General features: G+C 73.0%; 98 protein-coding genes and 2 pseudogenes (1 of these 100 running past the window's edge). 48 read left to right on the top strand and 52 right to left on the bottom strand.

Annotated elements, in window-relative coordinates; genetic code table 11:
- Both ABT122_RS06235 and ABT122_RS06230 read right to left on the bottom strand, forming a co-directional pair.
- Positions 1-846 carry the 5' portion of a hypothetical protein gene (locus ABT122_RS06235; protein ID WP_351546146.1) on the bottom strand. The gene continues 351 nt to the left of window position 1, outside the view, so 846 of the gene's 1,197 nt are visible here — the first part of the coding sequence; it begins with the start codon at positions 844-846; its stop codon lies off the left edge, out of view.
- A 121-nt stretch (positions 847-967) separates the two neighbouring features.
- Complete coding sequence (locus ABT122_RS06230; RefSeq protein WP_351546144.1) at positions 968-1,606, bottom strand: TetR/AcrR family transcriptional regulator; 639 nt, start codon at positions 1,604-1,606, stop codon at positions 968-970.
- 311 nt (positions 1,607-1,917) lie between these two features.
- Between ABT122_RS06230 and ABT122_RS06225 the strand changes: the two genes are divergently transcribed.
- The 6 genes from ABT122_RS06225 to ABT122_RS06200 all read left to right on the top strand — a co-directional run bounded on the left by ABT122_RS06225 (position 1,918) and on the right by ABT122_RS06200 (position 9,151).
- Complete coding sequence (locus tag ABT122_RS06225; protein WP_351546141.1) at positions 1,918-3,321, top strand: MFS transporter; 1,404 nt, start codon at positions 1,918-1,920, stop codon at positions 3,319-3,321.
- Positions 3,318-4,538 carry an FAD-dependent monooxygenase gene (locus ABT122_RS06220; protein WP_351546138.1) on the top strand — a complete coding sequence of 407 codons (1,221 nt, stop codon included), beginning with the start codon at positions 3,318-3,320 and terminating at the stop codon, positions 4,536-4,538. Before ABT122_RS06225 ends, ABT122_RS06220 begins: the two co-directional genes overlap by 4 nt.
- Before the next feature lie 533 nt (positions 4,539-5,071).
- The gene (locus ABT122_RS06215; protein WP_351546135.1) at positions 5,072-5,566 is read left to right on the top strand and encodes a stress protein; all 495 of its coding nucleotides are present in this window, start codon (positions 5,072-5,074) and stop codon (positions 5,564-5,566) included.
- A gap of 94 nt (positions 5,567-5,660) precedes the next feature.
- Entirely contained in the window at positions 5,661-6,191 is a 531-nt protein-coding gene (locus ABT122_RS06210) for a hypothetical protein (protein ID WP_351546132.1), read from the top strand.
- A 166-nt stretch (positions 6,192-6,357) separates the two neighbouring features.
- A complete protein-coding gene (locus ABT122_RS06205) occupies positions 6,358-7,614 on the top strand; it encodes a hypothetical protein (protein WP_351546130.1) in 1,257 nt (418 codons plus the stop codon).
- A gap of 1,036 nt (positions 7,615-8,650) precedes the next feature.
- Positions 8,651-9,151: an FBP domain-containing protein gene (locus ABT122_RS06200; RefSeq protein WP_351546127.1), complete on the top strand. Its 501-nt coding sequence runs from the start codon at positions 8,651-8,653 to the stop codon at positions 9,149-9,151.
- 199 nt (positions 9,152-9,350) lie between these two features.
- On the opposite strand, the gene ABT122_RS06195 is transcribed toward ABT122_RS06200, so the two are convergent.
- Positions 9,351-10,061: a TetR/AcrR family transcriptional regulator gene (locus ABT122_RS06195; protein WP_351546124.1), complete on the bottom strand. Its 711-nt coding sequence runs from the start codon at positions 10,059-10,061 to the stop codon at positions 9,351-9,353.
- On the opposite strand from ABT122_RS06195, the gene ABT122_RS06190 reads away from it, so the two are divergent.
- On the top strand, positions 10,060-11,004 hold the full coding sequence (locus ABT122_RS06190; RefSeq protein ID WP_351546121.1) for an oxidoreductase: 945 nt from the start codon (positions 10,060-10,062) through the stop codon (positions 11,002-11,004). The genes ABT122_RS06195 and ABT122_RS06190 overlap by 2 nt on opposite strands.
- 86 nt (positions 11,005-11,090) lie before the next feature.
- Here the strand turns inward: ABT122_RS06190 and ABT122_RS06185 are convergent, their stop codons facing one another.
- Positions 11,091-11,717: an isochorismatase family protein gene (locus tag ABT122_RS06185; protein WP_351546118.1), complete on the bottom strand. Its 627-nt coding sequence runs from the start codon at positions 11,715-11,717 to the stop codon at positions 11,091-11,093.
- A gap of 197 nt (positions 11,718-11,914) precedes the next feature.
- Between ABT122_RS06185 and ABT122_RS06180 the strand changes: the two genes are divergently transcribed.
- Complete coding sequence (locus tag ABT122_RS06180) at positions 11,915-12,379, top strand: MarR family winged helix-turn-helix transcriptional regulator (protein ID WP_351546115.1); 465 nt, start codon at positions 11,915-11,917, stop codon at positions 12,377-12,379.
- Here the strand turns inward: ABT122_RS06180 and ABT122_RS06175 are convergent.
- The gene (locus ABT122_RS06175) at positions 12,307-13,140 is read right to left on the bottom strand and encodes an Atu4866 domain-containing protein (protein ID WP_351546113.1); all 834 of its coding nucleotides are present in this window, start codon (positions 13,138-13,140) and stop codon (positions 12,307-12,309) included. The genes ABT122_RS06180 and ABT122_RS06175 overlap by 73 nt on opposite strands.
- 680 nt (positions 13,141-13,820) lie before the next feature.
- Here ABT122_RS06175 and ABT122_RS06170 point away from each other — a divergent pair.
- The 4 genes from ABT122_RS06170 to ABT122_RS06155 all read left to right on the top strand — a co-directional run bounded on the left by ABT122_RS06170 (position 13,821) and on the right by ABT122_RS06155 (position 17,547).
- The gene (locus ABT122_RS06170) at positions 13,821-14,870 is read left to right on the top strand and encodes an AraC-like ligand-binding domain-containing protein (RefSeq protein WP_351546111.1); all 1,050 of its coding nucleotides are present in this window, start codon (positions 13,821-13,823) and stop codon (positions 14,868-14,870) included.
- Between the two features lie 122 nt (positions 14,871-14,992).
- Positions 14,993-15,127, top strand: a complete 135-nt coding sequence (locus ABT122_RS06165) for a hypothetical protein (RefSeq protein ID WP_351546108.1) — start codon at positions 14,993-14,995, stop codon at positions 15,125-15,127.
- A gap of 88 nt (positions 15,128-15,215) precedes the next feature.
- A complete protein-coding gene (locus ABT122_RS06160; RefSeq protein ID WP_351546105.1) occupies positions 15,216-15,920 on the top strand; it encodes a class I SAM-dependent methyltransferase in 705 nt (234 codons plus the stop codon).
- Positions 15,921-16,221: 301 nt separating this feature from the next.
- Entirely contained in the window at positions 16,222-17,547 is a 1,326-nt protein-coding gene (locus ABT122_RS06155; protein ID WP_351546102.1) for a glutaminase, read from the top strand.
- A gap of 270 nt (positions 17,548-17,817) precedes the next feature.
- On the opposite strand, the gene ABT122_RS06150 is transcribed toward ABT122_RS06155, so the two are convergent.
- The 5 genes and pseudogenes from ABT122_RS06150 to ABT122_RS06130 all read right to left on the bottom strand — a co-directional run bounded on the left by ABT122_RS06150 (position 17,818) and on the right by ABT122_RS06130 (position 23,608).
- Positions 17,818-18,363: a ferredoxin family protein gene (locus ABT122_RS06150; RefSeq protein ID WP_351546099.1), complete on the bottom strand. Its 546-nt coding sequence runs from the start codon at positions 18,361-18,363 to the stop codon at positions 17,818-17,820.
- Between the two features lie 387 nt (positions 18,364-18,750).
- Positions 18,751-18,852 (bottom strand): annotated as a pseudogene (locus ABT122_RS06145) (NADP oxidoreductase); the annotation flags it as partial.
- 54 nt (positions 18,853-18,906) lie between these two features.
- On the bottom strand, positions 18,907-20,382 hold the full coding sequence (locus tag ABT122_RS06140; protein ID WP_351546096.1) for an alpha/beta hydrolase: 1,476 nt from the start codon (positions 20,380-20,382) through the stop codon (positions 18,907-18,909).
- Between the two features lie 564 nt (positions 20,383-20,946).
- Positions 20,947-22,107 (bottom strand): oxygenase MpaB family protein, encoded by a 1,161-nt coding sequence (locus tag ABT122_RS06135; protein ID WP_351546093.1) that lies wholly within the window; start codon positions 22,105-22,107, stop codon positions 20,947-20,949.
- A 526-nt stretch (positions 22,108-22,633) separates the two neighbouring features.
- The gene (locus ABT122_RS06130; protein WP_351546090.1) at positions 22,634-23,608 is read right to left on the bottom strand and encodes a helix-turn-helix transcriptional regulator; all 975 of its coding nucleotides are present in this window, start codon (positions 23,606-23,608) and stop codon (positions 22,634-22,636) included.
- A gap of 136 nt (positions 23,609-23,744) precedes the next feature.
- Here ABT122_RS06130 and ABT122_RS06125 point away from each other — a divergent pair, with 136 nt between their 5' ends.
- Both ABT122_RS06125 and ABT122_RS06120 read left to right on the top strand, forming a co-directional pair.
- The gene (locus ABT122_RS06125; RefSeq protein WP_351546087.1) at positions 23,745-24,140 is read left to right on the top strand and encodes a RidA family protein; all 396 of its coding nucleotides are present in this window, start codon (positions 23,745-23,747) and stop codon (positions 24,138-24,140) included.
- Between the two features lie 865 nt (positions 24,141-25,005).
- Positions 25,006-25,629 (top strand): peptidase inhibitor family I36 protein, encoded by a 624-nt coding sequence (locus ABT122_RS06120; protein ID WP_351546084.1) that lies wholly within the window; start codon positions 25,006-25,008, stop codon positions 25,627-25,629.
- Between the two features lie 994 nt (positions 25,630-26,623).
- Here the strand turns inward: ABT122_RS06120 and ABT122_RS06110 are convergent.
- On the bottom strand, positions 26,624-27,118 hold the full coding sequence (locus ABT122_RS06110) for a hypothetical protein (protein ID WP_351546081.1): 495 nt from the start codon (positions 27,116-27,118) through the stop codon (positions 26,624-26,626).
- Positions 27,119-27,569: 451 nt separating this feature from the next.
- Between ABT122_RS06110 and ABT122_RS06105 the strand changes: the two genes are divergently transcribed.
- The 3 genes from ABT122_RS06105 (at position 27,570) to ABT122_RS06095 (ending at position 29,981) form a co-directional block, all read left to right on the top strand.
- Positions 27,570-27,740 carry a hypothetical protein gene (locus tag ABT122_RS06105; RefSeq protein ID WP_351546078.1) on the top strand — a complete coding sequence of 57 codons (171 nt, stop codon included), beginning with the start codon at positions 27,570-27,572 and terminating at the stop codon, positions 27,738-27,740.
- On the top strand, positions 27,737-28,558 hold the full coding sequence (locus ABT122_RS06100; protein ID WP_351546075.1) for an SAM-dependent methyltransferase: 822 nt from the start codon (positions 27,737-27,739) through the stop codon (positions 28,556-28,558). Before ABT122_RS06105 ends, ABT122_RS06100 begins: the two co-directional genes overlap by 4 nt.
- Positions 28,559-28,628: 70 nt before the next feature.
- A complete protein-coding gene (locus tag ABT122_RS06095) occupies positions 28,629-29,981 on the top strand; it encodes a cytochrome P450 (RefSeq protein WP_351546072.1) in 1,353 nt (450 codons plus the stop codon).
- Positions 29,982-30,415: 434 nt separating this feature from the next.
- On the opposite strand, the gene ABT122_RS06090 is transcribed toward ABT122_RS06095, so the two are convergent.
- The 9 genes and pseudogenes from ABT122_RS06090 to ABT122_RS06050 form a co-directional block, all read right to left on the bottom strand.
- Complete coding sequence (locus tag ABT122_RS06090) at positions 30,416-31,387, bottom strand: terpene synthase family protein (RefSeq protein WP_351546069.1); 972 nt, start codon at positions 31,385-31,387, stop codon at positions 30,416-30,418.
- 427 nt (positions 31,388-31,814) lie between these two features.
- A complete protein-coding gene (locus ABT122_RS06085) occupies positions 31,815-32,555 on the bottom strand; it encodes a squalene/phytoene synthase family protein (protein ID WP_351546066.1) in 741 nt (246 codons plus the stop codon).
- 78 nt (positions 32,556-32,633) lie between these two features.
- A complete protein-coding gene (locus ABT122_RS06080; RefSeq protein WP_351546063.1) occupies positions 32,634-33,611 on the bottom strand; it encodes a 4-hydroxy-3-methylbut-2-enyl diphosphate reductase in 978 nt (325 codons plus the stop codon).
- Positions 33,608-33,892 (bottom strand): hypothetical protein, encoded by a 285-nt coding sequence (locus ABT122_RS06075; protein WP_351546060.1) that lies wholly within the window; start codon positions 33,890-33,892, stop codon positions 33,608-33,610. The genes ABT122_RS06080 and ABT122_RS06075 overlap by 4 nt, the downstream gene beginning before the upstream one ends.
- A gap of 881 nt (positions 33,893-34,773) precedes the next feature.
- Positions 34,774-35,865, bottom strand: a complete 1,092-nt coding sequence (locus ABT122_RS06070) for a polyprenyl synthetase family protein (RefSeq protein WP_351546057.1) — start codon at positions 35,863-35,865, stop codon at positions 34,774-34,776.
- A complete protein-coding gene (gene ispG / locus ABT122_RS06065) occupies positions 35,862-37,025 on the bottom strand; it encodes a flavodoxin-dependent (E)-4-hydroxy-3-methylbut-2-enyl-diphosphate synthase (RefSeq protein ID WP_351546054.1) in 1,164 nt (387 codons plus the stop codon). The genes ABT122_RS06070 and ispG overlap by 4 nt, the downstream gene beginning before the upstream one ends.
- Positions 37,012-38,883, bottom strand: coding sequence for a 1-deoxy-D-xylulose-5-phosphate synthase (locus ABT122_RS06060; protein ID WP_351546051.1), 1,872 nt, complete (start codon positions 38,881-38,883; stop codon positions 37,012-37,014). The genes ispG and ABT122_RS06060 overlap by 14 nt, the downstream gene beginning before the upstream one ends.
- 46 nt (positions 38,884-38,929) lie before the next feature.
- Positions 38,930-39,247: a hypothetical protein gene (locus tag ABT122_RS06055; RefSeq protein ID WP_351546246.1), complete on the bottom strand. Its 318-nt coding sequence runs from the start codon at positions 39,245-39,247 to the stop codon at positions 38,930-38,932.
- A gap of 157 nt (positions 39,248-39,404) precedes the next feature.
- Positions 39,405-39,806: pseudogene (locus ABT122_RS06050) on the bottom strand (4-hydroxy-3-methylbut-2-enyl diphosphate reductase); the annotation flags it as partial.
- 624 nt (positions 39,807-40,430) lie between these two features.
- On the opposite strand from ABT122_RS06050, the gene ABT122_RS06045 reads away from it, so the two are divergent.
- Positions 40,431-41,774 carry an NsdA family TPR-like regulatory protein gene (locus ABT122_RS06045; protein ID WP_351546048.1) on the top strand — a complete coding sequence of 448 codons (1,344 nt, stop codon included), beginning with the start codon at positions 40,431-40,433 and terminating at the stop codon, positions 41,772-41,774.
- Between the two features lie 553 nt (positions 41,775-42,327).
- On the opposite strand, the gene ABT122_RS06040 is transcribed toward ABT122_RS06045, so the two are convergent.
- The 7 genes from ABT122_RS06040 to ABT122_RS06010 all read right to left on the bottom strand — a co-directional run bounded on the left by ABT122_RS06040 (position 42,328) and on the right by ABT122_RS06010 (position 46,921).
- A complete protein-coding gene (locus ABT122_RS06040) occupies positions 42,328-42,450 on the bottom strand; it encodes a hypothetical protein (RefSeq protein WP_351546045.1) in 123 nt (40 codons plus the stop codon).
- 463 nt (positions 42,451-42,913) lie between these two features.
- Positions 42,914-43,270, bottom strand: coding sequence for a hypothetical protein (locus tag ABT122_RS06035; RefSeq protein WP_351546042.1), 357 nt, complete (start codon positions 43,268-43,270; stop codon positions 42,914-42,916).
- A 147-nt stretch (positions 43,271-43,417) separates the two neighbouring features.
- Positions 43,418-44,563 carry a methyltransferase domain-containing protein gene (locus tag ABT122_RS06030; protein WP_351546039.1) on the bottom strand — a complete coding sequence of 382 codons (1,146 nt, stop codon included), beginning with the start codon at positions 44,561-44,563 and terminating at the stop codon, positions 43,418-43,420.
- Positions 44,560-45,525, bottom strand: coding sequence for an ATP-grasp ribosomal peptide maturase (gene tgmB, locus ABT122_RS06025; RefSeq protein ID WP_351546036.1), 966 nt, complete (start codon positions 45,523-45,525; stop codon positions 44,560-44,562). The genes ABT122_RS06030 and tgmB overlap by 4 nt, the downstream gene beginning before the upstream one ends.
- A gap of 34 nt (positions 45,526-45,559) precedes the next feature.
- Entirely contained in the window at positions 45,560-45,850 is a 291-nt protein-coding gene (tgmA, locus tag ABT122_RS06020; RefSeq protein ID WP_351546033.1) for a putative ATP-grasp-modified RiPP, read from the bottom strand.
- A gap of 158 nt (positions 45,851-46,008) precedes the next feature.
- Positions 46,009-46,335, bottom strand: a complete 327-nt coding sequence (locus tag ABT122_RS06015) for a hypothetical protein (protein ID WP_351546030.1) — start codon at positions 46,333-46,335, stop codon at positions 46,009-46,011.
- Between the two features lie 184 nt (positions 46,336-46,519).
- Entirely contained in the window at positions 46,520-46,921 is a 402-nt protein-coding gene (locus ABT122_RS06010; RefSeq protein ID WP_351546028.1) for an ATP-binding protein, read from the bottom strand.
- Between the two features lie 322 nt (positions 46,922-47,243).
- Here ABT122_RS06010 and ABT122_RS06005 point away from each other — a divergent pair, with 322 nt between their 5' ends.
- Entirely contained in the window at positions 47,244-48,557 is a 1,314-nt protein-coding gene (locus tag ABT122_RS06005) for an NsdA family TPR-like regulatory protein (RefSeq protein WP_351546025.1), read from the top strand.
- Complete coding sequence (locus ABT122_RS06000) at positions 48,554-49,114, top strand: GNAT family N-acetyltransferase (protein ID WP_351546022.1); 561 nt, start codon at positions 48,554-48,556, stop codon at positions 49,112-49,114. The genes ABT122_RS06005 and ABT122_RS06000 overlap by 4 nt, the downstream gene beginning before the upstream one ends.
- Before the next feature lie 117 nt (positions 49,115-49,231).
- On the opposite strand, the gene ABT122_RS05995 is transcribed toward ABT122_RS06000, so the two are convergent.
- Both ABT122_RS05995 and ABT122_RS05990 read right to left on the bottom strand, forming a co-directional pair.
- Complete coding sequence (locus tag ABT122_RS05995) at positions 49,232-49,477, bottom strand: hypothetical protein (protein WP_351546019.1); 246 nt, start codon at positions 49,475-49,477, stop codon at positions 49,232-49,234.
- On the bottom strand, positions 49,474-49,716 hold the full coding sequence (locus ABT122_RS05990) for a hypothetical protein (RefSeq protein ID WP_351546016.1): 243 nt from the start codon (positions 49,714-49,716) through the stop codon (positions 49,474-49,476). The genes ABT122_RS05995 and ABT122_RS05990 overlap by 4 nt, the downstream gene beginning before the upstream one ends.
- 1,153 nt (positions 49,717-50,869) lie before the next feature.
- Between ABT122_RS05990 and dhaK the strand changes: the two genes are divergently transcribed.
- From dhaK to ABT122_RS05950, 8 genes are all read left to right on the top strand, one after another.
- The gene (dhaK, locus tag ABT122_RS05985) at positions 50,870-51,862 is read left to right on the top strand and encodes a dihydroxyacetone kinase subunit DhaK (RefSeq protein ID WP_351546013.1); all 993 of its coding nucleotides are present in this window, start codon (positions 50,870-50,872) and stop codon (positions 51,860-51,862) included.
- 34 nt (positions 51,863-51,896) lie between these two features.
- Positions 51,897-52,511, top strand: coding sequence for a dihydroxyacetone kinase subunit DhaL (gene dhaL / locus ABT122_RS05980; protein WP_351546010.1), 615 nt, complete (start codon positions 51,897-51,899; stop codon positions 52,509-52,511).
- Entirely contained in the window at positions 52,508-52,954 is a 447-nt protein-coding gene (locus ABT122_RS05975) for a PTS-dependent dihydroxyacetone kinase phosphotransferase subunit DhaM (RefSeq protein ID WP_351546007.1), read from the top strand. The genes dhaL and ABT122_RS05975 overlap by 4 nt, the downstream gene beginning before the upstream one ends.
- Before the next feature lie 127 nt (positions 52,955-53,081).
- Entirely contained in the window at positions 53,082-53,849 is a 768-nt protein-coding gene (locus ABT122_RS05970; protein ID WP_351546004.1) for a hypothetical protein, read from the top strand.
- Between the two features lie 82 nt (positions 53,850-53,931).
- A complete protein-coding gene (locus ABT122_RS05965; RefSeq protein WP_502976107.1) occupies positions 53,932-54,537 on the top strand; it encodes a class F sortase in 606 nt (201 codons plus the stop codon).
- A gap of 538 nt (positions 54,538-55,075) precedes the next feature.
- Complete coding sequence (locus ABT122_RS05960; RefSeq protein ID WP_351545999.1) at positions 55,076-55,291, top strand: hypothetical protein; 216 nt, start codon at positions 55,076-55,078, stop codon at positions 55,289-55,291.
- Positions 55,292-55,399: 108 nt separating this feature from the next.
- Complete coding sequence (locus ABT122_RS05955) at positions 55,400-56,182, top strand: glucosamine-6-phosphate deaminase (protein ID WP_351545997.1); 783 nt, start codon at positions 55,400-55,402, stop codon at positions 56,180-56,182.
- A gap of 176 nt (positions 56,183-56,358) precedes the next feature.
- Positions 56,359-57,633, top strand: coding sequence for a globin domain-containing protein (locus ABT122_RS05950; RefSeq protein WP_351545995.1), 1,275 nt, complete (start codon positions 56,359-56,361; stop codon positions 57,631-57,633).
- A gap of 27 nt (positions 57,634-57,660) precedes the next feature.
- On the opposite strand, the gene ABT122_RS05945 is transcribed toward ABT122_RS05950, so the two are convergent.
- The 6 genes from ABT122_RS05945 to ABT122_RS05920 form a co-directional block, all read right to left on the bottom strand.
- Entirely contained in the window at positions 57,661-59,058 is a 1,398-nt protein-coding gene (locus tag ABT122_RS05945; RefSeq protein WP_351545992.1) for an NADP-dependent succinic semialdehyde dehydrogenase, read from the bottom strand.
- A gap of 197 nt (positions 59,059-59,255) precedes the next feature.
- Positions 59,256-59,642, bottom strand: coding sequence for a hypothetical protein (locus ABT122_RS05940; RefSeq protein ID WP_351545990.1), 387 nt, complete (start codon positions 59,640-59,642; stop codon positions 59,256-59,258).
- Positions 59,643-59,796: 154 nt separating this feature from the next.
- Complete coding sequence (locus tag ABT122_RS05935; protein ID WP_351545988.1) at positions 59,797-60,036, bottom strand: hypothetical protein; 240 nt, start codon at positions 60,034-60,036, stop codon at positions 59,797-59,799.
- A 150-nt stretch (positions 60,037-60,186) separates the two neighbouring features.
- Positions 60,187-60,441 (bottom strand): WhiB family transcriptional regulator, encoded by a 255-nt coding sequence (locus tag ABT122_RS05930; protein WP_351546243.1) that lies wholly within the window; start codon positions 60,439-60,441, stop codon positions 60,187-60,189.
- Positions 60,442-61,112: 671 nt separating this feature from the next.
- On the bottom strand, positions 61,113-61,751 hold the full coding sequence (locus tag ABT122_RS05925) for a DUF6629 family protein (protein ID WP_351545985.1): 639 nt from the start codon (positions 61,749-61,751) through the stop codon (positions 61,113-61,115).
- A 54-nt stretch (positions 61,752-61,805) separates the two neighbouring features.
- Complete coding sequence (locus ABT122_RS05920; protein WP_351545982.1) at positions 61,806-62,600, bottom strand: carbon-nitrogen hydrolase family protein; 795 nt, start codon at positions 62,598-62,600, stop codon at positions 61,806-61,808.
- A gap of 492 nt (positions 62,601-63,092) precedes the next feature.
- Here ABT122_RS05920 and ABT122_RS05915 point away from each other — a divergent pair, with 492 nt between their 5' ends.
- From ABT122_RS05915 to meaB, 3 genes are read left to right on the top strand one after another with little or no spacing between them, the layout of a single operon-like run.
- Positions 63,093-64,985 carry a methylmalonyl-CoA mutase family protein gene (locus ABT122_RS05915; protein WP_351545979.1) on the top strand — a complete coding sequence of 631 codons (1,893 nt, stop codon included), beginning with the start codon at positions 63,093-63,095 and terminating at the stop codon, positions 64,983-64,985.
- Positions 64,985-67,186 (top strand): methylmalonyl-CoA mutase, encoded by a 2,202-nt coding sequence (gene scpA / locus ABT122_RS05910; protein WP_351545977.1) that lies wholly within the window; start codon positions 64,985-64,987, stop codon positions 67,184-67,186. The genes ABT122_RS05915 and scpA overlap by 1 nt, the downstream gene beginning before the upstream one ends.
- The gene (gene meaB, locus ABT122_RS05905) at positions 67,183-68,214 is read left to right on the top strand and encodes a methylmalonyl Co-A mutase-associated GTPase MeaB (RefSeq protein WP_351545974.1); all 1,032 of its coding nucleotides are present in this window, start codon (positions 67,183-67,185) and stop codon (positions 68,212-68,214) included. Before scpA ends, meaB begins: the two co-directional genes overlap by 4 nt.
- Before the next feature lie 24 nt (positions 68,215-68,238).
- On the opposite strand, the gene ABT122_RS05900 is transcribed toward meaB, so the two are convergent.
- Entirely contained in the window at positions 68,239-68,406 is a 168-nt protein-coding gene (locus ABT122_RS05900; RefSeq protein WP_351545971.1) for a hypothetical protein, read from the bottom strand.
- 366 nt (positions 68,407-68,772) lie between these two features.
- Between ABT122_RS05900 and ABT122_RS05895 the strand changes: the two genes are divergently transcribed.
- From ABT122_RS05895 to ABT122_RS05875, 5 genes are all read left to right on the top strand, one after another.
- The gene (locus tag ABT122_RS05895) at positions 68,773-70,116 is read left to right on the top strand and encodes a 6-phospho-beta-glucosidase (protein ID WP_351545968.1); all 1,344 of its coding nucleotides are present in this window, start codon (positions 68,773-68,775) and stop codon (positions 70,114-70,116) included.
- Positions 70,117-70,234: 118 nt separating this feature from the next.
- Entirely contained in the window at positions 70,235-73,321 is a 3,087-nt protein-coding gene (locus ABT122_RS05890) for an alpha-mannosidase (protein WP_351545965.1), read from the top strand.
- Positions 73,322-73,387: 66 nt separating this feature from the next.
- Positions 73,388-75,814, top strand: coding sequence for an FHA domain-containing protein (locus tag ABT122_RS05885; protein WP_351545962.1), 2,427 nt, complete (start codon positions 73,388-73,390; stop codon positions 75,812-75,814).
- A gap of 12 nt (positions 75,815-75,826) precedes the next feature.
- The gene (locus ABT122_RS05880) at positions 75,827-76,639 is read left to right on the top strand and encodes an SH3 domain-containing protein (RefSeq protein WP_351545959.1); all 813 of its coding nucleotides are present in this window, start codon (positions 75,827-75,829) and stop codon (positions 76,637-76,639) included.
- Complete coding sequence (locus ABT122_RS05875; protein WP_351545956.1) at positions 76,639-77,655, top strand: serine/threonine-protein kinase; 1,017 nt, start codon at positions 76,639-76,641, stop codon at positions 77,653-77,655. Before ABT122_RS05880 ends, ABT122_RS05875 begins: the two co-directional genes overlap by 1 nt.
- On the opposite strand, the gene ABT122_RS05870 is transcribed toward ABT122_RS05875, so the two are convergent.
- A complete protein-coding gene (locus ABT122_RS05870; RefSeq protein ID WP_351545953.1) occupies positions 77,652-78,995 on the bottom strand; it encodes a streptophobe family protein in 1,344 nt (447 codons plus the stop codon). The genes ABT122_RS05875 and ABT122_RS05870 overlap by 4 nt on opposite strands.
- A gap of 168 nt (positions 78,996-79,163) precedes the next feature.
- On the opposite strand from ABT122_RS05870, the gene ABT122_RS05865 reads away from it, so the two are divergent.
- Positions 79,164-80,498 carry a DUF6777 domain-containing protein gene (locus tag ABT122_RS05865; RefSeq protein WP_351545951.1) on the top strand — a complete coding sequence of 445 codons (1,335 nt, stop codon included), beginning with the start codon at positions 79,164-79,166 and terminating at the stop codon, positions 80,496-80,498.
- Positions 80,499-80,510: 12 nt separating this feature from the next.
- Here the strand turns inward: ABT122_RS05865 and ABT122_RS05860 are convergent, their stop codons facing one another.
- From ABT122_RS05860 to ABT122_RS05850, 3 genes are all read right to left on the bottom strand, one after another.
- Positions 80,511-81,380 carry a GNAT family N-acetyltransferase gene (locus ABT122_RS05860; protein ID WP_351545949.1) on the bottom strand — a complete coding sequence of 290 codons (870 nt, stop codon included), beginning with the start codon at positions 81,378-81,380 and terminating at the stop codon, positions 80,511-80,513.
- Between the two features lie 72 nt (positions 81,381-81,452).
- Positions 81,453-82,907, bottom strand: coding sequence for an amino acid permease (locus ABT122_RS05855; protein WP_351545946.1), 1,455 nt, complete (start codon positions 82,905-82,907; stop codon positions 81,453-81,455).
- Positions 82,908-83,042: 135 nt separating this feature from the next.
- A complete protein-coding gene (locus ABT122_RS05850) occupies positions 83,043-83,999 on the bottom strand; it encodes a hypothetical protein (protein WP_351545943.1) in 957 nt (318 codons plus the stop codon).
- 375 nt (positions 84,000-84,374) lie between these two features.
- Here ABT122_RS05850 and ABT122_RS05845 point away from each other — a divergent pair, with 375 nt between their 5' ends.
- Positions 84,375-84,812: a DUF6299 family protein gene (locus tag ABT122_RS05845; RefSeq protein ID WP_351545940.1), complete on the top strand. Its 438-nt coding sequence runs from the start codon at positions 84,375-84,377 to the stop codon at positions 84,810-84,812.
- A gap of 30 nt (positions 84,813-84,842) precedes the next feature.
- Here ABT122_RS05845 and ABT122_RS05840 read toward each other — a convergent pair whose 3' ends face one another.
- Together ABT122_RS05840 and ABT122_RS05835 are read right to left on the bottom strand one after the other, a co-directional pair.
- Complete coding sequence (locus tag ABT122_RS05840) at positions 84,843-87,470, bottom strand: SpoIIE family protein phosphatase (protein ID WP_351545937.1); 2,628 nt, start codon at positions 87,468-87,470, stop codon at positions 84,843-84,845.
- A 71-nt stretch (positions 87,471-87,541) separates the two neighbouring features.
- On the bottom strand, positions 87,542-88,009 hold the full coding sequence (locus ABT122_RS05835; RefSeq protein WP_351545934.1) for a nuclear transport factor 2 family protein: 468 nt from the start codon (positions 88,007-88,009) through the stop codon (positions 87,542-87,544).
- Positions 88,010-88,247: 238 nt separating this feature from the next.
- On the opposite strand from ABT122_RS05835, the gene ABT122_RS05830 reads away from it, so the two are divergent.
- Complete coding sequence (locus ABT122_RS05830) at positions 88,248-89,171, top strand: MurR/RpiR family transcriptional regulator (protein WP_351545931.1); 924 nt, start codon at positions 88,248-88,250, stop codon at positions 89,169-89,171.
- 464 nt (positions 89,172-89,635) lie between these two features.
- On the opposite strand, the gene ABT122_RS05825 is transcribed toward ABT122_RS05830, so the two are convergent.
- The 4 genes from ABT122_RS05825 to ABT122_RS05810 form a co-directional block, all read right to left on the bottom strand.
- On the bottom strand, positions 89,636-90,394 hold the full coding sequence (locus ABT122_RS05825; protein ID WP_351545928.1) for a Clp protease N-terminal domain-containing protein: 759 nt from the start codon (positions 90,392-90,394) through the stop codon (positions 89,636-89,638).
- A gap of 716 nt (positions 90,395-91,110) precedes the next feature.
- On the bottom strand, positions 91,111-91,872 hold the full coding sequence (locus ABT122_RS05820; RefSeq protein WP_351545926.1) for a hypothetical protein: 762 nt from the start codon (positions 91,870-91,872) through the stop codon (positions 91,111-91,113).
- Positions 91,869-93,764: an alpha-amylase family glycosyl hydrolase gene (locus ABT122_RS05815; RefSeq protein ID WP_351545923.1), complete on the bottom strand. Its 1,896-nt coding sequence runs from the start codon at positions 93,762-93,764 to the stop codon at positions 91,869-91,871. The genes ABT122_RS05820 and ABT122_RS05815 overlap by 4 nt, the downstream gene beginning before the upstream one ends.
- 208 nt (positions 93,765-93,972) lie before the next feature.
- Positions 93,973-95,262 carry an ABC transporter substrate-binding protein gene (locus tag ABT122_RS05810; protein ID WP_351545920.1) on the bottom strand — a complete coding sequence of 430 codons (1,290 nt, stop codon included), beginning with the start codon at positions 95,260-95,262 and terminating at the stop codon, positions 93,973-93,975.
- Between the two features lie 196 nt (positions 95,263-95,458).
- Here ABT122_RS05810 and ABT122_RS05805 point away from each other — a divergent pair, with 196 nt between their 5' ends.
- The 3 genes from ABT122_RS05805 to ABT122_RS05795 are packed head-to-tail and all read left to right on the top strand — an operon-like array spanning position 95,459 to position 99,023.
- Positions 95,459-95,977, top strand: a complete 519-nt coding sequence (locus ABT122_RS05805) for a PadR family transcriptional regulator (protein ID WP_351545917.1) — start codon at positions 95,459-95,461, stop codon at positions 95,975-95,977.
- Complete coding sequence (locus ABT122_RS05800) at positions 95,974-96,732, top strand: ABC transporter ATP-binding protein (RefSeq protein WP_351545914.1); 759 nt, start codon at positions 95,974-95,976, stop codon at positions 96,730-96,732. Before ABT122_RS05805 ends, ABT122_RS05800 begins: the two co-directional genes overlap by 4 nt.
- A 2-nt stretch (positions 96,733-96,734) precedes the next feature.
- On the top strand, positions 96,735-99,023 hold the full coding sequence (locus tag ABT122_RS05795; protein WP_351545911.1) for an ABC transporter permease: 2,289 nt from the start codon (positions 96,735-96,737) through the stop codon (positions 99,021-99,023).
- Between the two features lie 126 nt (positions 99,024-99,149).
- On the opposite strand, the gene ABT122_RS05790 is transcribed toward ABT122_RS05795, so the two are convergent.
- From ABT122_RS05790 to ABT122_RS05775, 4 genes are all read right to left on the bottom strand, one after another.
- Positions 99,150-99,641, bottom strand: coding sequence for an NUDIX hydrolase (locus ABT122_RS05790; protein ID WP_351545908.1), 492 nt, complete (start codon positions 99,639-99,641; stop codon positions 99,150-99,152).
- 87 nt (positions 99,642-99,728) lie between these two features.
- Positions 99,729-101,345, bottom strand: coding sequence for an apolipoprotein N-acyltransferase (gene lnt, locus ABT122_RS05785; protein ID WP_351545905.1), 1,617 nt, complete (start codon positions 101,343-101,345; stop codon positions 99,729-99,731).
- 495 nt (positions 101,346-101,840) lie between these two features.
- Positions 101,841-102,404: a hypothetical protein gene (locus ABT122_RS05780; protein WP_351545902.1), complete on the bottom strand. Its 564-nt coding sequence runs from the start codon at positions 102,402-102,404 to the stop codon at positions 101,841-101,843.
- 92 nt (positions 102,405-102,496) lie between these two features.
- A complete protein-coding gene (locus ABT122_RS05775; RefSeq protein WP_351545899.1) occupies positions 102,497-103,330 on the bottom strand; it encodes a glutamate racemase in 834 nt (277 codons plus the stop codon).
- Between ABT122_RS05775 and ABT122_RS05770 the strand changes: the two genes are divergently transcribed.
- A complete protein-coding gene (locus ABT122_RS05770) occupies positions 103,329-104,516 on the top strand; it encodes a glycosyltransferase (protein ID WP_351545896.1) in 1,188 nt (395 codons plus the stop codon). The two genes, ABT122_RS05775 and ABT122_RS05770, sit on opposite strands and share 2 nt — an antisense overlap.
- 37 nt (positions 104,517-104,553) lie before the next feature.
- On the opposite strand, the gene ABT122_RS05765 is transcribed toward ABT122_RS05770, so the two are convergent.
- Positions 104,554-105,822 (bottom strand): TerD family protein, encoded by a 1,269-nt coding sequence (locus ABT122_RS05765; RefSeq protein ID WP_351545893.1) that lies wholly within the window; start codon positions 105,820-105,822, stop codon positions 104,554-104,556.
- 252 nt (positions 105,823-106,074) lie between these two features.
- Here ABT122_RS05765 and ABT122_RS05760 point away from each other — a divergent pair, with 252 nt between their 5' ends.
- The 3 genes from ABT122_RS05760 to ABT122_RS05750 all read left to right on the top strand — a co-directional run bounded on the left by ABT122_RS05760 (position 106,075) and on the right by ABT122_RS05750 (position 110,037).
- Entirely contained in the window at positions 106,075-106,533 is a 459-nt protein-coding gene (locus ABT122_RS05760; protein WP_351545890.1) for a DUF6643 family protein, read from the top strand.
- Positions 106,534-106,774: 241 nt separating this feature from the next.
- Complete coding sequence (locus tag ABT122_RS05755; RefSeq protein ID WP_351545887.1) at positions 106,775-107,383, top strand: Rv1733c family protein; 609 nt, start codon at positions 106,775-106,777, stop codon at positions 107,381-107,383.
- A gap of 224 nt (positions 107,384-107,607) precedes the next feature.
- Positions 107,608-110,037, top strand: coding sequence for a right-handed parallel beta-helix repeat-containing protein (locus tag ABT122_RS05750; RefSeq protein ID WP_351545884.1), 2,430 nt, complete (start codon positions 107,608-107,610; stop codon positions 110,035-110,037).
- Here the strand turns inward: ABT122_RS05750 and ABT122_RS05745 are convergent.
- Positions 110,007-112,562 (bottom strand): hypothetical protein, encoded by a 2,556-nt coding sequence (locus ABT122_RS05745; protein WP_351545881.1) that lies wholly within the window; start codon positions 112,560-112,562, stop codon positions 110,007-110,009. The genes ABT122_RS05750 and ABT122_RS05745 overlap by 31 nt on opposite strands.
- A 213-nt stretch (positions 112,563-112,775) precedes the next feature.
- Between ABT122_RS05745 and ABT122_RS05740 the strand changes: the two genes are divergently transcribed.
- The gene (locus tag ABT122_RS05740; RefSeq protein WP_351545878.1) at positions 112,776-113,624 is read left to right on the top strand and encodes a DeoR/GlpR family DNA-binding transcription regulator; all 849 of its coding nucleotides are present in this window, start codon (positions 112,776-112,778) and stop codon (positions 113,622-113,624) included.
- Complete coding sequence (locus ABT122_RS05735) at positions 113,621-114,097, top strand: SRPBCC family protein (RefSeq protein WP_351545875.1); 477 nt, start codon at positions 113,621-113,623, stop codon at positions 114,095-114,097. Before ABT122_RS05740 ends, ABT122_RS05735 begins: the two co-directional genes overlap by 4 nt.
- Positions 114,098-114,194 lie beyond the last annotated feature (97 nt).

Below are 114,194 nucleotides of genomic sequence, written 5' to 3'. Positions count from 1 at the left end.
CAGCGGCAGCAGGGCGGTGGCCGGTTCGGAGCCGTCCCCCACGGTGTAGGTGCGGAGCGCGTCGGACGAGCGCGGCGGCTTGAAGACCACGGTGACCCGGACCGGGCGCTCGGTGCGGAAGAGGAGCACGGCGGGCTCGCCGACGACCGGGAGGACGACGCCGGGCGTTCCCGCGCGGCCCCGGCCGCCGCTGGTCTCGCGGCCGTGCGGCCGGTCCTCCCGGTCCGGTGCCACCGGCCCGGGCCGCCCGCTGCCGGACATCCGCAGGCGCGGACGCCGGCGCACGGCGTCCCACGGCGACGCCGGTACGGCTCCCCGCTCGCGCGTCCCCGGCGCGGCGGGCGGCGGGGTCGGCGGTGCGCCCATCGGGGCCAGGCCGTCCGCCAGCCGTGCGGCGTCGGCGGCGCAGACGGCTGTGGGCCGGGCGGCCCCGCCCTCCGGCGTCCAGAGCACCCGGGTCGTGGAGACGCCGTGCCGGGGGTCGAAGAAGCAGAGCGGCAGCCGCTCGGGGGGTTCCCGTCCGGCGAGGCGCGCGTCGAGGCAGGCGAGCGCGTGCCGCCCGGTGTCCAGGGCGCGCAGCGCGCCGAGTACGGCGTCCCGGCCGTGCTCGCCGGCCCCGGCGAACTCCCGCTTGGCCTCGTCGTACGCGTCGAGCGCCCGCCGCAGGTCGTCCCGCATCCCGTCCGTGGCGCCGGGCTGCCCCGGCGCGAACGTGTGCTCGTCCAGCTCGATCCCGAACGCCGTGATCGCGGCTTCGGTCCCGGCGTGCTCCGCGCGCCCGGGACTCCCGGAGCGCGTGATCCGTTCCCGTCGCCCGAAGAGCCGGCCGACTGTCCCCTCCCACATGGGTCCATCCTGCACCACGACCCTCCGCCGCGCCCCGCTCCACCCCGGCGGGACGGCCCGGACAGACCGTCAGCCGGCGCTCCGGCTGCCCCTCTTCCGTACCGTCCCGGGGCTGTGGGCCTCAGCCCCGTCCGGGCCGGTGTGCCCGGAGGAAGGTCCGCACCCCCGCCACGACCAGGGGCCGTACGCGGGTGTCCGCCGCGGCGTTCGCGGAGCCGAGCCGGTTGAGCGCGACGCCGAAGGTCAGCGCGATGAACTGGTCGGCCGCGAGCCGGGGATCGGGGATGTCGAGCAGCCCGGCCGCCGCGAAGGCGGCGAACCGCTCGGCGAGCGCCTCGTCGGGGGTGTCGGCCATGGAGTTGTAGCCCCGGTGGGGCAGATGGCCGGATTCCGCCCGGACCAGCCGTTGCAGCGCCGCGTACTCCGCCGAGCCGAGCATGTCGGTCGCGATCCGCATCGAGAACGCGACGAGGGCGTCTTCGAGGCCGGCGTCCTCGACGGGGTCGGCGAGGGTGTCGTCGAGAGTGCGCCGGATCGTGGTGATCAGTGACTGGCCGGCCGCGTCGACGACCGCCTTCAGCAGGGTCTGCTTGTCGCCGAAGTAGTCGTACACCGTCCGCTTGGACACCTCCGCCCGGGCGGCGACCGCGTCGACGCTGGAGCGGTCGAAGCCGTCGGAGAGGAACAGTTCCCGGGCCGCCGCGAGGATGGCGGCCCGCTTCGGCGTGGACCCCTCGCGCAGTGTCTTCGTGGTCGGCATGGGTTCATCCTAACCGAATTACACTGCACGGTGTAGTGTAGTTCCGGTGGATGCGCACCCCATGGCTCCGCCCGCTCCACCGGGCGGAGCTGTGCGCGCCACCCCGGTCACGGCTGACCGGGTCCGCCCCGCCGGGCGGCCCGCGGCCGTGCCCGCCGAGGACCACGCACAGCCGTACGCACACCCGCACCGCGCGCTCCACACAGACCCGTACACCGCACCGCGTCCATCGCACCGCGTGCACCGCGCGGACCGCGCGGCACGGCCACCGCGCCGGCGCCGGGCGCGCGATGCCGACGGAAAGGACGTCCATGACCACCACCGCCCTCCCACCCCCACCGGTCCACATCGGCAGGCCGGCCGTCCGGGCCCTCGGCCTGCTGGCGGTCGCCACCGGCGCCCTGGAATCGGTGGTGACGCCGACGCTCCCGCTGCTCCAGCGCGAGCTGGACATGAGCCCCGCCGAAGGGGCGTTACTCAGCATCACGCTCCTCGTCACCGGCGCGCTCGTCACCCCGGTCGCGGGCAGGTTCGGCGACCGCTACGGCGGGAAACGGGTACTGATCCGGCTGATGGCGGTGGTCTGCGCCGGCGGTCTGGTGTCCTCGCTCGCGCCGAACCTGCCGGTGCTGCTGCTCGGCCAGGTCCTCCAGGGGGCGATGGTGGGCGCGCTCCCCCTGTCGTTCATCCTGGTGCGCCGGCACCTCCCCGCGCGCGAGGCGAAGGTGGCCATCGGGGTGGTCAGCGGGCTGTTCGTCGGGGGCGCGATGGCGGGAACACTGTCGGCCGGGCCGGTGGCGGAGGAGCTGTCCCGGCACTGGATGTTCGCGCTGCCGACGATCGCGGTCGCCGGGGGCACCCTGCTGGTGAACAGGCTGATGCCACGGGACCCGCAGGACCGGCCGGACGATACGGGGTTCGACTGGCCCGGCCTGGTCCTGCTGAGCGGGACCCTGGTCACGCTGATGCTCGGACTCGCGCTGGCGGCCGGCATCGTCGCCCGGCCCCTGGTGCTCGGCGCCTTCCTGGTGGTTCTGGCCGCCTTCGCGACCGGATGGGTGGCCGTCGAGCGCCGCGCCGCCTCACCGATGGTGGATCTGCGGCTGCTGGCGCGGCCGGCGGTGTGGAGGTCGTGCCTGCTGACGTTCGTGCTGTGCGCCGGCACCGGGGTGGCCGTCCATCTCGTCCCGCAGCTCCTCGCGGTGTCCGGGGACGGGTACGGATTCGGGGCGGACGCCACCCGGATCGGCCTCGTCCTGCTGCCCGGCGCCGTGGCCGCTTCGCTCGCCGGGCCACTGAGCGGGATCGGGGCGCGGCGCCTCGGCTCGCGCGCCGTGGTGACCGCCGGGATCGTCGTCATGGTCACCGCGCTGACCGGTCTGGCGGCCGTGCACAGCGAACTCTGGCACCTCGCCGTCGGCAAGGCGCTGATCTCGCTGGCCAACGGCCTGTGCGTGACGGCGATGGTGGCCGGGACCGCCCTGTCCGTGGACCGGGGCGACACCGGCATCGCCACCAGTCTGGTACTGGTGACGCGTGTGGTGGGTTACGCCGTGGGGGTGCAGCTCAGCGGCGCGATCCTCACCGCCGGGACCCCTCCCGGGTCGGAGGTGCCGGCCGAATCGGCCTTCACCGCCGGCCTCGTCACCGCCGCCGTCGTCACGGCGCTCTCCCTTCCGGTCGCCCGTGCCATGAGCCGAGGAGTCAGGGAATGAACCGCACCGATCCGCCGGGGAACCGCCGCACCGCGCCGGGGCGCGAGGTCCTGATCTCCGGGGCGGGTATCGCGGGGCCCGCCCTCGCGTTCTGGCTGAACCGCCGCGGCTTCGCGGTCACGGTGGTCGAGAAGGCGGGCGCGCCGCGCCACGGCGGCTACCCCGTCGATGTGCGCGGCACCGCGCTGGAGGTCGTCCGGAGGATGGGCATCCTGCCGCGGCTGCGGGACGCGCACATCGACCTGCGCCGGATGACCTTCCTGGACCGGGACGGCGGCGAGGTGGCCTCGGTCGATCCGCACGCCCTCACCGGCGGTGTCGCGGGACACGACCTGGAGGTGCGGCGCGGGGATCTGACCGCAGCGCTCCACGCGGCGGTCCGCGACGATGTGGAGTTCCTGTTCGACGACTCCCTCGAAACCGTCGAGCACTCCGGCGACGGGGTCGATGTCACCTTCCGAGGGGGCGGTACGCGTACCTTCGGAATGGTGGTCGGCGCGGACGGAGCGCACTCGCGCACCCGCGCGTCCGTCTTCGGCCCGAAGGAGCGGTTCCACCGGTATCTCGGCTACCGCTTCGCCGGATTCACCCTCCCCAACACCTTCGGGCTCTCCCACGAGACGCTGATGTGGAACACCCCGGGCAGGGCGGCGGCGCTCTACGCCGTGGGGGGCGGCGACCCGGTGCACGCCCTCCTGGTCTTCGCCCACCCGGAGCCGCCGTCCGAGGCGCTCCGGAGCACGGCGGCCCAGCGGGAGCTGGTCGCCGGCGTCTTCGCCGGCGCGGGGTGGGAGGTCCCGGGGATGCTCGCCGCCCTGCGGGAGGCGGATGACCTGTTCTTCGACGGGGTCACCCAGATCCGTATGCCCCGCTGGTCCAGCGGCAGGGTCGCGCTGGTGGGCGACGCGGCGTACGCGCCCTCGTTCCTCACCGGCCAGGGCTCCAGCCTCGCGCTCGTCGGCGCGTACATGCTCGCCGCCTCCCTGGCCGGCCGGAACCACGACGCGGGCTTCGCCGCCTACGAGCGCGAGACCCGTGCGTTCGTGACCGCCCATCAGGACCGCGTGGGCGTGGGCGACTCCGTGCTCTTCCCGGCCACCGCCCGGGCTCTGGAGCGGCGCGACGACCTGCTGCGCCGTCTCTCCGCCGGGCCCTCCGCGCAGGAGCGGCCGGTCCATCCGTCCCTCACCCTGCCCGCACACGTCCCCCCGGGATGAGCAGGGCGCCCGCGAGCGGCGGCGTGCGCGCGTGGGCAGGGGCCGGGACCACCGCCCGATTGGCCTGATTCCACCGTTTGTCATCGCTTCGGCGGGCAACAGGCAGGGCCAGTCGGTACCCCGTCCGGCGGAGCGACGGCCCGCCGGACGGGGTCACAGCGCGGCAGCCGGCGCCACAGCGCCACGGCCGGGGTCGCAGCGCGGCAGCCGGGGAACGGGCGCCCGCCGCGATATCCCCGGAGCGCGTCGAAAGGACCGCAATCCATACGGGGCCGCATTTCCCGGCGGGCGACACCGGCGATTCGCTCCCGGCGCGATCGGAGAAATCCAGGGGCCCGCATCAGTGCGCGTGATGGGTGCCATCAGCACGATCTATTGGCCTCGTCGCCGGTGGACGGGAAAACTTATGGCCAGCCGCTGAGAGAACGGGCGGACGGGGGCTCGGCGTTGACGCCGCACCAGGCCGGCTCACGAGCCCCGGCATCACGAAAGGGAGAAATGCCATGGCCATCAACCGCAAGCGCATCGCTCTGATGATCGCCAGTTCGGTCACCGCGGCGGGCGTCCTGCTGCCCGCCACCGCCTCCTACGCCGCCACGGCGCCCGCTCCGCAGCCCAAGCCGGTCGCGGCCCAGAAAGTGACGCCGGGCGAGGTGGGCGTGCGTGCCCCGCAGGTCGAGGTCATCAAGTCGATCGTCGACTCCACCGCGAAGATCATTACCATCGTCCGCAATGCCATCGAGAAGAACCAGAACCGTCCGGGATATGTGAAGTCCCTGATGGAGGGCCTCTTCTACGAGAACGGCCAGCACTACAACGTCATGGTCATCAACAACTCCAATGGATTCAGCTTTAATCTGCACGGTCTGGTCTATGACGCCAGGGTCAGCGGAATTCACGGCACCTACCGGGTGTTCGTCTTCGAATCCGGTGAATTCACGAACCACGGCGACGGCGGCTGGATCAACTGGGGCTTCCGTGGCTGGTTCACGCAGAACGGCAACCATGTGAACTTCCGCCGTCCCTGATGACCCCCGGTCCCGCGCACACCGATCCCCGGCGAACGCACATCCCTCACCCTCCGGCCCCGGCCCGGGCCCCGGCAGAACAGGAATCTCCCTCATGCGCCGCGATACCGCCCTCGCCTCGACCTTCCTGGCCGTCCTCGCGCTGACGGGGGCCGCCGCGCTCCCGGCGCAGGCGGCGGAGCGTCCCGCCGCCCCGGCCACGGCCACGACCGCACTCACCCCCTCAGCGACCACGGCGGCCCAGCCCCCCTCCACCCGGGCCGTGGCCGTGACGGTCTCCGTCTCCATGGACCATCTGGGCCGGGGCCAGGCGATCGCCGACGCCCTGCGCAACATCCAGACCAACAACCGCCAGACCTTCGTGCAGGAGGCGGTCAGCAAGGCGTTCCACAACGCCGGTGGCCGGCACAACGTCGTGCTGCACAACCTGAGCCAGAACTACACCGACCGCTTCCAGGGCACCGCCGTCTACGCCAATGTGCGCTGGGGCCATGTCTACTTCGGACTGTGGATCTTCGAGTCCGGGGAGTTCACGAACCACGGTGACGCGGGCTGGATCAACTGGGGCTTCCACGGCTGGTTCGAGCGCAATGGCAACCACCTGAGGTTCCACCGCTCCTGGTAGTGGCCCCGGGGGGACCCGGTCCCCGGCGGGCCTCCGCCGCCACCGGAACGCGGCTCCCCGTCAGCCCGACCGGCTCCCCGCCGGGGCGGGGAGCCGGACCGCTGGGCGCCGGGCGGGACCCGGCTACTCTCGACGCCGACAGTCCACTTCGGGAGCGGGCGGGGCGATGGACCACGAGATTCAGCTGATCAGTGACGGTGATGGCCTGGCGGTCATCGGGAGTGCGGCGGATGTCGACCGCTTCCTCGTCTCGGAGGGGCTGCCGTCGAAGGACCTCGGACCGCGGCGGTTCACGTCCGCCGTCGGTGCGGGGGCGGCCATCGCGGAGGCGGGTTCGGAGATGGCCGCCGAATCCGCCCGGTGGGTGAAGCTGACTCCGGATTCGGCCCGGCTCGTCAAGAAGTACGGGCTGCGGGAGAGTGCCGGGACGGGGCTCGGCACGGGGGTGGTGAAGGGGCCCAAGGGCCAGGTCAGGGGATTCGTCGAGTTCGTGAGGGGGAGCCGCGCGCTTCCGGCCGATCCGGCGATGCTCGCCGGCGCCGCGAGGATCATGGCGCAGGTCGCGATGCAGCAGGCCATGGACGAGATCACCGACTATCTCGCCACGATCGACGAGAAGGTCGACGATGTGCTGCGCGCCCAGAAGGACTCCGTGGTGGCCCGCATGGTCGGAGTGGGCTTCGTCATCGAGGAGGCCATGACCATCCGGGAGAAGAGGGGTGGCAGGGTCGACGAGGTCACCTGGTCGAAGGTGCAGGCCGCGCCGGCGGCGGTCGCGGAGACCCAGGCGTACGCCCTGCGCCAGCTCGACGCGACGGCGGAGAAGCTGGAGCGGAAGACCAGGATCGGTGATCTCGCCGCGGCGGCCGGGGACGCCGAGTCCGCGGTCCGGGAGTGGCTCGCCGTTCTGGCCCGCTGCTTCCAGCTCCAGGACGCGATCGCCGTGCTCGAACTCGACCGGGTACGGGACGCGTCACCGGAGGAGCTGAACGGGCATCGCCTCGGGCTGAGGGCGGCCCGGCAGGACCGGCTGGATCACATCGCGCGGATCACCGGGCATCTGGTGGCCAGGATGGACGCGGCGGCCGGCACGGCCAACGCGAAGGTGCTGCTGCACCCGGCCAAGTCCCCGGCCGTGGTGCGGTCGAGCAACCATGTGGCGGCCGGCGTCCAGGAGTTCCGCGGACGGCTGGGGATCGAGTCCGGTCACCGGTCCCCGGAGGCGAGACGGTGGGTGGAGGCGGCCACGGAGGCCAGGGACAGGGCGCTGGAGACCGGGGCGAAGGGGGTCGGCGCCGCCAGGAACCTCGGCAGCGAGACGCTGGACCGGGCGGGCTCGGTGAAGGACAGGCTCGCCGGCGGGATCGCCGAGCGAGCCCGCCGGCGGCGCGGGAACGCACAGGGACGCGGCGGGGAAGCCTGAGAGGCCCACGGGCGGAGGTCGCCCCGGGGGAGACACCGGGCGCGGAAGGTCCACCGGGGCGGGAGAGGCACCGGGAGCCGGAGGTCCACCGGGGGCGGCAGGAGGACCGGCCGGGTGGCGGGCCGGTCCTCGGGGGCGGCGGTCCACGGCCGGGCGCGGCCGTGTCACCGGCCCTGGGCGCGGCGAGGCCGGGCGGATCGATGCGACCGGAGGTCTTCCCCGATGCCTCTGTCGCACTCGGCATGGACACGCCGGTACGGACGACCGCCCGCACACCCCCGTCCGGAGCCGTGCACGGGCTCGCGGGCTCGCGCCGGAACACCTCGATGATCCGGTCGGCGGCCCCGGGAGCAGTCGACCGGGCGAGGCTCGGCGGCGTCCGCTCCCCCGGCGCCCCGGGATCGTGGCGCACCGAGCGCCCCATCCCATTCCGGCCACTTCCCGCCGGGGTGTTCGGGAACCGTTTCGCGTCACCGCCAGACCGGCCGGCGGCTCCGCGCCACCGTGCCGAGCGGCTCCCGCGCGCCATCGGCGGACGGGGGCGACCACTCTGCCCACCCGGGCCCGGCGCCGCCGAGCCCCACCGGGGTCAGATGTCCCCGCTCGCCGCAGAAGGGAGAAGGGGCCGGTAAATCGGTTGCCACCGCTCCGGGAGGGGTGGTTAATCTGGCGGAGTTCCGTCGATCTGCTCTGGGCCCGCCGCGCCCTGGAAGAGGGATTTTTATGTTTCGGCCCGCGCCGAGCGCGCCTCGCCACACCGCGTAGCCGTCCGTCTTCCTGACGCCGTCCCTGCCGGACGGCGGACCGGACGTGAACCTCCGGTGCCCTGAACCAGCCCACACCTCTCAGCCCGCGCGCCTGTCGCGCCGAGCGGATGGGCCTCTCTGTCGAGCCGCTCGGCCTGCTCTTGCTGTCATGACGGATTCCTCAGCAAGGAGCACCGGGTGTCCAGTACCCCAAGGACCCTCCCACCCCTTCCGCCCACCTCCCCCACCGACATGTCCATCCGCGCGCGGGCAACTCGCCGGGAGCTGCCATGCGCCCGATGACCAGGGAGGAGATACGCGGCTCGATCGTGAACCCGGACGGGACCGGCAGCAAGGTCCGGCTGCCCGCCTGGTTCGACGACGTCCGGTGGGACCGGATCGACTATCTCGGATGGCGGGACATGCGCTCCCCCCAACGCGCCTACCTCGTCACCGAGGCCGACGACCAGGCGCGGGGAGTGCTGCTGCGGCAGGCCCCGAACAACGCGGCGCACAGCTCGCGCGCGATGATGTGCGACCTGTGCCGGTTCACCCGCCGGTTCAACGAGGTCTCCCTCTTCACCGCTCGACGCCCGTCCCGGGACAAGCGCAAACGCCTCAACACGGTGGGCCTTCTCCTCTGCACCGATCTCGACTGCGCGGTGAAGCTGCACAGCAAACCGATCCGCGGGCCTTTCGACCCCCCGGTGGAGGAAATGATCGAGCGACGCCGTGTGGGTATGCGTTCCCGCACGATCAGCTTCATCCATTCGGTGCCCGAAAGGGAATGAACCACTCGGCGGAGAACGTGACGGGTCACCCGGCGAGAGACCCTGAGACCTCCGCCGCCGTCACGGTCGAGGACAGCCGTCCATCCGGACAGGGGCCGGGCTCAGCAGCGAGCCCGGCCCCTGTCCGGATATCGAGGTCACCTGGGGCCGGGGGCGGGTCGGTCCGGCGCCGTCACGGGGGTGGCGGGGTGAGTGACGGTCAGGCCCGTCCGTCCGGTGCGCAGCCCCGCAGGATGAACGCGATCGCCTCGTCCAGCCCGCGCTCCGCGGCCTCCGGGGGGATCATGCCGGTCGCGGCCAGGCCGGCGAAGCCGTGCAGGGCCGCGAAGACCGGGACTCCGATCCACTCCAGGGGCCCCTCGCGCACCTCACCCTGGCGCTGCCCCTCCCGCATCAGACCCTCGATCAGCTCGGCCCAGCGCCGGCCGGCCTCCAGCAGGGCCGCCGAGGCTCGCGCGTCCTTCCTGACCGAGCACATCAGGTCGAGGAGCGCGGCGTTCTCCCTGCTGAAGCCCACATAGGCGCGGGCGACGGCCTCCAGCTTCTCGCGGCACGACTCCCCCGCGCCCCTCCGCGCCGCCAGCATGGTCTCGGTCATCCGCTCGTAACCGCCCAGCGCGAGCGCGTCGAGCAACGCCTCCTTGTCCTTGAAGTGGCGGCTGGGCGCGTTGTGGCTGACGCCGAGGTCGCGGGCGAGTTCGCGCAGCGACAAGGCGGCCGGCCCCCGGTCCCCGAGGGTCTCCTCGGCGCGGGCCAGCAGGGCCGCGCGCAGGTCTCCGTGGTGGTAGGGGCGGGTGCGGGACTGCATGGCGGCGAGTCTAACGGCCGTGTGCGCACCGACCACATGGTTGACCGAATCCACATTGTTGTCGTTGACAACAATGTGGACGCTGCCCACACTCGGAGACATGACCACCACACCCCACGCCGCACCCGGCCCGTGGAACATCACCGACATCCCCGACCAGCGCGGTCGCACCGCCGTCGTCACCGGGGGCAACAGCGGGATCGGCCTCGCCACCGTCCGGGCGCTGGCCGGCGCGGGCGCCCATGTGGTGCTCGCGGTACGGAACCCCGAGAGCGGCGAGGCCGCGGCCGCGGACGTCGACGGCAGCGTGGAAGTACGCCGCGTCGACCTGGCCGACCTCGCCTCCGTGCGCGCGTTCGCCGCCGCCTGGCGGGGCACCCTGCACACACTCGTCAACAACGCGGGCGTGATGGGCACCCCGGAGTCCCGGACCAAGGACGGCTTCGAGACGCAGTTCGGAACCAACCACCTGGGCCACTTCGCCCTGACGAACCTGCTGTTGCCGCACATCACCGACCGGGTGGTGACCGTCTCCTCCGAGGCGCACAGGAAACCGGGCACACCGCGCATCCGCTTCGACAACCTCGGACTGACCGGGGAGTACCGGCCGAGGGCGGCGTACAGCCAGTCCAAACTGGCCAACCTGCTGTTCACCCTGGAACTCCAGCGGCGCCTCGCCGCCGCGCACTCACCCGTGCGGGCCCTGGCCGCGCACCCCGGCTGGGCCGCCACGAACCTGCAGCGCCGCCGCGGCAGCGCCCTGAGCCGCGCCGCGATGCGGATCGTCGCCCAGGACAGCCGGGCCGGCGCGCTGCCGACCCTGTACGCCGCCACCCAGGACCTCCCCGGCGCGAGCTACGCCGGCCCGGACGGCCGGGGCGAGATCCGGGGCCGTCCGACCCTCGTCGGCCGCTCCGCCGCGGCCAGCGACCCGGTGGCGGCCCGGCGCCTGTGGGCGGTCTCGGAGGAACTGACCGGCGTCACCTTCCCGGAACCCGCCCCGCCCGCCCCGCCCGCCCCGCCCGCCCCGCCCGCCGGAGCCTGACGCGCCGCGCACGAGGCCCGGCGTTCCGGCGTTCCGCGCCCACGGGACGGGAGTACCCGAGTGGAGCGGAGCCGTTCGTCGCGGCGTCAGGACCGGTGGGCGGCCGCGATCTGGCCGACCAGGACGGCGAACGGCATGTCGAGCGCGGCGTAGACAGCACCCGCCTCGGGCGCGGCGTTGTCCCCGAGAGCCTCGACGATGAGGGTGGCGTAGTCGCTGGGGATGACGCCCGCCTGCTGCATGCGCGCCAGCCCGGCCTCCCGCTTGGCCGGGCTGAAGGTGCCGGAGGCGTCCACCGCCACGTAGGCGTCGTAGCCCGCGGCGGTGGCGGCGTACGCGGGCAGGGCCGCGCACACCTCCAGAGACACCCCGGCGAAGATCAGCTTCCGGCGGCCGGTGGCCTCGACGGCCTCGCGGACCCGGTCGTCGTGCCAGGCGTTGACGGAGCCGCGGTCGATGATCTCCTGCCCGGAGGGAAGGGCCTCGACCAGTTCGGGGGCGGTGGGCCCCCACATGCTGTCGGCCGCGGTGGTCGTCACCACCAGCGGGATGCCCAGCGCGGTCGCGGCCCGCGCCAGCGCCGCCACATTGTGCTTCAGCTCGGCCACCGGGATGTCCCGGACGCCCGAGAGCAGACCGACCTGATGGTCCACCAGAACGACAGCGGCGTTCTCGCGGGTGACCGGCTCCAGGTACCTGCCGCGCTCACTCATGATCTTCCCCTCACGTTTTAGTCACTAATCGTGATAGTCAATTTCAGTGACGACTTTGAATCTAGGCGACCATCACCCTTCTGGCAAGCGGGAGTTGGAGCGGCGCGGGGCGCGGGGCGGTCCGGCGGCTAAACTCGCCGGTCGGACCGCCGTGAAGGGGACGGCGGAGACAGGACGGAAGAGGGAGGGCGTGGGGCATGACCGGCGACCGGCAGACAGAACCGGGACCGGATCTGGGGGTGCTCGCCGCCCGGGTGCTGTTCTCCGTCCAGCGTGAACTGTTCGCCACGCTCGCCGAGCGGGGCTTCGACGACATCCTGCCGCGCTCGGGGGCCGTTCTGGCCCATCTGCGCCCCGAGGGCATCCGCGCCAGTGAACTGGCCCGTCTGTCCGGCCGGCACAAGCAGGTGGTCGGAACACTCGTCGACGATCTGGAACGCCTCGGCTACGTCGAACGTGTCCCGGACCCCGCCGACCGCCGCGCCAAACTGGTCCGCCCCACCGAACGCGGTCTACTCCAGATGGAGACGGCCGGCGCCATCATGCGCGCGATCGAGGAACGGCACGCGCAGTCGCTGGGCGAGGAAACCTACGCCGCCTTCAAGAGAGCACTCGGACAGGTGGCGCTGGCCCAGAGCGCGGCAGCCGAGAGGCCGGGCTGAGCGGGCACGCGAGCCGGGAGCACGACCGCGCGAACACGCGGGGCGAGGTCGAAGGACGGCGAGCTTCCCACTCCGTAGAAGCCGAGATCGTCCAGGTAGTCGATGCGGTCGCCGTCGATCCAGTGGCGGCCCCGGTAGGCGTGGGGGCGTCCGCCCCTGGTCTCGTCGTAGCGGCCGTCCGGCGTGAGTTCCTGGCGCGGGAAGCCGGCGCGGTCGGTCCAGACGCCGACGCGCGGATCGCCGGTGGGTTCCCGGGCGGCCGGGATGTCCGTCTCCGGTGCGGTGGCCCGTCCGGGGACCTCGGCACCGGACCACAGGACCGGACGCCCGGCAGCGACGAGCGCGCGGATCTGCTCGGGCCTCGTCAGGAGCGCGGTCAGCGCGCTCGGTGCGTCGGCGGCGAGTTCGTCGGACAGCACCAGGAGGTCGGCGGTGTTCCCCGGTGCCGGAGTCGCGGAGTACTCGGAACGCCGGCCACGGCCCGCGGTCAGTGCCACGGCGTCCACGACGGCGGGGGCGATCGTCAGTCCGGTGCAGTCGACGACGATGGCGTTGTCGTCGGCTGCGGCGGTGATGCCGGGGCCGACCCCCGCCAGCAGCCTGCCGACGAGCAGCAGATCGGCGCCGGTCACGGTCCCGATCAGCGGGTCCGTGGTCAGGACGCGGGCCTGGGCGAACAGGACGGGAAGCGCCTCGCCGTTCGAGAGGATCTGGTCAAGGGCCCCGGCGTTCCAGGTCGTGGTATCGGTGCGGCTGCTCATGGAGACTCCTCGGTGCGTCGTCGGCACGTCGGCACGTCGCCCCGGCCGCAGCGCGCGGCGGGCGAGGCGGTGTGGCGGTGGAGCGGTGGAGCGGTGGAGCGGTGCGGGATCTGGGTACGCGGGGCCGGCCGCCCTCCGGCCACCAGGTTCGCCGCGACGGGGAACCGCAGCCAGGCCGCGCTGTCCCCAGGAGTCCGGCACACACCATCCGTCCGGCTCCGTACCCCGTACGGGGAATCGACGACGACGTCCGTGGCCGCTTGCGCGCGGAGCCATGCCCGCCACCGTGCTTGATCATGATCTGGCACCGCGCCGACCACGGGTTCTCCGCCGCCCAGCGTTCGCTGTGGACGCGCCGGCGGGCCGCTGTCGCCGCCCGCGCGGTCCTCGCCACCCGGCGGCCGCGGCGGCATCCGCGTGATTCCCCCTCCCGGAGGGACCCCATCCACGTCGCCGCGCCCGCGCCGCCGAGCCCGAGGTTCCGCGGAACTGCCCGGAGAGAGTCCCTCCGTTGATGACGGGGAAGGCTTGGCTCCGACAGCCGTGCGGTCATGGCGCAGCCGTGGCGGGCCGCTCTCTCCTCCCGTCGGACGGGGGACCGCCTGCGCCCGTGCGGATCGACCAGCACGTCGTCGGCCGTGAACCGCCCCGCCCACCGCGTACGACGGAAGGACGCGACCATGTCCCGGACCAGCTCCGCTCCGGCTCCACCCCTCCCGCTGCCCACGGCCGCGTACTCCAACGGTCACATCGCCGCGCGGGACCGCTTCGGCCACTGGCGTGAGCTGCTGAGCAGTACCCACGCGCCCCTGGAGCTGCGCAGCGACCACTCCGACGACTTCCTGGTGCGGCAGCGCGTGATCAGGCTCGGGGAGGTGACGGTGTGGCCGGCCGCCTTCCCGCCCGTGGTCTTCCGCCGGCCCCAGAAGCTCATACGGCAGTCCGATCCCGAGAGCTACCATCTGACCCTGATGCTCCGGGGTGTGGGAGTGGCCGAGTGGCGCGACAAGTCGTTACGGGCGGGCCCCGGACTCTTCCACACCTGCGACTCCTCACGGCCGGTCGAGATCCGCTCCTTCGCTGAGCGGGGCCGGATACTGATGATCGGGGTCGAGGTGCCCAAGGCCGTGCTGCCCCTGCCCCGGCGGCTCGCGGACCGCTCGGTGGGGCTGCCCATCCCGGACGACCAGGGTGTGGGCGGCCTGCTGGCGAGTCTGCTGCGGCGGCTCGTGCGCAACCTTCCCGAGTACGGGCTCGCGGACGGACCGGGGCTCGGGGCGGTGATCGCCCACCTCGCGGCGACCGCGCTGGCCCAGGCGGTGGAGAACGACAGCGCGCTGCCGCAGCACACCCGCCGGGTCACGACCGCGCTGCGGATCAGGGCTTTCATCCAGCGGAACCTGGGTGATCCCCGCCTCTCCCCCGCCGAGGTCGCCGCGGCGCACCACATCTCGACCAGTTACATGCACCGCGTCTTCCGGCACGAGGGCGTCACCGTGGGGACCCTGATCCGGCGGCAGCGGCTGGAACGCGCCGGTACCGACCTCGGCGACCCGCGCCGGGCCGGCGAACCCATCCAGGCAATCGCCGCTCGCTGGTGCCTCACGGCATCCGAGTTCAGCCGGAGCTTTCGAACCGCCCAGGGAATGACACCCGGCGAGTACCGCCGGCTGGCCCTGCGCGCCGAGTCCGGCGACCGACCGCGCCGGCATCTCGGGGCCGGTCACTGATGTGCGCGCGTGGTGGGGGGCGCCGGTCGTTCCTTCCCCTGGTGGAGCCGGGTTGTGTCCACAGCGCGGGGGCGGGGTGCCGGCCCCGTACCTCCCGCCGGAGGCCCCGGGGAAGGAGAGCCTTGCGTTCCGTCGACGTCCGGAGCACCGACGGACTCATCCGCCACCGCCGCCGCCTCCCGCGCCGAACTCCCCCAGCCGAGGTCGCCCGGTTCCTCGCCGACTCCCGCGCCGTGGCCGACGCCGTGGTCGAATAGCCGGAGTCCGGGCCCGCACCCCGCTCCGGCAGGTGCGGGCCCGGCACCGCCACCGCCCGCGTGAGCCGACACAGCGGAGAGCACGGACATGAGCAGCACTCCAGGGGCGTCCGCCATCGGTGACATCGTCATCACGGCCCGTCCCGCCACCGACTGCGTCGCGCAGTTCGCCCTGAGCACCGATGACCTGCTCGCCGGTCCGGTTCTGGACTGCCCCGGCGGCGCGAGCGACTTCGCCGCCACGGTCCGTACCCTCGGCGGGACAGCCGTCAGCGCCGACCCCGTCTACAGCCACAGCCCCTCGGACCTCGCACGCGCGGTCGAGCGCGACCTCGCCCGGGTCCGCGCGTGGACGGCCTCACAGCCGGACCGGTTCCCCCTGGACGGGGCCGGCCAGTGGACCCACGCCCACCGCTGGAACACGGCCGCCGCCACCTTCCTCGACGACTTCCGGCGCGACCGGGCCGCAACCAGCGGGGACTACCGCGCCCTGTCCCTGCCCCGCCTGCCCTTCCCGGACGACTCCTTCACCCTCGCGGTATCGGGCTTTCTCCTCTTCACCTATCCCCGGCACTTCGACGTCGCCTTCCACCTCACCGCGATCCGGGAACTCGTCCGCGTCGCCGCGGACGTGCGCGTCCACCCGCTCAACGACTCCGCGCGAAACCCCTACCCCGCCCTGCCCCGGCTCCTGCGCCACCTCACCGAAGCCGGTATCACCAGCGAACTGCTCACCGTCCAGGGGCAGTCCGACAGCCGGGACAACCTCACACTCAAGCTCACCCGCCGGTGAGCACCCCGCCCGTGCCCCGCCCGTGCCCCGCCCGGAACGGCCGGAGCGCGGGATCGTACCCCGCGGGGCGCCCCGGTGGCGGACGAGAATGCTGACCGGCGGGGGTTCGTCCCGCCCCGAAGCCGCTACGCCACACGGCTGACCCGAGGAGGGCCGAGCAGGAGGCTGCGGCTACGGTTCACGCATCGGCGTGGTGACGCGGAGAGACTGCCGGCGAGTGTCGGGACGGCACTCGCGCCACGGCGGCCTCAGCGCCGGCGCCACAGCACACTCAGCGCCCGAAAGGTATGGAGGACGACGCATGCGGTCGGTCATTCCCGATTATCTGGCCGAGGCCATCGGAGATGTCGAGGCGGACACCTCCGGACAGCCGGCGGACTACATCCCCGAACTCGCGACAGCGGACCCCGAGCGCCTCGGCGCGGTCTTCGCCACCGTGGACGGCGAGGTCTACGGTGCCGGCGACATCGATACCGAGTTCACGATCCAGTCGATCTCCAAGCCGTTCGCGTACGCGCTGGCACTGGCGGATCGCGGCTTCGGCCCCGTGCTCGCCAAAGTCGGTGTCGAGCCGTCGGGAGAGGCGTTCAACCAGATCTCCCTCGAAAGTGATACCGGGCGCCCTTTCAATCCCATGATCAACGCCGGTGCGATCACCGCCCACTCGCTGGCCGGTTCGGAGGGCATGAACCCGGCGGAGCGTGTGGAGCGCGTGGTCCGGGGCCTTTCGGCGTTCGCCGGTCGTGAGCTGAGGACTGATGAGGCGGTGTGCGTGTCGGAGATGGAGCACGCGCACCGCAACCTCGCCATCGCGTACATGCTGCGCGGCTACGGCATCCTCACCGAGGACCCCAGGGCCGTCGTCGAGGGCTACATCCGCCAGTGCTCTGTGCTCGTCACCGTGCGGGATCTGGGCATGATGGCCGCGACGCTGGCCAATCGCGGCGTCAATCCTCTCTCCGGTGAGCGAGTGATCCGCGAACCGGTCGTGCGTCAGGTGCTGAGCGTCATGTCCACCTGCGGAATGTACGACGCGGCCGGTGACTGGGCGACCCAGGTCGGCATTCCGGCGAAGAGCGGTGTGGCCGGGGGTCTGATCGGGGCGCTCCCCGGCCAGATCGGCATCGCCACGTTCTCACCACGGCTGGACGCCCACGGGAACAGCGTTCGCGGAGTGTCGCTGTTCGAGCGGTTCTCCTCCGACATGGGTCTGCATGTGATGGAGGTCCCGGCCGCCGCGCGTGCCATCGTGCGGTCGAACCACGTCGTCGGCGACGGACCGGCCGCGGTCCGGGTCCTCCAGCTGCAGGGCGGGATCGGGTTCGCCGGAGCCGAGCGAGTTGTCCGGGAAGCCGTGAACACCGCCCCCGCGGAAGCCCGGGTGGTGCTGGACCTCACCATGGTCCATTCGATCGACGACGTGGCACGGCGCATGCTGCTGGAGGTCGTGCGCCGGCTCACGCTGGACGGTCACGAGATCTATCTCGTCGACCCGGAATCGATCATGCCCGATCCCGACCCCGGCGATGGCGGCCGGGTCACCGTCGTGGGCGATGTGGAACAAGCCCTGATCTCACCGCACGAGGTGGCCCGGCCGAGGAGCCGCCCGACGAGGAGTGAGACATGACGACCGGACAGGGGGCCGGTCGCCGGCGGTCGTAGCGCGGCGCGGGAAGGGAACAGGCCGTCCGGAAACGGCGGGTGGTGTCGGTGCGCCGGTCCGTGGATGTCGTTCAGGTGCACCCGGTCGTCGCCGAAGCTGCGGCCGCGCCACATCGCCGCCCCGTCCGGGGACCCGCCGAGGCACGCCCGCAGGTCCGGTACTCCGCGCGCTGTTCCCGTCCAGTAGGCGTCGGTGAGCTTCTGTGCCACCGTGAGGATCTGGCCGTCGCGCCGGCTAGAGCTCGGGCAGTCGGTCGGCCGGGGTGGGAGAGCGGCGGTCCTGCAGCCAGTAGAGATAGATCCGCAGGTCCGTCTCCAGGCATCCGGAGTCGGTGCCGCCGGCGATACAGGCCGCGAAATCCAGGGCACCCTCCCTTGCTCGTTGGTTCGGGAGCCACCGGTCGTACCGCTCCCACTCGTGCGCCTGGTCTCTCAGGTACTCCAGGATCCGCTCCCGGTCCCGCCACCACTCCCGGACCAACTCCGGTGTCCACCGCTGGTCCCCGTCCCAGGCATAGCCGTCCATGGGTTCCGCCTCGATGGCACCGAGTACGTCCCTCACCTCGTCCGGTGTGCGCGGCTGGCGGTACACGTACTCAGTGAAGTACTGACCGCCGCAGTGGATGTGCCGCGGGGCTTCGAGCCGACCTGTCGCGCAGTTGTCCGTCTCGGCGCCGTACACCGGACCCGGGACATTGAGCCACAGGCGGTCCTCCCAGCGACCGTTGCCGCTCGGGTACACCTGGAACAGCGCCGCCGCCGCGTCGAAGTAGAGCGTCATCAGGGCAGCGTACTTTTACCCGAAAAGCTGAGACCGGAACGCGCTCGGACGCACCACCATGAGCCGCCCAAGCCGCGGACGTGCCGCGGCATCCGCCCGCGTACCGGACGGCGGACTGTCCCCGTGTCCCCGCGTCACCCTCACCAGCCTTCGCGACTGGCGGGCTCCAGCACCCCCTCGCCCGCACCGAACCGCAGAACGAACCGGTCGGTGCTCTGCCCGTCCTCGGTGACGGTCTCCAGCGGGACTTCCCGATCCACCCCCGTCCGGCCGGCCCCGCAGCCGCACGACCCCTTTCGCGGTACGGGAACCGCGGCGTCCACGGATGCCACGCTTGCACCTGGACCGCACCGGCGTGTTCCAGCCGGTCCAGGCGCGGACCCCAGGGGCAGCCCGGGCCGCTGGAAAGCAATGTGCCTGGACGTCTGCTCCCTCTCCCGCACAGAGCCCGATAAGCAGCGCGGCGGTCGCCTCCAGCAGGCCCGCGCGTCACGATCGTCATCCTGCCGGGTCCGCCCCGGGCGGCTCCGGATCGGCAGGCTGTCAGGACGGCACGGCGGGGCAGCTGGTGCCCCGGGGTGGGACTGCCAGGTCGGTGAGGTAGCTGTCCACGGCCTCCTCCATGCACGGGCCGCTGGTGACGCTGCCGTGACCGTGGCCCTCGTAGGTGAGCAGTACGCCGCTGCGGCCGAGCTGCCGGGCCACCGAGACCGCCCACGGGTAGCCGGTGGCGGGGTCGTGCAGCGCGTTGGAGACCAGGATCGGCGGGGCACCATGTACGTCCAGGCGGTGCTGCGGGTTGGCGGTCGGCGCGCCCAGACACGCCGCTACCATGTGGATCGGCAGCAGGTAGGGCAGGTCGGGCGCGGTCGTGTTCATCATGGCGACGAGCGAGGTGTACTCCTGGTAGTCGCGCACCGGCAGGTGCCAGTCCGAGCAGAAGACCGGGGTGGCCGAAGGCAGCGGCGCCATCGAGGCGGGCGACGCGGGCAGCGGCTTGCTCGCGTCCATCCCCGCGATCGCCGTGGCCAGGCCCGCGTAGTCGGCCTGGTAGAACTTCCGGAACGCGATCTTGTTGACCAGGTCCGAGGAAGACAGCGAGGTGCCCGGCTTCGCCGGGTCCTCCAGCTCGCCGCGCCCGGCCCGGGCCAACAGGCCCCGCCAGACGTCGCGGACGTCGAGCGCACAGTCTGCGGCACGGTCGCACCACTTCACGAACTCCCGGAATGAATCCTCCGCGCCGGCCGCCTCGGACTGCAGGAAGTCACGGGTGGTCGCGACGCTGTGGTCCATGACGCTCTCCAGCACCAGCGCGCGCACGCGGCGCGGGTAGGTCTCGGCGTACTGCGCCCCGAGCAGCGTGCCGTACGAGCTGCCATGGAAGGTCAGCTTCCGCTCGCCGAGTGCGGCCCGGAGGGCGTCGAGGTCCCGGACCGTCTGGGCGGTGTCAAGGTGGTCGAACACCGGGCCGGTACGTGCCCGGCAGTCGGCACGGAGCCGCCTGTTGTACGCCAGGGTGGCGTCGAAGTCCGCCTGGCTCTTCAGCTCCGGTGACGGCCGCTCGGCAAGCATGCCGCCGGAGCAGGTCACCGGGTTGCTGCCGCCCACGCCGCGCGGGTCGAAACTGACGATGTCGAAGCCGCGGCGGACCTCGGGGCTGAACCGGCTGATACGGCGCACCACCATCTCCACACCCGAGTCGCCCGGCCCGCCGGGACCGAACACCATCGAGCCGACGCGTGCGCCGGGGTCGGTGGCCTTGCGGCGGGCCACGGCCAGGTCGAGTCTCGGCCCGTGCGGATGGGCCCAGTCGACCGGCACCGAGAGAGTGGCACACTCCGCTCCCGGCTTTGCCGGGTCGTCACACGGTACCCACCGCAGGGCCCCGGTGGCGGACGGCGACGCGTGGACTGCGGGAGCGGCGGCGATGCCCGTGATGACGGCCATGGCGAATCCCACCGCCATGGCCGTCCCCCGCACGGCGATGCGCCGCAGTGCGGATCTGCCCCTTAACGGCATGGAGCCTCCTCGTGAAAGAGCGGTTGCGTCAGACGTGCGGGCCCCGGCCGGAACAGGGTCGTCACGGTAGGTGCGCTGCCGCCCATATGGTGCCCCTGTCAGGGATTTTCCGGGTCAGGTCGGGGAGAACTCAGGGGCGATCGGGGCGCAGCGCGGAAAAGGTCGGGGTCGGGTCAGGGGAAGAGATCAGTCGCGGTCTCCAACGGTCCGGCAGCCACGAGGCCGGCCTCCGCGAGGAGGGAGAAACCGTGGGACCGCTGACCAACAAACTCAAGGCCGCGGGATCGCCACCCGATACGACAAGACCCCCAGACAGCCACTTCGTCGCCAGGGGTCGGCGGGCAGCGGCCCGGCGACGGCGGGCGCCAGGCTGTGGAGGAGCTTGATCACAACGTCTCGCCGGGACGCCGATCCTCGTGACGGCGAGCCGGGATTTCCCGGAAGGCCGCCCGCGTGCTTCTCGCCACAGACCGCCGAAGGCCCGGCCCAGTCCACATACGGGCGCACACCGACGGGAGACTGCGCCGGAACAGCGGAGCGGCGATCCGCGCGGTGGGGTGGCGGTCAGCGGTCGTCGCCGATTTCCTCGTGCATCTGGGGCTGGTCGTCGCCCTGGCGGCTCAGCGCGTAATTCTCGACCCTGTTGAACTGCTTCGACGCGACCCCGATGATCTCGTCGTACGGGTTGACCCCCGTGGCCTTGCCCGCGGTGCCGCCCAGCAGCCCGCCGCCGATCCCGCTCATCATGCCGTGGCCGGCGGAGGCGAGTTTCGCGCCGGTGTCCAGGACCGCGTTACGCGGAATGCCCGCCATGTCGGCGTACTTGTCGGACAGTGCCGTGCGGATCATCGCGGCGAACGGGGAATACGCAGGCTCCGGCAGGTACTCCTCCTTGTAGAACTTCAGCGCCTGCGCGGTCATGAACCGGCCGTCTTCCGTCGGCTTCCACTCGTCGTCCCGTGCGGTGAGCCAGAGGGCCGTCGCCTGGCCGACGTCCTTGGGTGCCAGCCACCGCTCCGGCGTGCCGAGGTAGTGGTTGATGTAGTGCCAGGCGCCCATGAACCCCTGCGCGTCGTTCCTGGAGACGGTGAGCCCGAGGTTCCGCATCGCTTCGAGGATCTGCACGCTGAAGACATAGGTGGCGCCGCAGGTGTACTTCTGGGAGACCGGCTCGCCCCACTTCGCGTAGTCCCACGCGCCGCTCTTCTTGTGGAGCTGGCGGACCGAGGCGTGCACCAGGCGCACCTTGGTCACGGTGGCGGCGAGCGTGCCGTCGCTCAGCGCGCCCCGGTCGCCCATGCCGATGAACAGCCGAGAGGACTGCGACAGGCGTCGGCCCGGTCCCTTGACCCCGCCCAGGCGGCCCGTGGTGCGCAGGGTGTACGCCCCCGTCGGCGCCAGGTAGGTGCCGATCAGGCCGACAGTGCCCTGGAGCATCGACGCCACGCCGTGATGGTGGTCGAAGAAGCTCTCGGCGGCCCGGACGTCGGCCCCGCTCCAGCCCGGCGGGTCGACGGTGGCCCCCTTGAGGAACGTGGCCAGCCGCGGTGGCAGGCCGGACAGATCCTGGCCGGGCCTCAGCGTGCCGATCGTCCTGAACAGGGCGTTGACCCCGTCGATCTCCCGGTTGTCGATCAGATCGGACACCAGATGATCGGCCTCCGGGTCACCCGCCTGGTTCGCCACTTCGAGTTCACTCGCGATATTGGCGGTCGTCAGTGCCACAAGTGGTTCCGTTCCTCGGAGACATCGGGATGGTGGTCGGGTCACGGAAGGCTGCCGCGACCGCGAACCCGATGCTGGCAACACCCAGACAACGCCGGGGCCTCCTTGACCCAGCGGAACGTTTCGTCCTCACCCGATCGAGGCCGAACGTCCCCCTGCCCTGCGGACGAGTTGACGACGGCGCACACGAATGCGCGTCGGGGTTCCCACCCTCCGACCGCCACCAACGCCCAGCGCCTCCCCGGCACAGCTCCTCAACGCACCGCCCGGTGTTGCCGCAACGACAGCCCACGGGTGGTCACCACAGGCGGCGGGACCACCTTCCGTCCGGGGCCGCGGCGGGCATTGGCGCCGGAGCCGATCGGGCCGTCGCCGGAGGCCGGCGCCGGGACGGGGGCCGACTCCGGGACGGGGGCCGACTCCGGGACGGGGGCCGACTCCGGTGTGGGGGCAGGCCCCGGTGTGGGGGCAGGCCCCGGTGTGGGGCCCGGAAGATCTTGGTGATAGAGAACAAGCGGAGTCCTGCTCAGGATGACGGACCGTAGCGGGCAGCGATCTCGGCGGCGCGGTGGCGCAGGGACGCGCGCAGCCACTGCGGGGCCAGAACCTCCGCGTGGGTGGCGAGCTGCCACAGGGCCCATTCGGCGTGTCGCGAATCCTGGAAGATGACGTTCAGCCGCAGCCAGCCGTCCGCGTCGGCTTCCTCGGAGCAGACGGCCAGGACAGTGCCCGCCAGAGGCTCCCGCCGCGCCGGGTCCACCCGTACCAGCACGGTGACCTGGTCACCGCCGGTCCGAAAGCTCGCGTTACGTTCCTGCCAGGCCCGGTCCAGGTCGACGGATTCCGGTCGTTGCGCGGGTTCGTCGAGTTCCACGGCGACCAGCACCCGGGACAGCCGGTAGGTGCGGTCCTCGCCTGCTCTCTTGGCCAGGAGGTAGCCCTGTCCGCGGACGGCGGCCAGGCCGATGGGGTCCACCGTGCGCCACTTCGGGGCTTGGTCCACCGCCGCGTAGTGGATGCGCAACTTGTGGCCGGCGAACACCGCGCGCCGGATCTCGGCCCCGATGGCGTCGGGCACTTCCTCGTCGGCCACACGGCGCGAGAGGAGGTCGGTTTCCGGGTCGATGAGTAAGCGCTGCGCCGCACCGGCCGCGGTGTACCGAAGGCTCTCGGGCAAGGAGTCGACCACCTTGAGCATGGCTGAGGCAAGCGCCGAACCGAGGCCGAACAGCTGGGCGCCGCGCCGCGATCCGGCCACGAGCAAGGCGAGCGCCTCATCGTGATTCAGTCCGGTGAGAGCCATCTGGAAGTCGGGCAGAAGCGAGAAACCGCCGCGCCGGCCGCGCTCGGCATAGACCGGGACGCCGGCCGCGGACAGCGCCTCTACGTCCCGCAGCACCGTACGGGTGGAAACCTCCAGCTCACGGGCCAGTGACTCCGCGGTCATCCGACCGCGCTGACGGAGCAGGAGCACCAAGGCAACCAATCGGTCTGCGCGCATCCGGAAACTCTAACCAAATACATGACTGAAGATGTCACGTATTACTGGAAGGCTCTGTTGCACGACGTCAAAGTCCGGCAGCTGCCGAGTCGCTGAACGTCCGCAGTGTCAGCAAACCGAATGGAGCGAGTCGGTAATGGAACGTAACGCCGTCAACCCGGTCACGTGGTCGGCCGAGTTGGGCTTCAACCAGGGTGAGGTCGTCTCCGGGCACGCTCGGACCCTGTACATCTCGGGGCAGACCGCGATGAGCGAGGAAGGCGAACCCCAGCACGACGGTGACATGGCGGCGCAGCTCGCGCTGAGCATCGACAACATCGAGGCGGTGCTCACCGAGGCCGGCATGACCCTCGCGAACCTCGTCCGGCTCAACGTCTACACGACCGACGCCGACACGCTCTTCCAGCACTACGGTGTGCTGGCGGGTCGGCTGGGTGCCGCCCGGGTCTCGCCGACCACCACCATGCTCGGTGTGACGCGTCTGGCCGTCCCCGGCCAGCTGGTCGAGCTCGAGGGCACCGCCGTCGCGTGAGGCAGCCCCGTCTTCGTCTCCGCTGTTCGTGCCGGTTCACCGGCACGAGCAGCGGGCACGTGAACCGCGGCCTGCCGCTTGACGCAGGCCGGTGCCGCCGGCCCGCCCCGGGGATCGCGGGGGCGGGAGAGTCGCCCCCGACTCCGCGGGTGGTTGTCGACCATGCTGCTGCGCCATCGCTGCCGCTCCTTGTCTCCCCGGGAAAGGCTCCCAGCCTGCGCTTGACCAGCCCGGAGCCGCGCACGCGGACGCGGCGAGGGTGCTTCGACGGCCGGCCGGGGTTTCGCGGAGCCGGGCCGCCGCCCGGTCGCGGCACTCGGCGGAATCGCGGGCGGAACTCGCACCGGTGCAGGCGGATTTCCATGCCCGAAATCCCGGAGTGGGCCCTTTGATCGCATGCGAAATGTTCCGACGCATCCTCCCCTGGAATCAGATGTTCGTCCATGAGGCTCTGTCCCATTGAAGTCGCAGGTCAAAGGGCTGGTGCGATCGATTCTCCGGTGGCCGTGCCGGTCGCGGGCGGAAGTTGTCCGGCGTACCGGAATCCGACGCAGAGCATGCGTTCCGGTGTGCCTGATGATGTTCACCGCTCCTGACGGTGCAGACCCGACTGGTGCGTTCCGCGGGTTCTCGATTCCCTGAGGCGATGGGTTCCGCGGAGGCTGTTCGTGTCCGGGGTACCGCGGGCCGGCGTGTCTGTTCGCCGGTACCTCGATTCGGTGAAAGGCGCCCGCTCTCTTTCCTGTACGGGGATCGGTCCTGTGATGATCCGGCCAGAGGCAGCGGAGCTTCATCGGATGGCATACGCCGGGCGGGCGGGATTGTTCTGTGTCCCGCAGGGCGTGGGTTGGTAAGGGAGTGGGTTATGGCGGGTAGGGCACGCAGGTTCGGAATGATGGTGCTCGGGCTGGTGACGGTGGTGGGAACAGCGCTTGCGGCAGGCCCGTCCGCGACAGCCGCGGCGGCTCCGGAGGAGTGCGGGAAGGGAGAGTTCTGTCTCTACGAGACGTCCGAGGGCGGACAGGTCCAGCGGCTCACCGGCCAGGTGGAGGGTGACTGCATCCCGACCAGCATGACCCTGGCGGACGGAACGGTCCAGCGAGCCAGGATGGTCACCAACCGCGGGGATCTGCGGGTGGTCCGCTTCAACAGCGACGACTGCTCGGGGAAGAGCGCCGGATCGCTGCCACTCTTCGGGACGTCCGTCGAGGACGGCGGGCCGAAGTCGTTCCGGCCCATCGCCTGCGCGATCGACAAGATCTGTTTCTGGGAGAACGAGAACTTCTCCGGAACGAAGGTGAAGCTGGACTACGCGGACTCCTGCTCGCCCATCGGGATCGAGGGCAGGGCCGTGTGGAACCTCGACCTCAGGACGGTCAGCACCTACGAAGGCTGGGTATGCGTGGGAGCCGGCTTCCGAGGAAATGTCGCCCTCGGCGGACTGGGATCACTGACGTATCCCGTCAACCGGATCAGCCGCGCCGCCTGACAGCCCCGAACCCCGCAGTGGCCTGCCCGGGACACGAACACCGGGCAGGCCATATCTCACCCCCACCACTCCCCCTCCCCGCATCCCCGTCCGCCGGCGCGCCCCCGATGAGAGAGGATCATCACGCCGGGACCGAACTGCCGGGCCCCGCCGTTCCCGGCAGTACCCCGGTGGCGGACCGACGTTGATCGTTTCGAGGGTGCCCCTCTCGGTCAGCACCTCGGGGGCGACGAAGTCCTGCATTCCTTCCCGAGTGAAGACCTGGCCGGCGGCGACGGGCGAGAGTCCGACGGGAATCACGCCGTCGGACAGCAGGCCGGGGTGGCCGCTCCGTCCGGTGTGCATGAGCTGGGCGAAGATCACACCGCCTTCGCGGTACTCACAAATGCACAAACATGCAACGCGTGCACACATTTTCCGGGATGTGACCGAGTCCCGTGGCGGGACGAGCCATCAGGATGGAAGAGCCGTAAACAACTCTGCGGGAGGCGCCCTGTGCGTGCCCAGAACCCTGCCGGCCAAGCCCATTGCCTTGGACACCGGAGAGCCCCGGGAACCCAACCTCCCTCGACCGGCGTGTTGCCGGAAGCGCCGGCGTGGCCGCTGTCCGGGGCGCTGGTATTGACCCTTCGGCCCAAGGGTCACCGGTGGGTGCTCGCCGTCTGGGCCGCTGCCTTTCGACGACACCGCTGAGGGCTCCTTCGCTCCTGCCCCGAGCGTCGCCCGAGCGGCTCCCGCACAGTGCAGTCTCGACCCGAGGACGCGTCATGACGCATGAGTTAACGACCTCATCGGCCATCCAGGTGATCGACAGCCCGCGGTCCGGTCCTTACCGCGGCAAGGCCGTCCGGACCTACGACGATCCTCCGTGGATGTGGCACAACGCGCTCGGCACGGAGCACCTGCTGTTCCAGTTCGGCCTGCTCGACGCCGGGGAACTCGCCGGCCCTCCCCGGGGATCGGTGGGCCCCTCCGAGATACGCCACTTCGACCGTCAGCTTCGGATCGCGGGCCTGACCGGACCCGGCCGGCCACGGGTCGACCACATCCTGGACCTGGGCCGGGGCTGGGGATTCCTCTCTCCCGCTACTTCGTCGAGCGTTTCCCCGAGGCCCGGCACGTGGACGTCGTCAGCATCAGTGTGCGGCAGCTGGAGTACTGCGCCGAGCAGCTCACCGGACACCGCGCGGCCGCCCGCATCCGGCTGTTCCTGTGCGACGGGCAGGACGTCGACCTGCTGCCCGAACCGGAGATTCCCTACGGCCCGGTGGTCGTGCGCGGGATGTACACACGCTTCCTCAACGACGTCCTCGAGACGTCCGTCAAAACCGTCCCCCAGATCCGGGAAGGCGGCCCCCTGGTCATCCCCGACACCCTCTACAAGCGCGACCTGATCCGGTACGAAACCGCCGTCCCCGACACCGTGGACCGCCTGGCCCGGGGCACCCGCAAGAGCCCCGCCTGCCTCGCCCGGGTCCTCGAAGAGCATGGCCTGATCCTCCAGGACATGCGGATCACGCCGTCCAACGCGGAGGTCATCCACTGGTTCCTGCCCGGACAACGGCCGACGACGTGGCCGCACACGGGCCGGCCGGCCACTCGGCCGAGTGGGTCCGGGCAGCACACCGGCCTCCTTCAAGTCCCGCCCCGGTGTGACGCTCGCCGGCTGTCCGACGACGGCCGGGGGCTACCGGGCTCGTTCGGCGCACCGGACCGCCGGCCGGGGCCGGGCGGCAGGGCCCGGCGCGATGGACGCTCCCGGGGGCGACCTTCCAGCCCGTCGATGATCTGCCGGACATCTGGGGAACCCCTGAGCGCACCACCCAACCCGCCGGCCCCGACCCTGCCGCCCACGGCGGCCCTCCCCACCCGAGTCGCCCGGCCCCGTCACCGCCCGGCCGGCGGGGAGAAACGCACCGTCTCACGGAAGGAGTACCCCCATGGATCACACCACCCCCTTGGACTCCCCCGCCATGTACTACTCCTCCGTGTCCATGCACCCGCTGACCGATAAGGCTGACGCACGGAGATCGGCGCCGAGCAGCACCCAGCGCACCCCACCTCCCACAGCCGTGACCGCCTACGACAACAGGAAGCAGACACCGCGATGACCCACCGCTCCGCGCCTACCGGCGTCGGCACGATGTACGACCAGTTCAGCGACGTGTTCGCCCAGGCGATGGGCGGCAACATCCACGTCGGCTACTGGGACGGCGCCGACGACCCCTCCACCGTGGAACAGGCCACCGACCGGATGACCGACATGGTCGTCGACCGGCTCGCCGCCCAGCCCGGCCAGCACCTCCTGGACATCGGCTGCGGAACCGGGCGCCCCGCGACCCGCATCGCGACCCGGACCCAGGCACGCGTCACCGGCATCACCATCAGCGCCCACCAACTGGAACGCGCCCAACAGACGGCGCGGCCGGCCGGGAGCGGCACGCACGTCGACTACCGCTTCGCCGACGTCATGAAGCTCCCCTTCGGCGATACGACCTTCGACGCGGCTTACGCGATCGAGTCCCTCATGCACGTACCCGACCGGACCATCGCGCTCACCGAAGCCGCCCGCACCGTCCGTCCGGGCGGACACCTGGTGGTGACCGATTTCCTTCTGCGCCGCCCGGTCACCGGCGCGGCCCAAGTCGCGGTGGACACCGCCGCCGGAATCTTCCAGGTCGCCAATTTCGCGTCGCCTGACGAGTACCGCACTCACCTCGCATCCGCTCACTGGCAGTTGGAGGCGTTCGAGGACATCGGGGAGCAGGTCCGCCGCACGTACACCCATCTGACCGCCACGATGCACGCCCTGCGCGACAGCGTGCCGGCCGAACTCACCGACCTGATCGACCAGGGCATGGACGCCATCGGCGCGTTCGCCACCTTCCCTGAAGTGGGCTACGTGCTCATCACCGCCCGCCGCGTCTGATCGCCGCGCCCGAGCAGCACACGCTTCGCGGCCCGCACCGTACCGACAGCAAGGAGAGGAAAGGGCAATCGTGAGCACACACCTTGAGACAGTTCCCCTGGCTCCCGGCGCACTGCCCGGGATCGGGCACCTGGGCCGGCTGGCCAGGGATCCGCTGGGGTTCTTCGAACAGCTCCGCCCCCATGGCCCGCTGGTGCGCATCCGCCTGACCCACCGCACGGTCTACGTCGTGACCTCCGCCGAACTCGTCCACCAGGTCCTGGTGACCGACAGAGCGGACTACGACACGGGCGGCCTGGTCATGGACACCGCCCGGGAACATCTGGGAGCGAACCTGGCCGTGGCGCCCGGCGACCTCCACCACACCCACCGCCGCCTGATCCAGCCCGTGTTCCGTCGCGACCGGATGCCCGACTACGTGCGCCGCATCACCGCGCACGCCGAGAAGCGCATCGCGGGCTGGGAAGCCGGAAAGGTCCTGGACGTGTCCCCGGAGATGACCCGTCTCACCACCGGCGGCTTCACCCTGTCCCTGTTCACCGACCCCGTGTCCCCCCGGGTCCTGGCCCGTTTCAAGGACGACCTCCCCCTCGTCCTGTCCGGACTCGCGCTCAAAGCCTCCGTCCCGGCAGCCGCACGGCTACCGCTGCCCCGTAACCTCCGCTTCAACCGCGCCACACACCGCACTCACACGGCGATCGACACGATGCTCCGCCACCGGCGCGACGACCCCGGGCACCACGATGACCTGCTCACCGTACTGCTCGCAGCCCACAACGGCCTCGACGCCAGGGCCGCCGACGAACAGATACGGGGACACATCCTGAGCTTCATGATCGCCGGGATCGAGACCACCGCGTCCCTCCTGGCCTGGACACTGCACGAACTGACCACACGACCGGACCTCTACCGAAGCGTCCAGAACGAGATCGACACCGTCCTCGACGGCTCCACGCCCGCGTACCAGGACCTGCCCCGGCTGCCGCAAGTGACGCAGGTGCTCATGGAGGCACTGCGCCTTCACCCACCGGTATGGATGCTGAGCCGCACCACCCGACGCCCCACCGAACTCGGCGGCCACACCCTGCCCCCCAACGCGGGCATCGCCTTCAGCGTCCCCGCGCTCCACCACGACCCCGCGGTCTTCCCCGGCGCCGACCGCTTCGACCCCGACCGGTGGCAGCCGGGCCGCATCACGCCTGCCCAGAAGGCCGGCTTCCTGGCCTTCGGTACCGGTCCACACAAGTGCATCGGCGACGTGTTCGGGCTGGCCGAGGCCGCAGCCACCCTCACTGTCATCCTCCAGCACCACCGGATACACGCGGCACCGGGCAGCAAGGTCACCCCGCAGGCCCGCGCGACGCTGCGCCCCGCCGGACTGCGGCTGCTGGTCGAGCCGCGCACCGTGGGCACACGCGTGTGAGCAGCCGAGGTACAGGAATCCCTGTGGGCCAGCGGCATCGGGGGGCCCAGGGGGCGGCCTCGCCAGTGGCGCCGTTCAGCCCCTCGTAGTGGTACGGGTAGTTCATCCAGGACAGGTCGCCGTATCGCCGGCGCGGGCCGAGCGGTGCGGGCGGCCAGGGCGGCGGCGACCGCGTCGAGACCGCCTCTGCTGTGCCTGCTCAGAGGGCGTCAGGTCCGTTTCTGGCAGCGGCCCTTCAGATTGGGCGAGGAAGGCTTGGCGGGCGAGGCGTCCGAGCAGTGGGCCAGGTCGGTGACCTGCGGGGGTCTTGCGTGCGGTCGGTGACCTGGTCCACGGGTGACCAGTGGCCATCGGGTCCGACGGTCGTGAGCGGGTGTCCTGCGGGCTGTGTGCGGCCTGATGAGGCAAGCGGTGGCCGACTTCTGGGCGTGTGGTCAGCGATGCCAGCCTTCCATGGTGTAGCGCATGCTGTAGTACTCCCAGGCCACGTTGCCCGCGACGGCGTCCTGGAGGACTTCGACCCAGCCAGGTCCATGGCGGGGATCCGCGACGCAGAGCGCCTCGGCACGGCGCACGAACTCTTCGACGTCCCGGTGGAACTCGTCCACCATTTGGTAGACGGCTTCCTGGAAGGTGCAGTGCTGGTGGTGGGCCAGGATGCTGGGGTAGATCATGGTGTCGTCACGGCTGAGGTCGCGTCGTAGTCCGATGACGTCGTTACTGATTCCTGACAGGATGCCGGCCAGGGCCGTCAGTTGCATGGTCTCGGGCCGCATCAGGGTTTCGAGAGGTGTGTGCAGGCCGCGAGCGATTTCGGAGAGCGTAAAGAAGGGCGCCATGCAGGCGGTCAGTTCTCTGATCCGCTTGTAGGCGGCGATCTCCGGGGTCAGGCCCTGGTTCGTATGGGCGGCCTCTGTGCTGGATGCCAGGAAGAACTGCATGAAGTGGTACTGGATGCGCAGAACCTGGTCGGGAGTGGCGATGTCGCGCAATTGTTGGTTGAGGTCGTGAACAATGGTTGGCAGAATTGCCTCGGAGGAGGAGTCGCGCTGCAACGTCCGGCCGATGCGCTCGCACGCCATGTACTCGGCCATCGCCGCAGCCAGGTTGCCCTGAGAAATGCCGTGCTGTTCGGCGATCCAGTCCTCAGAGATCGTGGCCAACGCCAGGAAACGTGAGCCGAGCAGCACCGTTGAATAGTCGCCGTAGGGCACCACGGCGGGGAACCAGCGGCTGATTTGGGTCTCGATGAGGTGTCGCTCCCGTTCGGGAGTGGGCACGAGACCGATATCGCGCATCCACTGATCGGTCTTGTCGCAGATCTCCTGAGCCTGTGGGTACTCCCTGGCCGGGAACGGCAGGATGAGCTGAGGAACGTCCAGTTCGGACAGATCCAGATATGGCATGGCTGGAGGGCTCCTTCGGATGGCTTTTGCGTCGATACCACAGGACAGTCGCCTGACAGTCCAGCAGGGAGCCGTCAGGCCGCGCTCACGCCTTGCTCCGGGGGGAGATCCAGGGCGTTTGCGCCAGCGCCTGCTGTGCCCGTGGCGGTAAGGGCTCACAGAGTGCGCGGGCCGGGCTGCAAATCGTGTACGCAGGGGTCGGCCAGAGCGAGTTCGGTACGTGCGTAGCGGGACATCTCCTGGATATCCCGGGCCAGGAGTCCACACCACGTCCAGCGTGCCGCCGTCGGGACTCTGGCTGGGAGTGACCGCTGCCCCTGGACGACCGCGGGTTCCCCCCGCGGCCCGACGACGACCCCTGCCACACCACGCCTGGCGCGACATCTCGCTGCGCATGGGCCGGCGGGTGGTCGGGCACGGGGGCCTTTCAGTTCTGGGCCAGGGCGTACCGGTAGCGGGTGAAGGGCTCGGCGCAGAAGGTGCGGGCGGGGCCGGGTGGCAGTGCGTCCACGTAGGCGGCTGCCGGGGTGAGCTCGGTGCGGACGTAGTTCAGCATGTCGTCGGCCTGCCAGCCGTCGGGCCAGAAGTCGATGCCGCGGGAGGCGTCAGTGGCCTGGTCGATGAGGATGTTGGCGGACTGCAGGGCCCGGCCGTAGGCGATACCGTGGGTGCGGTTGGTGCGGGTGTTGTCGTGCCAGGCCCACAGATCGGACAGCATCAGCACCAGGGTGCCGGACACGGCATAGGTGTAGCGGCTCAGATCGTTCTCGGTGTGGATGGCGAAGTCGGCGCGGGCCCAGTCGGCCATGCGCTCGGCCATCGCCGCGAAGGTCTCCAGCACTCTGGGGCCGATTTCGGGCGCCGCGAGCACGGACCACTCGCCCAGACGCAGGCTGACCTCCGGCAGAACGGCCGCGTGCTCACGGAAGACGGAGCTGAAGTCGGCCTGGGTATAGCGGGTCTGCCAGATCTGGGCGACGCCTTCCAGCAGCCGCGCCTTGGTGGTTCCGTCGAGGTCTGGGTGGTCCTCGATCTCGTCGATGCCGCGCATACACAGATACGCGCAGGTGGTGGCCTCGTTCAGGCCAGGAGGCATGGAGACAACCGGCTCGTACCAGGTGGTGCTGTAGGCGCGGACCATGGCGTGGGCATCACAGAGAAGGGACAACGCAATCTCCTTGACAGGTCGGTGGTGGGATTCGGAAGGGAATCTCTGGCAGGCGGCGGGCGCGCCGGTGTGACATGGTCACGGAATGCGAAAGGTGTGATCCGCCTCGGGCTCCAGGTCCTGGTGAAGCTCCCTGGGCAGGGCGAAACGCTGATTCTCGGTGGCGGCCGTGATGGTCTCCACGTCGCCGTACCCGCGCTGGGCCAGCCACTCCAGCACGCCGTCGACCAGGATCTCCGGCACCGACGCACCCGAGGTGAGGCCGACTGTGGAGACACCCTCCAGCCATGCCTCGTCGATCTCCGCCGCGCAGTCCACCAGGTACGAGACGCCCGCGCCGGCGCCGAGGGCCACCTCGACCAGGCGCCGGGAATTCGAGGAGTTGCGGGAGCCGACGACAATCACCAGGTCGGACTGGGCGCCGATCTGCTTGACCGCGATCTGGCGGTTCTGTGTCGCGTAGCAGATGTCGTCGCCCGGCGGGCCGACGAGCTGGGGGATTTTCTCCCGCAACGTGGCGACGGTCTCCATGGTCTCGTCGACCGAGAGCGTGGTCTGGGAGAGCCAGGCGACCCTGGACGGGTCGCGGACCTCGATACGGTCGATGTCGCCCGGGCCGTCGACGAGCGTGATGCGGTCGGGGGCCTCGCCCAGGGTGCCGATGACTTCTTCGTGACCTTCGTGGCCGATCAGAAGGATGTCGTATCCGTCACGGGCGTAGCGGGCGGCCTCCTTGTGGACCTTGGTGACCAGGGGGCAGGTGGCGTCGATGGCGGCGAGGTGGCGGCGAGCGGCTTCCGCGTGGACGGTGGGGGCGACGCCGTGCGCGGAGAAGATGACCACGCTGCCCTCGGGCACTTCGTCGGTCTCCTCGACGAACACGGCACCCTTGGCTTTGAGGGTGTCGATCACGTGGGTGTTGTGGACGATCTCGTGGCGTACGTAGACCGGGGCCCCGTGCAGTTCCAGGGCTTTCTCGACGGTGGCGATGGCGCGGTCGACCCCGGCGCAGCTCCCGCGGGGGGCGGCGAGCAGTACCCGCTTGCGGGGGTTCATGAGGTGCGCCCCACGGCTCGGGTGGCGATGTGCCACAGGGCGCCGGCGGCCGACACCGGATACGGGACGCTGTCGAGGGCGGTGAGGGCATGTGCGTGCCGGGTGGTGAGCATGTCTTCGGCGGTGGCGCGGGCGCCGGTGGTGTCCAGGACGGTGAGGAACCCCCCGATTCGCGCGGCCGGCTCGGGGAGTTCCCGGGCGAGTACGGGCCGCACCACCTCGGGACCGTCCGGACCGGCGAGGTCCGTGACGCCAGGGCCTTCACGCGGGGGAGCAGTCATCGGACACTTTCCTCTCATCGCGGACTCGAGGGGGTGCGGTCAACACCAACCCAGCTGTGTGCGCGGGCAGTTGTAGGGGCCCGGGAGCCGGGTACAACCAGTGCACCGCTCCGTCCCCTGGCAGCACAGAGGGACAAGGCGGCGAATGCGGTGCGAGCGATGCATCCTTGCGTGTTTGTGAAATGACCAGCGGATGAGGGCGGCCCGGCAACCGGACCGAGGAGGGACACCGTGCCCACATCGGCCAACACCCGCTTGCGAGCCTTGCCGGCGGAGGCAGCCGGCGGTTTCGTGGTCATCAGCGCGTCGAACCGCGTGAGTATGTCATCCACCGAGACCCGCTCCGGATGCCGCGTCGTTGACAGCATCGTCGCCGTCCGCCGCTACTCCGCCGGCCTGTGCGACGTCGGCGCGTGCGTACTCATCCCGACGCCCTCATACGGCGGCAGGGTGGTCTGCGTCGGCCGGCGGACTGGGCGATCCGGGGGCAGCCCACGAACTAGCACCGCCGCCCAAGCGGTGTTCCCCCGGGCGGCGCCTTCGAGGTCTGGCATGCCGAGATCGGTCAGTGGCGCCATGCTGGTGATCAGTCGACACAGTGCGGGTGCGCGCGGCGGGCCAGCGCCAGGGAGAGTCTCGGCTCAGCCGCGGTGCTGTGCGGCCCTGATGCCGGGCGCCGGGCCCCGTATCCGCCCCTGGAGGAGGCGGAGGTGAGCGGCGCCGTAAATCGGCCTCCAGCCGGATGGCCTTTTCATGGTCCGTTTTTCCGATCAGCTCCGCCGGCTCCGCACGGGGCCTGCGCCGGTGCAGACGATCACTCCGTCGTTACACGCCGCCTCGGCGTCGAAGGCGCGGCGAAAATGCTCGTGTGCCGTCACGGCTCACTGCCGCCGCCTCACGGAACGATCGGCCAGGCACCGCAGGGCATCGATGGCGGCAGGCTCCACGGGAGCCGACTTCAGGCTCTCCAAGGCCAGCCCGTACCGCTCAGTGATCATCTCTTCGACCATCCGGTCGGCGCCAGTGGCGGCGATGATGTCCCGGGCAGCGCCGGCCTGGTCCTCGGTGAGCGTGGGAGACCCCAGCAACTCGCGGAGCCGATCCGTCTGGGACGGGGAGGCATGGAGCAGGGCGAGGCAGACCAGCACGGTGTGTTTACCGTCGCGGAGGTCGTCCAGCGCTGGTTTGCCCATGGTCGCGGGATTCCCGAAGACACCCAGGAGGTCGTCGCGGAGCTGGAATGCCTCCCCCACCGGGATCGCGAACGCGGACAGGGCTTCCAGAAGAGCCGGTTCGGCGCCGGCGAGGGCGGCTCCTATGTGCAGGGGACGCTCAATGGTGTACTTGGCGGTCTTGTAGCGGCAGACAGCCAGCGCCCGTCCCACATCCGCGTCGGGTGTTCCGGTGGTGGTGACATCGAGGTACTGGCCGTAAATGACCTCGCTCCGCATGGCGTCGATGAGTGGCAGGACGTCTGACAGTTGCCGTTCACTCAGGCCGGCGGTGTGCAGGAGTTCGTCGGACCAGAACAGTGCGAGGTCGCCGACGAGAACGGCGGCACTGTTGCCCAGGTGATCGGCCGCCGGTCCGGTGCGGCCGTGAGTGTGCTGTGCGGCCAGGGTCCGGTGGACGGTGGGCTTACCGCGGCGGGTGTCGGACCGGTCCATGAGGTCATCGTGGATGAGGCAGAACGCGTGGAACATCTCCAGCGCCGCCGCGGTCTGGAGGACGGGCCGGGGGCGGTGCTGTCCTCCGGCGACATGCCAGCCGGTGAGACAGAGCAGGGGCCGGAGCCTTTTGCCGCCGGCGGCCAGGAAGTCCCGCAGGGCCGCGTTCACCTCGACGGGCATGCTCTGTGCCGCCGCGGCTCGGGCCTTCGCGGTGAGGAAGCCATCGAGCAGGCGGTCGACTTCCGCACGGACTCGATCCGGACGGAGGGCCTGAGCATCGGCCGGGGTGGTGGTGGCGGTCATGAGGTGTTCCCGGCTGTCGTGGTCACAGATGGGCCGTGGTCGCCGGGTCCCTGGCCGGGCGCGTCGGTGAGGCGGAGGGCTTCGTCCAGGAGTGCTTCCACGATCCTGTGTTCGGGGACCGTGCGGAGGACTTGCCCCTGGCGGAAGATCTGGCCCTTGCCGTTGCCGCAGGAGACGCCGAGGTCGGCCTCGCGTGCTTCGCCGGGGCCGTTGACGACGCACCCCATGACGGCGATCCGCAGGGGGTGGGGGAAACCGTCGAAGGCGGCCTCCACCTTGTTGGCCAGGGTGTGGATGTCGACCTGGAGGCGTCCGCAGCCGGGGCAGGAGACGATCTCCAGCTTGCGCGGGCGCAGACCCAGTGAGGACAGGATGTGGCAGCCCGCCTTGACCTGTTCGACGGGTGGCGCGGAGAGGGAGACGCGGATGGTGTCACCGACGCCTTCGGAGAGGAGGACACCGAGGGCGACGGCGGATTTGATGGACCCCTGGAAGGCGGGTCCGGCTTCGGTGACGCCGAGGTGGAGGGGGTAGTCGCAAGCGTCGGCGAGGAGCCGGTTGGCGGCGATCATCGTGGCGGGATCGTGGTGCTTGACCGCGATCTTCAGGTCCTGGAAGCCGTGTTCCTCGAAGAGGGAGCACTCCCAGAGAGCGGACTCCACAAGAGCTTGAGGTGTGGCTCTGCCGTGCTTGGCCAGGAGCCGGGGGTCCAGGGAGCCGGCGTTGACTCCGATCCGGATGGGCACGCCCGCCGCCGAGGCCGCCTTCGCGATCTCGCCCACCCGGTCGTCGAACTTGCGGATGTTGCCGGGGTTGACCCGTACGGCGGCGCAGCCGGCGTCGATGGCGGCGAAGACGTAGCGGGGCTGGAAGTGGATGTCGGCGATCACCGGCAGCTTGGAGCGGGCGACGATCCTGGGGAGGGCGTCGGCGTCGTCCTGGGAGGGGACGGCGACCCGGACGATGTCGCAGCCCGCCGCGGTGATCTCGGCGATCTGCTGGAGGGTGGCGTCGACGTCGGCGGTGAGCGTGGTGGTCATGGTCTGCACGGAGACCGGTGCGCCGCCGCCGACGACCACGCTCCCCACCTGGATGGGGCGGGTACGGCGGCGCACCGGAGTCGTCGGGACTGCGGGCAGCCCCAGGTCAGTGGTGGTCATCACGCCCCCTGGACGTCATCGCGAGAGCGGTGGCCGACCGCGCGGACCGTGGCCGGCGGTCGGGGTGGGCGGCGAGAACTGCCGCGACGATGCCGGGCCCGTCGAGACCGGCCTCGGTGAGCAGCGCGGCGCGCGGCCCCTGGGGGACGAAGGAGGTGGGCAGGCCGAGGGTGATCACCGGGGTGGGGATGTCCATGTCCTGGCACGCCTGGGCCAGGGCAGTGCCCATTCCGCCGGTGCGGAGCGCGTCCTCGACGGTCACCACCAGCCGGTGGCGGGCGGCGTGTGCGGGCAGGGCCGCGTTCACGGGCAGGACCCAGCGGGGGTCGGCGACGGTGACCCCCAGGCCCTGGTCCTCCAGGAGGGCGGCTGCCTCCAGCGCCGCCGAGGCCAGTGGACCCGCCGGGACGAGCAGCACGTCGAGTGGGCCGGAGCGGGTGCGGTGCAGGATGTCCAGGCCGTCCATCCGGGCCAGTGACGGGATCGGAGGACCGGCGGTGGCCTTCGGCAGCCGCAGCGCCGTCGGCCCGTCGTTCATGGCGACCGCCTCGCGGAGCTGCTCGGCCAACTGCACGGTGTCACGTGGTGCGGCGATCCGCAGGCCCGGCACCGCGGAGAGCATGCTCAGATCCCATATACCGTGGTGGGAGGGCCCGTCCGGGCCGGTGATCCCGGCCCGGTCCAGAACGAAGGTCACCGGCAGCCGGTGCAGCGCCACATCCATCAGCACCTGGTCGAACACCCGGTTCAGAAACGTCGCGTAGATCGCCACCACGGGGTGCAGACCGCCCATCGCCAGACCGGCGGCGGAGGTGACCGCCTGCTGCTCGGCTATCCCGACATCGAAGACCCGGTCCGGGAACTTGTCCCGCATGGGGTGCAGACCGGTCGGCCGCAGCATCGAGGCGGTAATGGCGACCACATCGTCACGCTCGGCGGCCAGCGTCGCCAGCTCGCCTCCGAACACACTCGTCCACGATGCCCCGCCCGGAGTGCCGGGCCGACCGGTGACCGGGTCCACCACACCGACCGCGTGCAGACAGTCCGCCTCGTCCTGCTCGGCCGGCTCGTATCCCTTGCCCTTGACCGTCACTGTGTGCACCACCACCGGACGGCCCAGGTCGCGGGCCTGCCGAAGGGCCTCCTCGACGGCGGTGACGTCGTGGCCGTCCACCGGACCGAGGTAGGCGAACCCCAGTCCGGTGAAGACGTTCCCGTGCGGTCGCGCGCCGTCGGCCTCCCCCCGGAGGTTGGCCAGGTGGACGGCGAGAGCCCCCGTGGTGGGCTCGTAGGAGCGGCCGTTGTCGTTGACGACCACGACCACCGGCCGTTCGGGGGCGGCGCCGAGGTTGTTCAGCGCCTCCCAGGCCAGGCCGCCGGTCAGGGCGCCGTCCCCGATGACCGCCACCACGGCCCGGTCGGCACCGGACGAGAGTGCGCGAGCCTTCGCCAGCCCGTCGGCGTAGGCGAGGGCGGTGGAGGCGTGTGAGTTCTCCACCAGGTCGTGCGGCGATTCGGTACGGGACGGATAGCCGGACAGACCGGCCCGCTGACGCAGTCCGTCGAAGTCCCGCAAGCGACCGGTCAGCAGCTTGTGCACATACGCCTGATGGCCGATGTCGAAGATGATCGCGTCCCTGGGCGAGTCGAACACCCGGTGCAGCGCGATGGTCAGCTCGACCATCCCCAGATTCGGCCCCAGATGACCGCCGGTGGCGCACACCTTCTCCACCAGGAATGCCCTTATCTCCACGGCCAGCTCGCCCATATGTTCGCCGGGTACGGCCCGCAGGGCCGCCGGGGTGCCGGACTTCGCCAGCAGCGGGAAACGGGTGGTGTACGTGCTGGTGTCACTCATCGGTTCTTCCTCACTGCGGCAGGCGGTTCGAAGCAGGTGTACTCGGTCATGGTGATCCGTTCCCGCACGGTGAGCGGCCCCGGCCCGGCCAGTGCCGAGAGGGTGTCCTGAACCAGTGCGGGCGGGGCGGACGCGCCGTCGCTGAGCCCGACCGTGGCGCGTCGCGCAGCCAGTCCGGCCGGGTGCGGGAGCAGTCCCCGATCAGGTGGGCCGGGGTGCCCGGCTTGCGGGTCAGTTCCACGAGCGGCACCGAGCTGGAGGAATGCTCCGAGCCCAGGACCGGAACGAGGTCCGCCTGCGCGGTGACGGCCCGCAGGGCGTGCCGGCGGTTGGTGGTGACGCAGCAGATGGCCTCGGAGAGCAGGCCGCGCGCCTGGGGAGGGAAACGTTCCTTCAGCGCGGCGAGCGAGGCCTGCGTCAGGTACGTGATCTTCGACGGGTCCGGCGGGTCCAGACCGACGATGTCCCGCGCACTGCCGACGACCGCGGTGGCGTCGGGGGCCTCGCACGCGAGTGCCCTCGACCTCCTCGTCGCCCGCGTGCCCGATGAGCACGAAGCTGTTGCCGCGCTCGGCGTAACGGCGCGCCTCCGCGTGGACCTTTGTCAGCAGCGGGCACGTCGCATCGACCACCGTCAGGCTCCTGCGGGCCGCCTCCGCACGGACCCGCGGGGAGACACCGTGGCCGGAGAACACCACCAGGGACCCCTCGGGAACCTCGTCCGGTTCCTCCACGAAGGCCGTCCCGCGCTCCGTCAGACCGGCGATGACATGGGTGTTGTGGACGATCTGCTTCCGCACGAACACCGGTCGGTCACCGGGTCCGTGCCGCTGTTCGAGGAGAGCCTCGACGACGTCGATCGCGCGCTCCACCCCGGCGCAGAACGATCGGGGGGAGGCCAGCAGCACTGTCCTGGGACCCATGACATCGGCCCATGAGGCCACGGCCGTCCCCGCGGCTGCCCGCGAGCCCGTGTCGGAAGCCATCACGGCAACGCCAGTGGAGCCTTCCGAACCGAGGACTCCCGCTGCCGGGTGATCGCCCGGGGCGGGGCGGGCGACAGCAGCCGGGAAGGCGCTGTCCGCTCCCTCCCCCAACAGGCGGACCGGACCGGTGACGACCGAGTGGGCGGCGGAGACGAGTGTCCCCGCGATCATCGGAGCGGCAGGGCAGGCCATGACGCGCCCGTCAGGCCAGAGCAGTTCTTCGGCCACCAGCACATGACCGGCGGGCAGTGGCACCGCCGGGGCGGCTGCGTACCAGCGTACGGACGACCATGGCACGCGTCTCCACCTCGCTTTCCTACGTGAGACCGGCATCGGAGGACCGCATCCGGAGGTGAGCGTTACGGGAACAGGGGCCGATCCAGCGGTGTACCGGGATTGGGCGACCTGTCCGGGCGGGTACCTCCCTTGCTAGTACATCCGTCGATAATCAGACCGCGTAGGGGTTTTGGGGTGCGGCTGTGTTGCGTGTGCCGCATCTCTGCGCCTTTGTGAACGTGGTGTGCAGCCGGATCATTTCTGTCCAGAGGGAACGGAGGAGTGATGCCCTCTCAGCAACCGAACGCACGGCTCGCGCGACTTCTCGAGGAGGCGGAGTGGAACGCGGCCCTGCTCGCCCACGCCGTCTCCTCGGTCGCCTCCGAACGTGGTCACGTCCTGACGGTGAACCGCTCGACAGCGACACGCTGGCTCATGGGGACCCGTCCCCGTCCGCCCGCGTCCACCTACATCCTGGAGGCACTCTCCCGGCGCCTGGGCAGACCGCTGGCCGCCGCCGACGCCGGTCTGACCCGAGCCCCTGGCCGTATACCGGACTGGTCCTGGACGTCAGATCCCGTGGACTATCTGACCAGGCTCGCCCACAGCCAACTCGACCCCGACCGCGGACTGCTCCTCGGCGCCGACGTCTACAGCCTCGGGGCACTGTCGATCCCGGACTGGGAAGATCTGCGCGCGCAGACCATAACCCGCCGTGCCCGAGTCCTGGCCGGACGCCGTGTGGGCCACGCCGAAGTCGACGCGCTGACGCGCATGACCATCTTCTTCGCGGCTTCGACCGGCACCTTCGGCGGCGGTCACGCCCGCACCGCGCTCACCACCTACCTTGCCAACGACGTTGCCCCCTGGCTCCTCTCCAGTGCCAGCGAACCCGTGCACCGCCAACTCCTCACCCACACCGCCCAGCTCACCATCCTCCTGGGCAACATGTGCGCCGACGACAACGACACCGTCCTGGCCCAGCACTACCACCGCACAGCCACCCATCTGGCCGCCCGGGCCGAAGACCCCCACACCTACACCATCGCCATCCGCGCCCTCGCCTCCCAAGCACTGGAAATCGGCCACCGGCGGCCTTCCCTCGCTCTGACCGAACAGGCGGCTGCCACCGCGAAGCGCCACGCCTCGCCCCTGACTCAGTCCTTCACTCAGTCCCAGCTGGCCCTCGCCCACGCACGGGCCAACGACCGCCCCCGAGCCCTCCTCGCGCTGCACGACGCGGAAGTCCTCCACAGCCACGCGGACCAGAATCTCACAGACCCCTTCGACAACTACCCGACCGCGGCCCTGCACTACCAGCGCGCCCGGACACTGACCGCACTCAAGGACCATCAGGCAGCCGCCCGCGCCTACAGCGCCTCCCTGCGCGCCCGCGCCCCACAGGCACGCCGCGCCAGGGCACTGACCACCGCGCTCCTGGCCGAATCACAACTGTTCCAAGGAAACCTCGAAGAATCCCTCACCACCTGGAAACGCTTCCTCATCGACTACCCCGGTCTGCGCTCAACCCGCGCCAAGGCCTCCCTCACCACCATGCGCCAGGTACTGCGCCCCTACAGCGCGCACCCCGACGTGGCACTACTGACAGAGGAAGCCGCGGCCCTGTGAGCCACACCTCGCACGGCCACCGACGCGTCGGCAGCACGGCACGACAACGAGCGCAGGACACCGGGCCGGGGTGCATGGTCGCGAACCGCGCGGTGCCGCCTGCGCCTGCGGGCAGGGTGCCGCACTGGCGCAGCAGCACTTCCATCTGGTCCCGGTCGGCCGGGTGCTCGTCCGCGCAGGCGCGGCGCCGCTGACGGCCGGTGCCGTGGACCAGAGCCCGCAGGACCCCGCGCTCGCGGGACGAGGCCGCCATCCACGGCACCCTCGTGGGACGGGCCGGACCGGACGGACAGAGCCCGGCAGGGGCATTCATGGGGATATCGCCTTTCGCATGAAGGTGTGAGCGATGGGGCGGGGCCGGCCGCCGTGGCACGGGGGCGGCGGCCGGGCTCCCAGCCCCCGGCACAGGGGTGGGAGCGCCTTCCCGCCCGTTCACGGGCGGCTCCGGACTGGACCGTGGCCGATCGGGGGAAGGGAAGGCCCCGGGTGGCCGTCTCCGCGGTCCCGGACGGGGGATTCACGGGACACGGAGACGGCCGGTCTCAGGGGTTCGTCACAGATGGGGTCCGAGGGTGAACGCGAGCCAGAGCACGATGCCCAGGACCACCAGGACCACGGGGAGGAGCCCGCAGCCTCCGGCGTCGGCGAACGCGCGAAGCCGCCGGCGCGCGGTCACGTCCCGTACCGTCCCGTGGCGGCCGGGGCGCCGCGCCGCACGAGGACCATGTCGGGGAACGGTGCCCGTTCCTCCGGGGGCCGCGGAACGGGCACCGGCCGGACCGGGGGCGCCGGGCGTTCCCGCGCGGCCGGCTGCTCCCGGCCGTGCGGGACGGTGCGGAGGGTCTACGAGGCGGTGAAGCGTCTCATGAGCGTGCTCCCGCGACGGCCGTGGTCTGCTGCGGCCGGCGTGCGTGGTGGTCCCAGCACGGGTCGAGCGTCACCGTCCGGTGCGGTGCGGTGCTGGGCATCGGCTGCTGGTCCATCCTGTGGTCCCTGCGTGAGTGCGAATGGGTCGGTTGAGGCCCTTCACCGGGCAGCGGCCCCGTCATGGGGGTGTACGGGGCAGGAGGGGCTGCCCGGCGAAGGGCGCGGGCCGCGTCACCGGGGAGGGGAGGAACCGTCCCCGGTGGCGCGGGGTTTCAGACCCCGTGCCGCCCGGCACGGGGCGGGGGGAAGGGCCAGGCGGTGTGTTCGGGCTGGTCGCGCCAGAGGGTGTGGCCGCCGCCGGGGGTCACCGTGAGGCCGTGGGCGCCGTGATCGGGGCGCCCGGCCCGGACCCATTGGGCGGTCAGATCCGCCCGGGTGTCCCACAGTGCGTGCGGCCCGCCCTCGGTGACCCGTACCCGGTTGTCGTCGTCGGGCAGTATCCGGGCCCAGGAACCGCTGTGCGGGTCGGCCAGACCGTGCATCTCCAGGCCGCCGTCGCGGCCGTCAGCAAAGGTCCGGGCACAGATGCCGGGCTGGCACAGGGCGACTTCGAGCGGGGCGGCGAGCACGAGGTCGGTGAAGAACCGCTGCCGCCCGGCAGCGGGGACCGGGAGTTCGACCGTGCGGGTGCGGCCGGGGGCGAGTAATCGGAGGCGTGCACGGTGTCCTTCGGAGGGTGACGGGGTGACGGAACCCGGGCGGAGCGGGGTGTGGGCTCAGGTGGTCCAGCGGCCGGGTGCGGGGCCTTCGCGATACAGGGTGTGGGTGCCGTCGTCGGTGACGGTGAGGCGGTAGTGGTCCGGGCCGGGGCTTCCCGAGCGGAGCCACCGGGCTGTCAGGGGCGCCCGCTCGGCGTACAGGTCCCTCGGGCCGGCGATGGTGACCTGGGCGCGGCCCGGCCGCAGGGGCACGATGCGCGCCCAGGAGCCGGTGTCCGGGTGCCGCATGCAGTACGCGACGAGCCGGTCGGCATCCGGTTCGGCGAACTCCACCGTCTGCACGTCGTCCTGGTAGAGGGCGACCTCGGGCACCGGGCCGGTCATGAGCGCGTCGTAAAAGGCGTCCATCTGATGGGCGGCAACCGGCAGATCCACCTCCGCACTGTGCTGGCCTGCGCCGTTGAGGAGATGGCCGGAGTGGTCGGCGACGCGGGGCGTGCGGCTCCGTGCGCTGGACCTGGCGATCATGAAGGCGGCGGGCTCGGGCAGGAACCGGCCGGTCGCCGTACCCTCCGGGGTCACGGTCAGGTGCGCGATGCCGCCCAGGACGTTCGTGACGATCACCCCGCCGGGCCGGACCTGCCGTACCCACTCGGCGGGGACGCGGTGCACGCCGCAGGTCGCCAGAATGCCTCCGTAGGGAGCCCGGAGGCCGCACGCGTCCCTGCCGTCACCGGTGACGATGGTCGGCTTGTAGTCCAGGGTCCACAGCCGTTCGCGCGCCGTCCGGGTCAGGATGGGGTCGATGTCCATGCTCACCACGGCCTGTGCGCCGAAGCGGTGGCACAGCAGCGCGGTGTTGTATCCGGTGCCGGTCCCGATCTCCAGGACCGGGCCGGCCCCGGCGGTGAACGCCTCCAGCATCCGGGCCATCAGCGATGGCTGGCTGGAGCTGCTGATGGCGCTCCCGCCGGTGTCCCAGCGGGTGATCAGCGAGGTGTCGCTGTAGACCCTCTCGTAGAAGTCGGGCGATGTCTCGTCGACCGAGGCGAGCCCCTGGTCGGTGCGGATCTGGAAGGCGGGGACGAAGACTTCGCGGGGCACGCTGGCGAACGCCTCGACCCACGGGGGTGTGGACAGGGCCTCGGCGTGCCGGAGGTCACCGGTCAGGCGGGCGCGTGCCTGCTCGGATGTCAAGGTCACGGTGCTTTTCCTTCGAGGAGATCGGCCAGGGCGTGGGTGATGGGGGACAGCAGGTCCGGGACGAACGCGTACTGCCCGTTGGGGTTGACATCGACGAGGAACCAGGAGCCCCCGGCGTCGACGAGGAAGTCGAGCGCCACGTAGTTCAGGGCGAAGGTGTTCATCAGCGCGCGGACACCGGCCGCGACCGGCGCCGGCACCGGGCAGATGCGGTAGGTGAGGGAGCCGTAGTCGCGGCGGAAGTCGATCCGGGATTCCGGTGAGCCGGCGTGGATCTCGCTCGCGAAGACGCGGGACCCCACCGCGGTCAGCCGCACCTCGAAGGCTTTGTCGATCCACTCCTGGAACAGGTGCGCGGTCCGCGCCACAGCGTCGGTGATGTCATCGGGGGCCACCCGGCTGGTCCACACCGCGACCGTCTCGCCGTCCGCGCCTACGGGCCCGGCGTTTCCCAGGGGCTTGTACGCGGCCGTCCCCGTCGGCAGGGACCGCACGAACTCCCGCGCCGTCTCCGGCTCGTTGGTGACGACCGTCCGGGGGACGGCGAGCCCGCAGCGCCGCGCGGCGGCCAGCGCGAGCGGCTGGCAGTCGGCCGCCGCGTTGCGGAAGGGGTGGTTGACCCAGACACAGCGCAGCGAGGCGAGAATGCCCCCGAACCCGGCGCGCGCCTCGGCATCGGCCCACCGGGCGTCCGGGCCGGCGAGTCGGGGGTGCAGGCGGAACGGGCCGGGGCGGCGGTAGTAGACCGCCCTGACATCCTCCAGCCGCAGGTCCCGGTACTGGCCGCGGACGTCGCCCTGCCAGTCGTCCGCGCCGGCGCCGATGGCGGCGCTGAATCCCAGACTCTCCGGGAACGCGCCCGGATCGAGCCGGTGCACCGGTATCCGGCGACTGTTGAGTTCGTCGATCACCAAGTCGGCGGTCGCTTCCAGCTCCGGCCGGGTCAGCACCAGGACCGTCACAGCATCACAGCCTCTCCGCCCCGAAGGGCCCCTGCTAGTCCGTGTCCTTCGCGGTGTCCGTGGTCAGCTGCATGTCCTCGCGCGTCTGGGACCGGGACCAGATCTCGGACCCCATGGACGGGGCATGGATGAACGGCTCCCCGGTGCCATCCACCGTGATCTGCCGCACAGGGCACAACGACAGCCCGCCCTTCCCGGGCACCTTCTCCAGGGAGACCGGCACACGAAGGGCGGTCGTGAGGCCGAAAGGCCGCACCCGGCCGGCCGTGGCGGGCCCGGTGTGCTGCGCGGAGCCGGAAAGTACGGGCGGTGCGAGCGTGCTCATCTGCGATCTCCTGTCAGTCGATGGTGCTGCTCACCGCCCCGGTTCTGGGGCGGGGTCTTCACCGGGTGGTTCTGGCCCACGCGCGCGGGCGCGGGGGTTTGGGTGCTTCCCGGCGGAAGTCGGTGGGGCCGTGCCCGCCTGCGGGCGGGCACGGAGTCTCAGGCGGCCTCCCGGCTCAGCAGCGCGGGCATCGCGGTGCGCGGGGAGGGCACGGGCCGGTGGTGATGGAGGACGTGGCGGAGGTTCAGGGGCCCGACCCGCACGTCCGGAGTGAAGGGCCGCAGCCAGTACCGGCCCGGCCACCGAGGAGGCAGACGGTGACTCTGCGGCGGGACCGCGAGTCGGCCCGGAGCCCCCAGACACAGCGCGTAGGGGTGCGGCTCCCACCGGGCCCGGGTACCGGGAGGCACCAGCCAGTAGAGCCAGGGCTCGGCCGTATCGCCGATGACCGGCCCATAGGTGTGGGGAAGGAGCGCTTCGAGCACGCTCCGAGCACCGCGTGTCCCTGGGTCCCGCCCGCGGTGATCACCACGTCGAACAGGCCACCGAGCCGGATCGCCCGGGGACGGACGACACGGTGGGAGGGCCGCCGGCGCGCGGTCAGCAGTGAGCGCAGACGCTCCACCGCCTCATCGCCGGTGGCCACACGGAGGAGCGCGGTGGAGGAGATCACTGGTCGTTCCCGGGCTTGGCCAGGACACACCAGACACCGGTCCGGTCAGCGGTCAGACCCCAGTGGGCCGCGATCGCCTCGACGATGCACAGGCCTCGGCCGCTCTCCGCGAGAACGTCGTCAGCCTCCGGCCTGTCCGCGGGGAGTGTCACCGCGGAGCCGTCTCCCACCTCGATCCGAAGACAGGGATCGCACCACCACATCCGCACCCCGACCGTATGTCCCCGGCCGTACCGGAAGGAGTTCGTGACCAGTTCGGTCACCGCCAATTGCGCCAAGGAGGTGAACGAGCCGAGGCCGCTGTGGACGAGACGTGCCCGCACGATCCTCCGTACCTGCCCGGCACGCCGTCCGTCCTTGTCGGAAAGAGGCTGGCCGGGCCCTGTGGTACGGACCATGCGGAGGGAACAGAGACGTTCACCCGGAAGGTCCGGCGGTTCGGCACTGTTGAACTGCACGCTGCTCGTCATCAGAAGGCCGGCCGTGACAGGTGGCATGGCGTCGTCTCCGCGAGTCCGTCGAGAAGTGGTTGGGTGTGCGCTGACGTGTACCGAGGCTCAGCCGTCGTGGCACGAGGCGCTCCGCCTAGTGGCATGGAAGAGCAAACCGCTGATGGACTCCCGGATGGAAGGTAAAAGTCCGCGCCGCCCGGTTCCGTGGGACCGGCAATTTTTACCCTCCCGCGAGCACACAGAGCTCAACGCGCGCTACCGTGAGTTCATGACGGACAACGTCCACCTGGCTGCTCACCTGAAGGCGGCCGGGATGAAGCAAGACGAGTTGGCCCGGCGTCTCAACGACAAGATCAAGGGGTTGACCGGCACGCCCGGCAACCTGACTGACCGGCACATTCGCAACTGGTTGACCGGAAAGACACGATGGCCGCAGGAGCGGCAGAGGCGTGCTCTTGAAGCAGAATTTCAGGTCCCTGCCCAGGAGCTGGGGTTTGTGCCACGGTCAGGGGCATCAGAAGGGGGTGGTCCCAGCAGCCGCACACCCTCAGCGCCACCGTCATCGGAGGACTCCGTGAAACGCCGCACCTTCGCCGCCGCGTCTGTCACTCTCACCACTGCGACGCTGATCCCCGGCTCGGGAACGTCCGCCCGGCCCCGCGCAGGCATGCGGGACGTGGATGAGTTGGAAACCGCCTTCGCCGACCTGGTCACAGCCGACAATGCCCATGGTGGCACGGTGAAACTGGAGGTCAGGGCTCTCGCCTTCGCCAGACACTCCCTGGAACGCCAGGCCGTCGGCAGCACTGCCGAACGAGTGAGATCCCGCCTTTACCAGCTTGCCGCAGCCTTCACTGGCACAGCCCTGTGGGCGGCAGTTGACGACCGCCGACCGGACCGCGCGCAGCGTCACCTGGAGCGTGCCCTCACCCTCGCCGGCCTCTCCGGAAGCGCCGAGATCCAGCTACGCCTGTGGAGTCACGCCTCCCTCCTGGCATCTCAGCGGCCCGGCGGAATCAACGAAGCGATCGCAGCAGCCCAGGCCGCACGGAGCTCCTACGCCTGCCGCCGAGACCCCCTGTACGCCTCCCTGGCCGCCGCCCGCCTCGCCGGTGTGCACGCCCAAGCCGGGGACGCCGCGACGGCCCTGCGATCCCTGGATCAAGCACGGGCTGCCTTCGACCGTGCTGATCCCGCAATTCCCCGTCCGGCATGGATCACGTTCTATGACAGAGCCGAGCTGATGGGACTTTCGGCACTCGTTATGGCGCTCGTCGGCCGCCACGACGAAGCCGAGGCCTATTTTCACCAAACGCTCTCCCGGTTGAAACCCCAGTACCAGCGCAACCGTGGCTACTACACCTCTCACATGGCGCTCACGCAACTCCGGCAGGGAGATGCGGAGCAAGCGTGCGCCACAGCTCTCACCGTTCTGCCAAGTCACGCCGACGACGGACCGACTGGACGGACGGGGCGACTCCTCGCTCGCTTCAACCGCGAACTGACAACCACGGCTCGCCGTGCCACTTGCGCTGCGGAATGGACCGCGCGCTACACCGAGCGAGAGGGACGACGACCGTGACCGTTGAGATCCACCAGGCCACCGCCGAGCGTCTGCCGGATATCCGCCCCACCATCCTGGACATCCACGCCGAAGTACGCCACGGCGACTTCGGGCTGACCGGGCCGTTCTATGAAACCCGCCGCTACGACGAGCGACTGACCGCGTACGCCTCCCGCCCCGGCTGGACTGCGGTCATCGGGTACCAGGACGGTGAGCCGGTGGGTTTCTGCTTCGGCTTCCCTCTCGCAGCGGACACCAAGTGGTGGGCCCCCATGACCTCACCACAGACGCGGGAGTTCACCCGGGAGGACGGGAAGCGGACCGTCGCCCTCAACGAGATCGTGGTCCGCAAGCCCTGGCGCGGCACTGGAACAGCCTGGCAACTGCACGAGGCATGGCTCTCGCAGAGGCGCGAGGAACGCGTGACCCTGCTCGTCAACCCCACTGCCGGCGAAGGGGCTGTGCAGTCCGTCTACGAGGCGTGGGGTTACCGGAAGATCGGAGAGCAGCAGCCCTTCCCCGACTCTCCGGTCTTCGCCTCACTGATGCGACCCGTCCGCGCGGTCAGGTCCTGATGAATCCTTGCTCTCAGCCATCCCCTTGGCCAGCCGGGAGACCTCTCGACCAGTCCACCACCGGTGGCTCGGTGCGGCTGTACATCGGGGAGCGCGAAACTCTCGGGAACGGGCCCCTCAGGGTGCTGGGATCAGCCGCACCGCAGTCACCTTCAGGACAGACCGGGACACGTAGTAGACGATCAACGCGCCGGCGATGACCACCTGGCGCCGATCCTTCTCGCCCTGGAGCTCCCTCGATCCGTGTCCGTACGGGTCCCGGCCCAGTGTCTGGTCCATCTGTGCCCGGAATCTGGCCGGGGAGCTCATATGTGCCAGTGCCGCTTCGGCCGCCGGGGCGTACGCGATCGTGTAGCGGCTCACGCGGCACCCTCCTCGGCCCGCAACTGCTCGAGGATCTCCTCGTCCTCCGACTCCGAGGCGATCTTCACGATCCACTCCCGCACCACCTGCTCGACGGTCGTCATGTTCGCGGCGAACACCTCGTTCACGAACCGCTCCCGGTCCCCCGGGGGAAGAGCGTCCCGGATGCCCGCGAGCGTGGCCGGCACGTCCACCTTCTCTCCGCCGCGGATCGTCCAGAGCACGTCGCCCTCAGCCACAGCCGGACCCCTTTCACCGCCGATGATTCACGTGCTACCGCCCAGTGTCCCCGGATACTCAGGCCTGGTCCTCGGAACTGCTGACCCTTGGACGGACATTCACCCGTCAGAGCGAACAGTGTTCGGGCACGAGGAAAGGGAGAGCCACAGCCCGGGAATGGCTTCACGCCTTCTTCTCTCGTTCGCGATCGGCCTTGACGGCTTGAGACGACCGATCCCAGTTCAGCCCATCCGCGTTGGCGCTGCGCGAATCGCCGGCACTTCGCACACTCCGTCAGTCGGCTCCGGAGACCACCTGACCGCACTCCGGCATCACACCGCGACGACTTCTTTACGGCGGCACGGTGACGGAGAAGCACCGAAACATTTGACCTAGTACCGCTCCTCAAAAGCGTCGGGCACGCGAGAAAGCGGCCTCGCTTGATCCCGGCGGCGGAGCGGGCTTCGACGGCGGACTACCGCTGTGCCGGTCCCGTCGCGCCGCCCACGATTACGCCGTGTCACCTGTCCAACCGCTCGCCCGATGGTCCGTGCGCAGGGCCAGGGGCGACGGTACCCGGCCGCAGCCCAGCCGATCACCCGTTCGAGGCTGTCGCGTCCACAGCGGCCGTGGCGTCGTGCGCGACGAAAAGCGGTCCCCGTGGAGGGGCTGACCAAGTCCCGCCGGCGGCGCGGCGACACGCGGGCAACGGCAGGACTCGGCCGGGTGGCGACCGTCCGCGTGGCCGGACTCGCCGGACGAGCAGGGCAGCCACATGATCACCGGCAACGCGAGGACATCACCCGTCCGGGCTACCTCATTCTCGCCGCAGCCCGAGAGAGGACCCCACGGCCCACACCCCTTGCCCAACAGCCCGTCGCACGGGCGGGAGACACCGCCGGATACGGCAGGACGGGCCGCCGGAGACCGTTGCGTCCCCCTCACAAAGGGGGACTCTCGCCTGATACTGGTCCGAGTGTTCACGTTCGAACACCCCAGTCCGACCGACACGACCTGACGCACCATCAGAAAGTCAGCATCAGGTCAGTGAGAGCTCCGCCGAAACCCGCCTCCGACCGCCGTGGAACGCCAGGATCACCAATGAGCCATGCATGCTCTGACCTGCGGAAACACAGCTCAGAGCCCGTCCGCTGATCTGCCGAGGAGATACCGATGAGGATGCTGATCAACGTCCCCGAGACCGTTGTCGCCGATGCCCTGCGGGGGATGGCCGCCGCGCACCCCGAGCTGACCGTCGATGTGGAGAACCGGGTCATCGTGCGGCGGGACGCGCCGGTGGCCGGGAGGGTGGGGCTGGTGTCCGGGGGCGGGTCCGGGCATGAGCCGATGCACGGGGGGTTCGTCGGGCCGGGGATGCTCTCCGCCGCCTGTCCGGGGGAGGTCTTCACCAGCCCCGTACCCGATCAGATGGTGCGGGCCGCCGCCGCCGTGGACAGCGGGGAAGGCGTGCTGTTCATCGTCAAGAACTACACCGGCGATGTCCTCAACTTCGACATGGCCGCGGAACTCGCCGAGGACGAGGGCATCCGGCTGGCCAAGGTGCTGGTGAACGACGATGTCGCGGTCGTGGACAGCCTCTTCACGGCGGGCCGGCGCGGCACCGGGGCGACGCTCTTCGTCGAGAAGCTCGCCGGGGCCGCGGCCGAGGAGGGCGCGCCGCTGGAGCGGGTGGAGGCGATCGCCCGGCAGGTCAACGAGGTCTCCCGCAGCTTCGGGGTGGCGCTCGGCGCGGTCACCACCCCGGCCAAGGGCACTCCCACCTTCGATCTTCCGCCCGGTGAACTGGAGTTGGGCATCGGCATCCACGGCGAGCCGGGGCGGGAGCGGCGGCCGATGATGACCTCCCGTGAGATCGCGGATGTCGCCGTGCACGCGGTACTGGAGGACCGGCGGCCCACCGGTCCGGTGCTGGTGCTGGTCAACGGCATGGGAGCCACCCCGCTGCTGGAGCTGTACGGCTTCTGCGCCGAGGTGCGGCGGGTCCTCGCCGAGCGCGGTGTCGCGGTCGCCCGTACCCTCGTCGGGAACTATGTGACCTCGCTCGACATGGCCGGCTGCTCGGTGACGCTCTGCCAGGCCGACGAGGAGCTGCTTCGGCTCTGGGACGCTCCGGTGCAGACCGCCGCGCTCCGCTGGGGCCGCTGAACCGACCGGGATTCACCGATCACAGGGAGTTCATGTGCTCGACGCCGACTTTTTCCGCCGGTGGCTGACCGTCGCCGCCGCCCTGGTCGACCGTGAGGCGGAGCGCCTGACGGAGCTGGATTCGGCGATCGGCGACGCCGACCACGGCAGCAATCTCCAGCGTGGCTTCGCCTCGGTCGTCGCGGCCCTGGAGCAGGAGCCGCCCGGGAGTGCCGGAGGCCCCGGCGCCGTGCTGGTGCTGGCCGGCCGCCGGCTCATCTCGACGGTCGGCGGGGCCTCGGGACCGCTGTACGGGACCCTGCTGCGGCTCACCGGAAAGGCGCTCGGCGATGTCGCCGAGGTGACACCCGCGCAGCTGGCCGAGGCCCTGCGGATGGGAGTGGCGGCCGTGGCCGAGCTGGGTGGGGCGAAGGCCGGGGACAAGACGATGCTGGACGCCCTCGAACCGGCGGTGGACGCCCTCGGCGACACCACCGACTCGTTCGCCGCCGCGCGGGACGCCGCCGAGCGGGGCGCGCTGGCGACCGTGCCGATGCAGGCCCGCAAGGGACGGGCCAGCTACCTGGGCGAACGCAGCATCGGGCACCAGGACCCGGGGGCGACCTCATCGGCGCTGATCATCGCGGCGCTCGTGGAGGCAGCGGGATGAGCGATGACGGAGGCAGGGGCGGGGGCATGGGCGGGGGAACGGGAGGACTGGTCGGGATCGTTCTGGTCTCGCACAGCGCGGCGGTGGCCACCGCCGTCGCCGAGCTGGCCCAGGGCCTGGCGGGCGGTGGCACGACCGCGCCGATCGCCGCCGCGGGCGGGACCCCGGACGGAGGGCTCGGCACCAGCTCCGAGCTGATCGTCCGGGCCGCGGAGGCCGTCGGCACGGGTGCGGGAGTCGCGGTGCTCGTCGATCTCGGCAGCGCCGTGCTGACCGTGAAGGCCCTGGTGGCCGAGGGCGATGAACTGCCCGGCGGCACCCGGCTGGTGGACGCGCCCTTCGTGGAGGGCGCGGTCGCGGCGCTGGTGACGGCCTCGGCGGGCGGGGATCTCGACGCCGTGGAAGCGGCGGCGGCGGAGGCGTACGGCTACCGGAAGGTGTGACCCGGGGCGCGAGGGGCGGGCGGAGGGGGCCGTTCGGCCCCCTCCGGGTGGCAGCGGCCCCGGCCCGCTCCTAGCGTCGGTCTCCTATGGTGCATTTCCTACCATCGGAGTTCTGACCATGCGTGCCATGCGTGCCATACGTGTCGTGGGCATCGCCCTCGCCGGAGCCGCCGCGACGCTGGCCCTCGGAGGCCCGGCCGCACTCGCGGACGAGGAGCCGGCGGCCACCGGTGACAGCACACCTTCCGTCGAGCGGAGCGACCCCGGGGTGCCGGACAGCCCGGATGCCCTGGATGCCCCGGATGCCCCGGATACTCCGGACCTTCCCGATATCCCGGATTCTCCCGGCCTTCCGGCCGAGGACTCCGGGGACTCCGGGGACGGGACCCCGGGTAAGGGCGGGGGCGGTGGCGGTGGCGGTGGCGGGACCACCTCCTTCGACTTCACCGTCACTCCCGCCGCCGTCGCCCCGGGGGGCACCGTGACGCTGAACACCGTCGCGTGCCAGTCCCCCACCGTGACCGTGTCGTCCGAGGCCTTCGAGACCGTCACCCTCCAGGAGGGCCGGCCCGGCACCGCGCGGATCTCCGAGGACGCGGAGCCCGGCGCGGAGTACGAGATCACCTTCGACTGCGCGGGCGAGAAGGGCCTGGCCCGTTTCACCGTCGGCGGAGGCCCGGCGCACAACGGTGAGGACGGCGGTACCGACGCCGGCATCGGAGCACTCCCGCCGGGCGAAGCGGAGAAACCCGGCGGCGGGGTGCGCGCCGGTACCGGCGGCAGCACGGACGCGCTGAGCCCCGCGCGGACCGCCACCGGCTCGGTCCTGGTCGCGGGGGCACTCGGCGGCGGTGCCGTACTGGCGTACCGCCGGCGCGCCGGGAACCGTGGCTGACGAGGGACGGGCCCAGCGGTCTTCCGCGCACCAGGCCCGCCCCGCATGCCGTCCGGACGCCCGGCACAGCGCCTGGTTCACCCTGCTCTCCGTGCTGCTGCTCGGGATCTTCCTGCTGCGCACCGGGACGGCGGGGAGCGCTTCGGGGCCGCCCGCTCCCCCTCGGGACGTGGCCGCGCCGCAGTCCCGGCCGCCGGTCGCGGGGCTGCTGCCGCCCGCCCCCGGGCCGCTCCCGCACTCCCCGCCCCGGCGGATCACGATCGCCTCCGTCGGGGTGGACGCCGCGCTGACGGGGGTTGGTCTGGACCCGGACCGGCGGGTCCAGGCACCGCCGGCGGCCGACGGCGAGCTGGCCGGGTGGTACGCGGGGGCGGCGGCTCCCGGGGAGCGCGGGACGGCGGTGGTCGTCGGCCATGTCGACAACGCGGCGGGCCCGGCCGTCTTCTATCCCCTCGGCTCGCTGAAGCGCGACAGCAGGATCGAGATCCTCCGGGAGGACGGCAGAACGGTGGTCTTCAGTGTCTACGGCGTGGAGACGCACACGCTGAGGGACTTCCCGGCGGACCGGGTGTACCGGGATGGGCCGCGGGCGGAGCTGCGGGTGATCACCTGCGGTGGGCGGTACACGGGGAGGTCCGGCTACGACAGCAATGTCGTTGTCTTCGCCCGGCTGGTCGAGGTGCGCTGACCGGTCCGCGTCCGAGGACGGCCCTGTGCCCCGGGCCCGCCCGACGCCCGAGGACGGCTCCCGCCCCACAGGCAACCCGGGCAAACCCGGGCCCGCCCGACGCCTGAGGACCACCCCTGCGGCACAGGACCCCGCACCTGGCACCCCCAGCCCGTCCGGGGGCACCTCCCAGAGGCAGCTCTGGGGGAGCTTGAGGACGGACCCCGCACCACAGGGAGCCCGAGCAAACCCAGCCCGTCCGGCGTTTGAGGACGGACCCTGTGCGACAGGTGCCCGCATGCCGCGGGCCACGGTCGGGGGCCGGCCCCCGAACCCCCGCGCCTCAAACGCCGGCGGGGCTGAAATGGCGCGGCCCACCCGCCGGAGGGCTGAGGGGTGCTGCCCACCCGCCGGAGGGCTGAGGGGTGCTGCCCGAAGGCCGGAGGGGGAGGGCGGCGGCTCGACGCCGGGGGCTGGAGTGGTGTGGATCGACACGCGGGGGCTGAAAGGGCGCGGCCCACCCGCCGGAGCAGCCCACCAGGGCTGGCAGACTGAAGGAATGTCCGCTCCTCGTCGTCTGTGCACCGTCTGCCGCCGTGAGATCGCCGTTGTCGCGGGGCGGTTCGCCCGGCACGACCCGGCGGGTTCCCGGGTCGCGGCCGAGATGGTCTCCTGCCCGGGGTCGCGGCGGCAGGCTCCGTACGACTCCGCTCTGCGGCCCACCCTGGACGGTGCCGTCGTGCCGCTCTTCCCCGGGCAGCTCCCCCTGTTCTGAGACCCCGGCCCGGGCGCGCCGGAGGGTACGCGACAGATGGCCCGCTCACCCGGTAGATTGGTCTACACCATTGCGCATACCGAGACGCACACAGAGACAGGGATCTTCGTGGAAGTTGTCATCGTTCCGGACGCCGCCGCCGGCGGCGAGCTCATCGCCGACGCCATGGCCGGCCTGCTGCGCCGCAAGCCCGACGCCCTGCTGGGGGTCGCCACCGGCTCGACGCCGCTCCCGATCTACGAAGCCCTCGCCGCCAAGGTGCGCTCCGCCGAGGCCGACGCGTCCCGGGCCCGGATATGCCAGCTCGACGAGTACGTGGGGCTGCCCCCCGGGCACCCCGAGTCGTACCGTTCGGTGGTGCTGCGCGAAGTGGTCGAGCCGCTGGGGCTGACCGAGGCGTCCTTCATCGGGCCCGACGGCAGCGCCGAGGACGTCGCGGCGGCCTGTGCCGCCTACGACCGCGCCCTCACCGAGGCGGGCGGCGTCGACCTCCAGCTGCTGGGCATCGGCACCGACGGGCACATCGGCTTCAACGAGCCCTGCTCCTCGCTCGCCTCCCGCACCCGGATCAAGACGCTGACCGAGCAGACCCGCAGGGACAACGCGCGGTTCTTCGACAGCCTCGACGAGGTCCCGCACCATGTGATCACCCAGGGCATCGGCACCATCCTGGAGGCCCGCCACCTGGTGCTGCTGGCCACCGGCGAGGCCAAGGCCGACGCCGTGGCGCTCGCCGTGGAGGGCCCGCTCGCGGCCCTGGTGCCCGCCTCGGCGCTCCAGCTCCACCCGCACGCCACGGTCGTCGTCGACGAGGCCGCCGCCTCCCAGCTCAAGCTCGCCGACTACTTCCGCGCCACCTACGCCTCCAAGCCCGACTGGCAGGGCATCTGATTCCCCCGGTACGGGGCCCCCGCCACCCGGCGGGGGCCCCGTACCGATTCCGCTCCCGCTGGAACATATTCCGCGCCCAACGGCTCTTTTCCGCCGTCGAGTTGATACGGTGCGCTCCCTCAGGCACTAGTCGCGCGTCGCACTGAAGCGCAACCGTGCAGCCCCGGGGGATCTTCATGGATGACGGCACCGCCCACGACCGTCTGGTGGTCAGGGACAGTCTGGAACGCGCCGGACGGCGGGCCAGTCATGTGGTCCGCTACTTCTACGCCTATTTGTTCACCCACCATCCCCATCTGCGGACGCTCTTCCCCGCCGTGATGGCCGACCAGTACGAGCGGCTGTACGCGGCGCTGGTCCACGCGGTGGACCATCTCGGGCACCCCGGGCTCCCCGGTCATCTGGAGCGGCTCGGCCGGGACCACCGCAGGTTCGGGGTGGTGGACGAGGACTACGCGGCGGTCGGCGAGAGCCTGATCGCCGCGGTCCGGCACCACACCCCCTACACCTGGGACACGGCGACGGAGGAGGCCTGGCGGCGGGTGTACGGCTCCATCGCCGCCGCCATGGCGGCGGGCGCGCGCCGCTCCGAGGCCGCCCACGAGCCGGCGTTCTGGTCGGCCACCGTCGTCTCGCACCGGCTGCACGGCGACCACACCGCCGTGGTGCGCGCCGCCGTCCGCACCCCCTACCCGTGGCTGCCGGGGCAGTACGCCACCGTCGAGCACAGCGCGCTGCCGGGGGTGTGGCGGCCCTACTCGCTGGCGGGCGGCGCGGAGGCGCCCGACCGGGAGCGGATTCTGGAGTTCCATGTCGGCCGGGTGCCGGGCGGGCAGCTCAGCACGGTGCTCTGCGACCACACCCGGGCCGGTCAGCAGCTGCGCCTGGGGGCCGCGTCGGGGTCGGCGCTCGCCCCGCCGCCCGGGACCGCGGCCGTCACCCTGATCGCCGCGGGCACCGGCTGGGCCCCGGTCAAACCGGTCCTGGCAGAACTGCTCGCCCGCAGACCCGCGCCCCGCATCCGGATCGACGCCGTGGCACGGGGCGAGGCCCACTTCTACGACGGCGCCTTCCTCGACGGCCTGCTGCGCGACCACCCCTGTCTCAGCGCCTACTGGTGGTACCAGGAGCGCGGCGAGGGCCCGACGCGGGCCGCGGAACGGCTCCACACCCATCTGCGGGCGCGCCGGGACTGGGCCGGGGAGAGCGTCTACCTCTGCGGGCCGGTGCGGTTCGTCGAGGAGACGGCGGAGCTGCTCTTCGGCAACGGGCTGCCCGAGGAGGCGCTGATCCGCGATCCCCAGCCGTCGGCGCTCGGCCCCCGCGGGCATGTCTCGCACGCGGAGGCGTTCCTCGACCCGGTGCCGGTGAAGTGGATCGACCCGCAGGCACGCACCCGGGCGCTGGAGGTGCCGGTGGCGGCGGACCAGCGGGCGGTGGGACGGGTCTGAGCGTGCGGCGGCCGGGCCGGGCCCGGGTCAGCTACCGGGGCCGTACCAGAGCGTGGTCACATTGCAGAACTCGCGGATGCCGTGGCCGGACAGCTCCCTGCCGTAGCCGGAGCGCTTGACTCCGCCGAAGGGCAGCGCGGGATGGGAGGCCGTCATGCCGTTGAAGAAGACACCGCCGGCCTCGATGTCCCGGGCGAACAGGGCCATCTCGTCCTCGTCGCGCGTCCAGGCGCTGGAACTCAGCCCGAAGGGTGTGTCGTTGGCCAGCGCGACGGCCTCCGCCGCGTTCGCGACCCGGTGGACGGTGGCGACCGGGCCGAAGGTCTCCTCCCGGTGGATGCGCATGGTGGCGTCGATACCGGTGAGGACGGTGGGCTCGTAGAACCAGCCCTCGGTCCTCTCCGGTGGTCTGCGGCCGCCGGTGAGCACCCGCGCGCCGCGGCCGACGGCGTCGTCCACCAGCTCCTCCAGGTCGGCGCGGCCCTGCTCCAGGGCGAGCGGCCCGATGTCGGTGGACTCCTCCAGCGGATCGCCGACGGTCAGGCTCCGCATGGCCTCGGTGAAGCGGTCGCAGAAGGCGTCGTGGACGTCGGTGTGGACCAGGAACCGTTTGGCGGCGATGCAGGACTGCCCGTTGTTCTGGGTCCGCGCGGTGACGGCGGTGGCCGCCGCCCGGTCGATGTCGGCCGACGGCATCACCAGATAGGGGTCACTGCCGCCCAGTTCGAGGACGGTCCGCTTGACCTCGTCGCCCGCGATGGCGGCGACGGAGCGCCCGGCGGGCTCACTGCCGGTGAGGGTGGCCGCGACGACCCTGCGGTCGCGGAGAATGCCCTCCACCGCGCCGGAGCCGACCAGCAGGGTCTGGAAGCAGCCCTCCGGATAGCCCGCGCGCCGGAAGAGGTCCTCCAGGCGGAGGGCGGTCTGCGGGACGTTGGAGGCGTGCTTGAGGAGGACCGTGTTGCCCGCCATCAGGGCGGGGGCGGCGAACCGGACGACCTGCCAGAGGGGGAAGTTCCACGGCATGACGGCCAGGACGGGGCCGAGCGGCCGGTAGCGCACGACGACCCGGGCGGCCCCCGAGTCCTCGGTGTCGGCGGGGGCGGGGTGCTCGTCGGCGAGGAGTTCCGCGGCCCGGGACGCGTACCAGCGCATCGTCTTCGCGCACTTGGCGGCCTCGGCGCGGGCCGCCGCGACGGGCTTGCCCATTTCGAGGGTCATGGTGCGGGCGCAGGCGGCCCGCTCCTCGTCCAGCAGGTCGGCGGCGCGCTCCAGCAGCCGGGCGCGGTGGGCGAGGCCGGTGGCGCGGTAGGCGGTGAAGGCGTTGTGCGCGCGGGTGATCCGCCGCTCGACCTCGTCGGCCCCGAGCGCGTCGAAGGTCCTCAGGGTCTCCCCGGTGGCGGGGTTGACCGTGGCGATGGGCATGACGCGCTCCTCTTCTGCCGTACTCCCCTTATTTGTGCCCGGGTTCTCCCGTACTTCCCCGTACGGTCGGTCGGGTCCGGTGCGTCCCCGCTCCCGCGGACGGCTCACCCGGACCCGTCACGGCCTCTCATGGCCCCTCGCGAACGGCTCACGGACGGCTCACGGACGGCTCGCGGACGGCTTCGCGGCGCCGGCGGCTATCCGGGCCGCCCGTCGCCGCCGCTCTCCAGCCGCAGTTGGACGTCCTTCTCCTGGTCGCCGGCGGCCATGCCCTCGTCGTGGACGGCGAAGGAGGCGGCGAGGGTCTCCCGCATCCGGTCCACCGCCCAGTAGCCGCCCTGGACCCCCGCCTCGACGGGCGCTCCCAGCCGCACCGGCCGGGCCTCCGGGCGGACGTCGGTGACCTCGAAGGTCGCGGACCACACCGTTGTGTGCCCCTCGGAGACGTACTCGGGCGTGTCATCGGCCGCGCGGTCGGACGCGTACGCCTCACCGAGCACGTGGAAGACGGTGTCGGCGTCCTCCCTGCTGCATCCGGTGATGGTCACCTCGACCGGCGCGCCGGGGTTCTCCCTGCTGTTCACCGTGGTTCCTCGCTCTCCGTGCGCTGATCCTCGTGGGCCTGCCCGGCCGCGCCGGTGTGCCGTCCGCGCGGGCCCGCCCGGCGGTACGGGGCCGGATCTCCCCTCCAGGCTCACCCGGCCCCGCGCCGGGTGCACGTCGGGGCCGCCGGGCGGCTCAACCGGACGGCTCGTCCGGGACGGGGCGCTCGGGGTGCACGGAACCGCTGCGCGCCGTGTCGCCGCGGCCCGCGCCCGGCGCGTCGGCGTCCGGGAGACTCCGGTCGGCCTCGTCGTCCGGTGTGGCGGACCGGGGCAGGTCGAGCCGGTCGTCCTCCTGGGGCGCCTGCTGGTCGGGCGGGTCCCGGGGGACGGTCCGGTCCCGGGGAGCGGGCTGGTCGGGCGGGTGGGAGTTCATGGTCGGTCTCCTCGGTAGGGGGGACGGGGAAGGCGGACGGGGGACGCGCGGGCCGCGACCGGCACGGTCATCCGCCGGGCGGGGCGGGATGGACACCCACCGGGCAGGGGTCGGTCCGTACCGGCCAGGGGGGCGCGCCCCCGTGGGCGCTCAGCGCGCACCCGCCGTCCTGGCGCGGTCCGCGCCGTGGCGTACGGACCGGCGCTGGGTCGCGGGAACCCCGCCCCACACCCCGGTGCGCTGCCCGGTGCGCACCGCCCAGTCGAGACAGGCCTGTGCGACCGGGCACCGTTCGCACACCCGGCGGGCGCGGGCCACCTGGTCGGCGCCGGGGCCGAGGTTGCTGACGGGGAAGAACAGCTCCGGGTCCTCGTCGGTGCAGGCGGCCTCGCGCTGCCACTCCATGGTGTCCCGGCCGCCCGGCACGGTGGTCCGGTGTCGCGGTGGCTGGCGCATCCGATCAGTCCTCCTCCCCGGTTCGCCGGCCTCGGCCGGCGGACCGTTCCCGTGGTGCCGGTTCCGGTGCGCGGCCCGGGACGGCGCGGATTCCGCCGCCGTTTCCTCCGCCACTTCTTCTGTGGCCTCCTCCGGCGCACGCTCCGGACGGCCCGTGCGCGGTGCCGCCGCCGATGGTCATGGTGGCGTCCTCCTCGGTGTTCGGCGTCCGATGTGGCGTCGGGTACCCGCGATTTCCCGGAATAACGGTGAACGGACAATCCGTTGGCCGCGCCGGCATCCGGTGACGGCCGGGCCGGCCACCCGGACCGCGCGCCCGCCCACGGCCCCGGGCGGAGGACGCCCCGCGCCGCCGGTGGGTACGCGGGCGGGCAAACGCCGGGACGGCGCCGCTCCGGCGCACGCCGGGAGAGCGCCGCTCACCCGTCCGGCGGCGGTGCTGCCGGGGTGGCGCCCCGCGCGGTGCCGACCCCGGCCCTCCCCCGGTGACGCCTGCCGCCCGGCCGCACGCGCGGGCTTCGGACCCCGCGCTCGCCCCTGCCGCCGCCCCGCCGCACGCGCGGGCACCGTCATGACGACCCCTGCCCGGCCGAGGGCCGTCAGGGAAGGCCGCCGGCCGCTCATCCGCTCCCCGCGCGGACGGCGGGCACGCGCGGTCCCCGGCGCACCCAGACGAGGACGACGACCGACGCGACGGCCGCGAGCGCGCACCAGGTGGAGACGAACTCGGCGCGCCACAGCAGCGCGCAGACCCCGGCCCCGATCCCCGCCACGGCGCCCAGCAGCCGCAGCACCGGGTCGCCGGAGAGCAGCAGCGCGCCGACGGTGGCCAGCAGATAGCCGGTGACGATCAGCGGCGGGTGGGGCAGGTCCAGCAGATAGCCGACCGTACGGCCGCGGATCTCGGCCGTCACCGTCCGGGTGGCCAGGCTGTGGGCGAGGACGGCCGTGGTGACGAGCCCGGCCGCGAGCGGGACGGCCAGTCGGGCCCGGCCGGCGGGGCGCACGGCGAGCAGTACGCCGATGGGGAGCCACAGCGGCAGCACGGTCAGGGCGATCACGGCCCAGGCGACCGTCGCGGGCCCGGTGCCGCCCCCGGCCCGCCAGAGGACGGACTCGACGATCTGGTGCGCGCCGAGCAGCAGCGGCAGGGCGGCGAGCGGCAGATCGCGCGCCCGCCGCGCCCGCGCCACACAGACCACACCGATCGCGCCGATGGCGGTGCCCGCCACCAGGTCGGCCGTCGCGCTCCAGCACATACCGGGAGCTATAGCCCGGACCGGGCGGGGATACGCCTGCCGGGGGCCCCGGGGTCAGAGACGGCGGTTCGCGAGCACCGGCACGGTCCTGCGCACGGCGGCGACCTCCTCGGGGTCGACATCGGCGATCAGCAGCCCCGGGGCGGCCTCCAGCCGGGCCCGGATCGTGCCGTCCGGGCCGACGACGGCGCTGTGGCCGATACCTCCCGGGGCCTTCCCGGACGGGGCCCGACCGCCGGAGGCCGTCGGATCGGCCTGGTCGACGGCGGCGACCCAGAGGGTGGCGTCGAGTGCCCGGGCGCGGATGAGCAGCTCCCACTGCTCGCGCTTGCCGGGGCCGTCCCCCCAGGAGGCGGGGAGCAGGGTGAGGACGGCTCCGGCGTCGGCGTGCGCCCGGAACAGCTCGGGGAAGCGGACGTCGTAGCAGGTGGCGACGCCGACCTGGACACCGTCCACCTCGAAGGTGACGACCTTGGAGCCGGCGGCGACGGTGGCGGACTCGGCGAAGCCGAAGGCGTCGTACAGATGGATCTTGTCGTAGGAGGTCTCCACGCCGGGTCCGGTGACCAGCAGGGTGTTGGTCACCTTGCCGTCGTCCGCCGGGGTGAACATCCCGGCGACGACGACGATCCCGGCCTCGGCGGCGATCCGCCGCACCTCGGTGGCCCAGGGGCCGTCCAGGGGTTCGGCGAGGCCGGCGAGCGGGGTGCCGAAGCAGGCCATGGTGGCCTCGGGGAAGACGACGACGGCCGCGCCGGACTCGGCCGCGCGGTGCGCCTGTTCGCGTACGGCGACAAGGTTGCGCGCCGGGTCGGGGGCGGACGTGAGCTGGCTCAGTGCGATACGCATGGCGGGTCCCAGGGGTGTGAGAAGGAGGCCGGTGCGGGCCGGGCGCCGGTGCCGGAGTCTGCCATGGTCGTGCCCTACCCACTGAGGCGGCGGGGATTCCCCGCGCGGGGGCCGGGAGGACGGCGCCCCGGTGCCCCGGTGCCCCGGCGGTGTCCGCCCGGCCGGCGGAGGGCACGGGCCACCGGTGAACGGCGGGCGCGCCGACACGGGCGGCGGTGCGCACCGGCGGCCACGCGACGCGCCCGGGTCCGGGACACGTCGACGCGGGAGGCGGCACGGAGCCGGCCGGGAGGACGGAGAGGCGGCACGGAGCCGGCCGGGAGGACGACGGGGCACCCCACCGGCGGCACCGCGCGGGCCCGGGGGCGGGCGCCGGAACGGGCGTACCGGGGGTAGTGCACCTCCAGGAGAGGATCAAGAGCGGCGGGTGGTCGGCAAGGTCACAGCCCTCTCCTCTGCTGCCGCTCGATGCGCGTGTCCTAGCATCCGAGCATGACGGTCCTCCCCGATGACGGGTTCCCTCTGGCCGCCGAATTCCCCGATGCCTCCCACGAGCAGTGGCAGCGGCTGGTCGCCGGTGTACTGCGCAAGTCGGGCAAGGACGTTCCGGACGCGGCGGCCGAGGACATGCTCTCCACCCCCCTGGAGGACGGGCTCCGCACCCGTCCCCTCTACACGGCGGAGACGGCGGGCGGCGGCTCCGGCGCCGGACCCGCCGGCTTCCCGGGCTTCGCCCCCTTCGTCCGCGGCGGCACCCCGCAGGGCGGCGCCGTCTCCGGCTGGGATGTGCGCCAGCGGCACGAGCGGCCGGACCCGGTGCGCACCAACGCGGCCGTCCTCGCCGATCTGGAGAACGGCGTCTCCTCGCTCTGGCTCTCCGTCGGACCGCGGGCGATCCCGGTCACCGGTCTCGCCACCGCGCTGGAGGGCGTCCTCCTCGATCTCGCGCCCGTCGTCCTCGACGCGGGCGCCGGCTTCGAGCCCGCCGCCCGGGAGCTGCTGCGCCTCCTCGACGAGCGGGAGGTGACGGCGGCGGCCGGCGGCAATCTGGGCGCCGACCCGCTGGGGACGGCCGCGCGGACCGGCGCGTACGAGGAGGTCGCGGGGCACACCGAGGCCGCCGTGGACCTCGCCCGGCTCTGCCACGGCACCCGGCCCGGGCTGCGGGCGCTGACCGTCGACGCGCTGCCCCACCACGAGGCGGGCGGCAGCGCGGCCCAGGAGCTGGGGTGCTCGCTGGCGACCGGAGTCGCCCTGCTGCGGGCGCTCACCGGTGCCGGGCTGCCCGTGGCGGCGGCCCTCGGCCAGCTGGAGTTCCGCTACGCGGCCACCGCCGACCAGTTCCTGACGATCGCCAAGCTCCGCGCGGCCCGGCGGGTCTGGGCCAGGGTCGCCGAGGTCTGCGGGGCACCGGCCGCCGGGGCGCAGCGCCAGCACGCGGTGACCTCGTCCGTGATGATGACGCGGCGCGACCCCTGGGTGAACATGCTCCGCACCACGGTCGCTTCGCTGGCCGCCGGGGTCGGCGGGGCGGATGCCGTGACCGTGCTCCCCTTCGACCACGCCATCGGTCTGCCGGACGACTTCGCCCGCCGGATCGCCCGCAACACCTCCACGATCCTGCTGGAGGAGTCGCATGTGGGGCGGGTCATCGACCCGGCCGGCGGCTCCTGGTACGTCGAGCGGCTCACCGACGAGCTGGCGCACGCCGCCTGGGAGTGGTTCCAGGAGATCGAGCGCGCGGGCGGTCAGCTCGCCGCGCTCCGCGGCGGGCTGGTCGCCGAGCGGATCGGCGCGGCCTGGGAGCGGCGCCGGGAGGACATCGCGCGGCGCCGCGAACCGGTCACCGGGGTGAGCGAGTACCCGCTGCTCGACCAGGCGGCGGTGGAGCGCGACCCGGCGCCCGAAGCGCCCGGCGGCGGGCTGCCGCGGGTCCGCCGCGATGAGGCGTTCGAGGCGCTGCGGGCCCGTTCGGACGCGCATCTGGCCGCCACCGGGTCCCGCCCGCGCGTCTTTCTCGCGGCCCTCGGCCCCGCCGCCGCGCACAGCGCCCGCGCGGGCTTCGCCTCCCAGCTCTTCCGGGCCGGCGGGATCGAGCCGGTCCACGACCCGGTCTCCGTCGACGCCGTCTCCGTGGCGGACGCCTTCCGCGCCTCCGGCGCCGCGGTGGCCTGCCTCTGCTCCAGCGACGCGCTCTACGCCGACCAGGCGGCGCCGGTCGCCGGGGCGCTGAGGGCGGCCGGCGCCGGATGGGTCGTCCTCGCGGGGCGGCCCGGTGAGCTTCGGGACACATATACACGGGCCGGGGTGGACGCGTTCGTCGCCGCGGGCGGTGACGCGGTCGCCGTCCTGACCTCGGCTCTCGACCGGATGGGAGTGGCGTGATGAGCGTTCCGGACTTCACGGGCATCGCGCTCGGCGAGGGCGCCGGGTCCGGCTCCGACGACCAGTGGCGCGCGGCGGTCGAGGAGTCCACCGGCCGCGGGGCCGGCGATCTGGTGTGGGAGACGCCCGAGGGCATCCCCGTCAAACCGCTCTACACGGACCGGGATCTCGCCGGTCTCGACTTCCTCTCCGGCTACCCGGGGATCGCGCCGTATCTGCGCGGCCCGTACCCGACGATGTACGTCAACCAGCCGTGGACGATCCGCCAGTACGCCGGGTTCTCCACGGCCGAGGAGTCCAACGCCTTCTACCGGCGCAATCTGGCCGCCGGGCAGAAGGGCCTGTCGGTCGCCTTCGACCTGCCCACCCACCGGGGGTACGACAGCGACCACCCCCGGGTGACGGGCGATGTCGGGATGGCCGGGGTCGCCATCGACTCGATCCTCGACATGCGGCAGCTCTTCGACGGCATCCCGCTCGACCGGATGAGTGTGTCGATGACCATGAACGGGGCCGTGCTGCCCGTTCTGGCGCTCTACATCGTGGCCGCCGAGGAGCAGGGCGTACCGCCGGAGAAGCTGGCCGGGACCATTCAGAACGACATCCTCAAGGAGTTCATGGTCCGCAACACCTACATCTATCCGCCCGGCCCCTCGATGCGGATCATCTCCGACATCTTCGCCTTCACCTCGCGGCGGATGCCCCGCTACAACTCCATCTCGATCTCCGGATACCACATCCAGGAGGCCGGGGCCACGGCCGATCTGGAGCTGGCGTACACCCTCGCGGACGGCATGGAGTATCTGCGCGCCGGGCTCGGCGCCGGGCTCGACGTGGACGCGTTCGCGCCCCGGCTGTCGTTCTTCTGGGCGATCGGGATGAACTTCTTCATGGAGGTCGCGAAGTTGCGGGCGGCCCGGCTGCTGTGGGCGCGGCTGGTGAAGGGCTTCGACCCGAAGAACCCCAAGTCGCTCTCGCTGCGGACGCACTGCCAGACCTCGGGCTGGTCGCTGACCGCGCAGGACGTCTTCAACAATGTCACCCGCACCTGTGTGGAGGCGATGGCGGCCACCCAGGGCCACACCCAGTCCCTGCACACCAACGCCCTGGACGAGGCGCTGGCGCTGCCCACCGACTTCTCCGCGCGGATCGCCCGCAACACCCAGCTCCTGCTCCAGCAGGAGTCGGGGACGTGCCGGGTGATCGACCCCTGGGGCGGCAGCGCCTATGTGGAGCGGCTCACCCACGATCTGGCGCGCCGGGCCTGGCGGCACATCGAGGAGGTGGAGGCCGCCGGGGGCATGGCGCGCGCCATCGACGCGGGCATCCCGAAGCTCCGGGTGGAGGAGGCGGCGGCGCGCACCCAGGCGCGGATCGACTCCGGGCGGCAGCCGGTGATCGGGGTGAACAAGTACCGGGTGGAGACGGATGAGCGGATCGATGTGCTGAAGGTCGACAACTCATCGGTGCGCGCCCAGCAGCTCGCCAAGCTGCGCCGGCTGCGCGCGGAGCGGGACGAGGGGGCGTGCCGGCGGGCGCTGGAGGCGCTGACCGGGGCCGCCGGGCGGGAACCGGGGCCCGGCCTGGAGGGGAATCTGCTGGCGCTCGCGGTGGACGCGGCCCGGGCCATGGCGACCGTGGGCGAGATCTCCGACGCCCTGGAGGCGGTGTACGGGCGGCACTCCGGCCAGATCCGTACCATCTCCGGTGTGTACCGGAACGAGGCGGGCGAGTCCCCGTCGGTGGAGCGCACCCGTGCGCTGGTGGGGCGGTTCGAGGAGGCGGAGGGCCGCCGGCCGCGCATCCTGGTCGCCAAGATGGGCCAGGACGGGCACGACCGCGGCCAGAAGGTGATCGCCACGGCCTTCGCCGACCTCGGCTTCGACGTGGATGTCGGCCCGCTCTTCCAGACCCCCGGGGAGGTGGCCCGGCAGGCGGTGGAGGCGGATGTCCATGTCGTCGGGGTCTCCTCGCTGGCGGCGGGGCATCTGACGCTGGTGCCCGCGCTGCGGGAGGAGCTGGCGGCGGAGGGCCGGGAGGACATCATGATCGTGGTGGGCGGGGTGATCCCGCCGCAGGATGTGGAGACGCTCCACGCGGCGGGGGCCGCCGCCGTCTTCCCGCCGGGCACGGTCATCCCGGACGCGGCGCACGACCTGGTGCGGACCCTGGCGGCCTCGCTCGGCCATGAGCTCTCATGAGCCCCGAGGCCGGGCCCGCCGGGCCTCCGACGCGCCGGTCCCCCGAGGTCGGGAGCTATGTCAAGGGGGTGCGGGAGGGGTCGCGCGCCTGGGTCGCCCGGGCGATCACCCTGGTGGAGTCCACCCGGGCCGATCACCGGGTGCTGGCACAGCGGCTGCTGACCGAGCTGCTGCCGTACACGGGCACCGCCCGGCGGGTGGGGATCAGCGGGGTGCCCGGCGTCGGCAAGTCCACGTTCATCGACGCGCTGGGCACCATGCTCACCTCGCTCGGCCACCGGGTGGCGGTGCTGGCCGTCGATCCGTCGTCGAGCAGGACCGGCGGTTCCATCCTCGGTGACAAGACGCGGATGGAGCGGCTGGCGACCGATCCCTCGGCCTTCGTCCGCCCCTCCCCGACGTCGGGCACGCTCGGCGGGGTGGCCAAGGCGACCCGGGAGACGATCGCCGTGGTGGAGGCGGCGGGGTACGACGTGGTGCTGGTGGAGACGGTCGGGGTCGGTCAGTCGGAGACCGCCGTGGCCCATATGGTCGACTCGTTTCTGCTGCTCACCCTGGCGCGGACCGGGGACCAGCTCCAGGGCATCAAGAAGGGCGTCCTGGAGCTGGCCGACGTGGTGGCGGTGAACAAGGCCGACGGGCCCCATGAGCGGGACGCCCGCTCGGCGGCGCGGGAACTGGCGGGCGCGCTGCGGCTGATGCACCCTGCGGACGCGGCGTGGACACCCCCGGTGCTGTCGTGCAGCGCCCGGGAGTCCACGGGGCTCGACACGGTCTGGGACCGTCTCGAACAGCACCGGACCCTGCTGGAATCCACCGGCCGGCTCGCCGCCAAGCGCCGCGATCAGCAGATCGACTGGATCTGGTCGATGGTCCACGACACACTCCGGGACCGGCTGCGCGCCCACCCCGGGGTGCGGGCCCTGGCCCCCGGTCTGGAGGAGCGGGTACGGGACGGTGAGCTGACGGCGACCCTGGCGGCGGAGCGCATTCTGGACGCCTTCCAGGGGCCCGGGTCCGGCGGGTGAGGTCCCGCCGTCCGGCCCCGTGGTTCAGACGCCCCGGTGCCCGCGGATCGCGGCCACGGCGAGGACTCCGGCCGTCAGCCCGGCGATACTCCAGGGGATGCTGGGGCTGCCCCCGTTGAGCTCGTGGCCGGCCGAGGCGAGGAGCAGGACGGTGGCGAGGACGAGTGAGCCGCCGAACTGACGTGTCCTCATGTCTGTCTCCTCCACTGTGCCACTCCCCCGGGGAAGCGCTCTTGCCGCGGTCCTGAATTGACCGCGGACACCTTGAATGATCATGCCCGACGCCACCGGCGGGGAAGCCGCCCAGCGGGTCTCGACCGGACCCGGTCCCCGGCGCCGGTGGATTCGTGATCGACTGTCCGGATCGGGCGGGCCTGCGGCCGGCGGACCGGCGCGCGGCCGGCGGTGCGCGCGGCCGGCGCACGGGACCGGCGCACGGGACCGGCGCACGGGACCGGCGCACGGGACCGGCGCGCGGGACCGGTTCCGGCGATCCGCCCGGCCCGGGCCCGCGCGGCGGTGGCACGGGAGAAGAGGCGGAGGAAGGGTGATGGAGGCATGAGGCTCACGGTGCTCGGCGGCGGAGGTTTCCGGCTGCCCCTGGTCTACGGCGCCCTGCTGGGCGATCACGCGGAGGGCCGGATCACCCGGGTCGTGCTGTACGACACCGACGCCGGACGGCTCGCCGCCATCGCCCGGGTGCTGGCCGACCAGGCCGCCGGGGTGCCGGACGCGCCGGAGGTCACCGCGACCACGGATCTCGACGAGGCGCTGCGCGGGGCGGACTTCGTCTTCTCCGCGATCCGGGTGGGCGGCCTGGCGGGCCGGGCGGCCGACGAGCGCATCGCGCTGGCCGAGGGCGTGCTCGGCCAGGAGACCGTCGGCGCGGGCGGTGTCGCGTACGGACTGCGGACCGTGCCGGTGGCCGAGGAGATCGCCCGCCGGGTGGCCCGTGTCGCGCCCGGCGCGTGGGTCATCAACTTCACCAACCCGGCGGGCCTGGTGACCGAGGCCATGGCCCGTCATCTGGGCGGACGGGTGATCGGCATCTGCGACTCCCCGGTGGGCCTCGGGCGGCGGGTCGCCCGGGCGCTGGGCGCCGACCCGGACACGGCCTTCTACGACTACGCGGGCCTGAACCACCTCGGCTGGCTGCGCGGGGTGCGGGTGGCGGGCCGCGACGAACTCCCCCGGCTGCTGGCCGACCCCGGACTGCTCGGCTCCTTCGAGGAGGGCCGGCTCTTCGGCGCCGACTGGCTCCGCGCGCTGGGCGCGATCCCCAACGAGTATCTGCACTACTACTACTTCAACCGGGAGACGGTCCGCGCCTACCGGGAGGCCGAGCGGACCCGGGGGGCTTTTCTGCGGGAGCAGCAGGACCGCTTCTACGCGGAGATGGAGCGCCCCGGCACCCCGGCGCTGGCCGCCTGGGACCGGACCCGTGCCGAGCGCGAGGCGACCTATATGGCGCACAACCGGGAGGCGGCGGGGGCGGGCGAACGGGAGGCCGCCGATCTGGAGTCGGGCGGCTACGAGCAGGTCGCGCTGGCGCTGATGCGGGCCATCGCGCACGACCGGCGCACCACCCTCGTCCTCAATGTGCGCAACGGGGGCACCCTGTCGGTGCTGGACGCGGACGCGGTGGTGGAGGTCCCGTGTCTGGTGGACGCCAACGGCGCGCACCCCGTCTCCGTGAGCCCTCTGGCGGACCACGCGGCGGGGCTGGTGTGCGCGGTGAAGGCGGTGGAGCGCGAGGTGCTGGCGGCGGCGGAGAGCGGGTCGCGGGACCGGGCGGTGGCGGCGTTCGCGCTGCATCCGCTGGTGGACTCGGTGACCGTCGCCCGCCGGCTGGTGGAGGCGTACACGGCCGCCCACCCCGGGCTCGCGTATCTCCGCCGGTAGCCCCGGAGGGCGGGCCGGCGGAGCGCGGACGGCGGGGGGCGGCCGGGCGGCGGGAGGACTCCGGGGCGCACAACCGGCCGGGCGGTAGGAGGCCGGCCGGCGGGGTAGACAGCAGGGTATGCACGATGAACGACGCCGGATCGAGGACCGTGTCGAGCGTCTCCTCGTCCAGCGCATCCAGCCCGCCGTCCACTCCCTCTCCCTGCCCTGCGAGGTGTCCTCCTGGCAGGCGCCGGGCGAGCCGGTGCCCTTCGCCGAGGCCGCGGCCCAGCGGTACGAGCCGTTCCCGATGGGCACCGCCTGGGGTCCGCCCTGGGGCACCACCTGGTTCCGGGTGCGGGGCGAGGTGCCGGCCGGGTGGGCGGGCCGCCGGGTGGAGGCCGTCTTCGATCTCGGCTTCACCGGTGCGGGCCCCGGCTTCCAGGCCGAGGCGCTCGTGCACACCGCCGACGGCACCCCGCTCAAGGCGGTCAATCCGCGGAACCGCTATGTTCCGGTGGCCCGGCGGGCCGCCGGCGGCGAGCGGATCGACTTCCTGATGGAGGCCGCGTCCAACCCGGACATCCTCGGCCGGGGCTTTGTGCCGACCCCGCTCGGCGACCCGGCCACGGCCGGTGACACCCCGCTGTACACCTTCACCGCCGCCGGGCTGTGCGTCCTGGACGAGGAGGTCTGGCAGCTCTCGCTCGACCTCGGGGTGCTGCGGGAGCTGGCGCTGGAGCTGGGCGACGGCGAGCCGCGCCGCCATGAGCTGCTGCACACGCTGGACCGGGCGATGGACGCGCTGGACCTGGACGACATCCCCGGTTCGGCGGCGGAGGTGCGGGAGGTGCTGCGGCCCGCCCTGAGCCGCCCGGCGCACGCCAGCGCGCACCGGGTGTCGGCGGTCGGCCACGCCCATATCGACAGCGCCTGGCTGTGGCCGGTCCGCGAGACCCGGCGGAAGGCGGCGCGCACCTTCGCCAACGCGACGGCGCTGGCCGAGGAGTACGGCGAGTTCGTCTTCGCCTGCTCCCAGGCCCAGCAGTACGCCTGGGTCCGCGACCACCACCCCGGGGTGTGGGCGCGGGTGGAGCGGGCCGTGGCCGCCGGGCAGTTCGTGCCGGTGGGCGGGATGTGGGTGGAGTCGGACGGCAATCTGCCCGGCGGGGAGGCGGTCGCCCGGCAGTTCGTGCACGGCAAGCGGTTCTTCCTGGAGCACTTCGGCATCGAGACCAAGGGGGTGTGGCTGCCCGACTCCTTCGGCTACAACGCCGCCTATCCGCAGCTGGCGAAGCTGGCGGGGAACGAGTGGTTCCTCACCCAGAAGATGTCGTGGAACCAGACCAATCAGCTGCCGCACCACACCTTCTGGTGGGAGGGGATCGACGGCACCCGGATCTTCACCCACTTCCCTCCCGTGGACACCTACAACGCCGAACTGACCGGCCGGGAGATGGCGCACGCCGTGCGCAACTTCCGCGACAAGGGCGCGGGCACCCGCTCCCTGGTCCCCTTCGGCCATGGCGACGGCGGGGGCGGTCCGACCCGGGAGATGGTGGAGCGGGCCCGGCGGCTGGCCGACCTCGAAGGTTCGGCACGGGCCTCGATCGAGCACCCGGACGCCTTCTTCGCCGCCGCGCGGGCGGAGTACCCGGACGCCCCGGTCTGGTCGGGCGAGCTGTACATGGAGGGCCACCGCGCGACGTACACCTCCCAGGCGCGCACCAAACAGGGCAACCGGCGCAGCGAGCATCTGCTGCGGGAGGCGGAGCTGTGGGCGACGGCCGCCGCGCTCGCGGCGCCCGGCTACTCCTATCCGTACGAGGAACTCGACCGGCTCTGGAAGACGGTGCTGCTCCAGCAGTTCCACGACATCCTGCCGGGCTCCTCGATCGCCTGGGTGCACCGGGAGGCCGAGGCGGAGTACGCCCGGGTGGCGCGCGAGCTGGAGACGCTGATCGCCGGGGCGCTGTCGGCGGCGGGGCCCGCGCCGGGCGCGCCCCGGGTGTTCAACGCCGGGCCCCGGGACCGGGCCGAGGTCGTGGTGACGGCCGGCGGGCCGGTGTTCACGCGGGTGCCGGCGGGCGGCAGCGCGCCGCTGGGCGCGGGGGCGGCCCCCGGGCCCGGGGAGGCTCCCGCGTCCGGGACGGCCCCCGCGCCGGTGACGGTGACGGGCCGGGTGGTGGAGAACGGGCTGGTGCGGGTCGTGTTCGCCGAGGACGGCACCCTCGCCTCCGTGCGCGATCTCGGCGCCGGGCGCGAGGTGCTGGCCGGGCCCGGGAATCTGCTGCGGCTCCACACCGATCTCCCCAACCACTGGGACGCCTGGGACATCGACAAGCACTACCGGGGCCGCTGGAGCGATCTGACGGGCGCGGAGTCCGTCACGGTCACGGCGCCGGGGCCGCTGCTCGCGGCGGTCCGGGTGGAACGGGCCTTCGGCAGCGGGTCGCTGATCGTCCAGACCGTGACCGTGCGGGCGGGCAGCCGCCGGATCGACATCGAGACGGAGATCGACTGGCACGAGACGGAGAAGATCCTCAAGGCCGGTTTCCCGCTGGACATCCATGCCGAACGGGCGACATCGGAGATCCAGTTCGGGCATGTGCACCGGCCCACCCACACCAACACCAGCTGGGACGCGGCCCGCTTCGAGGCGTACCACCACCGGTGGGTGCACATCGGCGAGCCGGGGTACGGGGTCGCGGTCATCAACGACGCGACCTACGGCCACGATGTCTCGCGCACCACCCGCGAGGACGGCGGTACGACGACCACGCTCCGGCTCAGTCTGGTCCGGGCGCCCCGGGTCCCGGACCCGGAGGCCGACCAGGGCCCGCACCGGTTCACCTACGCGCTGCTGCCCGGGGCGACGGTGGAGGACGCGGTCGCGGAGGGGTACGCGCTCAATCTGCCGCTGCGGACGGCGGACGCGCGGGGAGCGGAGCCGGTGGTGCGCGCCGACAGCCCGGGGGTGACGGTGGAGGCGGTGAAGCTCGCCGACGACCGCTCCGGGGATGTGATCGTACGGCTGTACGAGAGCACGGGCGGCAGGTCGGAGGCCACTCTGCGCACCGGGTTCCCGGTGGCCGGGGCACGGGTCACCGATCTGCTGGAGCGGCCGGTGGAGGCAGCACCCGTGGCGCTGTCGGCGGCGGGGGACTCGGTGGCGGTCTCCCTGCGGCCGTTCCAGATCCTGACCCTGCGGCTCAGCCGGGCGTGAACCGGGCCGGGGCGGAGCGTCGGGGCCGCCCAGGCGAACATCAGGATAAATCGCTAGAATTCGAGCATGGCAGAGCGGCCTGTCGCTCCGACCGCGCCCGAACTCGTCCTCATGACGGACGACGGCTCCACCGTGATGAGCCCGGGCCACGAGTACCGCGTCGGGCGCGACCCCGAGAGCGATATCGTCCTGGACGACGTCCGGGTGTCCTGGCACCACGCGATCGTGCGGTCCCGGGAGGGCCACTGGACGATCCAGGACGAGGACAGCACCAACGGGACCTTCGCCGACGGCCGACGCGTCCACGAGTGGGGCATCGCCCCCGGCAGTGTCATCCGGTTCGGCAGCGCGGCGGACGGACCACGCGCGGTGATCGCCGCCCCGGCCCCCGCCCCGGTCCCGGTCCCCGCCGCCACCTCCGTCGCCGACTCCCGTCCCGTCCCCGGCTCCCCCGCCGATCCGGACGCGGACTCCGATTCCGTGTCGTGCGCGCCGGTGACACCGGCCGCCGCCACCGGCGCCTTCCGCCGGCCGACCTCCGTGCGCCCGCTGCCCGCCCGCACCGTCCGCATCGGACGCAGCGGCGACAACGACCTCGTCATCGACGATCTGACCGTCTCGCGCCACCACGCCGAACTGCTCGCCCACCCGGACGGCACCCACGAGATCCTCGACGCCGGCTCCCACAACGGCACCTTCCTCAACGGCGGCCCGGTCCTCCGCGCCCCGGTGACCCCCGGCGATGTCATCGGCATCGGTCACTCCCTCTTCTGTCTGATCGACGACGAGCTGGTGGAGTACGTGGACACCGGCGAGGTCTCGCTCGATGTCCAGGACCTGACCGTGACCGTGGACCGGGGCCGCAAGACGCTGCTCGACCATGTGTCGTTCCCCGTCGGCCGGAAGTGCCTGCTCGGCGTCGTCGGCCCGAGCGGAGCGGGCAAGTCCACCCTGCTGGGCGCGCTCACCGGGCTGCGCCCCGCCGACAGCGGCACCGTCCTCTACGACGGCCGCGACCTCTACCACGACTACGCCGAACTGCGGCAGCGCATCGGTCTGGTGCCGCAGGACGACATCCTGCACACCCAGCTCACCGTGGGAGCCGCCCTGGGGTACGCGGCCGAACTGCGCTTCCCGCAGGACACGGCGGCCCGGGAGCGCCGCGACCGGGTGGCCGAGGTGATGCGGGAACTGGGCCTGGAGGAGCGGGCGGGCCAGCCGATCCACAAGCTCTCCGGCGGCCAGCGCAAACGGGTGAGTGTCGCCCTGGAGCTGCTGACCAAGCCGTCGCTGCTCTTCCTCGACGAGCCGACCTCCGGGCTCGACCCGGGGATGGACCGCTCGGTGATGCACATGCTGCGCGGGCTCGCCGACGACGGACGGACCGTCATCGTCGTCACCCACAGTGTGCTGAGCCTCGATGTCTGCGACCGGCTGCTGGTGCTGGCGCCCGGCGGGCGGATCGCCTACTACGGGCCGCCCGGGGACGCGCTGCCGTTCTTCGGCTTCACCCAGTGGCCGGAGGCGTTCGAGGCGTTCGAGAACGACCGCGGACGGGACTGGGCGGGCACCTACGCCACCTCCCCGCTGCGCGACCGCTACGACGCGCCGGACCGGCCGGTCCCCGCGCCGGTGGCGGCGCCGGACGACGCGGCGGCCGTCCTCGCCGCGGCGCCGAAGCCCCAGAGCTGGGGCGCCCAGCTCTGGACCCTGGTCCGCCGCTACACCGCCGCCCTCGCCGCCGACCGCACCTTCCTCGCCATCATGATCGCGCTGCCGTTCGTGATGGGCGCGATGGCCCGGGCGCTGGCCGGTGGCCGGCTCACCGCCGAGACGGCCATGAACGCGCTGCTCATCCTCTGCATCGGCGGGGTGCTGACCGGCGCGGCCAACGCGGTGCGGGAGCTGGTCAAGGAACGGGTGATCTACCAGCGGGAGCGCGCCGTCGGGCTGTCCAGATCCGCGTATCTGATGTCCAAGGTGGTGGTGCTCGGCACCATCACCGTGCTCCAGGCCGTCGTCCTGACCCTGGTGGCCCTCGCGGGGGTGCGGCTCGGCGCGCCGGGCGGCGGGGTGCTGATGCCCCCGCTGCTGGAGATCACCCTCGCGGTGGCGCTGCTGTCGTTCACCGCGATGATGCTCGGGCTGCTGATCTCCGCGCTGGTGCGCAAGGAGGAGGTCACCATGCCGCTGCTGGTGCTCCTCGCCATCGTCCAGGTGGTGTTCTGCGGGGCGCTGCTGAAGGTGAGCGGGCTGCCGGTGGCCGAGCAGCTGGCCTGGCTGGTGCCCTCCCGGTGGGCGCTGGGCGCGATGGCGGGCACCATCTCACTCGCCGCGATCGTGCCCGGTGAGCAGGCCCGCGACCCGTTGTTCGAGCACTCCGCCGCGGCCTGGCTGACGAACATGGGCATGCTGGTGGCGCTGTCGGTGGTCTTCGGACTGCTCGTCCTGTGGCTGCTGCGGCGCCATGAGCCCGCCGTGATGCGGAAGTAGCGCGGGCGCGCCATGACGACCGAGGACTTCCAGCCGACGCATGTCGTCCCGGGCGACGGGCTCCCCGCCTGGGAGGCCCCCGATGTCTCCCGGCCGACCGAGCCGCTCGACCCGCTGCTGCCGGTGCGGCTGATCGACCGGCGCGGCGACTGGTCGCACATCCTGTGTGCCAACGGCTGGCGGGCGTGGGTGGACGGCCGGCTGCTGCTCGCCGTGCCCCGCGACCCCCCGGCCGCCGGTCTCCCCCCGGCCCGCACCGCCGACCCCCGCCCCCTGCTGACCAGGACCGGGGATTCCCTGGCCCGGTACCGGCAGGCGGCCGAGGAACTGGCGGCGGGCCGGATCGACGGGGAGACGTTCCGGCGGCGGACGCGAGGGCTGCGGGTGGGGGTGGTGGTGGAGGGCGAGTCGGTGTGGCTGTACGACGCGGACCACGGACGCTGGGTGTACGGGGACGGGCGGAGCCTGAGCACCTTCGCGGTCTCGGCCGGCCCCGCCGGGGCCGTTCCGGGGGCTCCGGAGGCGGCGGACGGCCCGGAGGGCAGCCCGGACACCGCGAACGCCCGGGACACCCCGGAACCGGCGGCGCACGGGCGCCCCGGCCCGTCCCCGGACGCCGGATCCGGTGCCGCCGCCCGGCCGCCCGTGCGGGAGCGCACCGCGCCGACCCGGGGCCCGGGGCCGGACGGGGCGCGCCGCGAGCCGACCCGGGTGGTCGACCCCGCGCGTCCGGAGGGGCGGCCGGAGCGCCGCGCCGGTGAGCGGCCCGGTGCCGGGGACGGCGGGGAGCCGGACCGGCCCGGGACCGGGCGGGGCGGCCTCTGATGGCGGGGCCGGCGCGGGAGACCGGCCTGCCCGCCGGGCGGGCGTCCGATCTGATCGGCGGCCGGATCGCGGGGTACCTCGTGGAGGCGGAGATCGGGCGCGGCGGGATGGCCGTGGTCTACCGGGCCCGGGATCTGCGGCTGGACCGCACGGTCGCCCTCAAACTGCTCGCCCCCGAGCTGGCCCGCAACGACACCTTCCGCAAACGGTTCACCCATGAGTCGAGGGTGGCGGCGGCCATCGACCACCCGCACATCGTGCCGGTCTTCGAGGCGGGCGAGACGGAGGGCCTGCTCTACATCGCCATGCGCTACGTGGCGGGCCAGGACCTGCGGGCACTGCTCAACCGCGAGGGGCGGCTGCCCGTGGCCACCGCCGGCCGGATCGCCGCGCAGGTCGCGTCCGCGCTGGACGCGGCGCACAGCCACCATCTGGTGCACCGGGATGTCAAACCGGGCAACATCCTGGTCGCCGAGGGCACCGACAGCGACCATCCCGAGCATGTCTACCTCACCGACTTCGGGCTGACGAAGAAGTCGCTCTCGCTGACCGGGTTCACCACGGTCGGCCAGTTCGTCGGCACCCTCGACTATGTGGCGCCGGAGCAGATCTCCGGGCGCCCGGTCGACGCCCGCTGCGATGTCTACGGCTTCGCCTGTGTGGTCCACGAGACCCTGGCCGGGTCACCGCCCTTCGAGCGCGAGGACGACATGGCGCTGCTGTGGGCGCACCAGTTCGACGCGCCCCCGCCGCTGACGGAGCTGCGCCCGGATCTCCCGGCGGCGGTCGACGCCGTCCTGGCGAAGGCGCTCGCCAAGCAGCCGGACGACCGGTACGACTCCTGCGGGGAGTTCGTCACGGCCCTGCGGGCGGCGACGGCGGCCCGGCTGCCGCGCTCGGACCACCGGGCGCCCCGGGGGGACACCGAGGCCCTCACGGGGGCGCCGGCGCACACCACCGGCCCGCCGCCGGCGCCGCCGGAGTGGGCCCGCCCGGTCACCGGCGGTCCGCTCTAGGGTCCGTCCTCCGGCCCCTGCCGGGCTCCCGCGCCCCGGCTCGGGTCCCCCTCCCGACCGGCCCCGGTGTCGCCGCGGCGGTGGAACGGGCGGGCGACGAGGGCACCGAGGCAGCCGGTGGCCAGGCCCCAGAGCGCGGCGAGGCCCAGCGCGGACCAGAGCCTCGGAGTGAGGGAGAGTTCCGCCGAGAGCCCGCCGCCGAGGTCGCCGAGGCCGAGCAGCGACAGCCCGGAGTGAGCCCGGACCCGTACGGTCAGACAGATCAGGAGGACGGTGAGGACCAGCGCCACCGCCATCCGCAGGGCGTGCCGCCACAGCCGGGTCCGCGCGGGTGAGCGCGCGGCCGCGCCGACGGCGGCCCCCAGCAGCAGGAGCGCCGCTCCCGCGAGCAGCCACCAGACACGGCCGTCGTGGGCGGAGAGGGTGCGCAGATCGAGGGTGCCCCCCTCGGGGATGCGCAGCACCTGCTCCAGGAGCCGGGGCACGGGCAGCCCGAAGGGGCCTTCGGCGCGGCCGTCCCAGGACGCGCCGAGGCCGAGGGTGAGGGCGAGCCAGACCAGGTTGGGCAGTCCGAGCAGGACGACGGCGAGAGTCTCGGTGGGGTGGCCCCGGGTGACAGCGACGACGAGCGCGGCGACCACCCCGAGGGCGACACAGACCAGCAGCAGCACGACCATCGCGTGCGCGGCGGGCCGCACCGGCTCCTGGAAGCGCACCAGCCGGGCCGGCAGCGGCGCGCCCCGGGAGACGGCCAGGGTCAGCAGGAGAAGGCCCGCGAGCCAGAGCAGTCCGAGCACGACGGTGAGCGGCACATCGGCGCGGAAGCCGACGCGCGGTGTGGTGCCGAGCAGTTCGCCGAGGTCGGAGAGGGTGCCGCCGGGCCGGACGGCGAAGCTCCGGCGGGCGTGGGCCGCCAGCGCGATCAGGCCGACGGCCCAGAGCACGGCGATCCTGCCCGCCCAGCCGGCCAGTTCCCCGGTGCCGGTGACGGCCCGGTGGCGCAGGGGCCGCAGAAAGCCGCCCGCGAGGGCGAGGGCTCCGGCGAGCGTCACCGACAGCGGTACGGCGGTGAGCCGCGCCTCGGCGCCGGCGGCGGCCCCGGCCGACCCGGTCAGCTCGACGGTCCCGCCGGCGGCCAGGACGGCCACGGCGGAGACCACATGAGGGTAGGCACCCGCGGGCAGGCCCGGGGCGCCGGCCGCCCACACCCCGAGCGCGGCGGTGCCGATCAGCGCCGTCAGTCCGGCGGCGACCGCCGCGAGGGCCTGGGCCCAGCCGTGCGGGGCGGGCGCGGCCCGGGCGCCGTCCGGCGTTCCCCGCCGGCTTCCCTGCTGGCTCACGCTGCCACGCTAAGCAGCCCGGCGCCGCACCGCCCGCCGGGGAGGGCCGGATGCGGCGCCCGCTTGCGGACTCCCGGATTCCGGGGCACACAATGACCGGAGAGTGTGCCCGTTCCGCGCGCCGCCGGAGCCCCGTCGCTTCTGTTCTCACCGTGGGAAGAAGACCCCATGAGCACCGAACCCCCGCCGTCCGACCGCCCCACCGGTCCCCCGTCCGGCCCTCTGTCGGGGCGGCCGGACCGGGAGTCCGTCCCGCCGCCCCCGGAGCGGCCGAGCGGGGGCGGCCGGCCGAGCGGGCCGGAGGGGACCGGTGGCCCCGGCGGGCCGGGCGGGCCCCGGGGGCCGGGCGAACCGCCGGGGCCCGGCCGGGCGGAGGGGCCGCGCGGGGGCGGCGCGCCGTGGTGGCGCTCGGTGCCCAAGGTGGCGGCGCTCGCCGCCGCCGTGGTCGTGGCGGTCGTGCTCGCGGTCGTGCTGAGCGGCCGGGGCGGAGGCGGGTCGAGCGCGCGGAGCGAGGTGTTCCTCCAGGCGGCGGGGTCGGCGGGACCGGACCCGTACACCCCGTCGACCGTGGCCCAGACCGCCCCCGCGACGCCGTCCCCCCAGCCGGCGGGCACCGCGTCGGCGCAGCCCCCGACCACCCGCGAGGTGTCGGGTTCCACGCCGGGGCTCTACGGCGGCAGCCGGAATGTCGCGAGCTGCGATGTGGAGAAGCAGATCAGCTTTCTGACGGCCGATCCGGACAAGAACCGGGCGTTCGCGTCCGTTCTGGGCATCGGCCCGGACGCGGTGCCGGACCATCTGCGCTCGCTGACCCCGGTTCTGCTGCGGCTGGACACCCGGGTGACCAACCACGGCTACCGCGACGGCGGGGCCACCGGCTACCAGGCCGTGCTCCAGGCCGGTACGGCGGTGCTGATCGACGACCGGGGTGTGCCCGAGGTCCGCTGTGCCTGCGGCAATCCGCTGCTGCCGCCGACGGCGCTCAAGGGCGACGCGAAGCGGGTGGGTGAGCCGTGGCCCGGCTACAGCCCCGCCCGGCTGGTGACCGTGGAGCCCGCGAGGGAACCGGTGAAGGAGTTCGTGCTCTTCGACGAGAGGAGCGACGGCTGGATCGCGCGGCCCGCCGGGCACACCGGGAAGACGGACAAGGAGACGGCCCCGCCCGCGCGGGACCCGCTGGCTCCCTGCACCTCGCCGTCCGGCGGCGGGGTCACCTGCCCGCCGGACTCCCCCTCGGCGCCCGGGGACTCGCCGCCGCCGGGTGATTCGCCGGAGCCGGACCGGTCCCCGGCGCCGGGCTCGCCGGAGCCCGCGTCGCCGCCGGCCGAGGAGCCCCCGTCCCCCGGCGCGTCCGCACCGGAGTCGCCCGCCGCGCCGGACTCGCCGGAGCCCCCGCCGGCGGAGGAGACACCGCCGCCGCCGGCGGAACCGGCTTCCCCGGGGTACGGCACCGGGGGCACCCCGGCACCGCCGCCCGGGATGCCGCCCGCGAACCCGTCCTGACCGCCCTCGGGTTCAGCCGAGTTCGAGCGAGGTGACTCCGAAGATCCGCTCGGTGCGCAGCTCCGGAGCGGGTCCGGTGTACATGCGCACGGTGGGGAACTGCGGTGCCAGACCGCGCGCGGCGGCGATCTCCTCGGCCTCCGGCTGGGTCTCGGGCATGTCGACGGCGATCTCGTCGTCCGGGCCCAGATGGGCGGTGAGGCCGTCGAGCAGGGCCTCGGCGTCCTGCCTGGTGTCGGCGAAGAGCGGGCCGACCCGGTGCGCGTCGTGGCCGGGGCGGATCGCGCCGTAGCCGGTGACCCGCCCGTCGCGCAGCCGTACCAGGGCGAGATGGCCGGGGGCGGTGAGCCAGCGGGAGAGAAAGGCGCGCCGCCCGGCCGGGAAGCAGTCGCGGTCGTACGCGGCGATGGCGTCCAGATGCTCCGGGGCGACGGGGACCGTGCCCGCGCCTCCGGTGCCCGAGGCCACGGGACGGCCCGCGTGGCGGACGGTCCCGTACGCGGGGATGAAGCCGGAGCGCCGGTAGTTGGCCTGCTGGGCGGGGACCGCGTCCAGTCCCACCAGCCGGTCTCCCGCGTGCCCGAAGCCCGCCTTCCAGGTGGCGATGCCGAGGCCCCGGCCGCGCAGGTCGGAGCGGACCACGTAGTAGCCGAGGAAGGCGTACCGGTCCGAGTAGGCGACGACGGAGACGGACGAGACGATCTCGGCTCCGATACGGCCGACGAAGAAGCCGGCCGGGTCGGTGGGGTGGAAGCAGGCGACATCGCCGCGGCCGGGGTTCCAGCCTTCGGCGACCGCCCACGCGGCCACCTCGTGCCAGTCCTCCGGCGAGGCGGCGGTGACGGTGAGTCCGGCCGCCTCCTGGGCGAGAGGGTTGTTCATGGGAAGGAATCCGTTCTGTCGGTTGCGTCGTTCCGCGTCGGTCCCGTGCGGGTGCGCCCGAGTGCCGGGCGGTCAGATCAGGTCCATGGCGGCGACCTCGTCGGGGCTGCCGTAGCTGACGGGCCCCTGGAAGCGCCGGCGCGCGGTGGTGAACCACCAGGCGGTGGCGATGAGCAGGACCGCGCCGAGGGCGATCGGGGCGTAGTTGAAGGTGGTGGGGGTGATCGGGGAGGCGTGCGGCAGCATGAAGAGCACACTGCTGAAGACGATCCAGACGACGGCCGTGAGCGCGATGGGCTTGCCCCAGCGGCCGAGGTGCCAGGGGCCGGGCTCGAACGCGTCGCCGAGGCGCAGCCGCAGGTAGATGGGGACGCCGTAGGCGAGATAGAGGCCCACCACATTGACGCTCACAATGGCGGTGAACGCGGTGTGCGACCACCAGGCGGGGGCGATCAGCACCAGGGAACACGCGGCGGCCAGCCATACCGCCTTGACGGGGGTGCGGGTGCGCAGTGACACCGAATGCCACAGCCGGGAACCGGGCATCGCGCCGTCCCGCGCGAAGGCGAAGATCTGCCGGGTATTGCTGGTCATGTTGGCGAGTCCGCAGAACAGCATCGCGCCGATCACGATCAGCAGGAGGAGCTTGGCCGTGCTCGCGCCGAGGGCGTCAATGAGAATCTGCACGGGCGGCGCCGAAGCACTCGCTGTAGCCGAGTAATCGCGGATCGCATACACCAGGGCGAGCATAAGGATCAGTCCGGCGACCGCCGAGCCGCCGATGGCCCGCATGATGCCCTTGGGAGTGTTGACGGTTGCCTTCACCGTCTCTTCCGACATGTGAAAGCTTCCGTCGAAGCCGGTGAACGTCCAGCTCGTCACGAGCAGTCCGAGCATCGCCGCGTACACGCCGTGGCTGAACCCGGTGGTGTTCACGAAATGCGTGGCGAAGGAGGCCGGTTGATGGTGCGTGGGGACCAGTACGAGACTGAGGACGATCACCGTCATTCCGATCAGCAGCCACCACACGGAGATCCGGTTGAGGGTCGCGACGAGCTGGACGGTGTAGGTGTTGGCGAGTGCCTGTAAGAGCACGATCAGCGCGGTGATGAGCACGGTGCTCTGCCCGGTCACGGTGTAGCCGGGCCACTGCATGACGATGAACGCCTGGATGAAGGTGGCGGCGGCGTAGCCGGTGGCGGCGGTGCCGCCGATCTGGCCGACGAAGTTGAGCCAGCCCGTGTACCAGGACCAGGCGCCCCGGTGGCGCTTGGCGAGTTTCCCGGCGGAGAAGTAGAGGGCACCGCTCGTCGGATAGGCGGAGGCTATTTCCCCCATCGCCGCGCCGACGAACAGCACCATGATGGAGACGCTGATCCAGCCGAAGACGAGAATCAGCGGGCCGCCGGCCCCCATCCCGAAGCCGAAGGCGGAGAAGATACCGGAGATGATATTGATGATGGTGAAGGAGATGGCAAAGTTGTCGAATCCCCTGAATCTCCGCGTGAGTTTTCTGGGATAACCCATCGCATGGAGTGTCGCATCGTCGTCGATAGGCACCGAATCACCCTCGTGGCGACGTTTCCGCTGGGCGGGGAGAGTGGTTCTCTCGGACACGGCAGCGTCCTTTCCATTCCTTGTCGGCCGGACCTCCGGCGGGGCTCAGTGGGAACTGGGTACGGGGAGCCCGCAAGCGCGTCTCGCCTTGGTCAGTTGTTCGTCGGGGGCTCCGAAAACGCTCCAGGGCATTCGTGCGGCATAGGGACCCATGGCCATCAGGACTTCCCGCGCCTCCAATTCGCGCCGGCCCATGTAGAGCGCGTGTGCCAGATAGGAGAGGTCGAGGACCGGGGTGAACCGGTAGCTCGCGAGCAGGGGGAACCAGTGGGTGTAGCTGCCGGTGGCGGTCGCCACCCACTGGGGGCGGCGCCAGGCGCGGTAGCCGAGCAGGGAGGCGGGGTCGTACTCCTCGGCGAGGGCGACCAGCGGCAGCAGCCGCAGCGCCGAGGTGACCGGCGCCCGGTGGCTGAGAAAGGTGGCGACGTCCCAGCGCGCGCTGGCGGTGCCGCCGTACCGGGTGAAGAAGAAGGCGAGGAAGCGGTGGTGGGCCTCCCGGTTCCAGGGATCGAGGCCGATGATGCGGGAGAAGACCCGCCAGGGCCCCGGGGGCGCGGTCAGCATGCCGCGCGGGGCGGGGTCGAGGGGGCGGCGGATGCGGGCGAGGGCGAGGTGGGCCACCCAGGGCGTCGGGTCCTCGGGGAACATCCGGGCCGCCCGCTCGCAGGCGGCCCTGGCGATGTCCACCAGGGCGTCGGTGTGCGGGTCGCGGGCGTCGGCGGAGCGCAGCGCGCGCAGCATCGCCACCCGCGCCCACAGCAGCGCCGACTCGGGCCCCGGCTCCTCGCCGAGCCAGCGCTCGGCGAGATCGGAGTCCGCGGCCTCGGAGGCCAGCACCAGGGACCGGTGGGCGCGGACGTCGAAATCGCCACGGGCGTCACGCAGCACTTCCTGCGCACTGAAGTACCGGCCGGCTTTGACGTCGATACACGCACGCGCCAGTCGGTGGTCGTCAGCCGCCGGATGCCAGACGTACTGCCCGTCGAACGAACCAGCAGGCACGATCCCCTCCCCCGTTCCCCCGGATGACACGACACCATCCGCGGGCATTCACGCCAGGCCGAATCAGGCCGGATCTCCCCGTCGGTCACCGGCAGCGGGACCACACCCTACTCACGATCAAGTGAGAGCGAAAACACTCGTCCGAGTAACCTCCGCGGGGTTTTTCGGGCATCCTGCGGGGAAGTCACCGGGAGCTGGCATATGCCACCATCGTGTGCGCCTCGGGGATTCCGGGGCTTCTTCAGTAACGAATGAATTACCTGGTTGAAACCTGCACTATCCTATCGGCCAGTTGACCGACAATCAGAATAGAAGCCGTGTCACCCGTTCGCATGGACATGCGAAACCTCTGCCCCATGCGCTCGTTGGGGGAGCATGATCAACGCACGACGCACCACGCTCCTTTCCACCGTCTGCATCGCGGCCGCCCTCATCACCGGCCTCACCCCCGGGTCCGCCGGCGCGCAATTCGCCCCGGACACCATCACGATCACCCCCCAGGGGCGGATCGCCCAGGACGGCACCCTCACCCTCAGCGGCACCTACCGGTGCTCATCGCTGCGCTCGGGCCCGGTCCTCATCGGCTCCAACGCCGTCCAGGGCAGCGCCCGCGCGGAGATCGACGGCGCGCTGGCGACCTGCGACGACCGGACCCACACCTGGCGGGAGACCACCGACCCGAGCGGTGCCTTCACCCCCGGCAGCGCGCGGGGCGAGGCCGTCCTCATCGAACTGGACTCCTCCAACGGGTTCGTCCCGCTTCCCGTGATCCTCAACACCGCCCGCTCGGAGATCACCCTGAGCAGGGGCTGAGCGGGCTCGCACCGCTGCCGGCCGCCCGGCTCACTCCCAGCGGGCGGCAAGCAGCAGCGCGATGTCGTCCGGCCGGTCCGTCGCCTGGACGGCCTCGCGGATCAGCCGGTCGGCCGTCTCCGCGAGCGGCGAGGCGCCGCACCGCGCGAGGGTGGACCGCAGCCGCTCGACCCCGATGTCGATATCGGTGCCCGGCTCCTCCACCAGCCCGTCGGTGTAGAGGGCGAGCACCGCTCCGGGGTCCAGGGTCAGTTCGGTGACGGGGTACGAGGCCGAGGCGTCCACCCCCAGCACCACACCGCCCGCCAGCTCCAGCACCTCGGTACGGCCCTCCGGACGGTGCAGCAGGGGCTGGGGATGCCCGGCCCGCACCGCCTGGGTGCGGCCCGTGGCCGGGTCGACGACCACATAGCAGCAGCTGGCGAACTGGCCGGGGTCCAGGTCGATCAGCAGCCGGTTGGTGCCGCTCATCACCTCCTGCGGATCGTGGCCGCTGAGCGCGAAGGCGCGCACCGCGCTGCGCAACTGGCCCATGGTGGCGGCGGCCGGCACACCGTGGCCCTGGACGTCGCCGATGACCAGGGCCAGGCTGCCGCCGGTCTCGACGACGTCGTACCAGTCGCCGCCGACGTCCATGCCCTGGGTGCCGGGGAGATAGCGGCCGACGGTGGTGGCGTTGCGCAGCACCGGCAGCCGGTGCGGCAGCAGGGCGTCCTGGAGACCTCGGGCGAGCGCCGCCTCGCTGTCGTAGCGCCGGGCCCGCTCCAGGGCCTGGGCGATCAGTCCGGCGAGCGCGGTGAGGACCGTGCGCTCCTCGTGGCTGAAGCCGCGCGGCTGGTCGAAGCCGAGGATGCAGGAGCCGACCGGCCGGCCGGAGGCGATCAGCGGCAGAAAGGCGCGGGCCCCCACATGGGCGTCCAGCGGGATGCCCGGGTAGGCGGCGGCCAGATGCTCCATGGACTCGAAGAACAGCGGACGGCCGGAGGTCAGGGTCTCGACCCCGGGCAGCCGGGCCTCCAGCCCCACGCCCTCGAAGCGGCGCAGGAAGCCCTGCGGGAATCCGGTCTCCCAGGCGAGGAAGAGATGCCTCTCGTGCAGCAGGTAGATCGCCAGCTGTCCGCCGCCGAAGGCGGGCAGCAGCTCATCGGTGACCACGGCGGACACCTGACGGGCGGTCACGGCCTCGGTGAGCGCGATGGCGAGGGCGACCGGGCGGTAGAGCACCGAGGTGCGGTCCGCCGGGGTGCCGAGACCGGCGGCGAGCCCGGGGCCCTCGGCGCTCCCGGTCCCCGTCCCCGTCCCCGGCAGCCGTGTCCCGGCACCGCTCCCGGAGCCGGCTCCGGCGCCGCCCGGGGGCTCGTCCGAGGGGACGAGGAGGACGGTCACCCCGTCGTGGCCGGGGTACAGCTCGAAGGAGAGCCAGTCGTCCGGCCGGCGGCGGGCGGCGAAGCGGACCGGGGCGTGCGAGATCAGGGCGGCCCGGAAGTGCTCCTCGTAGAAGGGCCGGCCGAGCCAGGGCAGCGCCTCCCAGAGCACCCGGCCCGCCAGCTCCGGCCGGCCCAGGCCGAGCACCGTCTCGGCGCCCCGGTTGAGATGGACGATCCGGCCGAGCCGGTCGAGGGAGAGAAAGCCGCGCGGGACGCGGTCGGTGGCGTCGGAGACCACCGGTCCCGCCCCGAGGTCCAGCACGAACCCGGCGAGCCGGCCGCGCGCCGCCGCGCCCGGCGGGCCGGGGTCCCCGCCGCTCCCGGGGCCCGCGCCGAGGCCCCTGGTGCCACCGGCGGCCCCCGTCGCGCCTCCGTCGCTGTCGCCGTCGCACGTCAGCTCGACCAGGTAGGGGCGGCCGTCGGGGCCGCGCAGCTGAATCCGGCGGGAGGCCGGGGGCCCCGCGGCGGCGGTCTGCTGGGCCAGTGACCACAGTCCGAGGACGTCCTCCCGGGCCAGCCCCTCGGTCAGCGCCCCGACCGTCCCGGGAAACTCCGCCGGGGCGGTGCCGAGGATGGCGCACATCCCGTCGTCGGCGCTGACCTCGCCGCTGCCGAGGTCCCAGGTGAACCGGCCCCTGGCCACCGGGGGCGTGATGACGGCCGGGAGTTGCACGGAGAGCGGCTCGCCGTCCCACTCCACGGGTGTCCCCGACGCGCCGAGCGCGCCGAGCGCGGCCCCGAGCCGGTGGGCCGCGCTGTCCAGCCGCCGGCGGTCGGCGCTCTCGACCGGCCGCCCCGGGGTGGCCCGGCGCAGCACCACGAGCACCCCCAGCCTCTCCCGCCCGCCGCTGACCGGCGCGTACAGCGAACCGAACGGGAAGGGCAGCCCGGCCATGAGCTGCGGGAAGCGGCGCATGGCCTCCTCGGCGTCCGCGAGATGGATGGCGCGGCCCAGCCGGAAGGCCTCGGCGATCGGGAAGGGGCGGTTCGCGTGCATCCGCCACCAGGGCCGGAACAGGGTGGGCGGCAGCCCGGCGAGCACGGCCAGCCGGAGCAGGCCCCCGGTCCGCGAACGCAGATAGACCCCGCCCGCGTAACCGCCGACCGCCTCGATCGCGCTCACGGTCGCGTGCGCCAGTACGCGTTCCCGCTCGCCCGGTGCCCGGCCGCCGCTCCTCGGTGTCCCGCTGGTCACACAGACAGCATGCTCCCCGGCCGCCGGTGCCCGCATCTCCGTGGCGGCGGCCCGGACGGGACCGTACGGGACCGGGGACCGGGTGGGCCCCGGGCGGGACCGGGCGGTCAGAAACCGAGGCCGGCCAGACCCGGGTGGTCGTCGGGGCGGCGGCCGAGCGGCCAGCGGCAGCGGCGGTCGGGCTCCTCGATGGGGGTGTCGTTGATGCTGGCGTGGCGGGTGCGCATCAGCCCGTCGCCGTCGAACTCCCAGTTCTCGTTGCCGTACGAGCGGTACCAGACGCCCGAGTCGTCGTGCCACTCGTAGGCGAAGCGCACGGCGATGCGGTCGCCGCCGTGCGCCCAGACCTCCTTGATCAGCCGGTACTCCAGCTCGCGCGCCCACTTGCGGGTGAGGAAGGCGACGATCTGGTCCCGTCCGTTGATCCACTCGGCGCGATTGCGCCAGCGCGCGTCCTCCGTGTACGCGAGGGCGACCCGCTCGGGGTCGCGGCTGTTCCAGCCGTCCTCGGCGAGCCGGACCTTCTCGGCGGCCGAGGCGCGGGTGAACGGCGGGACGGGGGGCCTCACGGGCATGGTGTCTCCCTGGAGCAACCAGGACATAACAACTGGTCTCGGTGGCGGCAGCGTAGGGAGGACGGTGATCGTCCCGCAAGTCCGGCCCGCCGGGTCCGGGCGCCGTCCGGCACCGCGAGGCGCTGTCCGGCGCTGTCCGGCATGCGGGACGGCCGGCGGATACGGGTGCGACCGGGCGCTCTCCACGGGGGCCGCTGGGCTATGTTGAGCGGCAGCGGGACGAGAAGGAGTGACACCGGTGCCATCAGATCAGCAGGCACGCGCCCAGGCGTCTGCGATCACGCCGGGCGGACCGTCGCCCGACGCGGAGGCCGCCCCCACCGACAGGGTCCTCGCCCTCTTCGGGGACCACCGGCTCTCGCCGGCGCAGCGGCGGATCGCGCAGTACATCACCGATCACCTCACCGAGGCCGCCTTTCTGTCGATCACCGATCTCGCCGAGCGGGTGGGTGTCAGCCAGCCGTCGGTGACCCGCTTCGCCGCCTCCGTGGGCTTCAGCGGCTATCCGGCGCTCCGCGAGGCGCTCCAGCCGATCGCGCTCTCCGCCCTGGCCCCCTCGCCGGGCGCGGGTGACGCGGCCCGCCGCAATGAACTCCAGGCGGCGATCGACACCGAGATCGAGAATCTGGAGAGCCTGCGCCGGGTGCTCGCCGACACCGGGCGGGTGCTCGACATCGGCGGCGAACTGGCCCGATCGGTACCGCTGACCGTGCTGGGGCTGCGGATCTCCGGCTCGCTCGCGGAGTACTTCGCCTACGCGGCGCGCCGGATTCACCCCGATGTGCGGACGGTGACCCGGGGCGGCAGCGTCGCCTATGACGCGCTGGTCCAGTCGCGGGAGGCCGGCGGGAGCTGGGTGCTGGCCTTCGCGATGCCCCGGCACGCCAAGGAGACCCTGGCGGCGCTGCGGGCCGCCCGCGCCACCGGGCTGAAGGTCGCCCTGATCACCGATCAGATGCTCGGCCCGCTGCTGGGCGAGGCGGACGCGGTGCTGACCGCCGCCACCGGGTCGCGGCTGGTCTTCGACTCCTACGCGGCGCCCGGGGTGCTGTCGGCGGCGCTGCTCCAGGCCATGGCGGACGCCGATCCGCAGCGGACGCAGACGCGGCTGGAAGGGTATGAACACGCCGCCGAGCAGCACGACTTCTTCCTCGACGACTGAGTCCGCCCCACCCCGTCAGGGGCGGGGCGGCGGTGCCCGTGGCCGTGACCGGCCGCCGCGCCACGGTGCATGAAATTTTTCATACCCTTGCTTACTCAACGGTATATATATTTACTGCTCTGGTACCGGCGGGGTTCATCGGACCCGGGCCGGGCCATGCCTCCGAGGAAAGCCGGCAGCGCGCGACCATGCACCTCTTCTTCCGCCCCGCCTTACGCGGCAGCCGCCGCGCCGAGCGGCCGGGGCCCGTACCGCCGCCGAGCGGTACCGGGACCGGCGCGGCCACCGCGCCCGGCACGCCCGCACGGGCCCGATAGACCGGAGCCCGGGGAAGGACGCTTCTCCTCCTCGCGTCCCCCTCCGCGGTGCTCCGCCCCGGGCAGTTCCGACCCCTGACGGGCTGCCCACTCGGCGGCCTCGGCCAACCCCTGGGCCGAGGCCGCCATGATCCTCCTCCCGGGCCGTCAGCCCAGGTCCGCGACCTCGCCCCGCGCATGGGCCGCGGCGATCGCGGCCAGCGCCTCCGCGACGTACGACTCGACGGCCGCCCGGTCCACACCGGCTCCGGAGAGCACCCCCGCACCGCCCTCCTGTTCCAGCAGGGCGAGCAGGATGTGCTCGGTGCCGATGTAGTTGTGCCCGAGCCGCAGGGCATGACGGTAGGTCAGCTCCAGCGCCTTGCGGGCCCCTGCGTCGTACGGGGTCAGATCCGGCACCTCGTCGACGGCGGGCGGGAGCGCGCCGGTCGCGGCCTGCCGGACGGAGTCCAGCGGGATGCCCTGCGCGAGGATCGCCCGGGAGCCCATCGCGGCGGGATCGGCGAGCAGTCCGAGCGTGAGGTGGACGGGGGTGATCCGGTCGTTGCGCGCGGCGTGGGCCTCGTTCTGCGCGGCGGCGATCACGTTCTTGGCGCGGGGGGTGAAGCGGCTGAAGCCCTGGCTGGGGTCGAGATCCTGGGCCTCCGCGCCGTCCTTGGAGACAAAGCGCTTCTGGGCGGCCTGCCGGGTCACTCCCATGCTGGCGCCGATCTCGGTCCAGGAGGCGCCCGAGCGCCGCGCCTGGTCCACGAAGTGGCCGATCAGATGGTCGGCGACCTCGCCGAGGTGGTCGGCGGCGACCACCGCTTCGGAGAGTTGGTCGAGGGCGCCGGTGTGGTGCTTTCTGATGGCGTCGATCAGATCGTCGAGACGGACGGTTCGGTTCATCTGCACGGGCTTCTCCATGCGTCAACCTTAGGTTGACACCTGGGTCTCGTCAACCTTGGGTTGACGGGCCATGGGTGTGCGGCCTCTCCGCACGGTGCGGGCCCGCGTCGGGGGCCGGCCCCCGAGCCCCCGCGCCTCAAACGCCGGCGGGGCTGGGGGTGCTGTCTCCCTGCCGGGGGGCTGGGGTTGTGTTGCCTTCCCGGCAGGGGGGTGCGCTGCCCACCCGACAAGGGAGGCTGAGGTGTGCTGCCCATCCGCCAGGGGGTGCGCCACCCACCCGGCAAAGGGGGCTGAGGTGCACCGCCCCCTGCTGAGGGGCTGGGGTGTGCTGCCCAACCGACGGGGGGTACGCCACCCACCCGACAAGGGAAGTTGAGGTGCACCACCCAACCGACAGCGGGTACACCACCCACCCGACAAAGGAGGCTGAGATGCACCGCCCCCTGCTGAGGGGCTGGGGTGTGCTGCCTCCCTCCGAAGAAGTCGTCCCGTCCTCCGCACCCTCGGCCGACACCGGCGGAGGCTAGGAGTGTGCTGCCACCTGCCCGGCACCCGGCACCCGGCACGCTGCGGCGTTGCCTTCGGGCGGCGGGGGCAGGTGTGGCGGCCACCCCGGGCGGGGGTGGGGTGGCCGCCTCCGGTGAGGATCGCCCGTCTTGGGCATCTCCGCAGACATCGGCAGGGACGGGGCGAGGGGGCCCGCGGCGGCGGGGATCGCCGGGCCCGGGACGGGATCACCCCGCCCGTTGCGGCGCGCCCGTCGCGTACAGGGTGAAGGTGTCGGCGCCCCAGCGGACCGTGCGGCGGCAGACCAGGCCGTGTTGGGCCAGATGCGGTCCGAGCCGCTGAATCCGGGCCCGCAGCGCGGGCAGGGTCATCGGCCGGGTCGCCTCGCCCAGCAGATAGCGCACGTCATGGCAGCAGAGCGGACCCTGCGCGCCCAGCAGGATCTCCAGCAGCAGGGACTGGCTCCGGTGCGAGGGCTTCAGCGGCTCCGGCGCGGTCGTCGTCGGGTCCGGCTCCGTGCCGGTGGCGCGGCCGAGCCAGCGGAGGTCGGCGGTGATCCGGGCGGTGAGCGCCGAGGCCGTCGTCTCCCGGTTCAGTACGTTGAGAGCGCCCGCGGCGAGCAGCGGCTCCGGGTCGACGCGATGGCCCAGCGCGACGGCCACGGGCCCGAGCAGCCGTAAGGACCGCACGCGCTGGACGAGTTCGGCGAGGGGTTCGGGAGTGGGGCTGTCGAGCACGGCCAGGACTCCCCCGGCCCGCCTCAGGTACTCGTAACCGAGCTGATCGCCCCAGGGGCGCACCACGAGCCGGAGCGGGCAGGCCCGGCGCAGCCGGACCGCCCACTCCAGGCTGGCGGGCACCGCGAGCGAGACGACGACCACCCGGGGGGCTCCGTCCCGCGAGCGGGCGGAGCGGCGCCGGGCCGGGGCCGCCGCACTCCGGGCGGAGGAGGGAGAGACGGCCGGAGCGAGGTCCGGGGACGCTCTCATGACGCTGGTCCGCATGGTCCGTTTCCCGGGAGTGGCTCCGGCCCGGCGGGCGGGAGACCGCGGTGGGCCGGTCCGGCGGCGGCCTCCGGGGGCCGGGGCGGCCCGGGGACGAAGGGCTCGGCCGGGAGGGCGCCCGGCCCGGGGCCGCCGGCGGCCCACCAGGCCGCCGTGTTGCCGGCGAGCCGGCCGGGCGGGCAGGGGCCGCTGGTGAGCAGCGGGGTGTCCGTGACCGGTGCCGGTACGGACCGGTCGCCGAAGTTGACCGCGCAGACCAGGCCGTCCGCGCGGGCGAAGGCGAGGACCTGGGGCGGCGTTTCGAGCCAGCGCGGGCCGCCACCGGCCGCACCGCGCCCCGGGACCGCTCGCCCGTCGGCCGCCGGGCCCTCGAACCGCGCCGGCGGGTCCGGCCGGCGGAAACGGCGGCGCAGTTCGAGGGCCCGGCGGTAGAGGTGCCAGAAGGACCCCGGGTCGCCCAGGGCGCGGTCGGTGGTGTGCTCGGCGAACCAGCCGGGCTGCGGCAGCCAGGGCGGCGCGGTGCTGTCGGGGCCGGTGAAGCCGAACGGCGAGGCGTGTCCCGACCAGGGCAGCGGGACCCGGCAGCCGTCCCGGACATAGCGGCGGCTGCCGGTCCTGCGGAAGATGGGGTCGGTCAGGGCCTCGTCCGGCAGTTCGACCTCGGGCAGGCCGAGTTCCTCGCCCTGGTAGACATAGGCGGCTCCGGGCAGGGCCAGCATCAGCAGCGCGGCGGCGCGGGCCCGGGCCGCGCCCGTGGCGCCGTCGCCACCGGCGTACCGGGTGACGGTCCGCACCTGGTCGTGGTTGTTGAGGACCCAGGTCACGGTGGAGCCGGTGCCGGCGATGTCCCGCAGCGCCTCGGCGATCACCCGGCGGAAGGCGCCCGCGTCCCAGCGGGCGCCGAGCAGATGCAGGAAGAACGCCTGGTGCAGTTCGTCGGGGCGGACATACGCGGCCTGGTCGGCGGCGGTCGGTACGGAGACCTCACCGACGAGCAGCCGGTCCCGGCCGTCGCAGGCGGTGTACGACTCGCAGACGGCGCGCCAGTGCCGCCAGACCCCGTGCACCTCGGGCTGGTTCCAGGCCAGCGGGTTGACGGAGTCGCGGGAGCGCTCGTCGGCGGCCGGGTCCTCGGAGTCGGGCAGGTCGGGGTGGTGGAAGAGGCCCGTCGCCACATCGACGCGGAAGCCGTCGACGCCCCGGTCCAGCCAGAAGCGGAGCACGCCGTCGAAGTAGGCGCCGACGCGCGGGTCGCGCCAGTTGAGGTCCGGCTGCTCCGGGCTGAAGAGGTGCATGTACCACTGCCCGGGGCTGCCGTCCGCCTCCCGGACCCGGGTCCAGGCGGGCCCGCCGAACATGGAGTGCCAGTTGTTCGGCGGCAGGGCGCCGTCCGGTCCCCGGCCGTCGGCGAAGTGGAAGAGGGAGCGGGCGGCGCTGCCCGGCGCGGCGGCGAGGGCGGCGCGGAACCAGTCGTGCTCGCTGGAGCAGTGGTTGGGGACGATGTCGATGAGGACCTTCAGGCCCAGCCGGCGGGCGTCGGCGATCAGGCGTCCGAACTCGGCCAGATCGCCGTAGACCGGGTCGACCGCGCGGTGGTCCGCCACGTCGTAGCCGTGGTCGTGCTGGGGCGAGGGGTAGAAGGGGGTCAGCCAGATGCCGTCGACGCCGAGCTTGCGGACATAGGGCAGTCCGGCCCGTACACCGGCGAGGTCGCCGATGCCGTCGCCCGTGCTGTCGAGGAAGCTGCGGACATAGATCTGGTAGATCACCGCGTCACGCCACCAGGCGCGGGCGCCGGTGCCCGGGGCGGGCGGGGGTCCGGCGGTCCGGAGGCCGCCGCGCGGGCCGGTGTGATCAGCCCTCCGGGTCAGGAACATCCGTCACCCTCCTTCACGAGCGGCCGTAGTTTCATGTTATGTAGTGGCGAGCGAGCAGCGTCAAGCCATTCGTCCGAAATCGCGCCGAAAAACAGGGAGTTGACGCGCCAGTGAGCACAGAGGGACTCCGGGGAAAGCCATGGCAACCGGGTACCCGGAGACCCGGCCCCTACTCAACACGCGAGTAGGTCCGCCGAAATGAGCCGGATCAGCCGCCCGCCACGATCTCGCGCAGTTCGCGCTCCAGCCGGGCCAGCGCCTCGGCGGGGGTGATCCGTCCGGCGAGCGCGCTGTGGGTGATGGCCGCGACCGCCAGATTCAGCTGCTCGTACTCCATGTGCTTGGTCCTCACCCGCGCGGTCCGCACGCTCTGCGCCAGGGCCGGCAGATAGGGGAAGCGGCGGACCAGCGCGGGGTCCGCGTAGAGCGAGGCCCAGACGGGCGGCAGCGCGCCCTCGGTGAGGACGGTGCGCTGCACGGGTTCACCGAGGAGGTAGGCCATGAGTTCGGCCGCGGACACGGGGTGTTCGGTACGGGAGTTCACCGCGAGATTGGAACCGCCGAGGACCCCGGTGCCGGGCCCTTCCGGGCCCGGCAGGGGCACGGCGGCGACCCTGCCCGCGATCGCCGAGCCCGGTTCCGAGGCCATGACATGCACATAGGGCCAGTTGCGCAGGAAGAGGAGCCTGCCCTCCTGGAAGGCCCGGCGGGAGTTCTCCTCCTTGTAGGTCAGGGCCTCGCGGGGTATCCACCCCTCCTTGACACCCCGGGTGAGGAAGGTGAGCCCGGCCAGCGCCTCGGGCGAGTTGACCGTCACGCGCCGGCCGTCCGCGTCGAGGAGGGAGCCCCCGGCGGACTGGATCGCCTCCGTCACATTGACGGTGAGCCCCTCGTAGGGCAGGAGCTGCCCCGCGTATCCGTCCATCCGGTACTCGCGGGAGAGCCGGGAGGCGGCGCGGGCCAGCTCGTCCCAGGTGCGGGGAGGCTCGATGCCCTCGCGGGCCAGGATGTCCTTGCGGTAGAAGAGCAGTCCGGCGTTGGTCACATAGGGGACGGCGTAGAGCCTGCCGTCGTAGGTGGCGGTCTCGATGACGGAGGGGAGCAGTTCGCCCAGGGGCAGCCCCCGGGGGTCGACGGGCGCGATCCAGCCGCGCCCGGCGAACTCGGCGGTCCAGGCCACATCGATGTTGAGGACGTCGAAGCGGCTGCTGCCGGCCCGCAGGCTCTCCTGCATCTGGGCGTGCACCTCGTCGGCGGCCTCCGGCAGTTCGACCAGGGTCACCCGCTCCCCGGGGTGGGTGCGGTTCCAGCCGTCGAGCACCTTGCGGAGGTAGCCGGTGAGATCCCGGCCGGTCGCCAGGGTCAGCGGGCCGCGTCCGTCGCCCGAGGTCCCGGAGGTGCCCGGGCGGGGCACCGGGCCCGAGCCGGCCGCCAGCAGCACGGCGGACGCGAGCAGGATGCGGCCCGCGGTCAGGGCCGCCGTGCGTGTCCCGCGCATCACTCGCCGCCCTCTCCCGGCCGGCGGGGGCGGACGGGCCACCTGTCCCCCTTCCGGCACATCATATGTACTCCGTACCAGGCATCATGGATGCCCGCGGGCCGGTCCTGCTCCCGGAACCCGGGATTCCCCGCCCCGAAGTGCCGAGTCGCCGGAGACTCGGCAGCCCACTCGTCCCAGGAGGGAACCCGGCACCGTGCGTCTTCATCTGCTGGCGCTGCTCGCCGGTGGTCCCGCCCACGGCTACGAGCTGAGACAGGCTCTGGAGAAACTTCTGGGCGCCGCGTACCCTCAGCCGAACATCGGCCAGATATACGTCACCCTCGGCCGTCTCGAACAGGCGGGGCTCATCGAGGGCAGACACGTCAGCCAGTCGGACCGGCCGGACAAGCGCATCTACGAGATCACGGACGCGGGACGGGAAGCGGTGGACGCCTGGTACGAGACTCCGTCCGAGGCTCCCCGGGTACGGGACGACTTCTTCATGAAGCTCGCGCTGGCGCACCGCACGGGCCGGCCGGACCAGATCACCCTGATCAACAAGCAGCGGCGGCACTACCTCAATCTGATGCGGGCGCTCTCCCGGCTGGAGGACGCGGGGAGCGGGGGCGAGGACCGGGCCAACCGGATAGCGAGCCTGCTGATAGAGGGAGCGACGCTGCACCTCCAGGCCGATCTCGACTGGCTGGAGCGGTGCCAGGAGGAGCTGGAATGAGCACGGCCGCCCCGGCTCCGCTGCTGAGCGTCTCGGGTCTCACCAAGAGCCATACGACCGACGCCGGCCGGGTGCGCGCGGTGCGCGGTGTGGATCTGGAGGTGCGGCGCGGGGAGTTCGTCGCGGTCACCGGCACATCGGGCGCCGGGAAGTCCACCCTGCTGCATCTGCTCGCCGGTCTGGAGCGCCCCGACAGCGGGACCATCGCCCTGGACGGAGTGCGGGTCGACCGGCTCGGGGAGGCCCGCTGGGCGATTCTGCGGCGGCGCAGGATCGGGGTGGTGTTCCAGTTCTTCAATCTCGTCTCGACCCTGACGGTCGCCGACAACATCGAGATGCCCGCCCTGCTCGCGGGGCGCGGGGCCCGGGAGAGCCGGGCCGCGGTCCGGGAACTGCTCGCCGAACTCGGTCTGGAGGACCGGGCGGACCGGCTGCCCGGCGATCTGTCCGGCGGTGAGCAGCAGCGGGTGGCGCTCGCCCGCGCGCTGGTCAACGAGCCGGATCTGCTGCTCGCCGACGAGCCCACCGGCAGCCTGGACAGCCGGGGGACCCGCGAGGTGGTGCGGCTGCTCTCCTCGCTGCACCGGCGGGGCCGGACGATCGTGCTGGTCACCCATGACGCCCGGGTCGCCAGCTCGGCGGAGCGGGTGATCAGCTTCAGCGACGGGCGGATCATCGACGACACCCGGATGTCCGACGACTTCGGCGACGGCGCCCACGGGGTCGTCGCGGGTCCCGTCGAGCCGGCGGAGTAGCCGTGCGCGCCATCCTGCGCTGGGCCGCCGCCGATCTGCGCACCCACCGGGGGCAGGCGGCGACCCTGACCCTGGCGACCGCCGGGATCACCGCCGCGCTGCTGCTGTCGGCGGCGCTGCTCCAGTTCGCCGCGAGCCCCTGGCAGCAGCTGTTCACCCAGACGCGGGGGCATCACATCACGCTCCGGCTGAGCACCGGCGCCGACCCGGAGGGGCTGCGCCGGCTCGACGGCGTACGGAGTGTCTCCGGGCCGCACCCCACGGCCGCGCTCACGGTCGCCGGGGGGACCGGCACCGCCGCGCTGGATCTGCGGGCCGCCGGTGCCCGGGGGCCCGGGGAGGCGCGGCTGCTGGACGGTGCCCGGCTCGGCGGTGCCGACGGGGAGGTGGTGCTCGACCGCGCGACCGCCCGGGCGCTGTGGGTCGGGCCGGGCGACCGGCTGACCCCGCGCGGCCGTCCGGCCGGGAGCGCTCTGCGGGTGGTGGGCATCGTGGCCACGGCGGAGGCGGGGTACGCGGCGGGGCGGCGCCCGGGGATCGCCTGGACCTCGGCCGGCACGGTGGCGCGGTACACGGACCCGGACCGGCCCCGGTGGATCGCCGGGCTGCGGCTGGACGATCCGGCGGACACCGACTTCGTCATGCAGCAGGCGGTCGCGGCCGTCGGCCCCGAGCATGTCGTGCGGAACACCAACTGGCGCGAGTCGCGGGCCGCCTTCGCCGACGACCACGAGCTGCTGGGGCAGCTGCTGCGGGTCTTCGGGCTCGGCGCGCTGCTGGCGGCGGCCGTCGCCGTCACCGGGGGCGTGGGCTCGCGGGTGTTCGGCCAGACCCGGGACATCTCCGCGCTCAAGGCGGTCGGTATGACCCCGGTCCAGATCGCTGTGATGTTCTTCGGCCAGCACACGGTGCTGGCGCTGGTGGGGGTGGGGGCCGGGGCGCTGCTGGTGCGGACGGTGGGGGCGCTGCTGCCGGAGCCGATCGGCGAGGCGGTGGCGTACAGCGGGGCGCTGCCGGGGGCCGGTCCGGCGGGCGCGGGCATCGGCGCGGCGACGGTCCTGGTCATCGCGGCGGCCACGGTGTACGCCGCCGCCCGGGCGGCCCGGGTCTCGCCGAGCCCCGCCGCGCGCGCGGCCCGGCCGGTGCCGCGCCGGATGTCACGGCTGGCCCGGGCGGCCCTGCGCCGGGGCACGCCGCCGCAGTTGGTGCTGGGGTGGCGCGGGGCGGTGCACCGGCGGGCCCGGTTCGCGGCGGGGGTGCTGCGGCTCTCGGTGCCGGTGGTGCTGATCACGGTGGCGCTCTCGGCCCTGGCGACGCTGGACGGACTGGACAGCGGTTCCGGAGGCCGGGCGAGTCCGGCGGCACCGCTGACCGTGCGTCAGGAGGGCGGTCTCGGGGCCGCCGATGTGGCCCGGCTGCGGGAGGGTCCCGGGGTGCGGGCGGTGTATCCGGCGGCGGAGGTGACAGCGCTGATACCGGGCCAGACCCGGTCGGTGACGCTGCGCGGCCTGGGCACGGCGGAGCGCCCGTACCCCTTCGCGACGGTGGAGGGCAGAGCGCCGTCCGCCTCGCACGAGGCGGTGGCCGGTCAGGGCATGCTGGACGCGACCCGCGCCGAGGTGGGGCAGTGGGTGCGGCTCACCGTCGGCGGGACCCCGCACATCCTGCACATCGTGGGCCGCTCGATCGAGCCGGAGCACGGCGGGCTGGTGGTGACCACGACCCTGGACACCCTGCGGGAGAACGGCACGGCGCTGGGGCCGCAGGCCTACGCGGTGCTGCCGCGGCCCGGCGCCGATCCGGACTCCGTCGCCGGCGCCCTCGCCGGGGCGCTGCCCGGCGCCGATGTCCGGCGCGCCCCTCCCCCGGGGCCCACACCCGTGAGCGGGGTGCTCGCCGGGCTGATCGGGGTGCTGGCACTGATCGCGGTGGCGGAGCTGGCGTCCTCGGCGGGCTCCGCCGTGTGGCACCACTCCCGGGAGCTGCCCGCGCTGCGCGCCATCGGTCTGACCCCCCGCCAGCTGGCGGGGACGGTGGTGGCCAACTGCGCGGTCACCGCTTGCGCGGCGGCGGTGGCGGGGATCGCGGCCGGGCTGCTGGTGGCGGGGCCGGTCATCGATCTGGAGGGCGCGGCGAGCGGGGTGGGCGCGGGGATCGCGCTGCTGCCGTCGTGGGGGTCGCTGCTGCTGACGGGGGCGGGGCTGGTGGCGGCCTCGGTCGCGCTGGCGGTGGTGCCGGCGCTGCGGGCGGAGCGCCGGCGGGTCCTCGATCCGGTCGCCGCGGTGGGCTGACCGGGGGCGGGCCGGGCCACCGGTGTCCGCCTTCCGGGGCCGCCGGGTTCGTGTTCCCCGGCCCCGGGGCCCGGTGCGTCCGGCCCCGCTCACCGGTCCGGTCCGGTCGGGTCCGGGAGGCGGACCCTAGGCCGTGACCGCGGGCGCCGCGGGGGCGAACCAGGCGGGGCCGTCGGTGAGCGCCTGCTCGATCCGGAACCGGGCGCCCTCGCTCAGCTCCGGCATGGCGTCCAGGTCGAACCAGCCCACCTCCAGCGACTCGTCGTCGTTGACCCGGGCCTCGCCGCCGGTCGCCCGGCAGCGGAAGGTGATGTCCATGTACTGGCACTGGTCGCCGTTGGGGTAGGTCACGGCCCGGGGCTGCCCCTGGACGAGTACGACCCGCTCGGCGACACAGTGCACCGCGGTCTCCTCGTACACCTCGCGCACCGCGGTCTCGGCGGGCTCCTCGCCCGGTTCGGCGATACCGCCGATGATCGACCACCGTCCGTCGTCGGCGCGGCGGTCCAGCAGGACCTGGCCCCGCTCGTTGAAGACGACCACGCTGACTCCCGGGAGGAAGAGCAGTTGATGGCCGGCGGTGGCACGGATCGTTCGGATGAAGTCGGGAGTCGCCATGGTTGCGACCATAACCGATCATCAACGGGCCCCGGTTGCGGGCCGCCGGCCGCCCGCCCGGGGTCGCGTTGCGGGCCGCCGGCCGCGCTATCCGGCTTCCGGGCCCCCGGGGGCGGGCCGGGCGCGGCGCGCGCGTACGGCTCCGGTCACCGCTCCGGCCAGACCTCCCGCGGCGACGAGCAGCAGGGCGATCTCGGGCCGGACGCCGAGCCGGGTGGCCGGGGTGAGCGAGGAGCGCAGCGGCACCTCCGCGACCAGCGCGTCCGGGGTGAACATCCGGGTCTTCTGGACCACCTCCCCGTCCGGCATGATGACCGCGCTCACCCCGCTGGTGACGGGGACGACGACGGACCGCCCGTGCTCGACCGCCCGCACGCGGGACATGGCGAGCTGCTGGTAGGTCATCTCGCTGAGGCCGAAGGTGGCGTTGTTGCTGGGGACGGAGATGAGCTGGGCGCCGTCGGTGACCGTGTCGCGGGCCATGTCGTCGAAGGCGGCCTCGTAGCAGGTGACCAGACCGACCTTGGTACCGGCGAGGTCGAAGACACCGACCTTGTCGCCGGGGCCGAAGTCGCGGCGCACCCGGTCGACGTCGGAGCTGAAGAGCCGGACGAACGACCGCATCGGGATGTACTCGCCGAACGGCTGGACATGGCGCTTGTCGTAGGTGTCGACGGGGCCCCGCTCGGGGTCCCACTCGATGAGGGTGTTGCGGAGCTTCCCGGTGTCGGGGGTGAGGACCGCGCCGACCACGGTGGGGACACCGATCGCCTTCACCGCCCGGTCGATGACCGCGCGGGCGTCGGGGTTGCGGTAGGGGTCCAGGTCGGAGGAGTTCTCCGGCCAGAGCACGAAGTCGGGCGCGGCGGCCCGGCCCGCCTGGACGTCGTCGGCGAGCTGCTCGGTGCGGCGGGCGTGGTTGTCGAGGACCGCGCGCCGCTGGGCGTTGAAGTCGAGCCCGAGGCGGGGCACATTGCCCTGGATCGCGGCGACGGTCGCCGTGCCGTCCTCGGCGGAGTCGTCGACGAGCGGCAGGGCGGCGAACGCGGCGGTGACCGGCACGAGGACGGCGAGGAGCGCGGCGGCCAGCGGACCCCGGGGCAGGGCGCCGGTGCGCCGGTACGCGAGGCCGCGCCGGACCGTCTCGTACAGGCCGAAGCCGCAGAGCACCACGGCGAAACCGAGTACGGGTGTGCCGCCGAGCGCCGCGAGGGGGAGGAAGAGGCCATCGGCCTGGCCGAAGGCGACCTTGCCCCAGGGGAAGCCGCCGAAGGGCACACGGGCGCGGGCGGCCTCGCCGGCGATCCAGACGGCCGCGGCGAAGAGGGGCCAGAGCGGGAGCCGGGCGACCGCCGCGATGCCCAGCGCGGTGAACGCGATGAACAGGGCCTCCACGGCGGCCAGCGCGATCCAGGGCACGGGGCCGACGTCCTCGCCGGTCCAGCTCAGCAGCGGCAGCAGAAAGCCGAGGCCGCTGAGGTAGCCGAGGCCGAGGGCGGAGCGCATCCGGCGGCCGTGCAGACACCAGCCGAGCAGGGCGAACGCGGGCACCGCCAGCCACCACAGGGGCCTGGGCGGGAAGCTGAGGAACAGCAGCACTCCGGAGAGTGCGGCGGCCCCGGGGCGCACCAGCCTCCGCACCAGCGCGGGTCGCGCGGCGGGGGCGGGCTGGGGGCTGTCGACGGCGGTGATGGTGGCGCTCACCTGCCGGAGTCTACGGTGACCGGCTGCGCGACCCCCCGCCGCGGGCACCACCCGAGGCCCTCCCCCACCAAGGACAGGACCCGAGCACGCCCCCTTGCGGTCGCGACAGCGAGACCCGGCCCCGGCACGGAGACCACCCCTCCACGGCCGCGGCAGCGAAACCCGCCCCACCCGGCAACCGAACACCCGAAGCCGAAACCCAGCCCCCGCACGGACACCACCCCACCACGGCCGCGACAGCGAAACCCGCCCCACCCGGCAACCAAGCACACAGAACCGCAGCCCAGACCCGGCAGGGACACCCCCGCCACGGACAAGACCCGAGCACACCCCACCACGGCCGCGGCAGCGAATACCCAGCCCGTCCGGCGATTGAGGACGGACCCCGGCCCCGGGAATCCCGCACCGCACCTGACAGGCGCGACAACCGTCCCCGGGCACACCCACGAACCAGAACACCCGCCGGAGGCACCTCCGGCGGGCCGAGCCGGGGGCTCAGACCCCGGCGGGGGTGCCCGCGCCGGTGCCCGGGCGGAGCAGATCGCGGATGGCGCGGACGGCCGCCTCGGCGTCGTCCACCGTCACCGTGAACACCATGCCGTCACCCAGGGTGACAATCAGACCCTCGCCCCGGCGGACGACGACCGCCGTCCCCTTCTCCGGGAGCCAGCGGTAGCCCCATCCGCCCCACTGGCGCGGGGTGACGCTCGGGAGGAATTCCGCGCCCACCACATGGGAGAGCGGAATCCTCCGGCGGGGCAGCCCCATATGGCCGCAGCGGACCTCGACGGCGTCGCTGTCGACCCGGACCGCCACATGGACGAAGGCCAGGGTGCCGTAGAGCATCAGCAGCCCCACCGCGACACAGCCGATCACCGACATCAGCAGTGCGGCGATGCCGGAGGTCCAGGACGCGTTGAGCGCGATCTCGATGCCGAGTGTGATGAAGGCGACGCCCGCGATGGCGAGCAGCCACTGCATCCGGTTGGTCGCGCGCCCGGTCCACACCGCGGGCGCGGGCGCCACGGGCTCCACCGGGTCGTGGGTGTTGTCCCTCATGTCTAGGAGAGTAACCGGCTTCCGGCCCGTCGGCATGGAGTAGCCGGAGCGTCACCGCCGGTCAGCGGGGGTGCGGGGAGCCCGGGGAGCACTCAGTGGGCGGTGGGCACCCGCTGGAGGAGCCGGCCCTCGGCGTAGCGCGCCGCCTGCTCCGGGAGGGTGGCCGCCCGGCCGCTGAGGAGCACGGTGAGGCCGCCGACGGCGGCGGCGTCCGGGGCGGGCGCCGAGCCGACGCGGCGCAGTGCCTGAGCGGCGACCGCCCCGGCCGAGCCGAAGAGCTCCACGGGTGCCCCGACTGCGGCCCTGATGCGCTCGGCGACCAGTTCGTAGTGGGTGCACCCGAGGACGACGGCCCGGACATCACCGGGGGTGCGGGCGGCGGCCGCGGCCACCGCCCGGTCGATGGCGTCCTCGTCGGCCTGCTGCACGGCGTCGGCGAGGCCGGGGCAGGGCACCTCGGTGACGGCGGCCGTACCGGCGAACGCGCCGATGAGACCGCGCTGGTAGGCGCTGCCGGTGGTCGCCGGGGTGGCCCAGATGGCGACCGTGCCGCCGCCAGCCGCCGCGGGCTTGATCGCGGGCACCGTACCGATCACCGGAATGGCGGGCTCCAGCGCGGTGCGGAGCGCGGGCAGGGCGTGGACGGAGGCGGTGTTGCAGGCGACGATCAGCGCGTCCGGCGCGTACGCGGCGGCGGCCCGGGCGGTGGCGAGCGCGCGCTCGGTCACGTCCTCGGGGGTGCGCGGCCCCCAGGGCAGCCCCTCGGGGTCGGAGGAGAGCACAAGATCCGCGTCGGGCCGCAGCCCGCGCACCGCGGCGGCCGCCGCGAGCAGGCCGATTCCGGAGTCAATGAGCGCGATCTTCACCCGGTCACCATAGTCCACGGGCGTTGCCGGGGCGGATCGGTGGGGCAGACTGCGGCGCATGAGCGCCCTCGCGTGGATCGCCGTCGCTTCGCTGGCCGCATGGGGGTGGCTGCTGTTCGGACAGGGGTTCTTCTGGCGCACCGATCAGCGGTTGCCGCCCGGCCGGGAGCCGGACTCCTGGCCGGATGTCGCGGTGGTCGTGCCCGCGCGCGACGAGGCCGGGGTGCTGTCCGTGACGCTGCCGTCGCTGCTCGCCCAGGACTATCCGGGGCGGGCGGAGATCGTCCTGGTGGACGACGGCAGCACGGACGGCACGGGGGAGCTGGCCCGGTCCCTCGCGGAGCGCCACGGCGGGCTGCCGCTGGCCGTGGTCTCCCCCGGGGAGCCGGAGCCGGGGTGGACCGGGAAGCTGTGGGCGCTGCGGCACGGCATCGCGCTGGCGCGGGCCCGTGACCGCGAGCCCGGGTATCTGCTGCTGACGGACGCCGACATCCGGCATGCCCCGGACAGCCTGCGGACCCTGGTGGCAGCGGCGGGGGCGAACGGTCTGGATCTGGTGTCGCAGATGGCGCGGCTGCGGATCGCGACCGGGTGGGAGCGGCTGGTGGTGCCCGCCTTCGTCTATCTCTTCTGCCAGCTCTACCCCTTCCGCAGGGTCAACCGCCCGCGCTCGTGGACGGCCGCCGCGGCGGGCGGCTGCGCGCTGCTGCGGACCGGGGCCGCCGAGCGGGCGGGCGTACCGGACTCGATCCGGCAGTCGGTCATCGACGACGTGGCCCTGGCCCGTGCCGTGCAGCGCTCCGGCGGGCGGATCTGGCTGGGGCTCGCGGAGCGGGTGGAGAGCGTGCGGCCGTATCCGCGGCTCGCCGATCTGTGGCACATGGTGTCCCGTTGTGCCTATGCCCAGCTGCTGCACAGCCCGCTACTGCTGGCGGGTACGGCCGCCGGGCTCGCCCTGGTCTATCTGGTGCCGCCGGTCGCGGTGGTCTGCGCGGCGGCCGGGCTGTCCGGCGCGGACGCCGTCGCCGGCTGGGCGGGCGCGGCGGCGTGGGCGGTGATGGCGGGGACGTATCTGCCGATGCTCCGGTACTGCCGGCAGTCGCCGCTGCTGGCGCCGGTGCTGCCGTTCACCGCGCTGCTCTATCTGCTGATGACGGTGGACTCGGCCCGCCGGCACCACCGGGGTCGCGGCGCGGCCTGGAAGGGGCGCACCTACGCCCGTCCCTCGGCCGCGCCGGGGCCCTGACCGGGCGGCGGGAGGGCCGGCCGGTCAGGACGGGGTGTCACTTGCGGCCCGGTGTCCAGTCCATGCCCCAGCCGTAGGCGCGGTCCATGGTGCGCTGGGGGCTCACCCCGCGCTCGGGCACGAGGAAGTCGGCCTCGCGCTGCACGACCAGGTCGGAGCCGGTGTTGGTGATCAGGGCGAGGGCGCAGACGGTGGAGGGCACGGTGCACTCGCCGAGGGAGAACTCGATGGGGGCGCCGTGCTCGGGCCGCAGGGTCACGGTGGCGTCGAGATCGGCGAAGCTGCTCGCGCCCGCGTAGATGGTGACGAAGATGACGATGCGGCGGATGCTGTCCCGGTGGTCGAGGTTGACGGTGAGGTTCTCGCCGGAGGTGCCTCCGGTGCGGTCGTCGCCGTCGAGGTGGATGTACGGGGGCTGGTGCAGCGCGCCGAAGGCGTTGCCCAGGGACTGGACGACCCCCTTGCGTCCGTCGGTGAGTTCGAAGAGGGCGCAGAGGTCGAGGTCGAGCCCGCCCTGCCCGGCGAGGGCGCGGCCGAGCTTCGCGCCCCAGCCGCCGCCCTTGGGCTGCTTGCGCATCTGCCAGCTGAGGTTGACGCGCATGGCGCCGGAGGTGCCGCCCTGCTTGGCGAGCGAGACGCGGGGGGACTCCTTGGTGAGAGTGACCTTGCTCAGACTGACGGGCGCGGAGGCGGGCGCGGAGGCCGTGGCGCGCGCCGGGGCGGCGGCGGCGGGGGCCGCAGGTGCGGAGGGCGCGGGCGCCGGGGGCGCGGGACGGACGGCGGCGGCCGAGAGGCCGAAGTCCTTCGCCAGCCCCTCCGGGCCCGCGCTGTACCCCTGCCCCACCGCCCGGAACTTCCAGGCCCCCTGACGCCGGTACAGCTCGCCGAGGACCAGGGCCGTCTCGACGGTCGCGTCCGCGCTGTCGTACCGGGCGAGCTCCGCGCCCGACGCGGCGTCGACCAGCCGGACGTGCAGGCCGGGGACCTCACCGAAGCCGGCGCCGCCGGCCGAGACGGCGACCACGACCTTCTCCACCCCGGCCTCCACCGCGTCGAGGTCGACCGCGAGGACCTGGACGGCGCCGCCCGCTCCGTCCGGCGCGCCCTCGTGGCGCACGGCGCCCGAGGCGTGGGCGGGCCGGTCGCGGCGGACGAGGTCCGCGTCGGAGCGGACCCCGCCGGTTCCCGCGGCGAGCAGGAGCGCGGAGACGTCGACCGGGGGCACGGAGGCGCCGGAGGCCCACCCCACTTCCACCCGGACCTGCCGCGCCGGCACCGGGGTGTTGGCTCCCTTGAGCATGGACATGCTGGCTCCTGTCACGCGTCGGTCCGCCCGGCGGAATTCACCGGACGTCAACCCCATCTTCACCCGCCCCGGCCCCGGGTGCCGACCCGCGGGTAACCCGCTCTCAGCTCGCTCTTTACAGGATTCTTGCTCTGCTTCGCGACCGTTTTTCCCGAGTTCGCTCGCTTTGGCGATCCGTGGGTACCCACGTCCACGCAAAGAACCCACATACCGGGCTCCCCAACCGGGACTCGTGGGCTTACCTTAGGTCCCATGACCTCCCCCCGCTCCACCTACGGCGGCGGCTACTACTCCGCACCGTCCTTCGCCGACACCCCGATCTACGACTCCCTTGTCGCGGAGCGGGGCACGCCCCAGATCGCCCCGATCCGGGTGCCCTCCGCGTACGACCCCGGCAACCATCTGCCGGCGCTCCCCGCGGCGCTGCCCGCCCTCCCGGCGGGCCCCTCGATGTCCCAGCAGCCCCAGGGGTACGGCTACCCGCAGCAGGCGCCCGCGCCGATGCCGCTCCAGCAGGCCGCGGCGCCGTACATCCCGCAGCCGCAGCCGCCGCGCGGATACCCGGCGCCCCAGGGCCAGCACCAGCAGCAGCGCCCCGCGGCCACCGGCTACGAGGCGATGCGCCCGGCCACCGCCCGGCCCGCGCCCGCGCCGTCGCCCGCCGCGTACAACGATCCTTACAACCGCCCGTATCCGGGACAGGGTTACTGAAACCCCCGGGGCACCGAGAACTTCCCGGAAGCGGCCTCCGGCGCCCGCTTCCCTCCCGCCGTCCGGCCATCGCGCCACGGGGCCCACACTCGACGAGGTCTGTGGGAACTCCGGCGCGCTCGCGGCACGTTGGGCTGTCGAGGGCGCGGCGGGAGAGGGGTGACGTTCCTCTCTCCTCCGCCGTCCCGGGCCCGTGCCGTTCCGCACGGGGCGGTCACGGACGCGGAAGGGGGTGCGGGAGATGCGGGCGGCCTCCGGGGTCTGGCGCTGGCGTCGCAACCCCCTGCGCCGGGCGACCGATCTCGTCGAGGCGTGGACCGCGCTCCTCGCCGCGCTGCTCCTGGTCACCGCCGCACCGGCCGTCGGCTGGTTCGCCGGGAGCGCCACCGAGGATTCCCTGCGCCAGTCGGCGCGTCAGCAGCGGCTCCAGCGCCATCCCGTCACCGCGACCGTGCTGGGCCCCCTCTCCCCCGCCGGCGCGCCGGTGTACACCCCCGACTCCCCGGCCGCCCGCGAGAAACCCCGGCTGGTGCGCGCCCGCTGGACCGCTGTCGACGGCGGCAGCCGCACCGGCAGCGTGCCCACGACCCTGCGCGACCCCCGGCCGGGCGACCGGCTGACCGTCTGGACCGACACCCGCGGCCGGACAGCCCCGCTCCCGCTGGAGCCGTCGGCCGTGCGGGTCCACGCCGTGCTGGGCGGGCTGGGCGCGGCGTTCGTCTGCGCGGGTCTGGTGGAGGCCCTCCGCCGGCTGATCGTCCGGTGGCTCTCGCGCCGCAGATTCGCCCGGCTCGACCGGGCCTGGGCCGCCACCGGACCGGACTGGGGACGCACCGGCACGGGGGGCTGACCTCGTGAGTCGTCAACTGCCGCCCCTCGCGCGCGCTACGGTGGTGCGAGCCCCCTCAGGGGGCAGGGCAGGTCGTGCGGGCACGGCGGAGCCGGCGGGTCCCCGCGGACCCGGCGGGCGGCCGGGCACCCGTGCGGACAGAGCGGATGGAGCAGGTCCCAGGGGGCGTCCCCCTTCTCCGAGGCGCGCCGGAACAGATCCCGAGGTGGGGGCAGAGCAGCACGATGGCACAGGGCACGGTCCAGGTGACCCACACGGGCACATCGCGGTGGCGGCGCCGCACGGGCGAGTACGCCTCCCTCGCGGCGGCCCTGGAGGCGGCGGGTGACGGCGATGTCCTCACCGTCGCGCCGGGGACGTACCGCGAGAATCTGGTCATCCAGCGGGCGGTCACGCTCCGCGGCCCCGAGGGGTCGCTCGGCTCGGTGCGGATAGCCCCCGCCGACGGGGTGCCGCTGACGGTGCGGGCTTCGGCCACCGTCCAGGACCTCCATGTGGAGGGGCAGGACGCGACCTCGCCCGCGCTGCTGGTCGAGGACGGCACCCCGGAGCTGTCCGATCTGCGGATCTCCACCCGGTCCGCCGCCGGTCTGGAGGTCCGGGGCTCGGCGCGGCCCACCGTGCGCCGGTGCACCGTGGACAATCCGGCCGGTGTCGGCATCGCCGTACTGGACGGCGCGGGCGGTGTGTTCGAGGAGTGCGAGGTGGTCGCGGCGGGCCAGGCCGGTGTCTCGGTGCGCGGCGGCGGTCACCCCCGGCTGGAGCGGTGCCGGGTCCACCACGCCTCCGGGGCGGGTCTGGCGGTCACCGGCGAGGGCAGCGGGCTGGAGGCCATCGGCTGTGAGATATACGAGGTCAAGGGCGCGGGTGTGCAGATCGCCGCGCGCGCGTCGGCCCATCTGACCGACTCCACCGTGCACCGCACATCGGCCGACGGGGTCACCCTGGACACGGATGCCGTCCTCACGCTCTCCGACTGCGACATCCACGACATCCCGGAGAACGCGATCGATCTCCGCTCCCGTTCCGTGCTGACGCTCACCCGGTCCACCGTGCGCCGCTTCGGCCGCAACGGCCTGTCGGTGTGGGACCCGGGCACCCGGGTGGACGCCAACCAGTGCGAGATATACGACAGCACGGGCGACTATCCGGCGGTCTGGATCAGCGACGGGGCGACCGTGGTGCTGGACGCCTGCCGGGTGCACGACGTGCCGGACGCGCTGTTCGTGCTGGACCGGGGCTCGCGGGTCGATGTGGTCGACAGCGATCTCTCCCAGATCCGCAACACGGCGGTGTCGGTGAGCGACGGCGCCACCGCCCAGCTGGACGACTGCCGGATCAGGGAGGCGTCCACCGGCGCCTGGTTCCGGGACCACGGCAGCGGCGGCACCCTGGCGGGCTGCACCATCGACGCGGCGCAGACCGGGGTGATCGTCACCAAGGGCGCCGACCCGGTGATCGAGCGCTGCACGGTCACCTCGCCGGCCGAGGCGGGGTTCTATGTGTCGGCGGAGGGCCGGGGCACCTTCCGGAACTGCCGGGTGACCGGCAGCGGGGGCTATGGCTTCCATGTGATGGACGGCTGCCGCACCACCCTCAGCCGGTGCCGCACCGAGCGGTGCGCGCGCGGGGGGTACGAGTTCGCCGATCCGTCCCTGCTGCTGGTGGAGGACTCCACCAGCGACGAGAGCGGGGTGCGCGCCGCGGCCGAGCCGGTCTCCCCGCTGTCCGCTCCGCTGTCCTCCACCAGTGTGCTGGGCCCGGTGCTCCCCCAGCCCGTCCCTCTTCCCGCGCCCGCCCCCGGGCCGGCCGCCCCGGCGCCGCCGCCCGACCCCGGGCCCCGGCGCTCCCCGGAGGCGGTTCTGGGCGAACTGGACGCGCTGGTCGGCCTGGAGAGCGTCAAGCGCGAGGTGCGCTCGCTGACCAACATGATCGAGGTGGGCAGGCGCCGCCAGGAGGCGGGGCTCAAGGCCGCCTCGGTCCGCCGCCATCTGGTCTTCACCGGCTCCCCCGGCACCGGCAAGACGACCGTGGCCCGGCTGTACGGGGAGATCCTGGCCGCGCTCGGGGTGCTGGAGCGGGGCCATCTGGTCGAGGTCTCCCGGGTGGACCTGGTCGGTGAGCACATCGGCTCCACCGCGATCCGCACCCAGGAGGCGTTCGACCGGGCGCGCGGCGGGGTGCTCTTCATCGACGAGGCGTACGCCCTCTCCCCCGAGGACTCCGGCCGGGACTTCGGCAAGGAGGCCATCGACACCCTGGTGAAGCTGATGGAGGACCACCGGGACGCGGTCGTGGTGATCGTCGCCGGGTACACCGCGGAGATGGAGCGGTTCCTGTCGGTGAACCCGGGGGTGGCGTCCCGGTTCTCGCGGACCATCACCTTCCAGGACTACCAGGCCGATGAGCTGCTCAGGATCGTCGGCCAGCAGGCCGACGAACACGAGTACCGGCTCGCGGACGGCACGGACGAGGCGCTGCTGAAGTACTTCACCGCCCTGCCCAAGGGGCCCGCGTTCGGCAACGGCCGCACGGCGCGCCAGACCTTCGAGTCGATGGTCGAGCGGCACGCGGGCCGGGTCGCGGAGCTGAGTGACGCGGACACCGACGATCTGACCCTGCTCTACCCGGACGACCTCCCCGAGCTGTCCTGATCCCGCCGGGACCGCTGAGCCGGCGGGGACCCGGGGGCCTGCGGAGGCCGCGGGTCCTGCGGGGACGGCGGGGCCTGCGGGGGGATGCCCGGGTGGAGCCGGTCCAGCAGTCCCCGGCGCTCCAGGGCGAAGGCCGGGTCCGCCTGGTAGTCGCCGTGGCCGAGGATCGGTTCGGGCAGAGGGTGGCTCCGGGACCGGCCGTAGACCACCGGGTCCTTGAGCACCGCGCGGTCCACCGCCCGGTGCCGGCCCTCGGGTCCGACGAGCACCGGACCGCCGATCGGGTCGGTGTGCCGCCAGAGATTGCGCCAGCAGTCGACCTCCCCGCGCAGCTGGTGCAGGGCGGTCGGCCCGAAGTAGGCGGGGAACCAGCGGCCGTAGAGGCGCTCCAGGGGTGAGCCGTAGGTGAGCAGCGCGACCCGGCTGCGGGTGGCGGGGGGCAGCTGCCAGACGGCGGACGCGGCCAGCACGCTCCCCTGCGAGTGCCCGGAGATGACGAGCCGTCCGCCGGTCCGCTCCGTCCAGGTGCACATGCGCCAGGTGAGGTCCGGGACGGCGCGCTCGGCGTAGCACGGGGGCGCGAAGGGATGTGCGGCACGCGGCCAGAACGTGCCGACGTCCCAGAGGATGCCGATGGTCCGGCGGGCGGACGGGTCGCGGTAGGCCCGGCGGCCCCAGGTGACGAACAGTATGAAACCGAAGCCGATCAGCCAGGAGCCGATGGCCTGCGCGGCCTCCGCCGCCGACTCGGCGAAGCCGCTGTCCCCGAAGGCCTCGCCGGGGACCTTGCCGCTCGCCCACGCCCCCGCGACCGCTCCGGCACCGAGCAGGAGGGTGGCGCCGGAGAGGATGCCCACAACCCTGGGGGCGGTGTCGGTGAGTCCGGCCCGGGCCCGGGTGCCGGCGATTCTGCGGGTGCGGATGGGGTCGGGCCGCCAGATGCCGGAGTCCGAGACGGCGACCTCGCGCAGGGCGTACTCGTCCTCGACGACCCGGGCGAGGCGCCGGCCCCGGCGCCAGGTCCGGGCGCACAGATAGCCGAGGGGCAGAAGCAGGACGATCAGCAGCACCGGGATGACCGACGCCAGCCAGCTGAGGAGCACGGGGGGCCCGGGGATGGTGCCGTCGCCGTCCATGCCGGGGGTGCCCGGTCCGTCCAGCCAGTCCGCGACCCGCTGGGCGATGCCACCGCTTATCACCCCGCCGAGGGCGCAGGCGAGCATGGCGACGGCCGGGCCGCCCAGCCCCCGCAGCGCGGAGCGCGGGTGCCGGGCGCGGCGCTGGAGGAGCAGCGCGGCACCCGCCAGCGCGACGGCCAGGACACCCTGGGAGAGGACGATCAGCCGGAAGGCCCACTCGTCACCCGGGAGCATGCCCCGGGAGGCCCAGCCGGGCCGGTCCCACAGGGCGTGGAGGAGGGAGAGGACGAGGATCGCCAGCGCGCCCGCGGGCATGGCGGTGACGGCGGCCCGCTCGAAGCGGGCATCGAACCGCCGCTCGCTGCGGCCCCTGCGGATCACGATCCACACCACGAAGACGAAGGCGAGGACGAGCGCGATCTCCAGGGCCCGGCCGGCGAGGTCGAGGAGGGTGCTGTCGCCGTCCCGGTCGTGGCGGGCGGCGGGCGCGGCGACGGCGGCGGCGATGGTGAGCAGGCCGGCCGCGGTGTGCGCCGCCCTCAGCCGGGCGACGAGCCGGCGCCCGTACCAGAATCCGGGCCGGCCCAGCGCGGGTCTGATGACGGGCGGACCCGCCCCGGCCGGCTCCCCGGCGCTCTCTTCCTCCTCGTCCTCCCGCTCGTCCTCTTCCTCTTCGTCGTCCTCGTCGTCCTCCTCGTCCGGGTCGTGGTCGTCGTCGTCACGCGGGCCCGTGTCGCCCTCGGCCACATCCATCCCGGTGGGCGGGCGCTGGGACTCGTAGGCGTTCCAGGTGCGGTGGGAGAGGTACCAGAGCAGGGTCACCAGCCCGGTGGGCAGCAGCGAGGCGAGCGCGAGCCGCCGGCCGGGCTGTGACCACCAGCCGCCCTCCGCGCTGGAGAGAAAGCCGAGCCAGTCCCGCTCGCGCGCGCACTCCGGGGTGCCCGCGCACTGCCAGGCCAGCAGATCGAGCGTCACCTCGCAGGCGGCGGCCGTGATCAGCACGGTGAGGCTCAGCGCGATCAGCCGCACCAGCACCCCGTACAGCCGGGTCGTGCGGATGAGCCCCTTGGCGCGCGGGCGCATCCAGTGCGCGAGGTTGACGACCATGAAGGGGAGCAGCAGCAGCCACAGGGCGCGGGCGCTGTTGCCCGAGGTGAGGTTGGACCAGCAGTACGCCTCGGGGATGGGCTCGTCCCGGTGCTCGCCGGGGCGGCTCTCGGCCTTCTCGTCGTCGGCGCGCCGGAAGACGGCCGCCTGGGCGTCGCCGGTGATCCGGACCGTGCGGGGGTCGCCGAGCATCTCCTGCGGGGTGGTTCCGCCGACACCGTGGACCAGGAGTTCCAGCGCCGGGCCTTCGCCTCGCGGAGCCGGAGTTGCTGAGGACACTTCTGTCACTCGCCCTCTCGATGATAGGGATCGACCGGTGCGCGACCGCACGGCACCGCATGCCTCAGGGTCCCGGACCGGGACAGTTCACCGCATGGCCCTCACCGAATCTCCGCGAGTCTCGGGGGAGGGGGCCGTGAGAGGATGTGACGCTTTGAGCCGCTGGCGGAGCGTACGACGGAAGACGACGACGTGGAAGGACCGGTCCCGGTAGTGACCGACCATCAGAACCTGCTCGCCGAGCAGCGGCGTGCCCTGATCCTCGACGAGGTGCGCAGGCGCGGCGGGGTCCGGGTCAATGAGCTGACCCGGAAGCTCAATGTCTCCGACATGACCGTGCGCCGGGATCTGGACGCGCTGGCCCGCCAGGGGGTTGTCGAGAAGGTCCACGGCGGCGCGGTGCCGGTGGTGGAGGCGAGCACCCACGAGCCGGGGTTCGAGGCCAAGTCCGCGCTGGAGCTGAGCGCGAAGGAGGACATCGCCCGGGCCGCCGCGCGGATGGCGGCGCCCGGCAGCGCCATCGCGCTCTCCGGCGGTACGACCACCTTCGCCCTGGCCCACCATCTGCTGGAGGTCCCGGATCTGACGGTGGTCACCAACTCGGTCCGGGTGGCGGATGTGTTCCACACGGCCCAGCGGCCGGGCCCGACGGGCGCGCCCCGGCCGGGTGCGGCGACGGTGGTGCTCACCGGAGGGGTGCGCACGCCGTCGGACTCGCTGGTGGGGCCGGTGGCCGATCAGGCGATCCGTTCGCTCCACTTCGATGTGCTCTTCCTGGGCGTGCACGGGATCTCGGTGGAGGCCGGGCTCTCCACGCCGAATCTGGCGGAGGCCGAGACCAACCGCCGCTTCGTGCAGGCCGCGCGGCGGGTGGTGGTGGTCGCCGACCACACGAAGTGGGGCACGGTCGGGCTGAGTTCCTTCGCGGAGCTGACCGAGGTGGACACGCTGGTGACGGACGCGGGTCTGTCGCCGCGCGCGCGGGAGGAGATCGCCGAGCATCTGCCGGGGCTGCTGCTCGCGGGCGGGTCCGGGGACGAGGAACCGGAGGGCGACGGATGAACGGACGGGTACGGGGAGCGGCGCGCCGGACGGCGGTGTTCCGGCTGACGCGCGCGGTGCCGCTGCCCGCCGGGGAGGTGTGGCGGCGGGTCACCGACTGGCGGGCCCACGCGGCGCAGGTGCCCCTCACCTCGCTCGCGTCGGTGACCGCCGGACCCGCCCGGGTGGGCACGGTGTTCGTGGTGCGCTCGGCGCTGGGCCGGGTCCGCTTCGACGATCCGATGGAGGTCGTCCGCTGGGAGCCGCCGGGCGGGGGGTCCGGGATCTGCCGGCTGGAGAAGCGCGGCCGGGTGGTCCTGGGCTGGGCGGAGATCGAGGTCGCCCCGCGCGGTCCGGGCTCGGTGGTGGTCTGGACGGAGGAACTGCGCCTCCGCGGGGTGCCCGCGCTGCTGGACCCGGTGGTCACCCGGGTGGGCCGGAGGGTGTTCGGGCGCGCGCTGGACGGGCTGCTGCGGGGCCCCGGCGAGCCCTAGGCCGTCTCTTTCGGATCGTGCCGGGGCTCGCGAGCCCCGGCACCGCGCCTCGCCGATCCGGCCTGCTCCGAGAGAAGCTCCCCAGGGCGACGGCCGG

This window comes from Streptomyces sp. NPDC001985, assembly GCF_040296845.1.
GTDB lineage: Bacteria > Actinomycetota > Actinomycetes > Streptomycetales > Streptomycetaceae > Streptomyces.
This window is presented reverse-complemented; position numbering and strand designations above follow the sequence as displayed.

Excerpts from the sequence above, each read along its gene's own strand:
- ABT122_RS06140 (WP_351546096.1), bottom strand. The coding sequence starts at position 20,382 with ATGCCGTTAAGGGGCAGATCCGCACTGCGGCGCATCGCCGTGCGGGGG.
- ABT122_RS05800 (WP_351545914.1), top strand. The coding sequence starts at position 95,974 with ATGAGCACGGCCGCCCCGGCTCCGCTGCTGAGCGTCTCGGGTCTCACC.
- meaB (WP_351545974.1), top strand. The coding sequence starts at position 67,183 with ATGAGCCCCGAGGCCGGGCCCGCCGGGCCTCCGACGCGCCGGTCCCCC.
- ABT122_RS05945 (WP_351545992.1), bottom strand. The coding sequence starts at position 59,058 with ATGCCCATCGCCACGGTCAACCCCGCCACCGGGGAGACCCTGAGGACC.
- ABT122_RS05900 (WP_351545971.1), bottom strand. The coding sequence starts at position 68,406 with ATGAGGACACGTCAGTTCGGCGGCTCACTCGTCCTCGCCACCGTCCTG.
- ABT122_RS06215 (WP_351546135.1), top strand. The coding sequence starts at position 5,072 with ATGATCGCCAGTTCGGTCACCGCGGCGGGCGTCCTGCTGCCCGCCACC.
- ABT122_RS06080 (WP_351546063.1), bottom strand. The coding sequence starts at position 33,611 with ATGAACCCCCGCAAGCGGGTACTGCTCGCCGCCCCCCGCGGGAGCTGC.
- ABT122_RS06125 (WP_351546087.1), top strand. The coding sequence starts at position 23,745 with ATGGAACGTAACGCCGTCAACCCGGTCACGTGGTCGGCCGAGTTGGGC.
- ABT122_RS05950 (WP_351545995.1), top strand. The coding sequence starts at position 56,359 with ATGGATGACGGCACCGCCCACGACCGTCTGGTGGTCAGGGACAGTCTG.
- ABT122_RS05875 (WP_351545956.1), top strand. The coding sequence starts at position 76,639 with ATGGCGGGGCCGGCGCGGGAGACCGGCCTGCCCGCCGGGCGGGCGTCC.
- ABT122_RS05855 (WP_351545946.1), bottom strand. The coding sequence starts at position 82,907 with ATGGGTTATCCCAGAAAACTCACGCGGAGATTCAGGGGATTCGACAAC.
- ABT122_RS06175 (WP_351546113.1), bottom strand. The coding sequence starts at position 13,140 with ATGAGCAGCCGCACCGATACCACGACCTGGAACGCCGGGGCCCTTGAC.
- ABT122_RS05750 (WP_351545884.1), top strand. The coding sequence starts at position 107,608 with ATGGCACAGGGCACGGTCCAGGTGACCCACACGGGCACATCGCGGTGG.
- ABT122_RS05845 (WP_351545940.1), top strand. The coding sequence starts at position 84,375 with ATGATCAACGCACGACGCACCACGCTCCTTTCCACCGTCTGCATCGCG.
- ABT122_RS05935 (WP_351545988.1), bottom strand. The coding sequence starts at position 60,036 with ATGAACTCCCACCCGCCCGACCAGCCCGCTCCCCGGGACCGGACCGTC.
- ABT122_RS06170 (WP_351546111.1), top strand. The coding sequence starts at position 13,821 with ATGTCCCGGACCAGCTCCGCTCCGGCTCCACCCCTCCCGCTGCCCACG.
- ABT122_RS05880 (WP_351545959.1), top strand. The coding sequence starts at position 75,827 with ATGACGACCGAGGACTTCCAGCCGACGCATGTCGTCCCGGGCGACGGG.
- ABT122_RS05755 (WP_351545887.1), top strand. The coding sequence starts at position 106,775 with ATGCGGGCGGCCTCCGGGGTCTGGCGCTGGCGTCGCAACCCCCTGCGC.
- ispG (WP_351546054.1), bottom strand. The coding sequence starts at position 37,025 with ATGACCACCACTGACCTGGGGCTGCCCGCAGTCCCGACGACTCCGGTG.
- ABT122_RS05735 (WP_351545875.1), top strand. The coding sequence starts at position 113,621 with ATGAACGGACGGGTACGGGGAGCGGCGCGCCGGACGGCGGTGTTCCGG.
- ABT122_RS05770 (WP_351545896.1), top strand. The coding sequence starts at position 103,329 with ATGAGCGCCCTCGCGTGGATCGCCGTCGCTTCGCTGGCCGCATGGGGG.
- ABT122_RS05765 (WP_351545893.1), bottom strand. The coding sequence starts at position 105,822 with ATGTCCATGCTCAAGGGAGCCAACACCCCGGTGCCGGCGCGGCAGGTC.
- tgmA (WP_351546033.1), bottom strand. The coding sequence starts at position 45,850 with ATGAGCACGCTCGCACCGCCCGTACTTTCCGGCTCCGCGCAGCACACC.
- ABT122_RS06070 (WP_351546057.1), bottom strand. The coding sequence starts at position 35,865 with ATGACCGCCACCACCACCCCGGCCGATGCTCAGGCCCTCCGTCCGGAT.
- ABT122_RS05970 (WP_351546004.1), top strand. The coding sequence starts at position 53,082 with ATGCGTGCCATACGTGTCGTGGGCATCGCCCTCGCCGGAGCCGCCGCG.
- ABT122_RS06160 (WP_351546105.1), top strand. The coding sequence starts at position 15,216 with ATGAGCAGCACTCCAGGGGCGTCCGCCATCGGTGACATCGTCATCACG.
- ABT122_RS05780 (WP_351545902.1), bottom strand. The coding sequence starts at position 102,404 with ATGAGGGACAACACCCACGACCCGGTGGAGCCCGTGGCGCCCGCGCCC.
- ABT122_RS05820 (WP_351545926.1), bottom strand. The coding sequence starts at position 91,872 with ATGAGAGCGTCCCCGGACCTCGCTCCGGCCGTCTCTCCCTCCTCCGCC.
- ABT122_RS05840 (WP_351545937.1), bottom strand. The coding sequence starts at position 87,470 with ATGCGGGCACCGGCGGCCGGGGAGCATGCTGTCTGTGTGACCAGCGGG.
- ABT122_RS05775 (WP_351545899.1), bottom strand. The coding sequence starts at position 103,330 with ATGCGCCGCAGTCTGCCCCACCGATCCGCCCCGGCAACGCCCGTGGAC.
- ABT122_RS05920 (WP_351545982.1), bottom strand. The coding sequence starts at position 62,600 with ATGCGTATCGCACTGAGCCAGCTCACGTCCGCCCCCGACCCGGCGCGC.
- ABT122_RS05890 (WP_351545965.1), top strand. The coding sequence starts at position 70,235 with ATGCACGATGAACGACGCCGGATCGAGGACCGTGTCGAGCGTCTCCTC.
- ABT122_RS06060 (WP_351546051.1), bottom strand. The coding sequence starts at position 38,883 with ATGAGTGACACCAGCACGTACACCACCCGTTTCCCGCTGCTGGCGAAG.
- ABT122_RS05960 (WP_351545999.1), top strand. The coding sequence starts at position 55,076 with ATGTCCGCTCCTCGTCGTCTGTGCACCGTCTGCCGCCGTGAGATCGCC.
- ABT122_RS06150 (WP_351546099.1), bottom strand. The coding sequence starts at position 18,363 with ATGACGCTCTACTTCGACGCGGCGGCGGCGCTGTTCCAGGTGTACCCG.
- ABT122_RS06130 (WP_351546090.1), bottom strand. The coding sequence starts at position 23,608 with ATGCGCGCAGACCGATTGGTTGCCTTGGTGCTCCTGCTCCGTCAGCGC.
- ABT122_RS06155 (WP_351546102.1), top strand. The coding sequence starts at position 16,222 with ATGCGGTCGGTCATTCCCGATTATCTGGCCGAGGCCATCGGAGATGTC.
- ABT122_RS06205 (WP_351546130.1), top strand. The coding sequence starts at position 6,358 with ATGGACCACGAGATTCAGCTGATCAGTGACGGTGATGGCCTGGCGGTC.
- ABT122_RS06200 (WP_351546127.1), top strand. The coding sequence starts at position 8,651 with ATGCGCCCGATGACCAGGGAGGAGATACGCGGCTCGATCGTGAACCCG.
- ABT122_RS06225 (WP_351546141.1), top strand. The coding sequence starts at position 1,918 with ATGACCACCACCGCCCTCCCACCCCCACCGGTCCACATCGGCAGGCCG.
- ABT122_RS05860 (WP_351545949.1), bottom strand. The coding sequence starts at position 81,380 with ATGAACAACCCTCTCGCCCAGGAGGCGGCCGGACTCACCGTCACCGCC.
- ABT122_RS06195 (WP_351546124.1), bottom strand. The coding sequence starts at position 10,061 with ATGTCTCCGAGTGTGGGCAGCGTCCACATTGTTGTCAACGACAACAAT.
- ABT122_RS06075 (WP_351546060.1), bottom strand. The coding sequence starts at position 33,892 with ATGACTGCTCCCCCGCGTGAAGGCCCTGGCGTCACGGACCTCGCCGGT.
- ABT122_RS05975 (WP_351546007.1), top strand. The coding sequence starts at position 52,508 with ATGAGCGATGACGGAGGCAGGGGCGGGGGCATGGGCGGGGGAACGGGA.
- ABT122_RS05915 (WP_351545979.1), top strand. The coding sequence starts at position 63,093 with ATGACGGTCCTCCCCGATGACGGGTTCCCTCTGGCCGCCGAATTCCCC.
- ABT122_RS05760 (WP_351545890.1), top strand. The coding sequence starts at position 106,075 with ATGACCTCCCCCCGCTCCACCTACGGCGGCGGCTACTACTCCGCACCG.
- ABT122_RS06045 (WP_351546048.1), top strand. The coding sequence starts at position 40,431 with ATGCCCTCTCAGCAACCGAACGCACGGCTCGCGCGACTTCTCGAGGAG.
- ABT122_RS06120 (WP_351546084.1), top strand. The coding sequence starts at position 25,006 with ATGGCGGGTAGGGCACGCAGGTTCGGAATGATGGTGCTCGGGCTGGTG.
- ABT122_RS05885 (WP_351545962.1), top strand. The coding sequence starts at position 73,388 with ATGGCAGAGCGGCCTGTCGCTCCGACCGCGCCCGAACTCGTCCTCATG.
- ABT122_RS05835 (WP_351545934.1), bottom strand. The coding sequence starts at position 88,009 with ATGCCCGTGAGGCCCCCCGTCCCGCCGTTCACCCGCGCCTCGGCCGCC.
- ABT122_RS06220 (WP_351546138.1), top strand. The coding sequence starts at position 3,318 with ATGAACCGCACCGATCCGCCGGGGAACCGCCGCACCGCGCCGGGGCGC.
- ABT122_RS06010 (WP_351546028.1), bottom strand. The coding sequence starts at position 46,921 with ATGGTCCGTACCACAGGGCCCGGCCAGCCTCTTTCCGACAAGGACGGA.
- ABT122_RS05815 (WP_351545923.1), bottom strand. The coding sequence starts at position 93,764 with ATGTTCCTGACCCGGAGGGCTGATCACACCGGCCCGCGCGGCGGCCTC.
- ABT122_RS06105 (WP_351546078.1), top strand. The coding sequence starts at position 27,570 with ATGGATCACACCACCCCCTTGGACTCCCCCGCCATGTACTACTCCTCC.
- ABT122_RS05895 (WP_351545968.1), top strand. The coding sequence starts at position 68,773 with ATGAGGCTCACGGTGCTCGGCGGCGGAGGTTTCCGGCTGCCCCTGGTC.
- ABT122_RS06005 (WP_351546025.1), top strand. The coding sequence starts at position 47,244 with ATGACGGACAACGTCCACCTGGCTGCTCACCTGAAGGCGGCCGGGATG.
- ABT122_RS06100 (WP_351546075.1), top strand. The coding sequence starts at position 27,737 with ATGACCCACCGCTCCGCGCCTACCGGCGTCGGCACGATGTACGACCAG.
- ABT122_RS06210 (WP_351546132.1), top strand. The coding sequence starts at position 5,661 with ATGCGCCGCGATACCGCCCTCGCCTCGACCTTCCTGGCCGTCCTCGCG.
- dhaK (WP_351546013.1), top strand. The coding sequence starts at position 50,870 with ATGAGGATGCTGATCAACGTCCCCGAGACCGTTGTCGCCGATGCCCTG.
- ABT122_RS06190 (WP_351546121.1), top strand. The coding sequence starts at position 10,060 with ATGACCACCACACCCCACGCCGCACCCGGCCCGTGGAACATCACCGAC.
- ABT122_RS06185 (WP_351546118.1), bottom strand. The coding sequence starts at position 11,717 with ATGAGTGAGCGCGGCAGGTACCTGGAGCCGGTCACCCGCGAGAACGCC.
- ABT122_RS06230 (WP_351546144.1), bottom strand. The coding sequence starts at position 1,606 with ATGCCGACCACGAAGACACTGCGCGAGGGGTCCACGCCGAAGCGGGCC.
- ABT122_RS05925 (WP_351545985.1), bottom strand. The coding sequence starts at position 61,751 with ATGTGCTGGAGCGCGACGGCCGACCTGGTGGCGGGCACCGCCATCGGC.
- ABT122_RS06090 (WP_351546069.1), bottom strand. The coding sequence starts at position 31,387 with ATGCCATATCTGGATCTGTCCGAACTGGACGTTCCTCAGCTCATCCTG.
- ABT122_RS05825 (WP_351545928.1), bottom strand. The coding sequence starts at position 90,394 with ATGGAGAAGCCCGTGCAGATGAACCGAACCGTCCGTCTCGACGATCTG.
- ABT122_RS05790 (WP_351545908.1), bottom strand. The coding sequence starts at position 99,641 with ATGGCGACTCCCGACTTCATCCGAACGATCCGTGCCACCGCCGGCCAT.
- ABT122_RS06110 (WP_351546081.1), bottom strand. The coding sequence starts at position 27,118 with ATGCTCTTCGAGGACCCGGGCGAGGCAGGCGGGGCTCTTGCGGGTGCC.
- ABT122_RS06180 (WP_351546115.1), top strand. The coding sequence starts at position 11,915 with ATGACCGGCGACCGGCAGACAGAACCGGGACCGGATCTGGGGGTGCTC.
- ABT122_RS05810 (WP_351545920.1), bottom strand. The coding sequence starts at position 95,262 with ATGCGCGGGACACGCACGGCGGCCCTGACCGCGGGCCGCATCCTGCTC.
- ABT122_RS05930 (WP_351546243.1), bottom strand. The coding sequence starts at position 60,441 with ATGGAGTGGCAGCGCGAGGCCGCCTGCACCGACGAGGACCCGGAGCTG.
- scpA (WP_351545977.1), top strand. The coding sequence starts at position 64,985 with ATGAGCGTTCCGGACTTCACGGGCATCGCGCTCGGCGAGGGCGCCGGG.
- ABT122_RS05865 (WP_351545951.1), top strand. The coding sequence starts at position 79,164 with ATGAGCACCGAACCCCCGCCGTCCGACCGCCCCACCGGTCCCCCGTCC.